This is a genomic window from Sphingomonas sorbitolis (assembly GCF_036663875.1).
Taxonomy (GTDB): domain Bacteria; phylum Pseudomonadota; class Alphaproteobacteria; order Sphingomonadales; family Sphingomonadaceae; genus Sphingomonas.
This window is the reverse complement of record NZ_JAXOJS010000006.1, coordinates 56,829-140,558: the sequence shown is the minus strand read 5'-3', so window position 1 is coordinate 140,558 and position 83,730 is coordinate 56,829. Positions and strand designations below refer to the sequence as shown.

Below are 83,730 nucleotides of genomic sequence, written 5' to 3'. Positions count from 1 at the left end.
GCCATTGCGGCAGCGCGAGGTTTCGCACGTTCGTCATAGGCCACGGGGCTTTGCCGCCAGTAACGTCCCACGTCATCACGTCCCAGGCGCGTTCGCCGCCCTGTTCGCGGATAATGTAGTTGCGGCTTTTGGGTCGCAGCTCGCGCGGATTAAACCGATTGTCGCGGGGGCGTTCGATAAAGAGCTTCGACGCCGATCCCCATAGGGTTTCCGGTTCGCCGTCCATGCGGGCGCGGTTGCACATTATACGATCCCTAGTCGTCTATTGCGTGGTCACGGATCGCTTGAGCGATCTTACGCAGCAGCTCCAAAACGCGATCGTCGGTTTCGCCTTCCGCGAACGCTTCGACGATTTGAGCGGACTGTTCAAAGCTATCGGGGGTGTTTGCCATACCGCGAAGATGGTTCATCTGCTTGCGTTAGGCAACGAGCCGTGCGGCGATCGTCAGGCTAGTTGGAGCGCCCAATAGGATCGAGCTTCCAGCTTATCGGCGCACCGTCTGCGATCGAGCGCATGACCTTCGCAATTTCACCCCGACAATAATCCGCAGTCTCACGCCGATCCTTTGCGGTGGTCGCTTCACCCGATTGCATGACGAGAGTAGCAATCGCAGCACATAGCGCGTTCACCGCGCTATCTAGCTCGATATAACCGCCCTCCGCACCTGGCACAGCGCCAGCGTCCACAACAGCAGTAAGCACCCCTTGAACGACCTTCTCGCGGTACGTCGGTGATGTGTCGCCAGTTAGAGCCATCATGGTAGCTTCGACGCTTAACCGAGGGCTTACAAGGGGTTCGCAATGATACTCGAAAGCACGAACCCCGCCGCCTAAATCAGGTCAGCCGAAAATCTAGGCGTTCCCTTTCTGTTCTTTCATGCGTTATGAGGAGCCGAAGGGAGACGCCGTAATGCTGCCGCTGATGCAGCCAATTCCGATCGCAGATATTCCGCTAGGTATATTTCCGCGCATTCTCGCAGCCGCTGGAGCTGGCTTCCCGTCGCCCGCGCAGGACTGGTCCTGCGAGTCCGTCAATCTGGTGGACCTGTTACGATTGGACCGAGCCGCGAGCTTTGTTTTCCGGATCGAGGGAAGCAGCATGAGGGACGCAGGAATCCACGATAATGACGTGGTTGTGGTCGATCGAGACACGCGCCCGTCAGACGGTCACATCGTAATCGCGGTTGTAGATGGCGGATTCGTCTGTCGCCAACTGGTGTTCCGCGAAGGTGTGCCGCACTTGGAGGCGCGCAACGTATCGGCTAGCTACCCCGTGACGATCGCAGATGAGGCGGTCGACGTGTGGGGCGTCGTGCGATCGGGCGTCCGCGACTACCGGCGTTAGATCGAGCTATGTCCTATGCAATCTGTGACGTGGCAAACTTCTATGTATCGAGCGAGCGGCTTTTTGATCCTCGCTTGCGTGGCGTGCCGGTAATCGTACTATCCAACAACGACGGATGCGCCATCGCTAGAAGCGAGGAAGCAAAAGCCCTGCATATAAAAATGGGCGATCCAATGTTTAAGATTCGCGATGTTGTAAAACGTCACGGAATAGAAGTTCGTTCGTCAAATTACGAACTATACGCCGACCTAAATCGACGTTTTAATTCGGTAATTGCAGACTTCTCCGATACGGTAGAGGTCTATTCAATAGACGAGAGCTTTTTTCGCCTCCCGGTCCTTCCTGATGGAACCGGAGACGTAGTAACCGCGCACCGCGTCATTGATGCTATCTCGCGCAGTGTAGGCTTGCCTACCCGTATAGGGTTAGGACCAACGCGAACGCTATCAAAGGTTGCCAACGCGCTTGCAAAAGCGACCGAAAAGATTTGGGGCGGCGTCGTCGATCTTCACGATGAGGAATTGCGTCGCCGGCTGTTCGCGCAATGGCCGGTCGGAGAGGTTTGGGGGATCGGGAAGGCTCTGGAGGCCCGCCTGAAGCCGCTAGGGGTGCGAACTACGGCTGACCTTGCTGCATTGCCCCCAGCAGTCGCGAGAGACGCCGGAACCGTTGTTCTGGAGCGCCTTGTGTGTGAGTTGAACGGTATCGAGTGCGCCGAGTTCACAGTTGAACCGGAGGCGATGAAGGGAGCAGCCGTCACGCGGCAGTTTGGCGCACCTGTCAGCACATTGGACGACCTATGCGAGGCGATGGCACGTCGCGCAGCTCGCGCGGCCGAGAAGATACGCGCGCAAGGGCTGGTGGCGTCTCGCATGATAGTGTTCGCGCACGGCAGCAAATACCGGCCGAACCCACCGAGCGCATCGCGGTCGGCGCGCTTGTCCCCGGCGAGCCATGACCCGCGCGTAATAGTCGGGATGGCAACGAGGCTTACCGAGGCGATGTTTCAGCAGGGCGGGGTATATACGAAATGCGGCGTCCTGCTGGAGGATCTAAACCCGGCTGGAGCGGCACAGGCCGACTTGTTTGCTACCGTTGACCCGCGCGCTCCTAGCCTGTTGGCCGCGATGGACGGACTAAATGCACGGTTCGGGCGAGATACGATCACCGTAGCGGCGCAGGGGCGAGGGCCGAAGGCTTTCGACACGAAGCGCAGCCAGAAATCTAATTCGTGGACGACGAACATCGCGGAAATCCCGGTTGCGCGATGAGTACCGCTCGTTTTGATACGACGTTGGATTACGCCCATCACCGTGCAGATATGCGGATTGTCTGTCAGTGTGGACGGACAATCAACGTTCCGTTCGCGGATGTGTTGAAGCTTTTCGGCGGATTGCCACTACCGATGCCGCGAGCCAGCGCGCGGCTAAAATGCAAGCGATGCTTCACGCGGGGGAACGTGACTGTTTCGCCCGTCCCGACTGTGAGGCGATAACGAGATTGGTACACCAAGTCCGCTTCCGATCATGAGTGTACCGGCCGGGATAGTAAAATGGACAAGCTTACCCGTGCGCCAGAGGTGGCGATCCTAGAACCACGAATGGCCTCGATTCAGCCCTTGCATTGTCATGCCAAAGCTCCAACTAATGACTTGCGAGTCATTAATGACGAGGGAGATTTGTGATGGCAGATAAGCTTCTGATCGTGGGGGCCGGTCCTACCGGCCTCGTTCTGGCGCTCTGGCTGACCAAGCAGGGCATCGGTGTTCGGATTATCGACAAGAGTGCGGGGCCAGGTGAAACCTCGCGCGCCATGGCTGTGCAGGCCCGCACGCTCGAACTGTATCGCCAGCTCGATATGGGCGATGCGGTGGTCGCGGCGGGACACAAGGATCTCGCCATGAATTTTTGGGCAGGCGGCAAGCGTCGAGCCGAGTTGTCGCTAGGCGACGCTGGCAAGGGTCTGACGCCCTATCCCTTCCTGCTTGTGTTCCCGCAGGATCAGCATGAGCGCTTCCTGATCGAGCGGCTTGAGGCGATGGGCGTCAGCGTCGAGCGCAAAACCGAACTGCTCTCCTTCGAGGAAGCGGGCGATCACGTCACGGCGCGGCTCCGTACCGCAGACGGATCGGAAGAGGTGTTTGAGGCAAGCTATATTGCTGGTGCCGATGGCGCGCGTTCGACGGTCCGCAAGCAGGTTGGTGGCAGCTTTGAAGGCGGCACCTACGCGCAGATTTTCTACGTCGCCGATGTGATGCTGCATGGTATCGAACCCGCTGACGAAGCGCATATTGCGCTCGACGGCAGCGACTTCGTTATGATCCTGCCTTACGGCGATAGCGGCACGTTCCGCCTCATTGGCACCGTGCGCGGTGAGCGCGCCGAGCATCCCGAAAATCTGACGTTCGATGATGTCAGCCACGAGGCGATCGGCAAGCTCGGGATCACGATCGACAAGGTGAACTGGTTCTCGCACTACCGGGTCCATCACCGCGTCACCGACAGCTTCCGCCACGGTCGTGCGTTCCTCTTGGGCGATGCCGCGCACGTTCACAGCCCGGCCGGTGGTCAGGGCATGAACACCGGCATTGGCGATGCGATCAACCTCGCATGGAAGCTCGCGGAAGTGTTCAAGGGCCATGCCCCCGACAGCTTGCTCGACAGCTATGATGCAGAACGCCGTGCCTTTGCGCGCAAGGTCGTCGACACGACGGACCGGTTGTTCACGTTCGCGACCAAGCAGGGCAATGTCGCTGACTTCGTGCGGACCCATATTTTTCCGACTGTTGCCAGTGTGGCGTACGGCTTTGCTACTATGCGCGAGTTCATGTTCCGCACGGTGTCGCAAACGACGCTGACCTATCAGGACAGCCCGGTTAGCGAGGGCCAAGCCGGAAAGGTTAAGGGTGGCGACCGCCTTCCCTGGGTCGCGGCCGCAGGATCGGACAATTACGAGCCGCTCTGTAAGATCGGATGGCAGGTACACGTCTATGGCACAGCCCATAACGAGCTCCGCGCATGGTGCGATGAGCGGGGCGTCGAGCTGAACGTCTTCGCGTGGGCGCCAGAGTACAAGGACGCTGGGTTCGGGCAGGATGCGGCCTATCTCCTGCGTCCCGATACCTACATTGCATTCGCAGCCCCCGATCAATCCGTTTCCGCGATCGAGGGCTATTTGACCAGCAAGGGATTCAAGCTCCGCCAATGACCGAAACTGAACCCAAATGGACCCGGCGCAAAGATGCGCGGCCCGGTGAGATCATCGAAGCGGCGTTGGAGTTGTTCGTGCTGAACGGCTTCGCCGCAACGAAGCTCACCGAAGTCGCGCAGCGTGCCGGCGTGGTGAAAGGGACGCTCTACCGGTACTTCGACACGAAGGAGGATTTGTTCAGAGCGTCCGTGCGCCACCTCGTCGGAGAAAATCTGGCGCTTGTCGGCAACGTTTTACCGATCGAAGCAAAGGTTGCGGCCCTAGTGCCAGCCTTGCTGCGCCAACTTGCTAGAGCAGCGCATGGCAGTCGGATTCCTTCGGTAATCCGGATGGTTTTGGCAGAAAGTCGGAGCTTTCCCGACCTTGCAGAGATTTGGCGCGATGAAGTCGTTGCGCCAATGCTGGATGCCATCGAAAAGATCATCGCTACTGGACAGTCAAATGGAGAGGTACGGGCTGGCAATCCTCGGTATCATGCCCTGTCCATACTAGGACCTATGGTGACAGGTGCATTGTATAAGCAGCTTTTCGCCGGAGAAAAAGATCAGTGGCCAGAAATGGAAGCCCTTGCTATTCAACACGCGGAAACGATCATCGCAGGTCTGTGCGTCGATTTATGATATGATCTGTTGGCCAGTAATGAGACGGCATCGCTATTGCTGGTAGCTGCTACGTTTTTCCTTTGTAGTCTTATGCATTTTTATCCTTGCTGCCTCCTGTGAAGGCGTAGCACGAAAAGCATCATCCGAACGATTGTCAGACTTATTTGAACAGGCCCCGATAATAGCGCACAACGTCAAGGCGAGAAGGGCAGATTTTATTTTGTTCATTTGCGCGGTTCCCTAAGTGATAGGTGAGTGCGTTTATCACCAAGCGTTGCGTACTTGGCAGCTAGATTGAGGTGAGCAATCTTAATGACGGGATCAAATGACAGTTCAGCGCAGTCTAGCTCACGTTGGGCGAGCCTTGCATAGTGTTGAGTGTCCGTTTCCATTAATGATGAGAGCCACTATCTAAGGCAGACGCAATTGCCGCAAAAACCTCGTTCTCGCGCTCCGTGGTCTGTTTGCGGAAGTTAAGGTCCGAGCGTAAACTCTCAATTCTGTTTTTGGATATTCCGAAGTATTCGCTCCAATATACCATTGGTGCGATTGTTCCGCCTTCATACTGCGATGCTGCATAGGTCGATTGACTAATACGAAAGGTTCCCAATCTCTTATAGCACCGTCGAAATGATTGCGTTCGTTTTCAAGTAGGATGCCACGAAGATCAGAGGACGTATTAGAAAGCTCAGTGTCTATCAATTCGGCAGCTTTCGACGCGCGTTCGTTTAATTCGAGTTGGGTATATATTCCCTTGCATCTTTGGCTTGCTCCCTCTCCCAATCGGTCAGGTCATAGCCAAAAAACATCCATTCCGGCGCTTCATTTGCACTGACTTCAATAGCTTTAGGACCATCGTTCGTGTCGCTAGCTACGCCCTTCTTCTGCATAAAAGTGGCCTTTATTCTTAGAATTTCATCTACAGTTGGCGCGCGATCATGGACTTCACGATATAGCTTCGCCCACTTGTGAGCGTTATCTACAAGTTCCGTCTCTCGCTTACTCTCAATGTATCTTTTGATAAGATAGCCCAATCCGCCGAGAAGCAGCACTGCAATCGTTATGAGGTGTGATGCTTCCAGCTTCATCGTTCGCGACCAGGTGTAGCGCGTGTGGGCGCTGGGGTGGGTGGGCTCCCACGATTTGCGACAGGTTCGATCGAGCGATTGAGCATGACGCCCCGGCCGTTGTCATAACCGATGCGCGCACCTTCTCCGACAGTAGGCGTTTCCTTGAAGCGGTCGCGATCGTGGCGCACCACCTGGCTATCGTTGCCGAGCTGATAAATGTTGGCTTTGTCGACGTGCAGCACCGCACCACGATACTCGCCCTTGGTCTTAGGATCGGCGTCCCGAGCTGTGTCGAGGCGATGAATACCACGAGGGTTCATGCCCTGCGGTTCTGAATCCATGACGGTCCACTGTCCGCCAAGGTGCCTTTCGTGAAGGCGGCTACCGTTCATTATTACGAGCCGTTCGGCACGTTCGGGCGGGCGATCGACGGTCAATCTTTATGCCTTTTCCGAGGTTCGATCGTGACGGGCGGTAACAGCCTCCCGAACAGCGAAGGCGATCAACACTAGCGCGGCCCAAACTATCCAATCCTTAATGCCGTAGGGCATGAAGACGGAATGGCGAGCGGCCTCGATCGCTTGCGGGAGGGTGGCGTTGTAGCGATCAAGGCTGGTGGAGATTTCCAAACCCAGCTCGATCGCAATCCCGATCGGAATTGCCGCGATTGACGCGGCTGCGATGCGCCCGGCTTTCGTCATGCAGAAGCCCGCACGCCCTACCGCTCGCGGTCGGGAGGCGTGCGGGTTGGCGTTTGGCTTGGCGCTGCCGGCGTCTGCACGGTTGAGGAAGGCGCAACGCGATCCGGAGTAGGTTCGGCCGTGCGCGTCAGCACAGCGGCTTGGCCTTTGTCGTATCCAATTCGAGCATTGTCCCCGACGCTAGGGGTTTCCTTGAAGCGGTCGCGATCGTGGCGCGTTACCTGGCCGTCGTTGCCGAGCTGGTACACGTTCGCTTTGTCGACGTGCAGGACAGCGCCGCGATACTCTTCCTTCGACTTAGGATCGGCTTCCCGCGCGGTATCGAGACGATAGACCCCCTTGGGGCTAGAACCCTGTGGTTCCGAGTCCTGCTCGCGCCAGCCACCATCAATGCGCTTTTCGTGAATGCGCGTTCCGTCCGCGATGATGAGGCGTTCGCCAGTGTTCGCGCGATCGGCATCCGGACTCGCCCGGTTTGGGGCCGCTGCGTCGATCGACGGTTCAGCCGGTAGGCGTTCGTGAGAGGCAACGCGAAAGCCTTCAATTTTCCGCTGTTCGTCAAGATCAGCGCCACGGAAGCGCATAAGATCCGATGCACGATCCCAAGTTTTAGCAGCGTCTTCTAGGCTGCGGCGATCGGGGTTGTTGTGAATGTCGCGAAGGGTATCCGCTAGGCGTTCATCGGGCACCCACTTGCCGTTTTCTAGGTTACTACTGCCGACAACCTTTCCGTCACGACCGTAAAGAACGATCGCGTGAGCATTGTTGTTCTGCTGCAATTTCTCGATCGTATCGACTAGACCTTTTACGGCCTGATCGTGAAACTCATCACTTACTCCACGACCGAACCCGGTTTTGGAGTCGACGATTTCGACCTCGCGGCGATCGTAAGTGCTTGCATGGCTTAAATCCGGAGACACAGCCATTCCGTGAACCTCGACACGGTATCCCTTGTCTTTCAGTTCATCCATACTTTTGGAGGAATTGCCGTAGTTCGATAGCGTCCCATCATAAATGATATTCCGCCGCTCTTCTGCGGATATCTGCATGACACGGTGCGCGAGATTGCCAGCGTCAGAGAATGCGACTTGCGGAATATCTAAGTCGCCGCGCTCGATCCGGTCGCGCATGTATGGGATTTGCGGCCTGATTTTATCCGGATCAATTTCGACGGCACCGCCAACACCCTCGAATTGAATCCGCATCGAGTTGACGATCATGCTCTTTCCAGAACCCGACTGCCCCGCTGTAAAAATAGCCAACGGCTCTTTTACAGCGGTCGATTTCTCGATTCCGGTTTCTGCTAGATCGCGAGCAAGTTTCTCGCGTTCATCGTCGCGCAATGGCTTTTGATCGTCACTCACTTTGTTTTGCGAGCTTCTATCTGTTGCATTGCGCGCTGCACTAAAGGGGCGCGGCTACTCTCTACATCGCCGCGCGTATCATAGTGCTTTGAAAGCGCCTCTTTTGCAGCAGCTTTTTCCGCGTCTGGAGCCTTATCGATCACACCACGAAGCCGACCCTGTTCTACGGCCCAGCGTTGCGAGTGGAGATAAGGGAGGTTAGCGTCGATACTTTCCCGAATAAGCTCCGCTTCCGTCTTCCCGGTAGCTAGTCCAACATCGGCCATCACGCGCTCCTTGTCCTATCAAATATAGGGTGCAAACCGCTAAAAATACAGAGCGTAACACCACCCATCTCAGCCAATTCGCTACCTACAAACGCGATCATCGCGCGCAGCGGGCTAACCGTTGGCTAGGGTCGAACTTAGCCCAGCGAACGGCGATACCGGCACGAATCGCGACGCAGCTCGCGTCCTGGCCGTTCGGTAGTTGGCACCACGCAACAGTCCTATTCCAGCTTGTCCCAACCGCTTCGCACGACAAGCGAACCGGCCGGGCGAAAGTAAGATATCCGTCCGGCCGTCGATTGTCCGCGCCGACGCCGCCCCCCAGCGCGACAGCCATTGCCCGGCGTTGTGCGAAGGGATCACCCGCGACGCCGGGTTGTCCCGGTCGCCGCGAGCCATCGAGTTCAGTTGCACCGACACCGGCAAGGCGGATGCGTTCGCCAGACTGACACCGAATAGGACCGTCAACGTCGTGCAAGGCGATGGCGAGGCAGAGCAGTAGCATCGCCTAACGCCCCCGCGACCGTTGCGGGGGTTCGCGCCGAGGGGTTGGCGGAACAGGTGGCGCACCCTCGACCGCACGAGCTGGAGCGGGTTGGCGGGCTGGCGTTGCTTGTGAGCTTCCGGCTTGCGTGCGATCGGGACCACCGCGGACTTGCGGGGTTCGGAGGCCGGTTCCCTGTTCGACGCGATCGGCAAGTTGCGACCGGGCCGACGCCAACACCTTTTTTGCGGCTTCTGGATCGTCAGCCAGCGCCTTCCCCACGACGCTTTCAATCATCTTCATGTTAGCGCGGGCGGTGCGATCGGCGCCGATGAGCTTTGAGGCGCGATCGTCGCCTTGATCGCGAACCGTGAACCGTTCGAGCTTGGCCGGGTCAGCGCGTTCGCCAACGTACCAACGCTTTTCGGCTCCGTCCCACCGTGCGCCAGCCGCCTTCGCCGCTTCACGCTCCTTGTAGGGAACCGCGAGATATTGGCGTTCAGCCGGGGCAGCGTCAGAGCCACGGGAAGGCCCGTCACGAGGCGTTGGCGGTGTTTGGGTCCGGTCAGGCGCACTTGCGGCCGAACGGCCCTGTGTAGGCTGGCGATCGGGTGTTTGAGGCGAGCTAGATCCTCGATCGTTCGCAGCGCGGTCAACCGACTGCTGGCGATTAGGTTCGGTCAGCTCGACAGACCATCGGGCGCGTTGCGCCTCGATCGTCTTCGTCGACCATTCGCCGCTTTCCTTATCCTGCGTGCGTTGCGGGACTTGGACCGTTTCACGCTCGCCGCGTTGAACCACAACGCTGTCACCGATTGCCGCGCTCGAGCGCGCGAGAGCATCGGGAAGGCCGACCCCCCAAGCGCGCCGACGATCACCGTTCGATAGTTCAACATCAACGTAAGGCGACGAGCTGGACGGATCGCCTTCCTTGAAGTTTGCCCGGCCAGTCTCGACCAGCTTTCCGCGAACCCCGTCCTTAAAGTCGGCCGCGCGATCGGCGGGGGGCGCACCTGGCACACGATCGGGGCTATCAGCACGACGGGGCGAGACACGTTCCGCGCCGCTGCGTTCGATCGGCGCAACGCTATTGTTCTGGCGATCGGCGTTGGCCTCCCGAAGGCGGTTCAATTCCTGTAAATCGCGTTCGGTAGGCTTGTAGCCCTTTACGCCGATATCCTGCTGCATCGCCTGCAACCAGATTTCGCGCTTAAAGGCGTCGGTCCCGGTGACTTGGATTTCGCCCCAGCCGCGATGTTGAGCAACCGCGACCAGATCGCGCGCAGTCGCCGGGCTATCAGTATGCGCGACGAGCTTGCCGCCTTGATCGCGAAACGCGGGGTCTTTTGCTGTGCTGGATTCATAGAAACCGGGTTCGCCCGACCATTTGGATTTCTGGACGAAATAGCGGCGCGCAATCTCGTCCGGTACGTCACCCGGTTCTAGCGACTGTTCACGCTTCTTCGCGGCAGGATCAGACGGGCGATCCGGTTCGCCGGGAGTATCGCGCGAGGGACCGGCCGAACGGTCAGGGTCCACGCGGCTATCGCGGTCGATTGGCGGGACGCCGGCAGCGGCAGCACCGGGCCCCCGATCGCGGGCGCTTTCAGGTCCAACCGGGCCAATGGTGTTTTCGTTGGCTGGCGAAGGAGGCTGATTTTCCGCCGCGCCCCGTTCGTCATCGGCCGCTTTGCGCGCGGGTTGAGCTACCGGAGCCGGATCATCGGCGCGCTCGGGTGACGTGCTGGCGGGCGCGGTATCCTCCCGAAAAGTTCGTCCGGACGAACTTTCGCGGTCAGCATCGAGCTTTGCAGGGTCAACGGGAGGGGCTTCCGGCGCGGGGACGGCAGCGGCGGGACGCTCGATCGCGGGCGCATTGCGCTCCGTATCGCGACCCGGTTCCGGGTTTGCGTCGTCAGGCATAGGGCGCTCCTTGTTCGCGTCTGTTTGATGGACTGTTCGCTCTTGCTCGGCGCGGGCGGCAGCAAACACCACCTCACGCACAGCTTCGGCAAATTGGAGAGAAATGGCGACATGCCCGTTCGGGCTACGCATCTTCAAATCGTTGAAATCGCTATATGCGCCGGGGTTGGCGTCGCGCTCCTGGCCGAACTCGGGAAAGATCGCCCGACCATTCACGGCCAAGGCAGCGGCGACGGCCTTATCCTTGCCGGGGTTTGGTCGACCTTTCAGCTCTTCCGCGCGATCGTCATCCCCAGCGATGATTATCGGCTTGTCGGGAAAGCGATCGTGCAGGGCGAGAGCTACGGCTTTGAGGTTGCCGGAATCGAACGCTGCAACAGTCGGGAAACCGACTTCCTCGCCAACGGTGCGGGCAGTCGCATACCCCTCGCCAATGATGATGACAGGCACCTTTTCCAACGAAGCGAGGTTGCCCCCCGCAACGTGGAACGTGCCTTCCTTGTGGCTATCTTTTGCAAACCGCTTCGTCCCATCGTCACGGATATATTGCATCGTCCATTGTTTGCCGGTGACGTCGATCGCGGGGAGATACGTCGTCTTTCCGTCGCGATCCGTAAGCGCACCTTCGGCCGGGCTGATGCCCTTTGCGACCATGTATGGCGTAGCCGCGACCACAGGCGACAGCCGATCAGCTTGACGGGTAACGCGCCGCGCAGTCGCATCGAAGGTGGCGGTACGTTCGGCCGCACGCGCTTCCGATTTGGCTTCAAATTCGGCCTTCAACCGGGCGGATTCTTCGGGGGCGATGGTGACGCCCTCCAGCTTCCATGGCGTATCGATGCCGCTTTTATAATTCTTGATATGCCCGGCCGGATGCCCGTCGAGATACCCGACATACCGACCGGACTCCCGACCGCCCTTTTCACCCTCGACCGGGATGCGATGCGGCTTGCCGTCCATAATCGGGTGTTGCCCGGTTGGATTAAGGCCGAGGTCACGCATTGCACTCGCGAAGGACGCGCGGATATCGGATTCCGATAGTTCTTCCCGAGGGCGCTCGCGCCAGCGCGCTACAACGGCCTCCGCGTCGGCTTTGGGGCCGACGTACCAACGCTTCTTATCCTTGTCCCAGCGCGCTCCAGCGGCCTTTGCTTCGTCCCGTTCAGCGTAGGGGACCGAGAGATATTGGCGATCGGCCATCGGTTATCCTCCTTCGTGGTTATGCGGCGTCCCGCTCGCGGTCTTCGGGGTGCATTACGCCAGCCAACCAGTTTTCGACCGCTACAACCTTGTCGGCACCGGCCTTGATTGCCTCGAATGGATCGTGATCGCCCAAGATGAGCGCATTGGTATCGAGCAACGCAGGACTATCAATTTCCTCGTCTGTCAGCTCGCGCGGAGCCGGGGGAGCCTGATGCGGGGCGTCGGCTGGTACAGTAGCAGCGGCACCACCTGGAGCGGCGGGAGCCGGTTCCGTTGGTGGCGTTGGAGGTACTGCCCCGGCATCACGGGGAGCTTTATCCACCCAGCTTGGCGGGGGGAGGGCCGAGGCATCGCTAGCTTGTACCTTTGGAGCGGGCAGAAGGCGCGACGTGAACTCTTCCATCTTGTAGTAAATGAGCTTCGCCGCCTTGATCGGCAAAACGCCACGCTTAAAGATTAGAATCTCGTCGAGCGGCATCGATAGAACTTCCTGCGGCAACATGAGTGCGCGGGCATGTTCGCTTTCCGATACGCTGTTGTTCGACTGCCCGAACAGTGAGCCACCCCGGCTTTTCGACTTAGCGCCAAGCCCATGTGTCCCGAGGCGATCGGATATGTCCTTGGCGTCCTTGAACTCCTTCGGGGTATAAACCACCGTAACATCGCTGTTCGCGCTGATTTCGTCGGCACCGTCCTTCAACTGTGCTTTGTTTTGGACCACGATTAAGAGGTTCAAGCCGTAGCTACGAACGAAGGAAATTGCCGAGACGATCACCGGCACACGGCCGAGCTTCGCGAACTCGTCGAGAAGGATTAAACAGCGATGTTGCGTTTTCGGATCGTACTCACCGATATTTGAATCTGTGTTGAGGTCGACAATCTGCTGAAAGATCAGGTTGTAGAGCGGCGCTAGCCGGTCGATGTTGTTGACGGTCGCACCGAGATAGATCGACATTGGCTTTAGGCGCAGCTCGCGCAAATCAAAGTCACTCGTCGCGGTGGCCTTGTCGATATACGGATTGAGCCACAGCCCGAGCTTTGTCGTGACGCTCTGTTTAATGCCGGAAAAGGTGTTGTCCGACGCCGAGGTGAAATCGGAAAGCGCCGTAATGCACGCGATCGAGAGCGGCTTTCCAGCCGCCTCCCGGTCGATGATTTCTTGCGCGAACCGGGTCTTTGGATCGCCCGTCGTGATGCTGCGATAGATTTCCCCGATCGTGAACGGGAGCGTTGGCGTTGCGGCCAGCCACGCGCCGACACCGACAAAAGCCGTCCGAGCAGCTTCCGCCCAGAAAGGATCTCCCTTTTCCGGCGCGGCGAACAGCATCGCGCCGATCTTTTGCAACTCGTCGACGACCTGAACGGGATCGGCGCGGTCGATATAGCCGATCGGGTTATAGCAGGACGTAAGCCCCTCCCGGTTGACCGGATCGAACAGATGCACCGCCTGGCCGTGCTTGGCGCGGAAGCCAGCCGTCTTGTTGAAGTTCTCTTGCTTCATATCGAGGCAGACGACCGACCCCGCCCAATTCAATAGATTGGGAATGACGATCCCGACGCCCTTACCGGCACCCGTGGGAGCCTCCAGCAGCACATGCGCTTCCGAATTTGTAGTAAGCCAGCGCCCGGCAAACTTACCCAATAGGATGCCGTCATTCGACCGAAGCCCAGCGGTTTCGATTTCCTTGGTGTTGGCAAAGCGCGCCTCTCCGTGGAGCGATTTGGTATTCCGGAACAGGAGTAGCGCGCCGATCGCGACGAGCGCCGCGCCGAGGAACGACCCGCGCATGAGCCACGTTTGCAGGATCGGATCATACCGATAGTACCAGACCCACTTAGGGATCGCGGCAAAACTCATATGCGAATTGAGCTGTTTCAGCGCGGCCAGCGCAATGAACACGCCAATGACGAACGATAGAACAGCGAAGACGATCACGGCGCAGACGACAACAGCCGTCTTAGTCGCCGGACTTTTCCCCCATATACGGATCAAAGAATATCTCCTTCACTTTCCAGCGGCCTTTGACCTTTTGCGCTTGAATAACCACGTCGATAAGGCTGCGGAGCAGACCCCGGATATCGTCACGGGCAAGATCACGCCCGCCTTCCGATTCCTTTACGAGCAAGGTTAGCTGTTCAAACGCGCCTTCGGCCGAACTGGCGTGGACGGTTGTAATCGAACCGGGATGGCCCGAGTTGACGTTACGTAAGTAAAAGAACGCGGTCCCGTCGCGAAGCTCTTGGAGCAGGATGCGATCAGGGCGCATTCGCAAAGCGCTTTCGAGCAAGTCTTTCGGCCCGATCTTGGCGAGGCTTTGCCCGTCCTTTGCGTACATCATATGCACGACGTTCTTATGCGGCATAGTCAGCTCGCGGGCGTCCTCGATCGTCAGGAGCCGTTCGTCCTCCGGTATCATCCGGATTAGCGCCTTCGATATCGTGGTTTTACCCGAGGCGGTCGCGCCGCTGATAAGGATGTTTTTCCGGCTGACGACTGCGAGCTGGAGGAAGGCTTGCCAATCCTTCGCGGCCAACAGTCTTTTTAGCTCTTGGTCGGTCGGAGAAATGGCGCGCGATGCCGCTTCCGTTTCGTCAAACACGCCCCCCGCAATCAGCGATTCAACGTCCATCGTGACGGTAGAAGGCTTGCGGAGCGTTGCCGATACGATGCCGTCTAGCGTGGCTGGCGGGATCAGGAATTGGCACCGCTCGCCGCTTGGGAGGACCGTCGAACAGATTGGCGACGTAGCCGATATATCCTGTTTGGTGACGGCAGCGGCAGCGCGGGCGAGTGTCATAAGCCATGCAAAATCAAGCTCTGGCACGTCATGCCATACCCAACCGCCGCGCCGCTCTATCCCGACTTCCCCCGGCCGATTGATGACAAGTTCGGTCACGTCGTCAGGCGCTAGAAGAGCGCGCAGCGGTTCCATGTAGTGTTCTAGAATACCGCTCGAAGGTGTCACTTGAGAGCGAGTCCGTACACGTCGGCGAAATTGAAATCCTTCGCGACGAAAATGCCGACTTCCTCGCCCTGGTTCTTTTTGAGGACGGGGCGGATATTCTGCGATTGCTGGAGCGATTGCCCGGCAGCGTTGGACGGCTGCGACACGTTATAGCTTCCGCTGCTGGCAACTGCGTTCGACCCCGCCTGTCCGGCCGCATCGATGAGCGACAGCATGACAGCACCGCCGAACCGCGCCCAAAAGAACGTATCGACACCGCCAGCCATGCCAGCCCGGCCGAGAGCGTCAGACGCGGGCGAGCCGAGTTCGATCGCAACGCCGCGAGGCGTCGTCGCGCGAGTCCAGACCACGAAAAGGCGGTTTTGTCCTTGCTGGAGTCCGCCCTGATACTGGCCGAGAACCTTCGTCCCCTTTTCAAGCAAGACGACACGGCCATTCTCGCTGAACACGTCGCGCGGCACGATGCACGAGGTATAGCCCGGCTGCGTCGAGTTCATCGCGGTTTGCAGAATGCAGGGGATCAGCGTCCCGGCCGTGATGAGGTAATTTCGGTTTGGCATCATAGTCGCGCGAGATTCACCGATCGACGATGCCCGGCGCAGCCGGTCGAGTTCGCCGGGCGCTTCCTGTTCCGCCGAAGCGTTCTGGATGCCCCCGAGCTGACCGCCGCCATTGTTGCCCGCTGGCGCCCCAGCTTGCCCGCCCGGGCCGCTATCGTCGCCAGCACCGAACACGAGCAGCGGCGATCGGCGGCTTTGTTGTGCAAGGGTTTGCGCGGGCGACATTTGGTTTGCGCCCCCCTGCCCGGTCGCTGGATATGCGCCCGGCTGAATCGCCGGCACGACTTGGCCGTTCGCGAGCGTCGTCGTCCCCGGTGTACCTGGCGCGACGTTCAACGCCCCAAGCGTCGGCGCGTTGGGGTCGGTCGCAGCGGTGGCGATCGTCGGCGTACCGTTCTGATACTCGGCAACCTGTCTGGCCGTATCGGTCGGCCGCTCCTTGGCGCTTTTTGCCATCGCCATAGTGTTTGTCGTTGCGGAGTCATCGCGGCCCCCGAGGTTAATCCACAAGAGCGCTGCAACGACAAGAGCGCCGCCCGCGATCGGAGCAATCTTGCCGGTCTGTTTCGCCCGGCTGACTGGCGTAATACCGCGCTGGATATCGGCCTGTTCGGGCGTGCGGTCGCGGATTGGCGGGGTACGGTCGACAGGCTCGGTATCGGTAATGGGCGGAATCGTGCTCAACGCTCTTCCTCCTTCATAGTCCGCTCCACGAGGGGCGAGGCGGTATCGGTGCCGTGGTCGACGCCGTAGGTTTTGGGGTTTTCGTTGTAGATGCAGACGACTTCCGCACCCCGACGGAGACGGAATTGTTTGGCTACCGTGTGGATCACCATGAAATCGTCGCGCACGTCGAACGGGACTAGGGTTTCCTCACCCGTAGGCCGCACGAGGTAGACCGCTGGCATTTCGCGGTTTGCAGGAAAGCGCAGCACCGTAAATTGCCCGTTGTCGGAGACTTCCGAGGGAGCGAGATCCGATGAGCCTTGGAGAGAATAGGCGAGGTTGCGCGGCCCTTCCAAAACGCCATGATCGAGCGCGCTTTTCATAGCGGTTTCCTGCACCTTAGCGAGCTGGAGCGCCGCTTGCAGGGTCCGCATCCGCTCTTCCTTCAATCGTTCGTCTTCCGGATACCGAAAGCGAACCTGAAAGAACGTGTCGCGCGCATTGGCTTTGATCGAGCCTGTCCGTGCGGTCAGCTCGAAAGTGTAGTTTCGCAACTGCCCGGCGTGCATTGTCGAGACGATCAGGTTCGTCGGACCGGCGCGCTCGCGGGGCTTGATGAAGACGAGGTTGCCACGCGGAACGACCTCCCATGCGATGCTATCGCCAACAGCGACGTTGACGATTTCCTCGTCACTACCGAACAGCACCTGTGTTGCCGTGCGGAAGACGCCGACGATCCGGTAAACCTGTTCCGGATCATAATCGACGGTGCGAACGCGCGGATCGGCAAAGCCAGCGCGAGGCGTTTCGGATGCCAGTGCAGGAACCGAGATTAGGCCCAGCGCCAAGGCTGCGAGTGCAACCCGCGTCATCGTCCGACCACCACTGGATCAGCGCGGTAATTCTCGACTTGGAACCCAAGAGGATTCCGGAAGCGGTCGCCTTCCGCCATTGGCGCATTGGTGTAACCGAACGTCACAGTCGCAATCCAATCCGTTGATGTGGGTTCCGTGGTCGCTGTCTGAACGGTGCGCGTGAAGCGCACGTTAGCAACGCGGTTGTTGATGAAGGTGATGTTTGTCACCCGAGCATTTGCAAACCCGTTTTCACCAAGCACAGCCCGAGGGCTTTTAGGGTTTGCCACGTTCATAAGATCGGACAAGCGTTGTTGCTCTGGCGTAGTCGATAGGATTGCTACAGCGTTGAAGTCTTCCTTGCCAGAAGCCGAGTTCCAGCTTTCGCGCAGACGAACGTAATTCGCGAGGAAATACTTAGAAACGGCTTCATCGTAAGCAATCTGTTTTTTGCCACTAAGCTCCGTTTGAACGTCGACAGCGCCCGTCGTCTGATTAACGCGGACGGTGACAAGTTCGATACGTTTCAAAGGGACGAGCATTGCCACAGCCGCAAGGCCAGTAATGCCGGTCGCAGCACCAACACCCGCGATGATGTAGGCAAACCGCTTCGATTTAATTGCAGCGCGTGCGCGGTCCTCGTCCCAGCTTCGCGCATCGGCGAAATACTTTTGGAGGTCGGATTTTGAGACACCTTCGGCCAATTTCCGGCTCCTATCAGCAGCTAGCGAAGACCCGACGCGAGGCGTCGGGCGTGAGGGCGGACGTTGCCGCAGGATCGGGCGAGAAGACCTGTGCGGGCGCGTCTGGCCCACCTGGCGCTGATGGCGCTGGTACGGGGACCGGCACGCCCTTTTTACCGGGAACGTACACAACAGGCGGCGCACCCGGCAGGATGCTTCCGTAGGGATTGGCTGGCCGCTTGTGCCGACCATCACAGACAGCGAGCTTTGGCGTCTTGGACGTGGCGCACCCGGCCAGCGGACCCACGAGAGCGACGACGATTGCCGCGAGTCTAAACCCGCGCGAGCGTCGGTTATTCAAATTGCAGTTCATGACGTTCCCCGAGCTAGATTATCGTTTTGAGATTGAGCCGCCCGAGGCACCACGGCCCCCGGCACCACGGCCACCGCCGCCACCCCCGCCCCCGCCGCCCCGCGACGGCAACCACGGCCTAGAGGCAGCGCGGGCGACGTTTCCGACCAGATCGCTAGCGCCAGCGGCAGCGCCGCCAGTAATGCCCGATGCAATGGAGGGGGCTTGGAAAAAGAAGAATGTGCCGAGCGCGTAGAAGCCGATATAAAGAACGGCAGCAGATACATCGTCTTCGATGTTCATTTGACCTAAGACCTTGTCCCCAAGATCGGTGATAAGGCTTGCCATTGTCGTAATGATCGCAAGTAGGACGATGTAGTTAAACGCCTGATTTAGCCAGCCGTTGAAATACCGCTTTCCCCAATCGAATAGCGACAATGCAATAAATATCGGACCCATTGCGATGATGATCGCTAGCGATATCAGCGCCAGCATACTGACGCCAAAACCAACGCACGATGCGATTTCAGCGAACAGGCGAACAATGAAGGAAAGAATGTAATACAGGATCGCGCGTGGTGCCATGAGAAGCGGCATTGCGTCAGCGGCAGTTTGCAGCCTGTTTGAAACCTCTATCGATTGAGACTCCAGCGCATCAAACACCATGCCCATCGAGCCGTATTGCTTGCCGGAAATTGCCTCCGTGACGGCGCTAGGCGCGTCGTTGAATAACGGTCCCGTGATCCAATCCTGATAGGCAACGGTGGTCGCGGCGGTGAAGATGATTGCCAGCTTAACGCCGCGATAGACGAAATCGGTAAGCGGTTCCTGCACAACGCCGCGCATGATCGCGAAAGCGTAGATCGCAATATAAATGACAAGCCCTGCCAAAAGAGGCCCGCGAACGGCGTCAACTACATCGCCGTACCGCTGGGTTAGAAACATGTTCAACTGACTGTTGAAGTAAGTATATGCCTCAGTGAAAAGCGTAGGGCTTGCCGGATTCATTGCTATTTCCCTCCGGTGCGCTCGCGAGCGTAATTCTCGCGAGCTACTTGCTGATCGGCAATTTGTGCCGTTCCGCATTCTTGTTCCGGCTGATAAGCGTGCGTGCCTTGCGCCGCCTTACATGCCGCCATGACCTTTTTGCGGACGGCGGTATTCGCCTTGAAGAAGTCCAACGATCGCGGTTGCGCCGCGATCGGGGAGTTTTCCGAACAACCGGCTAGCGCCATCGCGCCAACAATGAAGGTCAGAACGACCCTCACTTTTGGCGGCTCTTAGCATAGGCGGCGCGGGCGGCGGCTTGCGTCTCTAGCATCTGTTGGCCGCGCAATTCGCCTTCGGCCGTTCGACGCGCTTGCACCGCCTGGAACTGCATTAGATCGTTTTGGATATGCGCCTGTTCGACGGCGATCCGGGCATGGATATCCTGCACCTGTTTTTGCGTCGTCGCGGTATCGAGCGAGCGCCGCAGCTCTTCTAGGCCCTTCGTGCGGGTGCCGGTTGCGCTATAGGCAGCTTCTGCAACCGCAGCGTCAGTCGCATAGCTGTTGCCGTTCGTATCGAGAGCCTTGCGCGCGGCCTTTTCGCTTTCCGTCGCATTCGCGCCCAGCGCCGGGATATCGACACGCCTTCCGTTGCGAATGTTATTGGCGGCGGTGCCGAGCGATCCGAGCTGATCGTTCGCGCCACTCATCAGCTTTTGGATATCCTTCGCTTCGGAAGGGATCCAATTTCGCGATTGCGAGCTGTTCAGGATCGAGCCGATATCATTGACGTTCGTGATACCGTTCGCGGCGTCATACGCCTTCACCGCCTGATTATACGTCTCTTGCAGCTTGTTGAGCTGTGACGCGGCGGTCTTCGCCTGTTCCAGCAGTTTGAGGTATGAAGTCCCATCATAGACGGGGATACCCTGCGCTGCCGCTGGTGCGGTTGTGCAGAGCATGAGTGCGGCGAGTCCGATTACATATCGTTTCATCGTCTTCTCTCCTTACTTGAGCCACTTGCGGCGGCGGTGGAACTCGGGAAGCCAAACCTTGGGATCGTCCCCCAACTCGGCGCGCAATTCGTCGAGAAGCCCGACAGTCGACGACCGGCCCGACAGGATCGCCAGCGCGTCGTCGAGGCCGTCGAGGTCGAGTTTCACCACGATTGAATCGTGACCCTGCTTGATGAGGAATTGCCGGGATTCCGGAACCAGCTCGCGACGGATCAGATTGAACTCTTTCGCGGTCAGACCCAGCCCGACGCGATAGCTTTCCTCGCTCGCCTTCGGGTTCGGCATGATGATGAGCGTTGCGACCTGGCCGACGATGCTACTCGCGATCGGAGAGCGCAGCGCATGATCCGGGTTCTGTGTGCCGAAGATCAAGAAGGCGTTGCGCTTACGGTAGGTAAGCAATGCGTCTTCGATGTACCGGGTGAATTGCGAGTCACCCAGCGCCTTCCAGAACTCGTCGATATCGATGACGAGACGCTCTTTGCGGTCCAACAGCTCTTCAAACCGCTGGAACATATACATCATAACAGGGGTGCGAACTTCCTCGTTATCGAGGAAATCCGTCATATCGAACCCGAGGAAACGCGCCTCAAGCGAGAGCGCATCGGCCTCGTTGTCGAATACCCAGCCGAGCGGCCCGCCTTCCGCCCAACGCTCCAGACGCGCGCCGATGCCTTCTGCATCCTTGAACCCCAGCACTTCGCGAAGGGCGCGGATCGAGCGTTGGTGAGCAGGGAGACGGCCGAGAGCAACCAAGCCCTCGTGAATTAGCCGCTCTTCCGCGACAGTCAGATGCGTGTCCTCGCGGCGCACCAGTTGGCGGATGAAACCGCTAAGGAACGACACATTTTCCGGGGTATAATCAAACGCCTTGAGCGGCGCGAAGCCGGTCGGAAGGCCGTTTTGCAGGGACAGATATGTCCCGCCAGATGCGCGAACATAGATTTCCGCGCCGCGATCTTTGTCGATAAAGATTTGCCGCGCGCCGCTCTTTTCCAGCATCGCCATGAAGAAGTTTTGGACGACGGTTTTACCGCTGCCGGTCGGTCCGAAAATGGCCGTATGACCAATATCAGCAACGTGGAAATTGAAATAGTACGGGGACAGCGCGGTTGTCTGGAGCAGCGCCACGGCCGACCCCCAATGGTTGCTATCGGGCCTTCCAGCCGGGAAAGTATGGAACGGCGACATTGCCGCAAAATTGCGTGACGTGATGACCGAAGGACGCGCGCGCCAAGTGAAATTGCCGGGGAGCTGACTCCAGAACGCGGCTTCGTTCGCGCTTGTCTCGCGTGCTGACACCATCGCCGCGTCCGACAGAGCAGCGCGCGCCGACGACAGGTTATCGTTGAGCTGACGCACGGTATCGCCAAACACGGCGATCGAGAAATGATGTTCGCCCATCACGAAATGGTTATCCGCCAGATCGTTCGCGGCGTCGTACAGCGCTTCGGCCTGCGACACGGCTTCATCGTCAGTGCTGCCGAGCTGGCGGCGCTTACGGATCAGTCGCGTCATTCCGTCATTCTTGCCGAGGAACGCAAAGGAGTGCGTCATCACGAACTCGAAATCCGCGTTGAGCAGGGAATCAAGCATCCCCGGCCGGGTGCGTGACGGATATTCGCGAATGCCAAAAAGGCCGAGAAAGCGGCTACGATCATGCGCGCGAATTTCGACAGCTTCACGCCCGAAGATCAGACGTTCGCCATAGAGCGCCGATCCTAGATGACCACGCACCAGCGGAATCCGCCGATATGCGCCCATCATAATCAGCTCCAAAACCTCCAGCGGTTCGGAAAACAGCAGATCGTCAAACTCATACAGGCCGAGACGTTTCGGGGAGAGCCGCCCCAGCAGCTTTGCCGTTTCGTTGGTGCGTTCGTTGAACCGCTGTAGGTCTTCCTCGTCGACCTTTGCCAGCGCATCGACGCGCGCCTGTTTCGACACCAAATTTTTGAACGCTACCGCGAGCTTGTCAGCAGCGCCGACAGCCGGGCGCATGACGATCGACAGGTAGAGTTCGTTGACGAACATGCGTTCCGCCGTGACCCGGCCGCGATACGTCTCGTTGAGGTCGCGGGCGAACTCCGATCGGAATGCGCCATCCGGATAAGTGTCGGTGCGACGGCGAACGGTATGCGTCCACCATGCAACGCGTTCGTCCGCGCTATTGCGGAGAATGCTATTTAGATTTTCGTGCCACGAATTGAGGTCCGAGCGATCGGCCGTCTCAAATGCCATGCCGTCGAGACGAAACATCGTCAGGAGCGAGCCGTCATCGAGCGCAATTACATGATCGTCGATATGGCGTGAGTAAGGGAGAAAGCGCTTAGGTTCCTGTTCGCGCTTGGCGATGTTCCAAGGCGTCTGGAGCTTTTCAGCGACGGTCGGTTTATTCACCTGCAAAACCCTTGCGCTTGAGAGCCTTCACAGGGAGCGGCGAGTAAGAGCTACCGCCCCACCACGCGCGGTCCCGGTTTTTCCACTTCGTTTGAACGCCGAGGTTCAGGAGCCGGAAGGCGTTGGGATCGTGACGCACAACAAGCCGGGCGATCCCGAATCCGACGACTGCGACAATCACGCCGTAAATCGGATTGTCCGAGACGATCAGGACGAGGACGCCCGCGATCGCCATCGGAATACCGGCCTCGATGGGGACGCCGAACCACATAGCCGGGCGCGTGACCGCCAAGAAAAGCGGCTCGCTGATTAGTGGTTCGTCGTCACCCAAGATCGTTCTCCAGTTGGTTTAGGCGTCGTCAGCAGCGACCGATCAGCCGCCCACGATTTGATCGAGGAACCACGACGCGCCGAAGATCAGGAAGCAGCCGCCAACGACGGCGATCAGCGGCCCGGCGCTCGCGCGGCCGGTGAAGAAGCGATAGCCGGTGACAGCAATCGCGATGACCGCGACGCTCTTTGCGAACGTCCCGGTTACGAACTCTTTGATCGAGTCCGCAAAGCTCTGAATGTTGCCCGTGCCTTGAGCGTAGGCAGGATGAGCGATCAGGCAGCACGCAACCGCCGCAATGGCGAACCGCGTCAGATCCTTTGTACGACGGGCGGAATCATGATGCCCGTTGAGGTGTTCGTGGTGTCGTTTCAGCACTTGTCCGTCCTTTCGGTAGGTGTTGCCCGTCATTGAAACACCATCACGCCTTGCACGCTCGCAGCAGGAGCCTCCCGAGCGGGAGGGCCTTCCTCTGGTAGGCGTACAGGCGGAGCGGGTTGGGGATCGGCACGGCGGGCGACCGCGCCGAAATCTGATGGCCGGTTCATGGCGAGAACCGTGGAAGGGGGAGCGAGCTTAGGAAGCCCGGCAATGCTTGGAACGACCGTCCCGGCTGAACCGTACACGCGGCCGACATAGCCGTTCGTGAAGCCGCGCCATTCCCTGCCTGTGTTATACATCGACAGCGCAGTAGCGAGCGCGTGCTGCGTCGATTGCGAGCGTGGCAGGACGCGGAGATAATTTGCGGTCAGCACCGTAGCGGCTGCGGTCAGACTGCGGCATGGATCAAAGGCGTCTTCGATCGACAGGTTCAACCGGCGAAGGTTCGCGCTGTTAATCTGACCTAGCCCAATGTCGATATTATATCCGGCGCGGATAAGGGCATACGCCGTATTCACGGCTTCGGCGTAGCTACGTGGTTTCGGCTTAGAGCGGCCACCACGATTGACGCCGATCGCCAACGAATTGAACCGGCTTTCCGTGTGGATCACCGATATCATCGTTTCAACGGCCACACCTGGCGCGCACTGACGCGCCAGATCGGCAGCAGCGGCGATCGTAAAAAACATGGGTGCTGCCCCCGTTGGTGGAGCGAGCTAAATCGTTTCGCGGGGGCCATCCGTAGAGTGACTTGACCGAACGACCTTGCAGTCCACGTTGCAGGCGTATGAGCGTAGAATGACGTAGCTATGTCAGTAATGCTGCCCTTATATTACAGCGTCTGTTAAAAGTTGTGCCCTTCAATTTCAGAAATTTGTCATACGTTTAGGCACGGAAGGCACGGTATAATACAATCTTTATAATATTAAAAACAGTGTGTTAGGTGTTTATCTACAACACGTCTAACCGCTTAGATGGATGGTTGTTGTCAGCTGGTGGAACCCCGTTTGCGCGCCCTTCTTGGCCTCCGACTCCAGCCAATCATTCATGTTCAATATAGTACGAGGCCGACGGCTGCGATCGCTCCGGCATAGCTAGCCTCGTCTAAGAACGCGCGTTACGAGCAAGCATGCCGCTTCCTTACCATCCGCGACCGGGCACGATCGTTATCTGCGATTACACTACAGGCTTTAGAGCTCCGGAGATGATCAAGCGACGGCTAGCGGTTACGATCTCGCCCAAACTAAAACGTCGAGACGCGCTGGTGACCGTCGTACCATTATCAATGTCTGGCCCTACCCCGGTCGAGCCATGGCACGTTGAGGTGCCCGATGAGATTCCAGAGCCGTGGGGACCAGGGCCGCGGTGGGCTAAGTGCGACATGGTAGCAACCGTGGGCTACACCCGTCTCAACCTTCCTCATAGCAAGCATCGCGTGACCGGCGTTCGGCAGTACCATCAGATCGAACTCGAGAAGGCTAAGGTTGATCAACTTCGCCGAGCTGTCTCAGCGGCAATCGGGATCGTCATTGAACTTTAAGCAACAGCGGCGTATATGACTCTCGTTCCTGCGCTACCCGGCTTGCTGGGTATCAGGCTTAAGTCCGGAGTAATTCGGCAGGACCCTCGGCGATTCAAGCTAGGGGTTCGATAGACCCCAGCCGGGAAACCGGTTGGGGTTTTTCGTTTAACGCCTCGCGCGCGTATAACTTTTGACAGCGAACATTTTGGTCGATGGCTCAACAGCGAGCTCGCAAGGCACAAAAGCAGACGCTCGCCTGAGCTTGGACGCTTCCCGAAAGAAGCCGTTCGTTCATACCGCAGACGCACGGTTCAGCAGTCACCTTAGTCACCTTTGTCACCGCGAGGTGGTAGGAGCGGTCAGGCCATCACGGCTGCCTTTCGTTCGGCCGGGCAGACTGCCGAATGGCATCAGGCGTGGCGCCCGTCCATAGCCGGAATGCGCGGTAGAAGGAGTTCGGCTCGTCGAAGCCGAGCAGGAACGAAATCTCGGGCACCGTTATCTCTGTGCGCTCGAGATAGTGCCGCGCGAGTTCCACTCGCGTTTCGTTCAGTATCTGCTGATAGCTTTTACCCTCGGCCCCTATGCGTCGCTGCATCGTGCGCTTGCTGAGCGCCAGCTTGCTGCTGACGACTTCCATGGAGACCTGTCCGCTCGGCAAAGCCTCCAGCAGGGCAGCGCGGACGCGCTCCGCAGTGCTCGCGCCACGCGCAAGGTCGGCGAGACGTCGCCGCAGTTGAGGCTCGAACACATCCCACATCGTGTCATTAGATGTGAGAAACGGACGAACCGCATCCGCGCGTTCGAAGGTGACACGGTTACGATCCCCACGCCGCATCCGGACGCCCAGGAACGCCTCATAGGCGGCGGACTGCTCGGGCGGTGCGGTGGTCAGAACCTCGGCAGGGACGATGCGTTCGCGCGTGCCCATGCGGGCGAGGGAGACGCAGAACAGAAGCTCCATGGTCACTAGCGACGGAGGCGGCGTGAGCGGATCGTCCGGCCAGATCAGCTCGACGCCGAGGCCTCCGTCCCGCTCCGCCACCTCGAAGTGCAGCGGCGCGACGAGGCTCTTGAAGCGGGACAGGCGTTCCGCCGCGACCGCAAGGTTTGGGCTGCAGAGCGCCGCGAAGAGCAGCGGGGCGAAGGATTCGCTCCTGACCGATTGGCATAGCGTGATGGGGAGGAGCGGGTCCGCGGCTTCGGCCTCGATCCCGCCCCATAGCCGGTAATAATCATCCGAGCTCAGTCGCACGGACGGCTGGTGCAGCAGATCGTCTGCGAGGCCCGCTCGCCGCAGCACGTTGGCGGAGTTGACGCCGAGGTCACTGAGCAGTGAGCGCCAGGTCGCGTCGAGGGCCCAGCCGAGGGTTTGCGCAGTAGTCATGGGATTGATCTACCTCGCGAGGCTAAACTTCTCAAAAAGGAGCGCGGGCAGGTCACGGGCACGACAGGCTCGCGCCGCGTGTCACGCGATGCCAAACTGCGCTTGTATGCCGGCGAAGAACTCCTTGTCGCTTGCGGCACGACGCGCGGCAAAAATCCGATGGGCGTCGTCGCCAGCGGCGTAGCGCAGCTGGTCCGATCCATCCGTCGTAGCAGCATAGATGACGTCCGCGATTTGCTCCGCAGACGATCCCCCCTCCATGAACGGCCCGAAGCCGGCCATCACGGACTGGACGAGCGGCTGATACTCCGCGATCGACTCGTCATTGCTGAAGTCGAACGACCTTCCTGCGAAGTCGGTCCGGATAGCGCCGGGCTCGACCACCTTCACCTTGATGCCCAGACCCGCAAGCTCGTAGCGCAAGGCTTCTGAGATGCCCTCCACCGCGAACTTGGCTCCATGGTAAAGCGCCCCCAGCGGAAAGGCGAGCCGCCCGCCGATCGACGAGATGTTAACGATCGTGCCTGCGCGGTTGCTGCGGAAATGAGGGATGAGAGCCTTGGCGGTGGCGAGCACGCCCAGCACATTGACGTCGAACTGTCGGCGGATGCTCTCATCCGGCGTCGCCTCAAGCGGTCCGTAGGCACCATAGCCTGCGTTGTTGATCAGGGCGTCGATACGCCCAAATACATCGATGCCAGCCTCAACTGCCGCCGCTATTGATGGCGAGTCCTGTACGTCAAGGTAGGTGACGAGCGTGCGTTCAAGATCGCCGAGTTCGGTCTCCGCCCCCGGTCGGCGCATCGTTGCAATGACGTTCCACCCTTTCGCCTGAAAGAGCTTCGCCGTGGCACGCCCAAGGCCGCTCGAGGTGCCGGTGATGAGGATCGTCTTGGACATTTCGGTGCTCCTTGTTGTGAGCACAGCAATAGAAGGGTTGAGTAACCCTTGACTGGCGAGCCGCGCCAATCGGCTATCCGATTGCGTCACAAGGATACGTCCGCCTCCGTTCAAACAGGAGGTATGACACTTCGACGTCGCCACCTCGTCGGAGCCGCCCTTGATCGCTCCTGGGCTAGACGTAAGCGCGCAAACAACCAGGAATGCGATTTAGCCGTCCGGCAGCTCCACGGCGGTTGATAACCAGAGCACGAAGCCGATGCCCGATATCCTTCACACAAGTGGACATTCCGCAGTCCCCTTGGGCTTCCCAACTTCAGGCGCTGGTTAAGGTGCAGTTAAGATGCCAACTACTCCGGCGGTCGGGTCCCGAATGTCACGCGGGGAACGAAAGCTGAAAGTAAAACAGCAAGCAGGGCTATAATCAACACGCCCCAGAAGGTCAGGTGAAGCCCATGAGCTAGGCCGGCGCGGCTTGCCGCTGCACCGGCGATGGCCCCTTGGCCGTGCAGCAGCTCCTGTATCTGTTGCAACGACCCCGAATGGTCTCGTGCGAGGCTGGCGTTAAGCACCGTGCCCAGCACTGCGGCTCCAAGAGTGCTGCCGAGATTACGAGCAAAGAGGTTTGATGCTGTAGCGGCACCACGTTCCGTCCACCCGACACTGTCCTGGATGAGTACGATTGCCGCAGTGCTCAGGAAGCCCATTCCGAAACCCATGATCAGCGAACCGAGACCAGCCACCAGAGGGGGGGTGGTGGGGGACAACAGTACGAACGGTACAGCGCCTACTGGTAGTAGCGCGGCGCCGAAAACCAGAATTCGCCGTAGGCCAAACCGGCCAAAGTTACGGGCACCAAGCGTCGCCGCAATCGGCCAGCCTAGTACCATCGCGGTTAACATGAAGCCTGCTTCGAGCGGCGAGCGGCCCATGACGGCCTGCACATACATCGGCAAGAAGGTAGTTAGCCCTATCACCGCCATGCCGCTGAACAGCGTTGCGGCATTAGTGGTGGCGATCGCGCGACGCGTCCACAACGCGAAAGCAACCATTGGATCGCGAGCACGCCGTTCCTGGACTACGAACAACGCGGCTGTGACAAAGCAGGCTGCCGCAGCTAGCACCGCAAAGCGCCCGTCCGAAGCCCCGGCCTCTGTCAGCGCCACCATCAGCGACGCGATCGCGACCGTGAACAGGCCCGCCCCGGCTACGTCGACGCTACGCTCGTGCGTCGTGACCGTCTCGCGCAGAAACAGGAAGAATCCGGCGGCTGCGGCCAACCCGATCGGCACGTTGATCCAAAAGATCCACGCCCAACTGACATGCTGGATGATCAACCCGCCCGCAAGCGGACCGATCACTGATGACACGCCCCAGACGCTCGCCAGCCAGCCTTGTACCTTGCCACGTTCATGCGCTGCGTAAAGATCACCGATGACAGTGATGGAGACAGGCTGGATAGCACCAGCACCCAGCCCCTGGATTAAACGGAACGCGATGAGTGCCGGCATCGACCAGGCGAACCCACACAAAATTGATCCAAGGAGGAAAATGCCGATGCCAACCAGCAGCACCGACCGCCGCCCATATAGATCCGCCAGCTTGCCGAACACCACCGTAGTAGCGGTCTGCGCAAGCAGGAACGAAGAAAAGACCCAGGCATAGTATTGAAGCTGACCGAGCTGACCTGCGATCTGGGGCATTGCTGTCGATACAATCGTTGCCTCGATCGCGATCATGAACGAAGCCAGCATTACCGCCGCTAGAATGAGCGGCCGACGGACTGGCTGTGGCGCTAACGATGCGTTCATGACCAAGCTCCGCGACCAACGAGCCTGTCAGGATTTTGCGAACCTCGAGTAACGGCACGCCTAGCTTCGGACCGACGTGGCCCGCTTGCTGAGCAGGTGATGTTGGCAGCAGGCATATCACGGTGTCCAAATTGTGCGGCGCAGCAACGCGTCGATAGGCCCGATCTATCCACGCCGTATTCGTTAAAGCAGGCGCGACGCTTCCAACCGGTCCGACTGGCCAACCTGCCCTCTGGTAGTTTGTGCCTTTGCAGCCGCTCAGGCATGAAGCATCATGATCAGGAACGAAGCCCAGTGGATCCACTTAGCAACGAGCGCCGTCGAGATCGTCGGTACCGCCATTATCGTTGTAGGGGCATTCGGAACGCTGGCCGCTTTCTTGCTCGGTCTGGCCCGGGGCAAAACCAGCCGAGCAATGCTAGTCGCCGACTTTCGGTCGGGTCTTGGCCGATCAATCCTTCTTGGCCTCGAGTTCCTGGTCGCGGCCGACATCATCAACACCGTAGCGATCGAGCCGACAATCGAAAGTCTGCTCGTTCTTGCTGGCATTGTTCTTATCAGGACGTTCCTGAGCTTCTCGCTCGAGGTCGAGATTGACGGGCGCTGGCCGTGGCAAAAAGAACAATCCAACGAAAGGGTTCAACGAGGGACGGATCAGCAATAGTAACGCGGACCGCGCCCCTCAATCAGGACAACCTAGTTCTCTACGTTCAAGCCGCTCCACCTGCGTTCCCTTCCCTGACGCTTGTTCATCGGGCTAGGCAGGATCGTTATCGAGCGTAGCGACGCCCATCATCGGATGCATTACGAAGGTCCAGCCGTCGCCGCCGACAATCATTAGGCGTAACGATTGGCGATCTGCGGTGCCAAGCAGTGACGCCGCTCCTGACGAAGCAGGCAATGTGACTGTCCTGCCGTCCTGAAGAATACCGGTTGCCCAGCCGCGCCGTCCGCTGCGGATCTCGCTGGCCAAGCGTTCCAACGCCGTCTCGAGCGCAGTGCGCGCACGTTTTCCTGTAACCCATGCATAACCGCCTGACCCCAATGCTGGCGTAGTTACTAACGGTTGGCTTGGAACTGGAGATGGCTGTTTGACAACCCGCCGGGATGTTTCCTTTGGGGTATCAAGAGGACGCACACCCTCCATACTCATCATGCGCGCAAACTCATCCATCGCTGTTTCCCTAGTGGTAGCCCTCGAAGCGCATGGGTTTAGCCCCTGGTTCCTGCCTATTGAGGGATCACTTAGGCAAGCATTGCTGGTCGCTGGGCAGCCATACCCCACCAAGTGGATCGGCGTTGAATTCCAACCACCGTCGTGTATCCGTACCGCACCACAAAAAGGGTTGATCATGAAGAAAGTTTTCGCTGTCGCCGTCGTTACTGGCCTGCTCTCGCTTGCAGCCTGCAACACCAGCCCGCGCGAGCAGGCCGCCGATAAGATCGAGTCGAACACTGAAGCCGTCGCCGACAACCTCGAAGACGCGGCCGACGCCACGGGCAACGACGCAGCTGAAGCGAGCCTGGAGAACAAGGCCGACGCCGTGCGCGCGACAGGCCAGAATCAAGCTGAAGACATGCGCACCAACGATCCGGATACCAATCTTTCGAATGGCATCTAACAGACTAAGCGCTTAGAGCTGTACGCAGGTTGCTCCCAAGCGGCTTGCAAAATTAGGGCATTCGAGGCGACTCGGATGCCCTTCTTGCGTCTTGGAGTAAGCGGCAGGGCTGTTGGCAGCTGTAGCCATCAGATGCACCATGGACGATCGACAGGCTGCCCCCGTACTTGGCGGCTTCACCGGCGATCGGCGCTTCTTCCTGGGTTGGGGACAGGTTTAGCGGACGCTGTTCCGGAACAAGGCGCTCCGACAGCAGCTGGTCAGCGACCCGCGCTCGCCGGGCCAGATCCGTGCGGTGAAGCGAGCGGCCTTAAGTAACAAGTCGCGAATGGCTGCGCGACCGACGACCCTGTCGCCGCCAAGCCAGCCACTGCCAAGCGCAATCTCAGGTGCTAAGTTAAGGCGGCCATAAGTGTCGGATGTGAGATGATCGATTATGACGATGGCGTCCCTTTTGCCGTGATCACGGGTTGCCTTTACCGAGGATCGTTGCTTGGCGACCGGCGGGCCCTTGGACCCAAACTCGGTCATTCGTGCTGTTCTGGCGGCTCCCCAGAGACGGACGCTTGCTCGTGGGTCAAACCGCCGGTTTAGCCCGAGGCGTGGCGTCTGAGCTAACGACACTTCCCACAGGCATGGGCTTTGTCAGGCCAATGCTGTGCAGCACTGCCGCCTGTGTAAGCATGATCGCCAGCCACCAAGTCGCGTCGGCCAGGCTGATCGACCAGGGATGGCCGCGTAGATTAAGTGCAATCGAAAGAGCAGGCAGCACAAATCCGATCCAAATAATGAACGCGCTTCCTAAGGCAACTGTCCAAGGCCCCGCGTCTACCGGGGCCAGGATAAGCGCGCCCGCTAGGATCGCCGCTAACCAGAACAGCGCCGGCGTTGCAGCTGCAATCGTTGCGCCTTTGAGCCGATTCTGAAACCGAACGAACAGGATGAGCAGTCCGGCAATCGTTGCTGCCCCAATTGGGAAAATGTTGCTAAGGATGTACTGCATCGGCCTTGATCCTTGTTATCAAAACTTACTTACTGCAGTCTGATCAATGCCGCCCCCAACTTCAATCAGTAGATCGAATTTTCCTGCGCCTTCAGATCGCCTGTGCGAACATCGCACTTTAACCGCTTCATGGCACCGGCTTTGCCGGGGAATCTGCCGAGGCAAGCAAACCGGTTTAAATATTTCATCTTTGGCCATATGTGACTCTGGGCTCACAAATCTCCGGTCGACGAGGCTCCGCTCGACACGAAGTTCGTCAAACCTCGATGACCCACAATGCGACATTCAGCGGTGCTTTCGCGACTCCCAACTTCAGACATCTGTTCATCTCGACAAAACGCCGTTTAGCTGCCGCCGGGGCCGGCAGCGAAGGGCTGAAATTGGGACAAACCTGCCGATCGTAGATTACGTTGGGAATGACCGGTTTCGAAGAAACCAGCCATTCATGAGCCGACACGAACGCCCTTTTGCGACGCGAAGCCTGACCGGCTGAAGACTGAGGGCTCTTGGGCTTTACCAAAACCGAATTCGGTCATTGGCAGTGTGACAGCCGCTCGGTTTTGACGCCTGAGTTTCTGGCGGAGCGCAGCCTTCGACTCAGTCTTCGGAGATCTAAGGAATAATCGGATTCGGCTTGGTTTCGATGAACATGCTTGTGTTAGCAACGCTCCCAATTCAATTATACAGCATTGGGGCGTCACTTCGCCGTCGTTAATCGGGTGGGGATGATGCGGCTAGCACGGATCGTAATTCAGAATTTTCGCACCTTTGCATCGCTTGACGTGAATGTCGCTGATGATCTGTGCTGCATCATCGGCGAGAACAACACCGGTAAAACCGCGATCCTGCGCGCGATCCAGATCTGTCTCGACAATATGTTACCGTCGAATTTTCGGTCACTGCTGCGCGAGGATATACATTCCGCAATTGATATTGCCGAGCCGAGTCAGGTTTTGATCGGCATTGAGCTGACCGGGTTCGAGGGCAGGGTGAACGAAGAGGCGCTGGTCAGCACCTGGAAGACCGGCGCGGATCGTGCCCGCATATTCTACCGCTTCCGTCCGCGCCCGGCTGTCCGGGAACAGCTTGCGAGTGGCAACATCGCGCCCGGAACGCTGACTCTTGAGGATTATCAGTGGGAAATCCGCGGTGGCGGTGATCCTGCGATCGACCTCACCGAAATTGCTTGGGATGACGAGGGGATCGGTGAGTCTGTGCGCTTCGCGGACCTACAATCCTACCTTTTAGTTCATCTGCCCGCGCTCCGCGATGTCGAGATCGACCTGCGCAATCCCCGGCAGTCACCGCTTATCCGGCTCATCGAGGCGTTCGAGATCGGTGCGACCGAGCAGGATGCCCTGATTGACGTCCTCAACGAGGCCAATCAAGCAATCGCGAATTCGTCGACTATCGCCGAAATAGCAGGGGCAATCGACGCGCGTTTCAAGGATATCTCCGGCCCCGCGTTCGAGATGGACGCCTCACTCGGCTTGTCCGCCGCGACCTTCCGCGCGATCATCCGCAACCTGAAAATCATTCTGTCGGACCTATCGCTCAGCTCGTTCGAACCTGGCCGCAACGGTCTTGGGATGAACAATATCCTCTACATCGCGATCCTGATGGAATATCTCCAGCGGCGGATCGCGCTTAATAGCTCCGCCGGTCAGTTGATCCTGATCGAGGAGCCCGAAGCACATCTCCATCCCCAGCTGCAATTTTCGCTAATCGCGGCAATACGCGCGATCGGCGTGCAGACCATACTGACCAGTCACAGCACCCAGGTGACCTCACAGGTCCCGCTGAGCAGTATTGTATCGCTCACCAAGCGCGAGGACGCCACCATTGCTGCGGGTAATCTCGCGCTCAATGCGGCGCTGACCGCACCAGAGATTGCCGATCTTGAACGCTATCTCGACGCAACCAAGAGCGCCTTGCTCTACGCCCGCAAGGTCATGCTGGTCGAAGGGCCAGCAGAGATGTTCCTTATCCCGGCGCTGATCGAGGAGGTATACGGCGTGAAGCTCGAGCGGCTCGGCATCTCGGTTATCGCGATTCATGGCGTCCATTTCGACGTTTATGCCAAGCTGTTCCGCGCCGGTTCGCTCGAAAAGAAATGTGCCATTGTGGCCGATGCCGACATGACGCCGTCCGACGCGGAGGACTTCAATCCGGAAACCGACGCCCCCGATCTGATGGCACTGGAAAGCGACCTTGTTTGCGCATTCGCGGGCGTCACTACTTTTGAACGCGAACTGGTATCGGTCGGGCGCCTGCCGATGCTGATCGAGACCGTTCGCGCGCTCGGCGCGCCGCAGATCCTTGCTCAGATGGAGGACGGACTTGCAAAGCTCGTGCTTGGGGGACTGAGCATCGCCGAAGAAACTGCGCTACGCGTCGAGCTTGGCCGTATCACGCTCAATACCGCCAAGCGCTTTGGAAAAGCGCGTTTCGCGCAGATAGCAGCGCGCTACGCTAACCTCGCGACAGATCTTCCGCTCTATATCGAGCAGGCCTATGAGTGGCTCACTGAATGATCCCGCTGACACCTGAACAGCGGGAGGCCGTCGAACATGATGGCAATCTGCTACTGACCGCTTGCCCAGGCAGCGGCAAGACGCGTGTCATTCTCGCCAAGCTGCTGACGCTGGCCGATCAGGTCGTCGACACGCCCCAGTTCATCGGCTGCATCACCTATACCAATGCCGCGGTCGACGAGATCGAGGCCCGATTGCGTACCTACGGCAACAACGCGCTCGCGGACCGCTGTGAAATTTCCACGATCCACGCTTTCTGCCTGCAATTCATCCTGCGCCCCTATGGCTGGCTCATTCCCGAGGTGCCGGCATCGTTTCAGGTGCTTTCCCGCGAGAACAGCCTATTCGAGCAGATCGTGACAGCGGTCGAGGATACCTTCGGTCGCATGCCCGCCGGGCAGGCGTTCGAGGACTATGAATCGCTTCGCGTCGACGTGAACGGCGACCCCTGCGGCCAAGGTGTCGAGACCGGCATCGTCACCGAAGAATCCGCCGCGCTCTATTGGGAGCGGGTCCGAGCCCACGGATACCTCGATTTTGCGATGATCCTCTACTATTCATGGAAGATTATTGAACAGCACCCGTTCGTCGGGCGCGGTATCGCGAGCCGCTTTGCTTGGCTGCTGATTGACGAATTCCAAGACACCACAGACATCCAGATCGCCATCTTCGGCGCGCTCCAGCATTTCCTCCACACCCGCTTCTTTCTCGTCGGCGACCAGAACCAGTCTATCATGCGCTTCGCCGGCGCTCGCCCCGAACTTGCTGAACAGTTCGGCGATCAGATCGACGCGCACCGCGACACTGTCCTGACCGGCAACTTCCGATGCGGGCCGGCAATAGTCAGCGCTGCGTCAACACTCATCCGGACGATGCCGGGGATGCAGTCGGCAGGCAATGCAGGCCAGCTCGCGGCACAAGTGAACTACGTCCATGTCCAAAGGCCGATCGACGCCATCACCGACTATTTTCTTCCCGCTCTGCAGGATGCCGGCATCCCGCTCGGCAAGGCCGCGATCCTTGCGCCATGGTGGACGCATCTCATCCCCGTCGCCCGCGCCCTCCGCGATTTCGATGTCCCGGTCTTCGGTCCGGGTGCGCGCCCATATAAGCGTAGACGTTTGCTTGCTGGACTTGCGGAGCAACTCGGAGCCTGCGCTGAGGCTGGCAATTATCTCGGGCTCCCGGGTGTTGAGCGCTCACTGTTTCGGCTCATCGGTGATCTCTCCGGGAACTCGCGCTACGACATGTTCAGCTATCAAGGGCGTCGCGTAGCGCTCGGGCTGATCTATCTCGCTCGCGAACTCGCCGACCAGCAAGCCGGCGGCGTCGCTTGGTTGCGCGCCATCGCCCGCGAGGCGGGAGACTATCTCGAACGTGAGGAATGGTTGCCTGGCAGCGCCAAACAGCCTCTGATCGATTCCGCCGAGGAAATGCTGTCCGACATGCAGGCTAGCAAGGTCGACCTCGCGAATCTACTGACCGCCGATATGGGCCTGTTCGCCAATCCTGAGCATGCACTGAAGCTAATCACGCTACATAACTCCAAGGGGCGAGAATTTGAAGGCGTCGCGCTGATTTGCATGAATAATGGCAGTATCCCGCATTTTTCAACATCAACGCAGGAAGCGTATGACGAGTCTCGCCGGCTATTCTACGTCGGCTTGACCCGCGCCAAGCGCGTTCTCGTCGTCGCGTCCGATCAATCTCACTGGAAGAACACGCCGACGCCGTTTATTGCAGAGGCAGGCCTTTGATAAAAAGGCCTGCTCTATTTGAAACTGGGTTATGAACCACCGGGCGGTTCTCATAATATTGATGATACACCGAGTGTCTTCTATTATCACCGCGCATTGATGCTCGCCTAACCGCCGATCTTCCCGGACCCCTTGCGAATAACGGTGAAGCCAGGGTTCTCAGCTTGCACCAAGCGGATCGCTTCCTCGAGATTGCGAGCTTCCTTGTGGATGTGGCGAGCGGGATCCTCGCCCTTCCTAGGCGAAGTTGCCCAGAAGTCGTCCCACTTTTCTTCATCGCCCCGCCTCACGATGGAGACGCGATAGATCGATTTCACCACATAAATCTCCTTCGAGTGCCCGCGGGCGAAACCGACTCCGCCCTTGATATACCCCGCGACGGGAATCACCGGGATCTGTACTGACCTAAAGGCAGGATTAGCGCGAGCCGCAGCTCCACATTTACACCGCAAATCGCGTGGGGGTTTGATCGTGTTCGCGGCCCTCAATCGAAGGGCAGCTTTCGAGCTCGGCTCGAGGCGACGTGAACGGCTAATACGAGGACGCAAAGCCGACCCGCTGGTTTGCACGACTCGAATGGCGGGTTCCAGAAAGAGCCGTCGCTCACAACAACGACGCTGAACGTCTTGAGTTGGTCGCGAGCGGCCGCGATGCCCTCCTCTGGCAGGACCCAGAGCCGGACGCTCGAGGCAGCATCTGCACTCCCCGAAGGCGGCCGGTCGTTCAGCAGCAACGTGCTCCATGATCGCTGACCATTGAACGGTGAACGTTTTCAGCAAGGTTGCTCCAACCCGAGAACCGCGTCACGATCCAAGCATGAAGGGTGTGTTCGAAATCAGCGGTGCATCGCGCTACGACGACTTGATCGCGGAGCGGTACCATTTCCCACGCATCTACCTACGCGCAGCCGAGGCATGCGTCGGCGATTGGATCATCTACCGCGAAACTGGCTCGGCGGGTGGGCGCAAGGCCTATGTGGCGGCCGGCCTGGTGCACAGCATCGACCCTGATCCCTCCGACCGCATGCTCTTCTACGCCCGCATCAGCGACTTCATCGAGTTCGATCGTCCCGTGCCATATCGCGATCCGGACGGCCGCTTTCTTGAGCGTATGCTGCGCGAGCTGGACAACCCCGCCATCGCTGGTCGGACGCTACGCGGTCGATCGGTTCGCGCCATTGATGATGCTGACTTCGCCGCCATCGTGAACGCCGGCTTGGTCGACACGCTATCGCCCGAACACGCGATCCGGCTCGAACTCGACCCCCGCCACATCGACGCATCCACGGCCGCATTGCTGGCCTCACCGCCGAACGAGCGGCGCGTGGCGCAGCTACTGGTCAACCGCAAGGTGCGCAGCGCCGCCTTCCGCGGCCATGTGCTGGACGCATATGACAACCGTTGCGCGGTGACGGGGCTGCGTATGGTCAATGGCGGCGGAAAGGCGGAAGCTCAGGCCGCGCATATCTGGAGCGTCGCCGATGGCGGGCCTGACGTCGTGCAGAACGGCATTGCTCTGTCCGCGACCGCGCACTGGTTGTTCGACCGTCACCTCATCAGCCTCGACGATGAGTGCCGGCTGCTGGTGTCGCACAACAAGGTGCCGTCCGAGCTCATTCGGCTTTTCCCACAACCGGGCGAGCGCGTTCGCCTGCCGGTCGATCCACGGCTCCACCCGCGCCCCGACTATGTCGCCCGGCACCGTGCCCGTTTCGCGGGCCTCGACGCTTGAACAACTACCTAGACGTCGTTGCTGCCTATGACGGTCAAGCCGACATGCTAGCCGAGCGGTACGAGGCGGTATCATCCGAGCGTATGCTGGCGGCGGTTTTGCCGGTCATCCCGGACGGCAGCGACAGCAAGCTGGCGCTCGACGTCGGCGCCGGCACAGGACGTGACGCGGCCTGGCTGACCTCACGCGGCTACGAGGTTGTGGCGGCCGAACCTGCTGCAGGTATGCGCAGGATCGCAGCCGAGAAGCATAGAAACCACGGCGTAAGGTGGGTGAACGATACCCTGCCCTCGCTCGACCATGTCCATGCGCTTGGGCTTGCCTACGATCTTGTGCTGATGTCAGCAGTCTGGCAGCACGTCGCGCCTGCCGATCGGCCCCGTGCCTTCCGCAAACTCGCCACGCTGTTGAAGCCGGGCGGCGTGCTGGTGATGACGCTGCGCCACGGTCCCGCCCCCTCCGTTATGCAGATGCATCCGACCTCAACCGCCGAGATCGAGGGACTTGCCCGGGCGCACGGGCTGGAGGTGTTACGGGTTGCGACCTCCAGCGATCAGGGCGGACGCGCCGGTGTGACATGGGACGTCATAGCGCTCCGCATGCCCGATGACGGCACCGGCGCGCTTCCTCTGGTGCGCGGCATCGTCCTGTCCGACGAGAAGTCGTCCACCTATAAGCTGGCACTGCTCCGAGCCGTGGCACGCATCGCCGAGTATGCGCCTGCGGCAGCTACGCCGGCGCCCGATGGCCGCGATGCAGTCGAAGTGCCGCTGGGCTTGGTCGCACTAAACTGGCTGAGAATGTACCTGCCGCTGGTGCGAATTGGACTTCCGCAGATGCCGGGCAACATCGGCACCGATCGACTGGGTTTTGCCAAGGGTGGCTTCGAAACGCTGCTGGCGCTTGGTACGGCACCGATCGAGCTGCGGGTCGGGGCTTCATTCAGCGGCGAACAGGCCCATGCCGTCGCTTCTGCCCTGTCCCGGGCCGCCCACACGATCGCCAAGATGCCAGCGACCTTCACCCGCTATCCCAACAGTGATACGCAGGTGTTCGGCGTTAGCCGTGGACGCCGGGGCGGTGCATCTGCGACCGTGCTCGACCTTGAAACGCTGCGCGGCTGGGGTCTGGTCGAGGTGCCGGGTCACTTGTGGCGGGCCATGTCGCGCTTCGGGTCCTGGATCGAACCCATGCTCGTGGCTGAATGGTCCCGCCTCACCCGCGCCTATGCCGACCGCATGGGTCTGGCGGTCGCGCCGGGTGCTGCAGAAGCCGCCCTGGCCTGGGTAGAGCCGGTTCGCACCACCGCTGTTAGCCGCGACGTCGTCCAGCGGCTCCTCGCTTGCGGGCAGCCGATCGAGTGCGTCTGGACGGGACGCCCCCTCAAGCCGAACAGCTTCGACATCGACCACTGCCTGCCATGGTCGGTCTGGCCATGCGGTGATCTTTGGAACCTGATGCCGGCGCACACCCGGGTCAATCAGCACGAGAAGCGCGACCGGCTACCGTCGGCCGCGGCGATGGCGAATGCGCGAGATCGCATCATCGGCTGGTGGGAGGCAGCCTATCTGGAGGATGACGCACTTCGACCTCGCTTTCTGCGTGAGGCCGCTGCGGCACTGCCGCTCAGCGATGCTGTAGGCACTACCGCCGTCTACGATGCGCTGGACTGGCGACGCCTGCGACTGTGGCAGGACCAGCAGGTGCCGCAGTGGACACCGGCGAACGCACTGACCTGACCGTCCACTACGAACATTCAACGAGCCTTGAGCACCCCTCGCGAGCGGTCGCCCGTTCATTTCTCACTGGTAGTCCTTCCTTCTGGTGGGTTCAGCGGCACATCAGCGTCGCAACGCGCACCGCATCGTCGGCCGCGTCGAGCACGGCGGCGACGCCGCTTACCAGTCGCTCGAACCGCTCCAGGTTTTCGATCTCTCGCTCGATCGCGGGTATGGCGGCGGACACGGCTTGGGCGTGCTGAGCGATCTCTTCCGTCTGCATCGCCAGCAGCACGCGGCCTGTGGATGTGGCTCGCGCGTTTACTTCGACGACTTGGTCCGAGATCGCAGCGATGGCTGCGGCGTTCGGGGCGTCGTCGATCGCCAACTCCAGCCGGCGGACCAGCGAGAGAAGGTCGCGGTGCATAGCTTTAAGGTCCGGGTTCTCTCCGCTTGGCGACATTGCGCTCCGTCCATTCGTCATTTTGCATCCCCCGCCTTTTCGACCGCCCGGTAAGTCGCCTCGGTTCGGGTAACCCTGTCGTTCACGTCCTTCAGCACCTCGTCGAACGGCCGGCGCGAGCCGGCCGCTGCAGCAGTGTGCGCGTCAGCAAGGCCAAGCAGGGACGATCGCAGGCCTGCAAGCGATGCGAGCTGGGCGTCGCGCTTATCGACGCCCGCGAGGTATTCGGCGACGATCTGCCGCTGCCGAGCATCCGCTTTCTCGGTCGCGGCGACTGCGTACGTGCGCTGGTATGCAGTAAGCGCCGCGGTCCAGTTCGATGCCACCGTGCCGCGCAGGCCCTCAGCGTCGCTGGAGCCGACCGCGTCGGCCATCGCCATTAAGAGGCGGCGTACGTCAGGGTCAGTGCGGTGCAGGATGTCGCGGGCCGTTGACTGCGCGCGCAAGTCCACTAGCGTGCCCGCAAGCCCCGCGAAGCCTGCAGAGACACCCGGATCCAGGTCAGCCGCAGTCGTGCCCGACGTCAGCTGCACTCCGAGCTGCCGAAAAGCGTCCGTCTGCTCACCGCCACGGCCGGTGCTCGTGAGCGTGGCCAGCAGGTTACCGTAACGCGCTAACTCGCCGAGTGCGGCGCGCCAGCGCGCGGTCACCTCGGGCGGGACGGCCGGTGGGAAGCGGCGCTCGGACAGGGCAATGGTGCCCGATCGGACGAACCGGTCCACCTCGACGCTGCGCGCGACACGGTTGGCCTCAGCGAAGGTCGTGCCGACATCCGCCTGCAGCCCCCCCGCCGCCCGCCCGAAGCCGGTCAGGTCGGTCGACGGCGTGGTGGCGCAGGACGCTGCGGCGAGGAGCGGCAGCGCAGCAGCAAGCTGACCCCGCCTGATCGCGTTCCCCATGATCATGTTGGGCATCCCAGTGCTGGCGAAAGGTCGGTGAAGGCACGCCGCTCAAGCCGCGGGAACAGCGCGAGGCGCGAGCGGAGCTCCACCTCATCGAGCGTGACGCGAGCGGCGCAGTAGTCGAGCGATCGGGGGGCGTCCGTTTTCATGATGAAGGCCGCCATCTGGCCGTCCTGCGTCGCCACCACCTTCCAGTAGCCGGACGGCACGCGGTGCCGCTCATCGGCCCCCGGCAGCGGCGGCAGTACGCGTTCGAACAGCGGGCCGGTTACGACGTAGGCGGCGATGTTTGCCGAACGGGCGAGATCGTTCTCGCGTGCCTCTAGGCGCTGCCACGCGCCTTGGTTAAGCGCCGCGCCCTGCGGAGTGATGTTGGATAAGATGTTCGTGTCGGCGGCGAACGGAGTGCCGGACTGGCCGGCAAGTGGCGCCTGGTGGCCGCGGTCGACGCCGAGCGCCTGCGATGCGCCGTCGTAGTCGCCCGGCTCGAGCGTCTCGTCGGGATCAAGCCACGGGTCCGCGGACCACTTGCGCTCGCCCGACGGTCCGATCGACGACGGCGTCACGCGGTAGGCGACCCAGTCGGCCATCTTGGTGAGGTCGTTCGACGCGAGGGTGTAGATCTCGCGCACCACAATGTCGTCAATGTCGGCCGCGCCGAGCGGACAACCATGAAGGCAGTGGAAGGTGTGGAGCTCGCCATTGCCCGCAGCAGCGGGCGCCGCAACAAACGCAGCGAGCAGTGCCGCGAGCGCAGCCCCTCTCACGGTGCCACCTCGGCGGGAGAGGCCGCCGAGGTTTCGGCCAGCGGCTCAGGCAGCAATGCCGGTATGCGCAGCTTTTGCCCGACGAAGATCTCGTCCGGGTCATCCATTTGGTCGAGGTTAGCTTCGTAGATCGCGTCTTCGAGATCAGCCGCACCCAAGTAGTGTATTGCAAGTGCGCGCAGCGTGTCCCTTTCTTTCACCTCATGGACGAGTAAGCCAGCCGCGAGCGGCTTCCGCGACGGCAAGGCGTCGAGCGCTGTGGCGACTTTAGCAAGGGTTTTTGGGCGATAAGCCAGGTCCTCAGGCAGCGCGGTAGCTGCAGCCTGCCAGCGCCGACGTGCCGCGGCCGAGATCTGGTAGATCGCCGATGGGCCGTCACGGTTCGTCTTCAACAGCGCCGTGGCACTGAACTCCTGCTCGCGCACGTTGACGAGCGGCGCAAGCGGGTCGGGCCGCACTGCCTGGATGCGCGACCCTTGCTCGACATCGAGCTTCAACCCGGCGCGTTTGGCGCCCTGCAGTACCCAGGCCAGTGCGCCATCGGAGAGGCCACGGATGTCGCCGCCACCACCTACCGACCCGTGGGTCCCAGGGAACCACTGCTCTTGATAAGGAGCCTTGGGGTCCTCCGGCCGGTAGTGTCGCGCCCTGTTCATCGCGGAGAGATCGCCCCATGGCTCCGCCGGGAAGAGGACGCGGCGCTCGTCAATGGCGATCGCATGGCGAGCGCTGTCGATGAAGCCGGTCAGCGCGATGTCGTGAAAGTGATGCTTGCGATTAAACATGCCGCTGAGCGGCAGCACCTTAGGCACGCCGAGTGCGCCGACGGTGTCCCACACCCCGAGGTACTTGATCGTCATTGGCGGTGCCTGGCCAGTCAGGTAGCCGGGCGAGTTTGAGCAGCGCCAGGCGTCGTCTTCGGCGCCGATGCAGACGTTGTTGGAATAGTCAGCTCGAAAGCGACGCAGTTTCTCGGTAGCGTCATCCTCGTCCTTGAGCCTTGCCTCATAGAGTTTTAGCGCATCGTCAATTCGGGCGGCGTGTAGCCGCCGCAAAGGGCCGACATGGCGCACGAAGCCGCAGAACGTGCGGGCGCTGAACGCCCCGCGAGAGAAGCCGAAGACGAAAATCTCGTCGCCGGGATCGTAGTTGAAGATAAGGAAGCGATAGGCCTCTCGAATGTTGGTCACCAGCCCGACGCCCATGGTGCCGCCCGACACCCGATCGAGCGTCCCGGTGCCTACGCCCTCGTCGTAATGGATAATCTGGGTTGGGCCGCCATTGGGTACCTGTCGGACTATGCTGGCGGCAGTGAGGACTACATTGGTGGGCGTGTTAGCATCCAGTCTGTTCCACGTGCCGTCGAAACAAAAGACCAGCCTCTTCATTGAATATCCCCCAACGGTGCCAGCCGTGCCGAACGTCCGTCGAGTCGGCGTCACACCCGCCGTAACCAGCGTGCGCGCCGATGGTACAGTCGTTCCGGATATGTTCAAGAAGAACAACGTGTAACAAGTGCGCGGACGAATACAGCAGCTGCAAATAGGTCTCCGCCGAAGTTCGATGTATTTTTGTTACGTGCGCTACGTAAGCGCCCACCGTAAGTGCTAACATTCTTTCAGAAAGATCGTCCTCTCGTCAGCGAAAGTAAGCGGCATTCTACTGGGGAAGACCCAGTCCCGGTCATCCACACGACGGTCGTCGCTTCCCAAAATCAGACGTTCGTTCACCGGGGAAAGTCGCAGCGATCCGTCGCATCGCGCGTTCTGAGCAACCGAGGAAACGTTGCAGATGCACCGGAGTCATATTCAAGCCTCGATCAGCCTGCCGACCGCCCAAATGACTGTGGTTCAAGCGGCAGGTTGACCATCGCCCTCTACCTCATCTCCCGTGCTCTCGATCGACTTGCCTCCTCTCTCGCTCTCGTACGCAGCATCTTGCGCGACACTTGGGCTCGACGTGGATGTAGCCGCCGTCACAGGCATCGCGGCCTTTGCTTCGGCCTGACGTTCGACCTTGAGCGAGTCCTTCAGCGCAGCGAGCGACACTCTCAGCGCCGGCATGTCGGCGATGAGTTCCAACGGGTCGTCCTCCAACCGGTTCTCCCGTCGAATCCGTTGGGTCGACCGTCGGATCGCCTCCGCTTCGGTCGAACTGTCCAGCAGGTTCTCGATCTTCTCTATCAGATTGGCGACGTCCTCCCTGGTGGCCGTTCTCTTATGATCGCGAACAAATAGCTGCTGCTCGCGATCAACGAGATGGCTGAGTCGATCGCGTCCCGCTTCCGCCTCGGCCTTTCGGCGCAGCCTGTTCAGTTCGGCGAACAGCCTGCCCATTCGTTCCAGGTAGAGTTGGACGTCCGCAGCCAGCTCCTCACATGGTTCCTCGCACAGCCTGACCACCGCGCGGGCGAATGGCAGCTTCTCGATCCTGACGTTCTTGCCGCCGAGCACGGTTTCGATGAGGTCGAACATGCCAGTGCCGCCCGGCCGCCCGTTTAGCTCAACGTCGATCACCGATGCGGAACTTGCCGCACGATACATAGAGAGTTCCCTAAGGCATAGGTTCGCCGCCGCGGCGGCGAGGCCTGGCGGTAACAGGTCCTCGATTTCAGCTATCTCCCCAACGTCCTGACCTACCTTGCCAAGCTGCAGGACGAGATCCCCCGCCAAGAGGCCGCTCAGCGGCTTTTTCTTGAGCAGCTTCACCGCGTCGTCGCCAGCGGTGTCGGAGTCGAGCAGGACGACAACCGGCGGCTTCTCAGCGTCGCGGCCGCGCACGAGGTGGACCATGTATGGGACATGGCTCGCCGACCCGCACGGCACGATGACCATGCCGTTGAGGTCTAGGGACTCGTTCTCCGGACGGCCGGCTTTGCGGATCGAGCGGGCGGCACCGGCGAGCAGCACCTGCTCGGTGATCCCCTCAACGAGGAGATTAGCGGAGCCGACGAAAGCGGTCTCACCGACGAACGCGCCGAAGGCAGAACGGAGGGGCTCGTAGTGGTTCTGCGCAGCGTTATCGACGACTAGGGTTCCGTCCCGCCCCCGCCCCTTCTCGAGGACCCGGATCCGCTCCGCATGGTTTTTGTCAATTAGGAAAGGCGAATGGGTCACGTAGACTACCTGCACCGCGGGACGCTCGGGTTGATCCTCGGCGAGGTCGCGCAGGATACGCATGAGGTCCTGCTGTGCCTCCGCCGACAGGTAGGTGTCAGGCTCATCCATGAGCAGAATACGCTCGCGTGTCCCCGGCCGGTGCGCCTGGGACTGGATGAGGTAGGAGAGGAAGTATTTGAGCCCGCTGCTGCGCTCGGCGAATGTGTACTCGCTTCCCGTGCGATCTCGGATGGTGAAGAACAGATCGTGCTCTCGCGTATCGACGCGCAGCGAGAAATCGCGGTCCTGCACCCACCAGCGCCGGAAATTCAGAGCCTGCTCGATCTGATGGTTGATGCGCTCAACCAGGGCGTTCGCGTACCCGTCCTCCCCGTCCGCGATGGCGTCGGCGAGCTCGGCGATCGCCGGCGGATCGATCCTCGCTAGATCGACGAGCAGACTGCGCGCAAGATCCAGCGCGCGATTGTCTTCCTTCGTTCGGGCGGGCTGGGCGAGCTCATCGATCAAAGGCCGCAACACCCCGAAGATGCTCGGCGCGTTGCTTACGACTGTGGACGCATCGTGACCGACCATTCCTGCCAGCGACGACACTTTGTCGAGCAGCGAGTCGCGCATGCGGCGCTTGTCGGCTGGATTGCCCGAAACGATCCAGCTGAACGGCACGCTGTCTGGGAGCGCAACGTCGGAATAGATCCGGTAGGTGCTGGGCAGGAGAGCCGTGAACCGGTCCGCCGTCGGACCGTCGAGGATGTGCGGCTCCCACCCACCGTCCCTGAGAGGCGTCCAGACGGTCAGCGCGTCTGGCCCCTCCCTGAACATCATGAACTCGGTAGCGACCGGTCCGGTGGCGCCGAGAGCGCTCCGGATCGCATCCCACTCGTCCGACGTCACATCAGACCACGTCACGCCGAGGTGCGGCCAGCACGCCTGCTCCGCCGTGACGCCGAAGAACTCACAATAGCGGCAGAGGTCCCGCCGGGTGAAGCCTTCGCCGGATACCGCCTTCTCGATAGCGCTAAGGAGATGGCTCTTCCCCGATTCGTTCGCACCGACGACGGTCGTCAGACGCTCGTCGATCCTCACTTCAATATAAGGAAACCACTGGCCGCGGAAATTTTCCCACTCGCCTCGCGGCACTGCGCCGGGCTTAGCCGCGCGGATGCGGTCGAAGTTGAACGACTTGTAGAAGCGCGCGTAAACGGTTGAAAGCCTCATCCCATCCCCCTCGAGCATCGTAGCCCATGCACGAGCGCGCCGGCCCTCCGCAACGTTTCGGCAGCCTCCTGCGGACCGACCGGTGGCTCGAACCATGATTGATCAGGTTACATGGTAGCACGCCGAAGTCGCCCCGCAACGCCTCGTCCCCATTCCGTTTGCCATGAACGCCTTGCGGGGCACGCATGACCGCAATCATCGTGTCAACTGCTTCGCCTCTGGCAGCTTCCGGCTGTAAGACCCATAGTCGATCATCCAAAGTACAGGTCCGCATTCTCAACATCCGCCATTCGTTCAATTTTGCGACTGCTGTTCCTGTTTCGCGGCAGCCGTCTCATGGAACGCGACGTTCGTAGTAAGACGCGCTGCTACGGATGTTGCTGGCGGATCGTTCGGAGACAGAGATCCAATGAGGTCCATGCCTATATCAAGGGCGTGGGGCGACCACGTCTAGCCATCGCGTGATGACCTTAGGCGGCGCCGGTCCCTGGCCACGTCGGATGTCGAATGTTTCGCCGCCGCCAATTTCTACGCGGCACACAGTGAAAGCCTGCTTTTGATCGCGGCTGTTGTCGGCGAGCAACGATGCATTTGCCACCTTAAGTGCTGCGGCAATGGCCTTCTGCGTCCTCGGGAAACGCTCGCGAAGCTTGGGTTCGGCAACTCCATGACCATGTTCAATCACGCGCGTCGCGACGCGGCTGACGGAAAGTTCGACGCTGGCTAGCCCAACAAAGACAAGCAGCACAAAATAGCCTGCGTCCTGCATGTCGCGGATCAGATCTACCTTGGATTCAAAGGTACCGTCCTGACGCTCGACCCAATGCGAAAAGACGGTTTCCATTGCGAACGGCACCTTGGCGTTCATGGCGTGGCCAACGAACGCCTGAACGCCCTTTTGCGCCACCCGCATCCAGCTTTCATCAGTGTCGCGCAGATGGGCAGCCCACGGCGGCAATGCGCCCTCTGAGTTCACTTCGGGCAGGATCGAAACCATCATACGATCGGCGTTGACGAGCGGAACCTGCATCTCGTCTGCGAGGCTGCGGTGCCAAAGCGTCGATTTGCCCGAACCGTTATGACCGGCCAGCACGATCGCGAGAGGCTTTTTGGTCGCGTCTTGGGCAAGTCGGATTTCCCGAATTGCCTCGACCGGCGAGGTTAGTCGATCGCGTGGAATGCGCCGTCCACCATGCGTCCGCGTTCGGTTCTGCCGTTCATCGTGCGGATCATGACGTCAGGATTGTCACTGTCGAGCGAAAACAAGGGCACATTCTTGCGGGCGCGGATCGACACACCCGGTTTGCCGAGCCGTTTAGCCAGCCGCTCGAGCGCCTCTGTGCTGCGCTTGACATTATGCTTCACCATCGTTGCCGACGGCGCCGGTGCGGTAACGGTGACATCCCCAAACTTGATCTTACGACCGCGCTGTCCCGAACGGCTCTGCGTCATCGCTTTCGTTGCCACATTGCCCTCCTTCCAAAGTCCGACCTCTATCCTCAATATGGCGAAATGATAGCCACTTCGCTAGTGAGCATGGCAAACTCAAGTGATCTGGCGAATGCGGCTACCGCACCGGATTGGCTGACGGCGACAATCCCATGCTGAAGTTTTCGCGATAGCACGATCCATTCCCGGACAATCAGCGCTCCGTAAGCGCCACCCGAAACCGGCCGCTCGTTGATGTGAGAAGATCGACCGCCAGCCGGGTCGGGATGACGCTTGGAACGACTTAGGTTGGTAGATCAAGGTCTGTCTGCTTTGAAACGGTAAGCCGGCATTTGGTCCAGACGGAGATCCGCCTTATGGAAGTAGGGACCCGACCTAACGGACGCGGTAACTAAGGTCATGACTCTGAAGCAACTTGCCGATTTTCTCCTCCAGGTACAAAGGCGCGCGGGCTCTTCGTTCGTAGGCGTGGGCGTTATCGTAACCTTGGACCCATCGCTCCTGCCGATCGCCTCGCTTCGGCCTGACCTGGCTGTCCGCAACGCCGGACCGCCAGTGGAGGTCTTGGCGGCGCTGTCTGTCGGGACCAGCGAGCTGCACGACGGCTTCCACGTCCTGTTGCCAGACTATTCGATCGTACGAGTCGCACAATATTTCGGCCCGCCAGTTGGGGATCCGCCTCCCCTACCGCATGGCCGCCTGCTAGGCGCGCGCTACATGACGGCGCTCCTCGGTTCGCGACTGCCTAGCGTAATCGCAACCGGCATCGCCACGGTCGATCAGGGGGTGACCGTATTCGTGGATGGAAGAGAAGTAAAAAGATGAACGGCATTTCGGCCGATCTGCCCGGCACCCCGTCATCCGCGTTTCCGGCAGCTCTGGTCGGTGCATGGGACATGATAATTGATTGGGAGTCGCCACGGCGTTTTTTATGGAACAAGACTGGGCGGGTACGTGCAGAAGCAATAATCTCGCGCGACGACCGGGGTCTGGCCATGGACGTCCATTCACCGGGATCGGATTCAATGACGAGGGTCGCCGAATGGAGTGATCGCGAGCCTGGGAGACCGGCCTTGTGCTATATATACGACGTAAACCCAAGGGCCGGTGCGTTGCTATCCGGCGGCGCTTACAGTGGGGCTGCCATCTTACGCTATGACTCCCGCCACAATGAGCTTCGAGGTAACTACTGGACTAGCGCGCGCACTACGGGTGAGTTCACCTTGGTGAGGCCGGGGACGGACCCGTCGCGGGCGCCGGTTACCAAGTTGACCGTCAGAAGAAGGGGAAGATTCATGTTCAAGGCGTTCGGAGCAACCGTGATTCTACTGCTGCTCGGAGCAATGCTATGGTTTCTTTTAGGGCCGTTCGGACGGCCAGGCCAAACACAGGCGCAGCAGGATCTTGAGTTCGCCGTAAAGCAGGCTTCCGCCACATGTCTGATGAATACGTCCGAACAGGAGCGCCGCCGCATTGAGACCGGCGTGTCGTCACGGCTCGACCGCTACGCTGCAAAAGGAGAGGTCACGACCGAACGGGCGCACCGAGCGGTGAACGAGACGTTCTCCGAGCCAGGTCAGATTTTGCAGGGCCGCGAACTGCAGGAATGCATGCTGAAAAACACGGATCATTTCTTGGAGAAGATTGCGCCGCCGAAGGTCTTGTCAGGAAAGCGTTAGTAACGTTCTATGCTGAGAGGGCGCGAGCCCTGCCCACATCCTACCGCCGCAGACCGAGAGGTCCTACAGTGATCAGTGTCCGTATCTGCGCCTCGGCGGGTTACGCGGCGGGATGGCTGGGCCACGCACCTTCACAGCAATACGGCGACGCCCCACCGGCCGACTGCCAAGGAAGACCGTAAGATCCATTGCGTGGTCGCCATTATAGGCGGTGTGGCGTTCGACCGAGGCTCCGGTCCCCGCGACATGACCCATATCATTCTCCATCGCGGCTTCCCTCCCATGGTTGCGCACTGTCCATTTTAGCGTGCATCCAGCGGGTAGCAGGTCCGGTCTTGCGATCGCGAAGTCTATGTCGCAGTTCTTGGGCACTGGCCGGATCTCGTTGAGGCCCTGGATCGGCTTGACGTCGCGATTGTCTCGCGGCGTCGCGGTGACGATGATGTCGGGAGTATATGCGTAAACGGCGATTGCTTGGCTCTTCGCCAGCGCCTGCGTGCCTTCCTCAGTATCTTCCGGCATCGGAAAGAACTGATCAAAGGCCTCGCTCCAGATCTCGGCCGCCGCGGATATGTCGGCAGCGAGGCGCGCCCTCTCGCCGATCGACGCTAATTCACGCAACTTCGCGACCAGCTTGACGACGGCTCCGATCTTCAACCGGTTCACGTCTTCATTGGAATTTATAGGGTTCGGTACGGTCGGATCGTCATCGAGGCGATTGGCAATCAGCGTGGCCGTCTCTTCCAGTATGTCGTCGTCATCCAAAACTACGTCTAGATCGATGCTGTCGAACGCTTCTGCGGCCAGCACAGTCAGCAAAATGGATGATGGACGCTCGGCCTCCTCGATCCGCAGTGCCGCCCACATCTTCAGGTAACGAATTAGTCGGCGCAGTCTCTTGCGAGGCACGTCCTCCTGACAGTCCTTGAACCATTCGTAGATCTGCTTCGGGTCACTCACCTCCCAGCCCTTGGATTCCGTCGCGAGCGTGCGGGCATCGCGTTCGCTGTCGAGATGGTAGCACGGCACGTCGATGTGGAAGTCTGGCGCAAAGGCGATCCGGCAGCAGCGCTCCTTCGGGTCGGCGACACCGGTCGCTTCGTTGTCCTCGTCGTCCTGATAATCGACGAGCGCATTCTGAACGATCGCCTTCAGCTCCTCCGGGGTGTGATCGCCATCCTCTGGCTCGCCCTTCCATTCGAAATAGATGCCGAGGTCGATGTCGAACTCAGCGCCAACCATCCAAGGCCGGATCTGCGTACGACACTTATAGGATCCCTGAAGCCATGTTCGGATGGAGTAGCCGCTGCCTTCAGTGAGGCGCTTGACGAGAAATTCGGCGAGGTCGTTCCAACGATCTTTCTGCGCCGTGAACTGGTCGGCCGTGGGAGTAACCCGCCGATGAAGGGTCTCGGATTCGCTACCGGCTTGGTAGAACAGCTTTGCTGACTGGGACATCGGGATCCTAGAGGGTCGCGTTGGTGAAGGTGAATTCCGGTGCCACGTGGTCGAGCATGTCACGCAGCATCTGATTCGACGAAACGTCGGCAATGGAGCTGGCCGCCGCAGACTGTAAATCGCGTTTGGCGATGGGACTTGCGCAGTCGAGCGCCAGTTCGGACTGCTGATCCGGCGGCTGGGCGCGGTCGATCCGGACGTATCTGTCAGCAATGACGTGCCGCATCATGTCATCGGTCAGCGCCTGCTGTGATCCGATCATAACGCTCGGCAGGCGCTCGTTCTTTATCCACCCGTACGATCCAAGCGCGCGGCCGACGGAGGCGGAAAAGGCGAATGCCGTCGTTGTGGTGCCAACGCTAAGCACCCTGACATCCTCCCTCTTCACGTCGAGAAACGTCTCGGCCTCATGCAGCGCGATCAGATCAGGCGAGTTGGCGAACATTCCGCCGTCGGCGAACAGCTCGACGCCAATCTGGTGGATCGGGAAATATGTAGGTGCCGCCGAAGTAGCTAAGGCAACGTCGACGACCTTCAACTGCCAGTCGATGATGAAGCGCGGGTGGTGCCCAGTCTTGAACACCTTGGGTCCACCCTTGGTGAGATTCACTGCGGGAATAATGGTCGGCCGTCTCAGATCCGACATTCGCGTTTCGGTCCCCACGATGCGCTCGACGATGCTGCGGAGGGGGGCGGGATCATACCGGGATTTAGGAAGGCCCGTCAGTATGCGCGCGCCGATGCTCAGGACGTTGGATGCCGGCCGCTTCGGCGAGAATATTTTGCCGCCTTCGTCCAAAAAAGCCTGTTTGATTTCGGCTGCACTGCGGCCTGCCGAAAGTCCGAGAGCAATGATGCCGCCGACAGAAGTGCCCGCGATCAGATCAAAGGAATCTACGAGCGGCCGCCCCGAGCGCTTCTCAAGTTCCGCCAAAACTGAAGCAGTGTATAGCCCGAGAAATCCGCCACCCGATAAACTGAGAATCTGAAAGCTCAATATCGTTTCCTCTATGGAGGTAGTCGATCGCCAGAGTGGTGTGATACTTTGTTCTAGAAAGCAGCTGCCAACCTAATCGATCGCAAAGATCGTCCAATCACTTATTTATAGAACGAACCTTACAGCTCCGCTTTCGGTCAAACTAGGCCGCAGCCGGCACTCGTGCGTTCCCCAGCGTCGCGTAGATATCGTCCCAATTTGGCGACGAACTGTAGAGCCCTTGCTCACGAGCGACTTGCTGCGCCAAATCGTCTAGCTCGGTAGAAATCGTCAGCAACCCTGTCCGCTTTCTCTCGTTGTTCAAAATGGCACGCGAACCGTCCGGCGTCATTAGCTTGCTAGCTTCGTCCTTATTACGATAGCACCAATCAAGAAACCGCTGAGCTTCTCTTAAGATATAAAGCTCATTAATGTAGCCGGCTTTCAAGGGCGTTTCATCAGCGTGGTACATCAGCGCAGCAATGTCGAAACTTGGCAGCATTGCGGCGCTATCTTCATTGGTGGCGTCATTCTTAACGTTCTTTACCAATCGTATCGCTTTTTTTAGACTGCCGTAATAAGCCGTATCACGATCATGAACACGATTGATGTGTGTGAACGGAAGGTTGTCGATAGTTTCCGGGACTGTCTTGTTCAGAATTGTAACGCCGCGGTCATGTTCAGCCAACGACGATTGGTAGGCAACCGTATCGTTCCAATGCGATGGGACGACATCGACAGGCCGTTCGAATGAGCCACCCGAGAGCGCGATGCATTTGCCCCCGCTACAATCGACAGTCGCGCCCCAATATCGCCGCTTCAAAAGATCTTCGCTTTCGCACCGCAATGAAGCCAGCGCAGATAGCGACGTCTCGCTTGTCGGGCTGGTGTAGTACCCAGCCAAGGCACGGGCACCGTAAGTGACATAAGTATGGAAGCCGGTTCTTAGCACCAGCAGGTCAACATCGCTAACGCCCCGGATATGAACGTCGAGCGGCACCGAGCCCTGCAGCCGGGTTTCAATCGAGACTGACAGTCCGTCGCGAAGTTGCTTGGCGACCCGCTCTGCTTCGTCTCGACTTTTCTGGGTGTAAGCGGAATCCACCGCCTGCATCGCACCGAGCGCATAGCGCGTGTAAGGGTGTGAGGTGGCCCGACGTTGCCAAGGCTCTTGGATAATGCTTTTGCGGAGTACATCTTCAGCAAAGCTTGCCGTTACCCGGCCGTTGTTGACTGCATCAATACCTTTTCGGCGGACTCTTAGGTTTTCCAAGCGAGCGTTAATGTCACGAGGCATTAGCGAGGTTCCTTGATAAGTCTCATGGTTCCGAAGGTAAAACGGCCTTGACCATTAAAATACTCGCCTTCTGCGAACTGGCGATCATGTGAGAACACTAGCTCGGCGAAGCCTCGGTGACTTTGTAATGCGGGTTGACCTGCCTTCGGATCGTTGCGATAGTTGTAGAGCAGCCGGAACCCGTCAGCTTCATCGCACATCAGCGCAGCCGCTAGGCTATTTGAGCCAGAGGTCGAGGTTTTGAGCCGAACTCTTATTTTGTCCCAGCTCTGAATAATTGTGATCGTGCCGGACCAATTGAACTGCGGCGATCCATCGGGGTTCAGTGTCACGCCTTCACACGCCCAGGCACCGCTCAAATCAGGGGCTTTCAGCCAACCACCCAAAGGCGCCCAACGCCAAGCATGGTTATCAAGGAACCAGTAAAGGACAGTAAAAATTGTTCCCGCGCCAATCAACGACAATACGGCGGGGGGAATGTTGGACGGCAGGCCCAATGCCTTAGCCGCGTCCCACAAGGTTAGTAAGCCCAACATTACGATCGCTGAAATACTGGCAGCGGCGACGCTTAGGTATCGACCGACCTTTGCACGGTTCATCCCCCCTAAGAGCGCATATTCATGGTCTAGTTTCATATCCCCGCCTCCGCCCGTGCCCCCACGGGTCAACCTTGGTGCAGGATGTGGGGGCGCTTGGTACAAGAGGCAAGTGTTCCCGTAAAGTTCTCTCGCGCATCGTTGCTGGGCCGACCCTCATACCTGCATACTGCCCTGATCGGCCCCATAGCGCGAGGCGCAGGAAGGTAAGCAGCATATTTATGCGACGTCCAGCCTTGCGGGTAAACTCAGATCTTTCGCGAGCTTGTGCGCAAACTGAGCCTATGGCGAGCCCCGACCTGAACAAGCGGAGGTTAAGCCTCTACCTCTCTCCAAACCGCTCATTCCGGTTTCCACCAGGAAACGGTCGATTACCTCCCCCCTGCCCCATCAAATGAACGAACGTCTGTTTACCGCAATCGCCGCCCGAAAACGGCCTGGCCGCTTTTCCACCAGGAACCGGCCCTTCGCCACCCTGCCCCACCTTCTGAATGAACGTCCGTTTACGTGGATCGCTGCCCGAAAGCGGCCGGGCCGCTTTCCACCAGTTTTACCGTAAATGCGGACGGTCCGCATGCACCGTGATGGCGCCGTTCACTCTTTGAAGCTGTGCGTTCCTGCCGCTTTGGGATCTGCTGCCAGGACGCAGTGCGGTTCTCCATTAGAGAAGCTTCTTCCGCCTGCAGATAGCGAGCATTTTTGGCCGAAGACCTCAGCCAACCGGCCGTAAATGCCACTGCCGCCCCCGCGACGTTCATGATAAAAGGCGGCATGCTCAAGACAAGAATGAAGCGGGTCGCCCATCGCGGCGATCACGCGGTGCAGCGGCTTGCCGAGATCGAAGCCTCGATCGCGGACCTTTCCAACGAGGATCTGCTCGATTTGGCCGACATCTTTAAAGCCGAGCCTCGCTCACCAATCGGGGATATGGCATTCGTTGAAATGGCGCAGCGGAATATCAGTCTTTAGAGACCGGTCGGGAACAAATTAGCAGGATCCTTAGACTACCAAGGAGCATCGGCTGCCCCAAGGATCTCCCGCAATTTTGCATGATCATCAACGGAGCGACGACATAGCGATGGTAGCGATTGGTACCCGGATCAATGAGATAGGCACGTTGGTCCGCGATGGCGGAGCCTTCTATCTTCGCCGCGATGTCGGTGGCCGCTACGAGCTGGAATTGCATCGAACCCCCGTAGATCTGGTAGAGAAGCGCGTCCGACTCATCGGCACATTGGTTGGCCCGGATCTGGTGAACGCTGACGGCGTTGCGCCAGCTTAGTTGGCTGGACGTTTGTCCCGTTCAGTCGTCAGCCACTGGCCGCGATTATGATTCAACCTGACTCATTGCCGTTGCGCACAAACCATGAGCGGGCATCCTCCATGCCATGGAACAGCGGATCATTCATGCCTGCGGTCATGAGCAGGCTCATTATCTCACCGGCTTTGAAAGCCAGCAGGAACGTAAGGCCAAGTGGCTGAAGACGACTACCTGTCGTGATTGCTTCGTTGCGGAGAAGCGGGCTGAGGAGGTCGCTACGGCAGCGTTAAGCAGCGCCGCTGTCTCACACCTTGTTCTTCCGCCGCTGACTGGGACTGATCGGCAAATCAGCTGGGCGTCGACGGTCAGGAACAAGCGGCTTGCAGCGCTAACCAACTCAAACAGCGATGCCGACTGTAACGCATGCCTTTGGGTCACTGACGCCAAATGGTGGATCGATTGCCGCGATCTAGGTGACGTTGATCTGATGGCAGCCGCGAACCGAGCATCAAACATGCAATGCGTGCCGACGCTTATGCCATCGATTACAAATCCCACTATCGCCCTCTGAAGGCATAGGCCGGCCTCGCGATCCACGCCGGTAAGCCAGACGCCTATGTGTGCGAGCAGGATCTAGACCTCCTGAATACGGTGTTCAATTTCGCTGTTACCGACCCTGTTTGAACGGGATTTGTGTTCAAACCACATGCTTACTCAGGGTATACCCCTTTTAGAAAGTTTTAGGATCGTCCGAGCTTTTTCTGGTTGTCGCGTGCCGGTTGTGATCGCACCGTCGCACCGTCAATATCGGTGGCCGTGTCGGATAACGAAGTCAGACGACCGGGGGCAGTTGCTCGAAATGCTTTTCCAATGTCAGCGGATAGTCGCGCACCCGCACCCCCGTCGCATTGTAGACCGCGTTGGCGATGGCCGCGGCGACGCCGGTCAGGCCGAGTTCCCCCACGCCTTTGGCCTTGAGCGGGGACATGGTGGCGTCGACCTCGTTGATGAACGACACGTCCAGATGCGGCACGTCGGCATGCACCGGTACCTCATAACCCGCCAGATCATGATTGACGAAGAAGCCGAAGCGCTTGTCGACGACCATCTCCTCCATCAGCGCCGCGCCGATGCCCATCGTCATGCCGCCGATCACTTGGCTGCGCGCGGTTAGCGGATTGAGGATGCGCCCCGCGGCGCATACCGCCAGCATGCGCCGCACCCGGACCACGCCGGTATATTGGTCCACCGCGACCTCGGCGAAGTGCGCCCCGAACGTCTGACGGTCATACCGCTCCGCAAGGTCGCCATATTCCATCGCGTCCTCCGCGACGATCTCGCCGTCCTTCGCCGCCTCGGCAAGCGGCACGGTCCGGCCCGCCGAGCGCACCGTCCCGTCGACGAAATCGACCTCGGACGTGTTGAAGCCGAGCCGCTGCGCCACCGCCTGCCGCAATTTGACGCAGGCGGCATAGACGCCGGCGGTAGCGGACGCCGCGCCCTGCTGTCCGCCCGAACCATAGGTTTCGGGATAGCGGGAATCGCCCAGCTTCGCGACGACCCGATCCAGGGCCACCCCCAGCATCTCGGCCGCGACCTGAGCGATGATCGTGTAGCTGCCAGTGCCGATGTCGGTCATGTCGCATTCGACCGTAACGATGCCGTCGCGCCCCAACCGGATGCGCGCGGCCGACTTGCTGATAAGCGCGCCGCGGATGGCCCCCGCCACGCCCATCCCGATCAGCCATTTGCCGTCACGGCGACTGGCCGGAATCTTCGGGCGTTCGCTCCACCCGAATTGCTTCGCGCCGGTTTGCAGGCATTCGACGAACGCCCGCGTCGAGAAAGGACGCGAGGGCTGCTCGGGATCGACCTTGGTATCGTTGAGCACCCTGAGCGCGACCGGATCCATGTCCAGCTTCTCGGCCAGCTCGTCCATGGCGACTTCGAGCGCCATCAAGCCGGGCGCTTCGCCCGGCGCCCGCATGGCATTGGCCTCCATCAGATCGAGCACCGTCAGGTAGCGGCGCAGCAGGCGGTTCTCGCCGGCATACAGGTCGCGCGTACCGATCGGCGCAGCTTCGGCCGAGCCACCCGGCAGGTTGCCCGACCAGGAATCATGGCCGATCGCCGTGATCCGCCCGTCGCGACCCGCACCGATCCGCAGGCGCTGGATGGTCCTGGCACGGTGGGTCGTGTTGTTGAACATGATCGGCCGCTGGAGCGCGATCTTCACCGGACGGCCCGCCATGCGCGCGGCGAAGGCGGCGAGCACGAGGTCGCTCTGCGCCGTCCATTTGCCGCCGAAACCACCACCAATGTACGGGGATAGCAGACGGACCTTTTCCCGGGGTACGCCGATGATCTGTGCAAGATCCGTGGTACCCGACGAGAGCTGTTGGATCGAGGTCCAGCAGGTCAGAGCATCGCCGTCCCAGCGGGCGATCGAGGCATGCGGCTCCATCATCGCATGGGTCTGGTCGGGCACCGTGAACGTCGCGTCGACCTGCACGGGCGCGGCGGCAAAGGCACCATCGAAATCGCCGACCGCGTTGTTCGCCGGACCGCCGAACTTGGCCTCCGGTCCGAGCGGTGCAGACGCCTTCAGCGCGGCGAGATCGAAGGCACCCTTGGCGCGCGCATAGCGGACATCGATCATGCTAGCCGCAGCGCGCGCCTGTTCGAAGGTTTCCGCGACGACCACGGCGACCGGCTGGTGATAATGATCGACCAGCGGACCTGCCAGCGCCCGCTGGATGAAGAAATTGCCGCCCCGTACCGGTCCGGTTGTCTCATAGGTCAGGACATCCACCACGCCGGGCGCGGCGCGTGCCGCGGATGTGTCGATGCGGGTGATACGGCCCTTCGCGATCGCCGCGCCCAGGATATACCCATAGGCGAGGTTCTCACCGACGTCGTGATGCTCCGCGGCGTAACGCGCGGTGCCGGTGGTCTTCAGCCGGCCTTCGACGCGAGCATGCGGCTGACCGACGACCGCCTGACGGTCGATCGGGGTCACGCCGGCGGGGGTATCGAACTTCATGCGATCGGTCCTTCACTCTGGAACATGTGGGCGTCGGCACGCATCAAACGAGCCGCGCGCCACCGTCGACGTTGAGCGTCGCGCCGTTGATGAAGCCGTTCACCATGACAAAGACGACGACGGCGCCCGCCTCTTCCGGCGTACCGACCCGGCCTACGGGCAGCGTCGCCCGGTAATGATCGAGCACGGCGTGACGGCCATCGCCCATCGCCTTTTCGAACAGCGGCGAATCGATCGGACCCGGCGCGATCGCGTTGAAGCGCCGGGGTGCCATTTCGAGGGCCAGGCCGCGCGTCAGCGCTTCCATCCCCGCCATCGCCGCGGAGAACAGGGCCGACCCCTGCGCATTCGGGCGATACGCCAGGCCACCGGACGTCAGGACCACCGATCCGTCCCGCGCAAGCCTGTCGCCCAGAGCGCGCAGGACGTGGACCGTACCCCATATCCGTTCGTCGAAGATCCGACGCATCTGGGCGACGTCGCCGCCGATGACCTTTGCAGAAATGTACGTGCCGGCCATCATCGCCACGTGATCGACGACCGGAATGTCGGCGAGTGCCGCTTCGATCGCATCCGGTTGCGTCACATCGGCCGCGCGCCAGCCGGCGAAGCCGTGCTCCTCGGCCACCCGCCTGGCACGTTCGGCGTCGGGACCCATGATGATGACCTGCGCACCGAACGCCTTCGCCTGGACCGCGGCGGCAAGGCCGATACCGGATGTGCCGCCGACGATCAGGACCGTACGGCCGTCGAGTGTTTCGGCAAGGGGAACGGTGGTCATGCGTTTGGCTCCATGCAACGCAGCCCGTAGGGCCGCACACCATAAGTAAGTCCACGACGACACTTGATAATCCGGCCGCTTATCGCTTTACTTGTGACATGACGTCACATATCGGCATCGACCGCCTGACCGGGCTCATCACGTTCGCGCGTGCCGCCTCGCTGGGCAGCTATACGGCCGCGGCCCGTGCCCTTGGCATGTCACCCTCGGGTGTCAGCAAGAGCATGCAACGGCTCGAAGACCAGCTGGGCGTCCGACTGTTCACGCGAACGACACGCTCGCTCACGCTGACGCCGGAAGGTCGCGATCTCCACGAACTCGCGTTGAAGCTTCTGCGGGATGCGGAGGAGATCGAGCAACTGGCGCTCGCGGCGCGCGCCGAACCGTTCGGAACGTTGAAGGTCACCGCGCCGCTGCCGATCGGCTTGCATGTGCTGGGCCCGGCAATCCCCCTTTTTCGCGAGCGCTACCCCCGAATTGCGATCGATCTGCGACTGGGCGACACCATCGTCGACATGATCGCCGATGGCGTCGACGTGGCGATCCGGGTCGGCGAGATCGCGGACTCGAGACTGATGTCGCGCAAGCTCGCATCGAACATGGTCTGCGCCTATTCCTCGCCGGCCTATCTCGAAAAGCGTGGGACACCATTGCATCCCGATGATCTGGGCGAGCATGACTGCGTCAACGTACGGCTTCAGAGTTCCGGCCAGCCGCTGCGTTGGCCATTCCGGATCGGCAATCGGACGGTGGAGGTCCTCCCGGACGCCAAGGTCACCGTGGATGCCAGCGATGGGGTGGCGACCGTACTCGCAGCAGGCGGCGGGATCGGGATCTCGGCGACTTACATCGCGGCACCCTATGTCGCCCGCGGTGACCTTGTGCCGGTCCTCACCCGTTACGCGGTGCAGCGCTCCGCCATCACCGCGCTGTGGCCCGAAAGCCGCCGTTCCAGCCCGAACGTAAAGGCCTTTCTCGCCTTCCTGACGGAGGTCTTCCCCGCGCGACCGACCTGGGATGCCTTCCTCATTCAATGAAGCGGCCCGGCCCGGCCCGATTCGTCCGTGACCGATCAGCTGCCCGGATGGCAGACCGCTATATTGAGGTCGGACGTGTCGAAGAGGCCCATCAGGGAAAATAGCAAAGGTGCGTACATCTCGGTCGCACGCGATTGCCGGATGCCGCCGAGATCGACCATCGCCGCCGTCGGCCACCCGAACTCGGCCAGCAAGGCCTTGACGATCGTCTTCGCCCTGTCGTCGTCACCCGCCAGAAAGACGTTGTGGTCTCCCGGAACACGGGATGGATCGGTCATGACATTCATGTGCATCGTATTCAGCGTTTTCACGACGTGGGTTCCGGGTAGCGCGCGCTGGATCTGCTCGCCCAGACTGTCGTCGTTCGCGAAGAGAAGACGCGGCGGCCGCCCCTGCGAATAGTCGAGCGGGACCGCCAGATCGAGCAGCACTTTGCCGACGAGGCTCTCCGCGCCGACCAAATGCAATACGGTCAACGACTGAGCACCTGCCGTCGCGTTAATGATCAGGTCTCCGTGAGTACCGGCATTTTCGAAGGGCACGAGCCGAACCGTCGGATTAAGCTTTTGCCATTCAGTATAGGGTGCCGATCCTTTTGCATCTGGCTCGGATCGCGCCAGTGTCTGTTCAACGTCGCGCGTTCCAATAGAAACGTCGTGATTCAATTCTGTGAGCCTGGCGGCAAGAGTACGGCCCACCATTCCTGTACCCAACACGACAATGCGCATCCACCAACCTTCTCCACGACCCTAACCCGGCACCGTTCGGAACAATTGCACGAGTGCGACGCAACCCGAACGATCACCTGCGCCGCCTTCCGGTGCAACTGTTTCAAAACGGGGTCCGTCTACAGGCATATGGAATCGGGGGTAATCGCCGCGACTGTCGTATCAGTCATGACGATCGGTCACAGATAAACTTGCGCTGCGCAACGTTGTACTAAAAGTGTTGGGTCGAGAAGATGACGATATTTCGAACGACACAATTTAGAACGGAGCCCGACCTTGGTTATGGTGCTCTGTGCGACGACAGGAGATAACCGATGACAATGAAGGCCGTAGCATTGAGTGACTTTGGTGGGCCGGAGGTGTTGCACATCGTCGCCCTACCCATGCCCAATGCAGGCCCGGGCGAGGTAAGGATCAAGGTGGCGGCTGCAACCGTGAATCCAATCGATACAATGGTCAGGCGCGGCGTCGCTTTCGTGTCCGACGCCCCGCCGCCCTATGTGCCTGGCATGGAAGCGGCGGGCGCGATCGACCAGATTAGCTCGGATGCGCAGACCGACCTGCGCGTAGGCGACCGAGTTGTGGCGATCGCCGTTATCTCCGGTATGCACGGCGCGTATGCGGAGTGGCTGGTTGTTCCGATAGAGTCGGTCGTACGGTCGCCCATAGGTGCGAGCGACGTAGAAGCCGCTACCCTTCCGATGAACGCCTTGACCGCACGCCAAGCGCTCGACCGGCTTACCTTGCCCGTAGCTGGCACGGTGGCAGTTACCGGAGCCGCTGGCGCGGTCGGTGGCTACGCGGTGCAGATCGCAAAGGCGGAGGGCTACCACGTGATCGCGGACGCGGCGCCCGGGGACGAGGAGTTGGTTCGAGGCTTTGGCGCAAATGTCGTTCTGCCACGCGGCCCGGGCTTCGCCACAGCGGTACGGCAGGTCGTGCCTGGGGGTGTTGATGGCCTAATCGATACGGCTGGAATCGCACCGTCTGTCGCCGGCGCGGTACGCGACGGTGGTCGCATCGTTACGTCTGCTCCCGGTACGCCACTCGTGGACGAGCGCGGCATAGTCACGCAGCGAACCTTTGTGCCGGATTACGCCCGTAACCAAGCGGCACTCCTCCAGCTAAGCAATCTAGCAAGCGAAGGCCATCTGACACTTCGTGTCGCGCGAACCCTGCCGGCCACCGATGCCGTCGAGGCGCACCGGTTGCTCGAAGCCGGCGGTCTCCGCGGCCGCATAGTGCTCACGTTCTGATCCCACCCTGCCAGCCCCCCCCGACCCCATCCAAGGAGATACCATCAGGGGCGTGATCCGAGCGAACACATAGCTCGGTCGGGCAGAGCTGCCTGGCCGAAGACCCTGTTTTGTGAACTAGGCTCACAAGCGCATGTATCAGGATGAGCTTACGACTGTTGGTTGTCCATTTTACTAAGCGATTGCGGTGGCGGCGGTCCGACCAACGGAATGGCAAGTAATTTCGACATCCGCATAGACCCCCGTTTTCCGATCCGGTGCTTCTAGTGTCCATGCAACGGGCAGCATCAGACTGAGGATCTAAGTCAGGAACTGAGCCCATGGTAACTTTGGTCGTCAACGGCGCCAGTCACGAACTGGACGTCACGCCTGACACGCCCTTGTTATGGGTGCTACGCGACAACATCGGGCTGACAGGGACCAAATATGGCTGCGGTATCGCGCAATGCGGGGCCTGTACCGTCCACCTCGACGGCAAGCCCGTACGAAGCTGCGTCCTGCCGGTTTCTGCTGTCGGCACGCGACAGGTCACGACCATCGAGCATGTCGGATCGACACCGGAAGGACGGAAGGTCCAGGAGGCGTGGCTGAGTGTCGAAGTCGTCCAGTGCGGTTACTGCCAATCAGGCCAGATCATGTCCGCGAGCGCTCTGCTCGCACGCAATCCCAAGCCTGACGATGCGGCGATCGATACGGCGATGGCCGGCAATATCTGCCGTTGCGCGACCTATGCCCGCATCCGTACAGCGATAAAGCGAGCCGCCGGCGTGCCTGAGGACGATATCCGATGAGCGGCGACGCAAATGGAGCGCCGCACTCTCCTGAGGGCGCTCCGTCCCGCCGGCGGTTCCTGACCGGCGCGGCACTGACGATCGGCTTCGCGATCCTCGATCAGCCACGGCGTGCCTGGGCGCAGAGTCAGGCAGAAGATTCCTCGCTGCACGCGCTGGCTACGGAAACGGAACCGGGCGATGCGTTCGACGGGTTTGCGCCCGGGGGCTTCATCCGCATTCCGCAGACCGGAAAGATCACCCTGGTCATGCCGTTCGTGGAGATGGGCCAGGGTATCTATACCGGCGTCGCGATGCTGCTTGCCGAGGAACTCGAGGTCCGGCTCGACCAGGTTCAGCTCGTCGCAGCACCCCCCAATGCCGATCTTTACGCCAATCCCATCTACAAGACGCAGATGACCGGAGGCTCCGCCTCCACCCGCGCGGGCTGGGTCCCGCTCCGGCAGGCGGGCGCTGCTGCGCGCATGATGCTGATCTCCGCCGCAGCACGGCGGTGGAATGTCGCGGCCGAGCAATGCGAGGCACGTGACGGCATCGTGCATTGCAGGACCGATCGCCGAACGCTTTCCTACGGTGCCCTCGTGAAGCAGGCGGCGGTCGAAGCCACTCCGCAGGACCCCAGGCTCAAGCCGGCTTCCGAATTTCGCCTGATCGGACATTCGCAGCATCGCCTCGATACGCCTGCCAAGGTCGACGGCAGCGCGGTGTTCGGGATCGACGTCAAGGTGCCCGGCATGAAGATCGCAGCGCTCGCGCTCTGCCCGTATATCGGCGGACGCCTGGGCAAGGTGACGGACAATGGCGCGCGTCGGGTACGCGGCGTGGCGGACGTTCTGCGCATTCACGACGCTGTCGCGGTGACCGCGGACAGCTTCTGGGCGGCGCGCAAAGCACTCGATGCACTGGACATCGACTGGCTGCGACCGGCGGGACCAGCGCCATCGACAACGGACATGGAAGCGCGGATGCGCGATGCCGGTGGATCAGGCAAACCGGTCCTCGGCGCTGCGACCGGCGACGTCGACAAGGCCTTCGCTGCCGCTTCGGACCGGCTGGAGGCCGAGTACCAGCTTCCGCTTCTGGCCCATGCGGCGATGGAGCCGCTCGTCACCACGGTCCATGTCCGGCCGGACGGATGCGAGATCTGGCTGGGCACGCAGAGCCCGGTCGACTGCCAGACTGCCGCCGCCGCGGAGCTCGGCATCCCGCCGGAACGGGTGACCTTGCACAATCACCTGATCGGCGGCTCGTTCGGCCGACGCCTTTCGCCCGAGATGGTGGTGCAGGCCGTCTCGCTGGCCCGGCAGGTCCGGTATCCGGTGAAAGTGATGTGGACCCGCGAGCAGGACATCCGGCAGGACCGCTTCAAGCCCCACTATCATGACCGGATCGCGGCAGGCCTCGGTCCGGACGGCCTGCCGACTGTCCTTACCGATCGCATCTGCGGGCCATCGACGTTCAATGGGTACCTTCCCAAGGGCCTGCCCGACGGAGAGATCGATTCCGATGCCATCGAGGGGGTCGTCGATCTGCCGTATTCCATACCGGCCCGCCGGATCGACTGGGTTCGCACCCGTGTACCCGTCGAGCTGGGCTGGTGGCGGGGGGTTGGCGCCGCTCACAACATATTCGTGCTGGAAAGCTTCCTCGATGAATGTGCGGAGCGCGCTGGCAGGGATCCGCTCTCCTATCGTCGTGCCCTGCTCGCTCACCATCCCCGCTCCCTCAACGTGCTGCGGATCGCGGCCGAACGCTCCCGCTGGGGAACCGAGCTGCCGCCGCGCTGCGGGCGCGGCGTATCGTTCCATCAATCGTTCGGAACGCATCTGGCGCTGGTCTGCGAGGTGGAAGTGTCGAGGACCGGTGAGATCATGCTGCGTCGCCTGACCGCAGCCGTCGATCCCGGTCAGGCGACCAATCCCGACGGTATCGTCGCTCAGATCGAGGGAGGCGTATTGTTCGGCTTGTCAGCTGCGTTGTTCAACGCGGTCACGGTCACTGATGGCCGGATCGACCAGCGCAACTTCAACGACTATCGCCAGCTACGCATGAACGAGACACCCCCGATTTCGGTGCATCTCGTGAAAAGCACCGAAAAGCCCGGTGGCATTGGCGAGGCCGGCGTGGTGTCGGCTGCGCCTGCGCTGGCCAACGCGGTGTTCGCAGCAACCGGCGTGCGCGTCCGCCAGCTCCCGTTCGCATCGGCGAAGCTGGGCGAAAAAGCGGCGGACAAGATCATTGCCGGCGGTTCGCTTGCCGCTGTTGCGGGGATCGCCGCGATCACCGCGCTCGCCACCCGCCAGAAGGAGATGGAGGCATGACGCGGCGAGTCCGGATGCTGTTGGCTGCGGCCACGCTGATACTGGCGGCGGTAGCGCTCTTTTTCTTCTATCCGGCCTCCCTCTCGCCTGCGGTGCCGAGTGCCGGATTGCCGACCGGTCGTGCGCTGGTCGAACGCGGTCGATACATGGCGACTGCCGCAGATTGCGCCGCATGTCACACGGTCCCCGGCGGCAAGCCCTACGCTGGCGGTTTACCGTTCAAGCTTCCGTTCGGGACACTGTATTCATCCAACATCACGCCCGATCCCGAACACGGTATTGGCAAATGGAGCGACGCCGAATTCGTTCGAGCGGTGCGGCACGGCGTGGCCGCAAACGGGCAGGAACTCTACCCTGCCTTCCCCTACACGGCTTATACCAACATGAGCACGGATGACGTGCTTGCGATCCGAGCCTATCTGCGGACCCTGGGTCCTGTTGCCAGGAATGCTCCAGAGAACGCGCTCGCCTTCCCCTTCAACATGCGGTTCGTGATGCGCGGCTGGAAACTGTTGTTCATGCCGCGAACGTCACTGGCCGACGATCCGAAACGATCGGCGGAATGGAATCGGGGTGCGTATCTGGTCGAGGGGGCCGGACATTGCGCTGAATGTCACTCACCTCGAAACCTTCTCTTTGCCGTCAAGCGCGACCAGCATCTCGCTGGCGCCCTCACCCAAGGGTGGAAGGCCTACAACATCACGTCCGATCCTCGGACCGGGATCGGAAACTGGTCATCCGATGAGATCGTCCGCTACCTCCAGACCGGTCATAGCCCCGGTCGGGGCGCAGCATCCGGCAGCATGGCCGAAGCGGTCAGTCTAAGTACCAGTCGTCTTACGACGAGCGACCTTCGCGCCATGGCGGCCTACCTGAAGTCCGTCCCGCCGCGAGCGGGCAAAAACCAGCCTTCCGTCCACCAGCGCGTCGCTGCGCTCGATCGTGCGACGCTGTACGATCCGGGCGCCTCGACGGCGCAATCGACCAATGCGCAGGGCTTGCGCGTCTTTCAGGGGACGTGCGCAAGCTGTCACGGCTGGAACGGCGAAGGGCTCCAGAGTGGATATGCTGCGCTGCGGGGAGCACGCACGGTCAATGACCCCGACGCCGATAACCTCATCCAGGTTATCCTGCACGGATCGAGGATCGACACCCCTGCGGAAACCGCGGCGATGCCGAACTTCGGCAAAATCCTCTCCGACACCGAAATCGCGGCCGTTAGCAACTATGTGCTCGGTCACTTCGGCGGACGGCCCCCAAGCATCACGCCGGAACGGGTTGCCAGCGCGCGCAAAGAGGGCGCGGGACATGAGTGACATCCTCAAAAACTCACCTCGTCGTACTGCGGTTCGCAGCTGCTGGAGCGGCTTCCGAAACGATCCTACGTCGCCTCCAGTCGCTACCGCCTCGATGGCTTACTGCTGAGCATCCCTCAACATCGCTTGGACATGGATGCGGGTACGCGGGCCCAGTTGCCGGCCGTATATCCAATGCATCAAGTTCAGGAGACGATCATGCAGAAGATCATTCGTAATGGTTCGCAACCATCCGCACAGGGCCCGGCCGAGTATTTCACCGGAACGGTCCGGCTCGACACCATGTTCGCCGCCGACGAGCCCGGCCGAGCAACAGGCGCAATCGTGACCTTCGAACCCGGAGCGCGGTCGCACTGGCACACGCATCCGCTCGGGCAGCAGTTGCTGATCCTGACGGGTGTGGGCTGGACGCAGTGCGAGGGCGGACCACGAACGGAAGTCCGCGCCGGAGACGTCGTCGTCTGCGGTTGCAACAAGCGCCACTGGCACGGGGCAAGCGCAAAAGTCGCCGTGTCTCACCTCACGGTCGCTGAAATGCTCGATGGTCGGAACGTGGACTGGATGGAGCCGGTCACGGACGAACAATATGAAGCAGGCGAGCTGGTTACCGATTGATCGGCCACCCTCGAGATCCGCGCGGGCTGATCCTGCGGGACCCCACGACAAGGAAATCCCACATGAACAGTCCCACGCGGATGTCCGGTGCCATGACGCTGCTGTTCGCCGTCGCCGGCGGTGCCGCGGTCAGCAACCTTTACTGGGCTCAACCCCTCCTCGCGCAGATTGCGGAGTCGCTGGGCGTTCCTGTGGGTCGTGCCGGCCTGCTGGTGACGATGACGCAGCTCGGCTATGCGCTCGGCGTCCTGCTGATCGTCCCGCTTGGCGACATGCTCGACCGGCGTCGCCTGATCCCCGCCATCATTCTGGCGTCGGCCGTCGCGCTGGCGGGATGCGCGCTGGCGCCATCTTTCGGTACCCTTCTGCTGGCGCTTGCCGCGGTCGGCATGACCACTGTCGCCGGCCAGCTCCTTACCCCGCTCGCCGGTGATCTTGCTGCGAGCGATCAGCGCGGGAAGGTCGTGGGAACCGTCGCGTCGGGCCTGCTGATCGGCATTCTGCTGTCGCGCACGATCAGCGGACTGGTCGCCGATCTGTTCGGATGGCGGGCCGTCTTCGTGCTCGCGTTGGCGCTGACCCTGGTCGTCGGACTGCTCGTCGCGCGCTATGTGCCATCGGACGCGCGACGCCCACGTGTGCCCTATTTCCGGCTCGTCGGTTCGGTCTTCGGCATCGTCCGTTCCCACCCGCCGGTCCAGGTCATCATGGCCCTGGGCGTGATAACGTTTGCCGTGTTCACGATGTTCTGGACCGCCATCACGTTCCTGCTCAGCGCTCCGCCGTTCAACTATGGCGTTACCGCAATCGGCGCGACCAGCCTCGTCGGTCTCGCCGGTGCGGTCGCGGCGCAGCGTGCCGGGAAACTCTATGACCAGGGTCATTCCGTCGTGCTGAAAGGCGCCGGTCTGGCAACTGTCCTGCTCGGTCTCGCGATCGCCGCGGCCGGCACGACGTCGATCGTCCTGCTGCTTGTCGCAGCACTCCTCGTCAGCGCCGCCATCCAGGTCGTGAACGTCCTGAACCAGACGCGCATCTTCGAGGTCGATCCGGCCAGCAGGAGCCGTCTGAACACCGCGTTCGTGGTCGGCAACTTCCTCGGCGGCGCGGTTGGATCCGCGCTGGCAGGTCTGTTGTGGACGAACGGCGGCTGGCTTGCCGTTACCGCGGTGGAGGCCGGGCTGACACTCGCAGGGCTTCTGATCTGGTACCTCGGGCGCCGCCTGCTTGCGCCCACCCGCCTCGCCGGGACGGAAGGCTGACCATTACCTGTCGGAATGCAGGCACCGCCACGACGTGCCCGTATCCCGGCAACGAAGACTAGCAACAACCCAGGAGAAAATGATGAAACGCCATCTGATTGCCGCCATGCTGCTCTGCGTTGCGCCCGCCGTGCAAGCACAGGAAATCGTTCGTGCCGGCACCGTTGAGCCGCAACCCGGACCAGCCGAATCCTTCACCGGGCCGGTCACGGTGCGGATGCTCACAAAGCCCACACCACCGGGTCAGGCTGGAACGTCCATCGTCACCTTCCAGGCCGGTGCACGAAGCAATTGGCACACCCACCCGGCTGGCCAGACCCTTTATGTGACGGAAGGATGCGGCTGGACGCAGGAAGAGGGCGGCGCCGTCACCCGGATCTGCAAGGGCGATACCCTCCACGCCAAACCGGGGACCAAGCACTGGCACGGTGCCACGGACAAGACCCGCATGGCCCATCTCGCCATCTCCGAGACCCATGACGGGCGCAACGTCGACTGGCTGGAGCCTGTCAGTGCCGCACAATATCACGGCCCTGCCCGGTAGGCTGCGCAGCGTTCAAATAACGGTGGCGAACATCCCGCCACGAGCAACCCCATTTGCAAAGGAACAGGCATGACTGACGAACCAACCAACGCCCGCAAAACGTTCGGCGACATCGCACCCAAGCTCGCCGAGATCAGCGACAAGGTGCTCTTCGGAGATGTATGGCGCGACGAAACTTTGTCCCCGCGTGACCGCAGCCTCGTAACGATCACCAGTCTCGTGTCGCAATATCGGCACAACGAACTGGGCCATCATGTGAAGCTTGGTCTGGAAAACGGGCTGACTCGGGACGAGATCATCGCCGCAGTCACCCAAATTGCCTTCTACTCCGGTTGGCCGACCGCGATGACGGCGCTGGGGGAAATCCGAACTGCGTTCGAAGACGCCTGACGACTTGCGCTTCGTCGCTGGGCTGTTGTGATCGTGCGCGATGCCCCGCGGGCGCAGAATGGCCATGTCGGAGCGCCAAGCATCGTCCTGTGCCCCGTCGACAGAGTCCCTCCCCTCCCGTCTCGACCTCGCGACTATCGAGGCGTGGTCGATCGGCGCATATGTAAAGGACCCGACATGCGGTTTAATCTCCTTGTCCTTCTCGGTACCGTAACGGCGACGGTGGCTTCTGCGCAAAGCGTCGAACCAGAAGCGCCCGAGCCGATGCGCCGCGCAGCACCGGCGCTTGCCGCATTCACAGACGATCTGCTGCTGGCTGATGTCTGGAAACGGCCTGGTCTGTCACCGCGGGACCGAAGCCTCGTAACAATTACCGCCCTCATCGCGACGGGCAAACGCGAGCAGTTGGGGGGCCATTTATCGCTCGCGCTGGACAATGGCGTAACGGCCGCAGAAATCGGCGGTGTGATCACACACCTGGCGTTCTATACCGGGTGGCCAAACGCCGTCTCCGCCTGCGAGGTCGCGGACGCTGTCTTTAAGACACGGCGTATCCCCGCATCATCGCTGCAATCCACCCGTACGGCCTTGATACCGACGCCCGCGAGCGATGCTGCGAGGGCAAAGAACGTGGACCAGACGGTCACACCGATCTCGCCGTCCTTGGCGCAACTGACCAACGGTCCATTGTTCGGCGACCTCTGGCGACGCAGCGATCTGGCCCCTCGGGACCGCAGCCTCGTGACGATCGTTGCACTTACGGCAAACGGCGATGCCGATCAGCTCGGCTTTCACCTTAGCCGCGGAATCGAGAACGGCCTGACCCGGGCGCAACTCGGAGAGGCGATGGCACACCTCGCCTTCTACGCCGGGTGGCCAAAGGCCTTTTCCGGAACGACGGCCATCGGCAAGCTGGACTCGCCTGCCAAGCCTTGAGGCCGGATGGGCGCTCAGTTCCCTCTGAACCGCAAGGCGTCGAGAATGATCTTGAACGCCGGTGTCGCCTGCCGCCGACTGGGATAATACAGGTGATATCCTGCGAAAGGCTCCGCCCAGTCGGCAAGCACCTCTACCAAGCGCCCGCTATCGATTAACGGGCGAACTTGCGTGTCCGGTAGATGCGCGATGCCAAATCCCTCAAGTGTTGCCTCGAGTATGGACGTGATGCTGTTGAACGTCAGTTGACCATCGACCCGAACTTTAAGTTCCTTGCCGTTCTGCTCGAACTCCCAAACATAAAGACCACCATGTGTCGGCAGGCGAAGATTGATGCACCTGTGCTGGAGAAGGTCTTGGGGGTGTAGGGGTACCGGACTGTTCGTGAAATACGCCGGTGCCGCGACTGCTATCAAGCTCATTTCCGGACCAATCGGAACGGCGATCATGTCCTTTGCGATCGCATCACCTGCGCGAACGCCCGCATCAAAGCGTTCTACGACGATATCCGTCAGCCCGTTATCGATCACGATTTCGAGATGGATGTCGGGATACTCCCGCAGCGCCGAACGCAGCTTGGGCCAGAGGATAGACCGCGCCGCATGCTCGTCGGACGTTATACGCACGGTCCCGGCAGGCTTCCCCCGCACTTCGCTCAATAGTGACAACTGCGTATCAATCTCCTCGAACATCGGGGCGAGACTGAACAGAAAGCGCTCGCCCGCCTCGGTCGTAGTCACGCCGCGCGTGCTTCGTGTCAGGAGCCGCACGCCGAGCCTTTCCTCAAGGTTGCGCATGGCATGGCTGAGGGCAGAAGGCGTTACGCCCAGTTTTGCAGCAGCGCGCGTGAAGCTTTTCTCGGTACCAACCGCCACGAACGCGGCAAGGTCATTGAGATTGGTCCGCGACATTATTGAGCGATCCTCACGTCTAGGGGGGTCTAGCTTGAATGTAGCAGTGGAACGGAAGCATGCCTAGGCGGGGTCGGTCGCTACCCGCACGACCGAAAGCGCGGCGCAGCGCGATAGCCGGTTTGGGGACGTTGTGAGCAATGCTCACCACCGGATTGCACTCAACTCATAAAACTAAAGAGAGCGATGATTGTTTTTAGAACAGCAGCATCGAAGTGCTGCGTATTTCACGATTTCATGGGCGACCGTATCGCCGGGATGGTGACTTTCTAGAGAAAGACGTGCGATGCTTATAAATATGGAGGAGTGTCAGCTCTTATTTGTCCATCTTCAGGATGATATTCTGACATCCTGTACGCCGGACGAGAAGGCTCGGATTTGCCAGGCGGCCGGAAGTCTGGCCGAACTTGGTAGCTCGCTGGGTATTCCCATGACCTTCGGTTTGGTTCCGCCCGAGGAAGGACTGGCAAAACCGATCAAGGCTTTGCTGGGATATGCCAACGACGAGAACACTTTTCATCGGCAAGCTGCCAGCGTCTTCCTCGATCCCCCGTTGGCGGGCAGGCTTGATGCCAACCACCGCCCTACCCTGCTGATTGCAGGATACGCCACCGAGGTCGCTGTTCTACATGCCGCCCTGGACGCGTTGGCGACGACGTACAACGTCTACGTCGCAGTCGACTCAATCGGCGGAATGTCGCCGCGCACCGAGCGCGCTGCGCTCGATCAAATCACCCGCGCTGGCGGTGAGATAACGTCGGTTGCTTCCCTGCTGTCGATGCTCGCGCCGGATTTCGCGATCGAGCCGGGCAGTACCGCGCTCCGGATTATCAAATCGCTCGGCTCCCGCTGAACGCCTGAATCCCTTCATCCCCAAAGCAAGGATACTTTCTGATGACTGACTTCCACGACAAGATCATTCTCGTTTCCGGTGCCGCCAAAGGCATAGGCCTTGCAACCGCGCAGGCATTTGCCCGAGCGGGCGGAACCGTTGTGCTGGCCGACAAGGATGGCGACCTCGCTGCTGCCCGTGCAGCCGACATCGTAGCGGAGGGGGGCAAGGCTGACTCGCTTGCCGTCGATGTGGCGGTGCCGGACCAGGTCGAGCAAATGATCGCACGAGTGATCGACAATTACGGTCGTCTCGACATCGCGTTCAACAATGCCGGCTTCATCCTCGACATGACGCCGACGATCGACGTGACACTTGAAGACTGGGACCGCCTGATCGCAACCAACCTGCGCGGAACCTTTCTTGCCATGCAGGCAGAAATTAGAGTGATGCTGACGCAGGGAGAGGGCATCATCGTCAACTGCGCATCGATCGCGGGGTTGAAGGGGAGCCCAGGCGAGGGCCCCTATGCGGCGACCAAGCACGGCATGCTCGGATTCACCAAGTCCGCCGCCCTCGAATATGCGAAGCAGGGTCTTCGCATCAACGCGGTGTGCCCCGGGCAGATCGATACCCCGATGAACGATGGCCTCACCCACGGGGACAAGAAAAAGTCGGACGAAATGGTCGAGAAGACCCAGCCGATCGGGCGTATCGGCACGGCCGAGGAGATTGCCGACGCCGTTCTCTGGCTGGCAAGTCCGGGTGCAAAGTTCACGATCGGTATCGGCCTCTCCGTCGATGGCGGCCAATCGGCGATGTAGTCGTAAGGGTCACCGAACCAGCCTCCGCTGGTTCGGTGACCCCACGTCCTGTTGCCGCGGTCTAGTCGGCCTCGGACGGCCGTGAACTCAATTCGAGCCGGTCCAGTTCTTCCTCAACCGTCCTGTAGGCCTCGTCACCGATCGTGCCCTTGGCGCGCAACGTGTCAATGGCGCTACGTGCCGCCGGGATCACGCGCTGACGCAGGACATTGTCAGTGGATGCGCGTGGATCGTCGCCGGCACGGGCGAAGCCCAACGCTTCACCATATTCGCGGCGGAGCCGATCCGCAGCAGGGCCCGTATCCTCGCCCAGTGCCCGCAAGGTGGCATCCAACGCGCTTTCCCTCGCGGCCGTGACCTCGTCGGCGATGATGGTGTCTTCAGGAAATTGCAGCGCGCGCAGCAACGGCTTGAGCGTCAGCCCCTGGATCACCAGCGTTCCCAGCACGACGACGAACGCCGACAGGAGGATGAAGTCGCGATATGGGAAACCTTCCGGGATCGCGAGTGCTGCTGCCAGTGTGACGATTCCGCGCATGCCGGACCAGCCTACCAGGATGCCGCTTTTCACCGTCTCCGCCCAGGTTCGCGGGCCGTTACCGGTGACACGTGAAAGCCGGTGTGCAGCGCCATAGACCAACACCCAGGCGAGGCGCACGAGGACCACTACGGCCAGAATCGCCAGCGCGAACAGCGGATATGTCGTCAGTTCTGCGCTATCGAGCCGTTCCAGGATCGGCCGCAGCTGCAATCCGACCATCGTGAAGGCCAGCACGTTCAAAACCAGCGTCACGGTTTCCCACGTCGCGAACGACTGAACGCGCACGAACGTCGGCAGCGATGCCGAACTGCGCCTACCTGCCGTCAGGCCGAACACCACGATCGTCACCACACCCGACAGGTGCAGCCGCTCGGCCAAGATCCACACGCCGAACGTCGTCACGAACTGCAGGATCGTCGCGATCGCCGGATGCGCGATCGGTGCGGTCAGCCGCACGACGATCCTGGCGAGGACCCAGCCCACCACCACGCTGCCGATTGTCACAAGGCCGAACGCGGGCAGAACATCGGCGGGTCGAAACGCACCGACCGAGACGGCCGCGACCGCCAGATTGTAGATGAGCAGCGACGATGCGTCGTTTAGGAGGCTTTCACCCTCGAGGATGGCCCGGATGCGATGCGGCGGCGAGACGGCGCGCATGACCGCCAATGCTGCCACTGCATCGGGTGGTGCCAGTAATGCACCAAGCGCGATGGCAGCAGCCCATGGCATGTCCGGCAGAAACTGACGCACGACGCAGGCCACCACGATCGTCGTCAGCCCGACCGCTACGACCACCAGCGACAAGACGGGCCGCCAGTTCGCCCGCAGGTCGCGGAGCGATGTGTCGTGTGCCGCGTCGAGAAGAACCGGCGCAACGAAAAGGGCAAGGATCAGGTCCGGTGGCGGATCGAGCCGGGGGGTGCCCGGGATCAGCGCGACGGCGACCCCGCCCAGCGCCAGCAGGGTTGGGTATGGTACGCCCAGTCGCCCCGCCAGCAACGATAACAAGGCGGCGCCTAGAAGCAGCAGCAAGACGGTCTCGAACAGGATCAAGTGCCTTCTCCTTGGCGGCGAACGGGTGCCGATCCTAATTCTCGCTGACCCCCGCCGGCGACTGCGAGGGAAAGCAACGCCAGCAACACCGTGCCCGGTCCCGCCCCTGCATAGTGGATGAGGTGGGTAATGTTGGGATGAATGTTTCTCACTACTTCGTTGCGTAAGTCTTCTGAAACAGCGTCACCGAGACAGGGGTTATAACTGCGTGGGCAATTCGCCTTTTATTCCAATATCGAGGTACAAACATGTCAAGCCATGAGAAGCAATTCGCCGGTAAAGTCGCTTTTGTAACTGGCGCGGCGAGCGGCATTGGCCGCTCGACCGCTATCGCATTCGCTGAACACGGCGCCAATGTCGTGATCGTCGATCGTTCCGCCGATGCACTCGCCGAGACCGCCGCACAGGTCGATGCAGCTGGTGGAAGGGTCGAAATGATCGAGTGTGACACGTCGCAGCCCGAGGCTGTCGAAGCTGCAATCGGCAGGACCGTGGCGATCTTCGGCCGGCTCGATTTCGCTTTCAACAACGCAGGGGTCGAGAACACGCCGACGCCGCTGGCCGACATCGACCTTACCGAATGGGACCGGATTATCGGCATCAACCTGCGCGGCACTTTCGTGTGCATGAAGCACGAGATCGCGCAGATGTTGAAGCAGGGCGGCGGCGTCGTCATTAACAACTCGTCGGGTGCCGGCATCAAGGGCATCCCTGGCGGCAGCGCCTATGCAGCGTCGAAGCACGCAATCATCGGTGTCACCAAATCCGCCGCACTCGATTACGCAACCTCCAACATCCGCGTTAATGCGATCCTGCCTGGCAACATCGCCACGCCGATGATGGACCGCTTCACGGATGGCGATCTTCAAAAGGCGATAGATCAGGAACCGGTCGGTCGACTGGGAAAACCCGAAGAGATCGCAGGTGCCGTCATCTGGATGTGTTCAGACCTTGGCAGTTTCGTCACCGGTGCCTCGATCAGCGTGGATGGTGGCTGGTCGCTCTGAGCACCCGCTCACGCCATCGGCGGTGTCCTGCGTCCTTGCAGGCTTGAAACGGTGCAGACCAAGCGCCTTTTGCGTCACGTGGGACCAATCGGCGCTGACACGGTGTCATGAGCAAGTTTCATCATGGCATCAAATCAAGACCGAATTGTCGATCAGGCGCTCCCCGACTAAATCGACGTCTTCGCAGCCCGCTGTTCGTCCCCGAACTCGGTGAGGCGCGCGCGTCCGGACCGGCTACCCCCCTCCCCGGCCGGTCCGGGCGCATTCAACAGGACAGGAGAGCCGGTATGGCGAGCTTCACCGCGACCAATGCGAAAGATGGCGCCCTGGGCGTCGACGCTACATCGGCGCGCTGGAGCGCAGTCTACGCCATGGCCCTGTGCAGCTTCGTGCTCGTGGCGTCCGAGTTCATGCCGGTCAGCCTGCTGAGCCCGATCGCACACACCCTGCGTCTTACTGAAGGCCAGGCCGGTCAGGCGATCGCGATCTCCGGCATCTTCGCGGTAGCGACGAGCCTGTCGCTCGCCTCCGTTCTGGGCAAGCTCGACCGACGCATCGTACTGCTCGTCTTGACCGGAATGCTCGTGGTGTCTGGGGCTATCGTCGCGTTCGCCCCGAGCTATCTCATCTTCATGACGGGACGCGCGCTGCTGGGCATCGCCATCGGTGGGTTCTGGTCAATGTCTGCCGCGATCGCGATGCGGCTGGTACCAAGCACAGCGGTCCCCAAAGCGCTTGCCATCGTGAATGGGGGCAACGCGCTTGCCACCGTCGTCGCTGCGCCGCTCGGCAGCTTTCTGGGCAGCCTGATCGGCTGGCGCGGGGCATTTTTCTGCGTAGTGCCGGTAGCGGTCGCGGCGATCGTCTGGCAGGCGGTAACGCTGCCGCCGCTGCCCGTCGCCGAGCGTCAGACGGCCAAGGGCATGTTTGCGCTGCTACGTCGCCCCCCCGTCTTGTTCGGACTGGGAGCGGTCGCATTGCTGTTTGCCGGCCAGTTCGCGCTGTTCACCTATTTACGGCCATTCCTCGAGCAGGTGACGCATGTCGGTCCGGCGATGTTGTCGGTGATGCTGCTCATCCTCGGCGTATCCGGTTTCGTTGGCACCATCCTGATCGGTCGCGTGCTGAACAACGGGCTGCATCTGGCCCTGGCGGTCCTCCCGGCGCTGATGGCGTTGGCTGCCGTCGCACTGACCATGCTGGGCTCGTCCATCATCGCAACCGCGCTGCTGCTCGCCGTCTGGGGGTTTGCCGGGACGTCTGCGCCAGTGGCGTGGTGGACGTGGCTCGCGCGCATCGTGCCCGATGAAGCGGAAGCCGGTGGCGGCCTGATGGTCGCGATCGTCCAGCTCGCGATCACGCTGGGCGCCACGGTCGGCGGCGTTGTGTTCGATCGGGCCGGCGCCAACGTCGAGTTCCTAACCAGCGCCGGCATTCTAGGTCTCGCCGCGATCACCGCGTTCGCGGTGGGACGAATGCATGCCCGCCCTGCCGCGCACGGGATAGCGGCGCTCGCGTGAAACAGGCTCTCGCCATCCTCTACTTCCTGCGTGAGTGCGCCGGACGCGGAGAGCGTGCGGCGCTGGTGACGCTTACCGATGTCACGGGCAGCGCAGCGCGTGCGCCGGGCGAGCATATGGCCGTCGCCGAAAGCGGACAATCTGTCGGGTCGTTCTCCGGGGGCTGCGTGGAGGCGGCGGTGATCGCCGAGGCACAGGATGTTCTTTCCGAAGGTCGCGCGCGACACGTTCGTTTCGGTGATGGGTCACGCTACATCGACATCCGCTTGCCCTGTGGCGGCGGTATCGATCTGCTCTTCACGCCGGCTCCTGACCGCCAGCAAATCGATCGCGCTATCGCGCTGCTCGAACAGCGCGCCCCTGTTACGCTGCATCTGACTTTAGACGGAGGCCTGTGGGTTGCCGCTGCAGGTGAGGATGATCGCACGATGTGGCACGCTGCAATGTTCGCCGTGCGGCATGATCCAGGTCTCCGCCTGATCGTCATGGGGCACGGCTCTGAGCCGGCTGCGATGCTTGATATCGCTCGCGCCTACGGCGCTGACGTGATGCTGTTCAGTCCGCAAGCGTCCCTCATCCAAGAAGCGCGGGAGAAAGGGATCGCCGCTGACCTTCTCCGTTTCGTCGGCCGCGCACCGGGTTTGTCGGTCGACCCCTGGACCGCAGTGGTTGTGCTTTTTCACGACCATGACTGGGAAACCGAACTCCTGCTCCAGGTACTGCGACAAAATCCTTTCTTTGTCGGCGCGATGGGCAGCACGCGCACTCATGCGGAGCGTTCGCGTCGCCTTCTCGATGCAGGGTCCGCCCGGCACGACCTCGAGCGGATCATCGGGCCCGTCGGCCTTATAAAGGCTTCTCGCGACCCACAGACGCTCGCGCTGTCGATCATGGCGCAGGTGGTCGATGCGTATGAGACAATGATGATACGGAGCGCCCACGGCACGGCTGCGACCGCCATGAGAATTCCTCATCCCCCCGTTGAGTTACTCGCACCGTTCAATCCCGTTGTCGCTGCGTTATCACCATCGATAACAGGCGATGCACAGGAGACCGCCACCACGGTCGCGGGCTCTGCCAGAAAGGAAGACCAAGTTCATGCCGGGCAATTCTGAAGTAGAGCTTTCGCGGCGTGGGCTTCTGGCCGGCAGCGCGGCGACCGCGGCCATCGTCGCGTCACCAGTAGGAGCAGTAGCCATGGCCCCGTCGCAATCGGATGCCGCGCCGACCCTCCCGGTCCGCTTCAAGGTGAACGGAGAGCGACGCGAACTCAGCCTCGATCCGCGCACCACGCTGCTCGATGCGCTGCGTGAGCATCTGCACCTGACCGGTACCAAGAAGGGTTGCGATCACGGCCAGTGCGGAGCCTGCACGGTGATGGTGGACGGAGTCCGCATCAATTCGTGCCTCAGCCTCGCGGTGATGCACGAGGGCGACGAGATCACGACGATCGAGGGCCTCGGTACGCCGGACAAGTTGCACCCCATGCAGGCGGCGTTCGTGAAGCACGACGGCTATCAGTGCGGCTATTGCACGCCTGGACAGATCTGCTCTGCCGTCGCCGTCCTCGACGAGATCAAGCGCGGCGTTCCCAGCCATGTTCAGGACGACCTGACCGCGAAGCCGGTCGCGACGAACGTCGAGATGCGAGAGCGGATGAGCGGCAACATCTGCCGCTGCGGTGCCTATTCCAATATCGTGGAAGCGATGGCCGAAGTCGCGGGAGCAAAAGCATGAAGGCCTTCACTTACGAGCGCGCGAAGGATGCTAATGCAGCGGCGCGTGCCGTCGCCGCCAATCCGGCCGCAAAATTCATCGCTGGCGGGACCAACCTGCTCGATCTGATGAAGATCGAGGTCGAGGTGCCGACCCATCTGGTCGACGTCCAGGACCTGGGCTTCGACAAGATCGAGGCGACGCGCGACGGGGGGCTGCGTATCGGTGCGCTGGTTACCAATACGAACCTTGCCGCGGACGAGCGCGTTCGTCGCGACTATGGCGTGCTGACCCGCGCGATCGTCGCGGGCGCTTCGGGCCAGTTGCGCAACAAGGCGTCGACCGCGGGCAATCTGCTCCAGCGGACGCGGTGTCCCTATTTTTATGACACCAACATGGCGTGCAACAAGCGCAAGCCTGGCTCGGGCTGTGCCGCGATCGGCGGCTATTCACGCCAGCTGGGCGTCATAGGCGTCAGTGACAGCTGCATCGCGACCTTCCCAGGCGACATGGCGGTGGCGATGCGCGTACTCGATGCCGTGATCGAGACCGTCGATGCGACCGGTCAGCGTCGCTCGATCCCGATCGCGGACTTCCACCGGCTGTGGGGGGATAAGCCCGAGCAAGATACCGTGCTGAGGCAGGGCGAACTCATCACCGCGGTCACGCTGCCGAGGCCGCTGGGTGGCAAGCACTTCTACGAGAAGGTCCGTGATCGCGCGTCCTACGCCTATGCCCTGGTGTCGGTCGCAGCGGTGATCCAGCCCGACGGCACCGGGCGCGTCGCGTTCGGCGGGGTCGCGCCGAAGCCCTGGCGTGTCGAGGCGGCGGAGGCGCTGTTACCGCGCGGTGCCGCTGCGGTAACCGCACGTGCGTTCCAGGGCGCGACGCCAACGAAGGACAATGCCTTCAAGCTGCCGCTCGCAACCCGCGCGCTGGCCTCCGTCATTGCCGAAGCCAGGGCCTAGATCCCATGAAGTTCGAAACCCCCGCCGGCACTAACCCGGTCGACCGCCTGAAGGTCGTTGGTCATGCCCGTAGCCGCATTGACGGCCCGCTGAAGACGACGGGGCTCGCCCCCTATGCCTATGAGCATCACGAACTCGAGAACGTCGCCTACGGCTATGTCGTGGGGGCAGCGGTCGCGAAGGGCCGGATCAATACGATCGATACCTCGGCCGCGAAGGCGGCACCCGGTGTGCTCGCGGTCGTGACCGCGTCGGATGCCGGCACGCTCGGCAAGGGCAATTTCAATACGGTAAAGCTGCTCGCCGGACCAAAGGTCGATCATTACCATCAGGCGGTCGCGGTCGTCGTTGCCGAGACATTCGAACAGGCGCGCTTCGCTTCCGGGCTTGTTCGTGTCGACTACGCACGGGCCAGCGGCCGGTTCGATCTCGACGCCGCGCTGAAGACCGCACCGCTCACCGATGCGGACAAGCCCGGCAAGGGCGAAGACCGCGTCGGCACGTTCGAAGCGGCCTTCGCCTCCGCTCCGGTTAAGCTCGACGCCGAATACACCACGCCCGATCACAGCCATGCGATGATGGAACCGTTCGCCTCGATCGCCGCATGGAACGGCGACGCGCTGACGGTGTGGACGTCGAACCAGATGATCGACTGGGGCCGCTCCGATCTGGCGAAGACATTGGGTATCCCCAAGGACAAGATCACCTTCCAGTCGCCCTATGTCGGCGGCGGTTTCGGCGGCAAGCTGTTCCTGCGGAGCGACGCGGTGCTGGCCGCGCTCGGTGCGAAAGCGGCCGGTCGGCCGGTCAAGCTCGCGATGAGCCGGCCGTTCATGGCCAACAACACCACCCACCGGCCCGCTACCCGCCAGCGGATCCGCATTGGCGCGGCGAAGGACGGCACGATCACCGCGATCGCGCATCAGAGTGGATCGGGCGATCAGCCGAACGGCAGTCCGGAAGCCGCCGTCCTGCAGACAAACCTGCTGTACGCCGGCGCGAACCGACTGACGTCGATGCGGCTCGCGGTGCTTGACCTGCCTGAGGGCAATGCGATGCGTGCGCCGGGTGAAGCGCCTGGCTTGATGGCGCTCGAAGTCGCGATGGACGAAATGGCGGAGAAGCTCGGGATGGATCCGATCGCCTTCCGCGTAAAGAACGACACGCAGGTCGATCCGAAGGACCCCAAGCGCCGCTTCTCGCAGCGGCAGCTTGTCCGCTGCCTGACCGAAGGCGCGCAGCAGTTTGGCTGGTCGCAGCGCAATGCCGTGCCGGGACAGGTTCGCGACGGTCGCTGGCTGGTCGGGATGGGCGTCGCCGCTGCCTTCCGCAACCATATGAACATGGCGTCGGGCGCGCGCGTCCGGCTGGGTACGAACGGCGTTGTCACGGTCGAGACCGACATGACCGACATCGGCACTGGCAGCTATACGATCATCGCGCAGACAGCCGCTGAGATGATGGGCGTGCCGGTCGACGCGGTCGTCGTGAAGCTCGGCAGTTCCGCCTTCCCGGTGTCCGCCGGGTCGGGCGGCCAATTCGGTGCGGCGAACGCGACCGCCGGTGTCTATGCCGCGTGCGTCAAGCTGCGCGAGGCGGTGGCCCAGCGGCTTGGTTACAATTCGGCCGAGGCGGTGTTCGACGGCGGCAAGGTCACCAGCGGCAACCGCTCCGCGGCGCTACGTCAGGCGGCGTCTGCCGGCGAATTGGTCGCCGAGGACAAGATCGAGTACGGCGATCTCGACAAGAGTTGGCAGCTGTCTACCTTCGGCGCGCATTTCGTCGAGGTCGGCGTCGATGCCTATACCGGCGCCACCCGCCTGCGACGCATGCTCGCAGTCTGTGCAGCCGGGCGGATCATCAATCCCACGACAGCGCGCAGCCAGGTGATCGGCGCGATGACGATGGGCGTTGGCAGCGCGCTGATGGAGGAACTGGCGGTCGACAAACGCTTCGGCTTTTTCGTCAACCACGATCTGGCCAGCTACGAGGTGCCGGTCCATGCCGACATTCCGCATCAGGACGTGATCTTCCTCGAGGAGACCGACGACAAGGCCAATCCGATGAAGGCCAAGGGCGTCGGCGAACTCGGACTGTGCGGCGTCGGTGCGGCCGTCGCCAACGCGGTCTACAACGCCACCGGCGTGCGCATCCGCGATTACCCGCTGACCCTCGACAAACATCTCGACCGGCTGCCGGCAGTGGCGTGAGCCATGACGGAACGGGGCGAATGGGAGAATGAACGATGACACCCGAAAAGACCGCCCTGTTGCTGATCGAGTATCAGAACGACTTCGTGAATGAAGGCGGCGTCCAGCATGACGCGGTGAAGGCCGTGATGGCCGACACCGACATGCTGGCGCACAGCCGCGCCGTCGCAGAGCAGGCGCGTGCACGCGGCGTGACCGTGATGCACGCGCCGATCAGCTTCGCCGAAGGCTATCCCGAGCTACGGGCAAAGGCGTACGGCATCCTCGCCGGCATCCGGCAGGCGCAGGCGTTCCGCAAAAATAGCTGGGGCGCGGAGATCGCCGATGCGATGGCACCGGTCGATGGCGACATCGTCGTCGAGGGCAAGCGCGGGCTCGATTGCTTCGCCAGCACCAACATCGACTTCATCCTGCGCCAGCGGAGTATCACCGATCTCGCCATCGCCGGCTTCCTCACCAATTGCTGCGTCGAATCGACCATGCGCTCGGCCTATGAGCGCGGGTTTCGCGTCGTCACGCTAACCGACTGCACAGCGACGCTCAGTCCAGAGGAACAGGATGCTGCGGTGACGAAGAACTTCCCGATGTTCTCTCGGCCCATGACCCACGACCTGTTCCTGGCCGAACTGGAGACCCCGGAATGAAATTCGACACGCCGGCAGGCATCTCACCGATCGATCGCTTGGCCGTCGTCGGGCGCGCCCATCTCCGCGTCGAGGGCAAGCTGAAGACGACTGGTACCGCTCGCTATGCCGCTGAGTATCACGACGTCGCACCCGGTGCCGCCTATGGCTACATTCTCGGGGCGGCGATCGGCAAAGGGCGGATCGACCGGATCGACACTGCCGCGGCGCAAGCCGCGCCCGGAGTCCATACGATTGTCACCCACGAAAATGCGGGCCCGATCGGCAGGGGTGAGTTCTACGTTCAGCGTATCCTCGCCGGTCCGATGGTCGATCATTACCATCAGGCCGTGGCCGTTGTCGTCGCCGACACGTTCGAACAGGCGCGTGCCGCGGCCTCGCTTATCCGCGTGACCTACGCCCGGGAGAAAGGTCGCTTTGACCTTCTGGGCCAAAAGCCATCTACCCCGATCGCGCCGAAGGAGGCCTTCGGTGGCCCGACGGCGGTCTCGGTCGGCAGCTTTGCCGCCGCCTTTGCCAGCGCTCCTGTAAAGATCGACGAGACCTATACCGTACCGGACCAGGCGCATGCCATGATGGAGCCTCACGCAACTATCGCCCGCTGGGACGGCGACCAACTCACCTGCTGGACGGCTATTCAGCAGATGAACTGGGGTCGCCGTGATCTGGGTCTCATCATCGGCACGCCAAAGGAGAACATTCGGCTGCATTCCGCCTTCATCGGCGGCGGGTTCGGCGGCAAGGGCACGGTACACAGCGATCTTGCACTTGCCGCTATCGCAGCGCGCATATCCGGGCGCCCGGTCAAGCTCGTCCTCCAGCGTGCGCTAATGTTTAATAATACGATTCATCGGCCCAAGACCATTCAACGAGTGCGACTGGGTGCGGCAACCGATGGCCGGATCATTGCAATCGGGCATGACAGCTGGTCGGGCAACCTGCCGGGCGGTCGGACCGAGCCTGCGACGTTGCCAAGCCGCCTCATGTACGCGGGCGAGCACCGCTTGATGCGCCGCTATCTCGCGACGCTCGATCTGGCAGAGGGCAACGCCATGCGTGCGCCGGGCGAGGCGCCGGGCATGATGGCGCTGGAAGTCGCCATGGATGAGCTTGCTGAAAAGCTTGGCCTGGACCCGGTGGCGTTGCGTATTGCCAACGACACCCAGGTCGACCCGGAAAAGCCCGACCGCCGCTTCTCCACCCGGCCGTTCGTGCAGTGCCTGCGTGAAGGTGCGCAACGGTTCGGTTGGGACGCGCGGACTGCAAAACCCGCCAGCCGGCGCGAGGGACGATGGCTCATCGGCATGGGAATGGCGAGCGCGATACGCGGCGCGCCGATCTCCAAAGCCGCCGCGCGCGTGCGCCTGCACAGGGACGGGCGCGTGACGGTCGAAACCGACATGACCGACATTGGCACCGGCAGTTACACGATCGTGGCGCAGACTGCCGCTGAAATGCTGGGCGTCCCGCTCGATCGCGTGACCGCCAAGCTAGGTGATTCAGCTTTCCCGGAAACACCGGGATCGGGCGGTCAGCAAGGAGCCGCTTCTGCGACGGCGGGCGTTTACGCAGCCTGTGTGAAGCTACGCGATCTGGTCGCGCAACGCATGGGCTACAACACTACCGACGTGACGTTTGCGGACGGGCGGGTCAGTTCTGCCGGCCGCTCAGTGCCGCTTGCCGAGGCAGCAAAGGATGGTGAAATCGTAGCCGAAGATTCGATGGAATATGGCGACCTGAACGAACGCTACGCGCAGCAGACCGTGGGCGCCCATTTCGCCGAGGTGGGCGTCGACGCGTATACGGGCACCGTCCGAGTGCGCCGCATGCTTGCGGTCTGCGGCGCCGGCCGGATCCTCAATCCCACCACCGCGCGCAGCCAGGTAATCGGAGGCATGACGATGGGCATAGGCGCAGCGCTGATGGAAGAGATGGCGGTGGACACGCG

At 61.1% G+C, this 83,730-nt stretch carries 76 protein-coding genes and 1 pseudogene (1 of these 77 cut by a window edge); 35 read left to right on the top strand and 42 right to left on the bottom strand.

Annotated elements, in window-relative coordinates; all coding sequences use genetic code 11:
• Window positions 1–244, bottom strand: a pseudogene (locus U1763_RS18345) (DUF159 family protein); the annotation flags it as partial.
• A gap of 10 nt (window positions 245–254) precedes the next feature.
• Complete coding sequence (locus U1763_RS18340) at window positions 255–410, bottom strand: hypothetical protein (RefSeq protein ID WP_332756378.1); 156 nt, start codon at window positions 408–410, stop codon at window positions 255–257.
• 500 nt (window positions 411–910) lie between these two features.
• Between U1763_RS18340 and U1763_RS18335 the strand changes: the two genes are divergently transcribed.
• From U1763_RS18335 to U1763_RS18320, 4 genes are all read left to right on the top strand, one after another.
• Entirely contained in the window at window positions 911–1,345 is a 435-nt protein-coding gene (locus U1763_RS18335; RefSeq protein ID WP_332756377.1) for a S24 family peptidase, read from the top strand.
• Window positions 1,346–1,353: 8 nt separating this feature from the next.
• On the top strand, window positions 1,354–2,616 hold the full coding sequence (locus U1763_RS18330) for a Y-family DNA polymerase (RefSeq protein ID WP_332756376.1): 1,263 nt from the start codon (window positions 1,354–1,356) through the stop codon (window positions 2,614–2,616).
• A gap of 412 nt (window positions 2,617–3,028) precedes the next feature.
• Window positions 3,029–4,552, top strand: coding sequence for an FAD-dependent monooxygenase (locus tag U1763_RS18325; RefSeq protein WP_332756375.1), 1,524 nt, complete (start codon window positions 3,029–3,031; stop codon window positions 4,550–4,552).
• Complete coding sequence (locus tag U1763_RS18320) at window positions 4,549–5,175, top strand: TetR/AcrR family transcriptional regulator (RefSeq protein ID WP_332756374.1); 627 nt, start codon at window positions 4,549–4,551, stop codon at window positions 5,173–5,175. Before U1763_RS18325 ends, U1763_RS18320 begins: the two co-directional genes overlap by 4 nt.
• A gap of 710 nt (window positions 5,176–5,885) precedes the next feature.
• Here the strand turns inward: U1763_RS18320 and U1763_RS18315 are convergent.
• From U1763_RS18315 to U1763_RS18230, 18 genes are all read right to left on the bottom strand, one after another.
• Window positions 5,886–6,245, bottom strand: coding sequence for a hypothetical protein (locus U1763_RS18315; RefSeq protein WP_332756373.1), 360 nt, complete (start codon window positions 6,243–6,245; stop codon window positions 5,886–5,888).
• Window positions 6,242–6,664 (bottom strand): KfrB domain-containing protein, encoded by a 423-nt coding sequence (locus U1763_RS18310; protein WP_332756372.1) that lies wholly within the window; start codon window positions 6,662–6,664, stop codon window positions 6,242–6,244. The genes U1763_RS18315 and U1763_RS18310 overlap by 4 nt, the downstream gene beginning before the upstream one ends.
• Before the next feature lie 3 nt (window positions 6,665–6,667).
• A complete protein-coding gene (locus U1763_RS18305) occupies window positions 6,668–6,928 on the bottom strand; it encodes a hypothetical protein (protein ID WP_332756371.1) in 261 nt (86 codons plus the stop codon).
• A gap of 17 nt (window positions 6,929–6,945) precedes the next feature.
• A complete protein-coding gene (locus U1763_RS18300) occupies window positions 6,946–8,292 on the bottom strand; it encodes a zeta toxin family protein (protein ID WP_332756370.1) in 1,347 nt (448 codons plus the stop codon).
• Entirely contained in the window at window positions 8,289–8,558 is a 270-nt protein-coding gene (locus U1763_RS18295) for a hypothetical protein (RefSeq protein WP_332756369.1), read from the bottom strand. The genes U1763_RS18300 and U1763_RS18295 overlap by 4 nt, the downstream gene beginning before the upstream one ends.
• 508 nt (window positions 8,559–9,066) lie before the next feature.
• Window positions 9,067–12,165 carry a DUF5710 domain-containing protein gene (locus tag U1763_RS18290; RefSeq protein ID WP_443026940.1) on the bottom strand — a complete coding sequence of 1,033 codons (3,099 nt, stop codon included), beginning with the start codon at window positions 12,163–12,165 and terminating at the stop codon, window positions 9,067–9,069.
• A gap of 19 nt (window positions 12,166–12,184) precedes the next feature.
• Window positions 12,185–14,161, bottom strand: a complete 1,977-nt coding sequence (locus U1763_RS18285) for a type IV secretory system conjugative DNA transfer family protein (protein ID WP_332756368.1) — start codon at window positions 14,159–14,161, stop codon at window positions 12,185–12,187.
• Window positions 14,127–15,101, bottom strand: coding sequence for a P-type DNA transfer ATPase VirB11 (virB11, locus tag U1763_RS18280; RefSeq protein ID WP_010218645.1), 975 nt, complete (start codon window positions 15,099–15,101; stop codon window positions 14,127–14,129). The genes U1763_RS18285 and virB11 overlap by 35 nt, the downstream gene beginning before the upstream one ends.
• A gap of 29 nt (window positions 15,102–15,130) precedes the next feature.
• Window positions 15,131–16,378, bottom strand: coding sequence for a type IV secretion system protein VirB10 (gene virB10 / locus U1763_RS18275; RefSeq protein ID WP_332756367.1), 1,248 nt, complete (start codon window positions 16,376–16,378; stop codon window positions 15,131–15,133).
• The gene (gene virB9, locus U1763_RS18270) at window positions 16,375–17,232 is read right to left on the bottom strand and encodes a P-type conjugative transfer protein VirB9 (protein WP_332756366.1); all 858 of its coding nucleotides are present in this window, start codon (window positions 17,230–17,232) and stop codon (window positions 16,375–16,377) included. Before virB9 ends, virB10 begins: the two co-directional genes overlap by 4 nt.
• Window positions 17,229–17,918, bottom strand: a complete 690-nt coding sequence (locus U1763_RS18265) for a VirB8 family type IV secretion system protein (protein ID WP_332756365.1) — start codon at window positions 17,916–17,918, stop codon at window positions 17,229–17,231. Before U1763_RS18265 ends, virB9 begins: the two co-directional genes overlap by 4 nt.
• Window positions 17,919–18,288: 370 nt before the next feature.
• Complete coding sequence (locus tag U1763_RS18260) at window positions 18,289–19,257, bottom strand: TrbL/VirB6 family protein (RefSeq protein ID WP_332756364.1); 969 nt, start codon at window positions 19,255–19,257, stop codon at window positions 18,289–18,291.
• A gap of 2 nt (window positions 19,258–19,259) precedes the next feature.
• A complete protein-coding gene (locus U1763_RS18255; RefSeq protein ID WP_332756363.1) occupies window positions 19,260–19,517 on the bottom strand; it encodes an EexN family lipoprotein in 258 nt (85 codons plus the stop codon).
• On the bottom strand, window positions 19,514–20,200 hold the full coding sequence (locus U1763_RS18250; RefSeq protein ID WP_332756362.1) for a type IV secretion system protein: 687 nt from the start codon (window positions 20,198–20,200) through the stop codon (window positions 19,514–19,516). Before U1763_RS18250 ends, U1763_RS18255 begins: the two co-directional genes overlap by 4 nt.
• 45 nt (window positions 20,201–20,245) lie before the next feature.
• A complete protein-coding gene (locus U1763_RS18245) occupies window positions 20,246–22,654 on the bottom strand; it encodes a VirB4 family type IV secretion/conjugal transfer ATPase (RefSeq protein WP_332756361.1) in 2,409 nt (802 codons plus the stop codon).
• Entirely contained in the window at window positions 22,647–22,985 is a 339-nt protein-coding gene (locus U1763_RS18240) for a VirB3 family type IV secretion system protein (RefSeq protein WP_026046796.1), read from the bottom strand. The genes U1763_RS18245 and U1763_RS18240 overlap by 8 nt, the downstream gene beginning before the upstream one ends.
• A 42-nt stretch (window positions 22,986–23,027) precedes the next feature.
• A complete protein-coding gene (locus U1763_RS18235; protein ID WP_332756360.1) occupies window positions 23,028–23,363 on the bottom strand; it encodes a TrbC/VirB2 family protein in 336 nt (111 codons plus the stop codon).
• A gap of 29 nt (window positions 23,364–23,392) precedes the next feature.
• Window positions 23,393–24,055, bottom strand: a complete 663-nt coding sequence (locus U1763_RS18230) for a lytic transglycosylase domain-containing protein (protein WP_332756359.1) — start codon at window positions 24,053–24,055, stop codon at window positions 23,393–23,395.
• A gap of 440 nt (window positions 24,056–24,495) precedes the next feature.
• Here U1763_RS18230 and U1763_RS21135 point away from each other — a divergent pair, with 440 nt between their 5' ends.
• A complete protein-coding gene (locus tag U1763_RS21135; RefSeq protein WP_443026939.1) occupies window positions 24,496–24,906 on the top strand; it encodes a type II toxin-antitoxin system PemK/MazF family toxin in 411 nt (136 codons plus the stop codon).
• Window positions 24,907–25,255: 349 nt separating this feature from the next.
• On the opposite strand, the gene U1763_RS18225 is transcribed toward U1763_RS21135, so the two are convergent.
• The 3 genes from U1763_RS18225 to U1763_RS18215 all read right to left on the bottom strand — a co-directional run bounded on the left by U1763_RS18225 (window position 25,256) and on the right by U1763_RS18215 (window position 28,929).
• Window positions 25,256–26,275: an AraC family transcriptional regulator gene (locus U1763_RS18225; protein ID WP_332756358.1), complete on the bottom strand. Its 1,020-nt coding sequence runs from the start codon at window positions 26,273–26,275 to the stop codon at window positions 25,256–25,258.
• Window positions 26,276–26,356: 81 nt separating this feature from the next.
• Window positions 26,357–27,175, bottom strand: a complete 819-nt coding sequence (locus tag U1763_RS18220) for an SDR family oxidoreductase (protein WP_332756357.1) — start codon at window positions 27,173–27,175, stop codon at window positions 26,357–26,359.
• A 350-nt stretch (window positions 27,176–27,525) separates the two neighbouring features.
• Window positions 27,526–28,929: an MDR family MFS transporter gene (locus U1763_RS18215; RefSeq protein WP_332756356.1), complete on the bottom strand. Its 1,404-nt coding sequence runs from the start codon at window positions 28,927–28,929 to the stop codon at window positions 27,526–27,528.
• Between the two features lie 331 nt (window positions 28,930–29,260).
• On the opposite strand from U1763_RS18215, the gene U1763_RS18210 reads away from it, so the two are divergent.
• On the top strand, window positions 29,261–29,650 hold the full coding sequence (locus tag U1763_RS18210; RefSeq protein ID WP_332756355.1) for a DUF1622 domain-containing protein: 390 nt from the start codon (window positions 29,261–29,263) through the stop codon (window positions 29,648–29,650).
• Between the two features lie 93 nt (window positions 29,651–29,743).
• Here the strand turns inward: U1763_RS18210 and U1763_RS18205 are convergent, their stop codons facing one another.
• Window positions 29,744–30,160 (bottom strand): hypothetical protein, encoded by a 417-nt coding sequence (locus tag U1763_RS18205; protein WP_332756354.1) that lies wholly within the window; start codon window positions 30,158–30,160, stop codon window positions 29,744–29,746.
• Between the two features lie 178 nt (window positions 30,161–30,338).
• On the opposite strand from U1763_RS18205, the gene U1763_RS18200 reads away from it, so the two are divergent.
• Window positions 30,339–30,608 carry a hypothetical protein gene (locus U1763_RS18200; RefSeq protein WP_332756353.1) on the top strand — a complete coding sequence of 90 codons (270 nt, stop codon included), beginning with the start codon at window positions 30,339–30,341 and terminating at the stop codon, window positions 30,606–30,608.
• 577 nt (window positions 30,609–31,185) lie between these two features.
• Here the strand turns inward: U1763_RS18200 and U1763_RS18195 are convergent.
• On the bottom strand, window positions 31,186–31,611 hold the full coding sequence (locus U1763_RS18195; protein WP_332756352.1) for a hypothetical protein: 426 nt from the start codon (window positions 31,609–31,611) through the stop codon (window positions 31,186–31,188).
• A 725-nt stretch (window positions 31,612–32,336) separates the two neighbouring features.
• Between U1763_RS18195 and U1763_RS18190 the strand changes: the two genes are divergently transcribed.
• The gene (locus U1763_RS18190; RefSeq protein WP_332756351.1) at window positions 32,337–34,145 is read left to right on the top strand and encodes an ATP-dependent nuclease; all 1,809 of its coding nucleotides are present in this window, start codon (window positions 32,337–32,339) and stop codon (window positions 34,143–34,145) included.
• Entirely contained in the window at window positions 34,142–35,902 is a 1,761-nt protein-coding gene (locus U1763_RS18185) for a UvrD-helicase domain-containing protein (protein ID WP_332756350.1), read from the top strand. Before U1763_RS18190 ends, U1763_RS18185 begins: the two co-directional genes overlap by 4 nt.
• A 107-nt stretch (window positions 35,903–36,009) precedes the next feature.
• Here the strand turns inward: U1763_RS18185 and U1763_RS18180 are convergent, their stop codons facing one another.
• On the bottom strand, window positions 36,010–36,291 hold the full coding sequence (locus U1763_RS18180) for a hypothetical protein (RefSeq protein ID WP_332756349.1): 282 nt from the start codon (window positions 36,289–36,291) through the stop codon (window positions 36,010–36,012).
• A 427-nt stretch (window positions 36,292–36,718) separates the two neighbouring features.
• On the opposite strand from U1763_RS18180, the gene U1763_RS18175 reads away from it, so the two are divergent.
• Complete coding sequence (locus U1763_RS18175) at window positions 36,719–37,633, top strand: HNH endonuclease (RefSeq protein ID WP_332756348.1); 915 nt, start codon at window positions 36,719–36,721, stop codon at window positions 37,631–37,633.
• On the top strand, window positions 37,630–39,372 hold the full coding sequence (locus U1763_RS18170; protein WP_332756347.1) for a class I SAM-dependent methyltransferase: 1,743 nt from the start codon (window positions 37,630–37,632) through the stop codon (window positions 39,370–39,372). The genes U1763_RS18175 and U1763_RS18170 overlap by 4 nt, the downstream gene beginning before the upstream one ends.
• 91 nt (window positions 39,373–39,463) lie before the next feature.
• On the opposite strand, the gene U1763_RS18165 is transcribed toward U1763_RS18170, so the two are convergent.
• From U1763_RS18165 to U1763_RS18135, 7 genes are all read right to left on the bottom strand, one after another.
• A complete protein-coding gene (locus U1763_RS18165) occupies window positions 39,464–39,778 on the bottom strand; it encodes a hypothetical protein (RefSeq protein ID WP_332756346.1) in 315 nt (104 codons plus the stop codon).
• Window positions 39,779–39,831: 53 nt separating this feature from the next.
• Window positions 39,832–40,728, bottom strand: a complete 897-nt coding sequence (locus U1763_RS18160) for a hypothetical protein (RefSeq protein ID WP_332756345.1) — start codon at window positions 40,726–40,728, stop codon at window positions 39,832–39,834.
• The gene (locus tag U1763_RS18155; RefSeq protein ID WP_332756344.1) at window positions 40,716–41,483 is read right to left on the bottom strand and encodes a DNA/RNA non-specific endonuclease; all 768 of its coding nucleotides are present in this window, start codon (window positions 41,481–41,483) and stop codon (window positions 40,716–40,718) included. Before U1763_RS18155 ends, U1763_RS18160 begins: the two co-directional genes overlap by 13 nt.
• Complete coding sequence (locus U1763_RS18150; protein ID WP_332756343.1) at window positions 41,480–42,871, bottom strand: phospholipase effector Tle1 domain-containing protein; 1,392 nt, start codon at window positions 42,869–42,871, stop codon at window positions 41,480–41,482. Before U1763_RS18150 ends, U1763_RS18155 begins: the two co-directional genes overlap by 4 nt.
• A 462-nt stretch (window positions 42,872–43,333) precedes the next feature.
• A complete protein-coding gene (locus U1763_RS18145; protein WP_332756342.1) occupies window positions 43,334–45,817 on the bottom strand; it encodes an AAA family ATPase in 2,484 nt (827 codons plus the stop codon).
• Window positions 45,818–46,244: 427 nt separating this feature from the next.
• Window positions 46,245–46,952 carry an ATPase gene (locus tag U1763_RS18140; RefSeq protein WP_332756380.1) on the bottom strand — a complete coding sequence of 236 codons (708 nt, stop codon included), beginning with the start codon at window positions 46,950–46,952 and terminating at the stop codon, window positions 46,245–46,247.
• Between the two features lie 26 nt (window positions 46,953–46,978).
• Window positions 46,979–47,284 (bottom strand): hypothetical protein, encoded by a 306-nt coding sequence (locus U1763_RS18135; protein WP_332756341.1) that lies wholly within the window; start codon window positions 47,282–47,284, stop codon window positions 46,979–46,981.
• Window positions 47,285–48,561: 1,277 nt separating this feature from the next.
• Here U1763_RS18135 and U1763_RS18130 point away from each other — a divergent pair.
• A complete protein-coding gene (locus tag U1763_RS18130) occupies window positions 48,562–48,945 on the top strand; it encodes a hypothetical protein (RefSeq protein WP_332756340.1) in 384 nt (127 codons plus the stop codon).
• Window positions 48,946–49,017: 72 nt separating this feature from the next.
• Here U1763_RS18130 and U1763_RS18125 read toward each other — a convergent pair whose 3' ends face one another.
• The 4 genes from U1763_RS18125 to U1763_RS18110 form a co-directional block, all read right to left on the bottom strand.
• The gene (locus U1763_RS18125; RefSeq protein WP_332756339.1) at window positions 49,018–50,403 is read right to left on the bottom strand and encodes a cyclic GMP-AMP synthase DncV-like nucleotidyltransferase; all 1,386 of its coding nucleotides are present in this window, start codon (window positions 50,401–50,403) and stop codon (window positions 49,018–49,020) included.
• A gap of 7 nt (window positions 50,404–50,410) precedes the next feature.
• The gene (locus U1763_RS18120) at window positions 50,411–51,400 is read right to left on the bottom strand and encodes a CBASS cGAMP-activated phospholipase (RefSeq protein ID WP_332756338.1); all 990 of its coding nucleotides are present in this window, start codon (window positions 51,398–51,400) and stop codon (window positions 50,411–50,413) included.
• A gap of 142 nt (window positions 51,401–51,542) precedes the next feature.
• Window positions 51,543–52,676 carry a nucleotidyltransferase-like protein gene (locus U1763_RS18115; protein ID WP_332756337.1) on the bottom strand — a complete coding sequence of 378 codons (1,134 nt, stop codon included), beginning with the start codon at window positions 52,674–52,676 and terminating at the stop codon, window positions 51,543–51,545.
• Window positions 52,676–53,311 carry a Cap15 family cyclic dinucleotide receptor domain-containing protein gene (locus U1763_RS18110; RefSeq protein WP_332756336.1) on the bottom strand — a complete coding sequence of 212 codons (636 nt, stop codon included), beginning with the start codon at window positions 53,309–53,311 and terminating at the stop codon, window positions 52,676–52,678. Before U1763_RS18110 ends, U1763_RS18115 begins: the two co-directional genes overlap by 1 nt.
• Before the next feature lie 660 nt (window positions 53,312–53,971).
• On the opposite strand from U1763_RS18110, the gene U1763_RS18105 reads away from it, so the two are divergent.
• The 3 genes from U1763_RS18105 (at window position 53,972) to U1763_RS18095 (ending at window position 55,104) form a co-directional block, all read left to right on the top strand.
• Window positions 53,972–54,241 carry a hypothetical protein gene (locus U1763_RS18105; RefSeq protein WP_332756335.1) on the top strand — a complete coding sequence of 90 codons (270 nt, stop codon included), beginning with the start codon at window positions 53,972–53,974 and terminating at the stop codon, window positions 54,239–54,241.
• A gap of 109 nt (window positions 54,242–54,350) precedes the next feature.
• Window positions 54,351–54,554, top strand: coding sequence for a DUF5818 domain-containing protein (locus U1763_RS18100; protein WP_132833749.1), 204 nt, complete (start codon window positions 54,351–54,353; stop codon window positions 54,552–54,554).
• 106 nt (window positions 54,555–54,660) lie between these two features.
• Window positions 54,661–55,104 carry a hypothetical protein gene (locus U1763_RS18095; protein WP_332756334.1) on the top strand — a complete coding sequence of 148 codons (444 nt, stop codon included), beginning with the start codon at window positions 54,661–54,663 and terminating at the stop codon, window positions 55,102–55,104.
• A 261-nt stretch (window positions 55,105–55,365) separates the two neighbouring features.
• Here U1763_RS18095 and paoC (U1763_RS18090) read toward each other — a convergent pair whose 3' ends face one another.
• Together paoC (U1763_RS18090) and U1763_RS18085 are read right to left on the bottom strand one after the other, a co-directional pair.
• On the bottom strand, window positions 55,366–57,576 hold the full coding sequence (gene paoC / locus U1763_RS18090; protein WP_332756333.1) for an aldehyde oxidoreductase molybdenum-binding subunit PaoC: 2,211 nt from the start codon (window positions 57,574–57,576) through the stop codon (window positions 55,366–55,368).
• Window positions 57,577–57,619: 43 nt separating this feature from the next.
• Window positions 57,620–58,357 carry an SDR family oxidoreductase gene (locus U1763_RS18085; protein WP_332756332.1) on the bottom strand — a complete coding sequence of 246 codons (738 nt, stop codon included), beginning with the start codon at window positions 58,355–58,357 and terminating at the stop codon, window positions 57,620–57,622.
• Window positions 58,358–58,455: 98 nt separating this feature from the next.
• Between U1763_RS18085 and U1763_RS18080 the strand changes: the two genes are divergently transcribed.
• Entirely contained in the window at window positions 58,456–59,394 is a 939-nt protein-coding gene (locus U1763_RS18080; RefSeq protein ID WP_332756331.1) for a LysR family transcriptional regulator, read from the top strand.
• A gap of 35 nt (window positions 59,395–59,429) precedes the next feature.
• Here the strand turns inward: U1763_RS18080 and U1763_RS18075 are convergent, their stop codons facing one another.
• Window positions 59,430–60,122 carry an NADPH-dependent F420 reductase gene (locus U1763_RS18075; protein WP_332756330.1) on the bottom strand — a complete coding sequence of 231 codons (693 nt, stop codon included), beginning with the start codon at window positions 60,120–60,122 and terminating at the stop codon, window positions 59,430–59,432.
• Between the two features lie 314 nt (window positions 60,123–60,436).
• On the opposite strand from U1763_RS18075, the gene U1763_RS18070 reads away from it, so the two are divergent.
• The 9 genes from U1763_RS18070 to U1763_RS18030 all read left to right on the top strand — a co-directional run bounded on the left by U1763_RS18070 (window position 60,437) and on the right by U1763_RS18030 (window position 69,553).
• Window positions 60,437–61,378 (top strand): NADP-dependent oxidoreductase, encoded by a 942-nt coding sequence (locus U1763_RS18070; protein ID WP_332756329.1) that lies wholly within the window; start codon window positions 60,437–60,439, stop codon window positions 61,376–61,378.
• Between the two features lie 320 nt (window positions 61,379–61,698).
• On the top strand, window positions 61,699–62,169 hold the full coding sequence (locus U1763_RS18065; RefSeq protein ID WP_332756328.1) for a (2Fe-2S)-binding protein: 471 nt from the start codon (window positions 61,699–61,701) through the stop codon (window positions 62,167–62,169).
• Window positions 62,166–64,490, top strand: coding sequence for a xanthine dehydrogenase family protein molybdopterin-binding subunit (locus U1763_RS18060; protein ID WP_332756327.1), 2,325 nt, complete (start codon window positions 62,166–62,168; stop codon window positions 64,488–64,490). The genes U1763_RS18065 and U1763_RS18060 overlap by 4 nt, the downstream gene beginning before the upstream one ends.
• Window positions 64,487–65,806 (top strand): c-type cytochrome, encoded by a 1,320-nt coding sequence (locus U1763_RS18055; protein ID WP_332756326.1) that lies wholly within the window; start codon window positions 64,487–64,489, stop codon window positions 65,804–65,806. The genes U1763_RS18060 and U1763_RS18055 overlap by 4 nt, the downstream gene beginning before the upstream one ends.
• A 198-nt stretch (window positions 65,807–66,004) precedes the next feature.
• Entirely contained in the window at window positions 66,005–66,421 is a 417-nt protein-coding gene (locus tag U1763_RS18050) for a (R)-mandelonitrile lyase (protein WP_332756325.1), read from the top strand.
• Between the two features lie 62 nt (window positions 66,422–66,483).
• Entirely contained in the window at window positions 66,484–67,683 is a 1,200-nt protein-coding gene (locus tag U1763_RS18045) for an MFS transporter (protein ID WP_332756324.1), read from the top strand.
• 82 nt (window positions 67,684–67,765) lie between these two features.
• On the top strand, window positions 67,766–68,227 hold the full coding sequence (locus tag U1763_RS18040) for a (R)-mandelonitrile lyase (RefSeq protein WP_332756323.1): 462 nt from the start codon (window positions 67,766–67,768) through the stop codon (window positions 68,225–68,227).
• 69 nt (window positions 68,228–68,296) lie between these two features.
• A complete protein-coding gene (locus U1763_RS18035; RefSeq protein WP_332756322.1) occupies window positions 68,297–68,617 on the top strand; it encodes a carboxymuconolactone decarboxylase family protein in 321 nt (106 codons plus the stop codon).
• Between the two features lie 177 nt (window positions 68,618–68,794).
• Window positions 68,795–69,553, top strand: coding sequence for a carboxymuconolactone decarboxylase family protein (locus tag U1763_RS18030; RefSeq protein ID WP_332756321.1), 759 nt, complete (start codon window positions 68,795–68,797; stop codon window positions 69,551–69,553).
• A gap of 14 nt (window positions 69,554–69,567) precedes the next feature.
• Here U1763_RS18030 and U1763_RS18025 read toward each other — a convergent pair whose 3' ends face one another.
• Window positions 69,568–70,464, bottom strand: a complete 897-nt coding sequence (locus U1763_RS18025; RefSeq protein WP_332756320.1) for a LysR family transcriptional regulator — start codon at window positions 70,462–70,464, stop codon at window positions 69,568–69,570.
• A 286-nt stretch (window positions 70,465–70,750) separates the two neighbouring features.
• Here U1763_RS18025 and U1763_RS18020 point away from each other — a divergent pair, with 286 nt between their 5' ends.
• Window positions 70,751–71,317, top strand: a complete 567-nt coding sequence (locus U1763_RS18020) for an isochorismatase family protein (RefSeq protein ID WP_332756319.1) — start codon at window positions 70,751–70,753, stop codon at window positions 71,315–71,317.
• Window positions 71,318–71,358: 41 nt separating this feature from the next.
• The gene (locus U1763_RS18015) at window positions 71,359–72,120 is read left to right on the top strand and encodes an SDR family NAD(P)-dependent oxidoreductase (RefSeq protein ID WP_332756318.1); all 762 of its coding nucleotides are present in this window, start codon (window positions 71,359–71,361) and stop codon (window positions 72,118–72,120) included.
• Window positions 72,121–72,181: 61 nt separating this feature from the next.
• Here the strand turns inward: U1763_RS18015 and U1763_RS18010 are convergent, their stop codons facing one another.
• A complete protein-coding gene (locus tag U1763_RS18010) occupies window positions 72,182–73,717 on the bottom strand; it encodes a cation:proton antiporter (protein WP_332756317.1) in 1,536 nt (511 codons plus the stop codon).
• A 248-nt stretch (window positions 73,718–73,965) separates the two neighbouring features.
• Here U1763_RS18010 and U1763_RS18005 point away from each other — a divergent pair, with 248 nt between their 5' ends.
• From U1763_RS18005 to paoC (U1763_RS17970), 8 genes are all read left to right on the top strand, one after another.
• Window positions 73,966–74,724: a glucose 1-dehydrogenase gene (locus tag U1763_RS18005; RefSeq protein ID WP_332756316.1), complete on the top strand. Its 759-nt coding sequence runs from the start codon at window positions 73,966–73,968 to the stop codon at window positions 74,722–74,724.
• A 287-nt stretch (window positions 74,725–75,011) separates the two neighbouring features.
• On the top strand, window positions 75,012–76,244 hold the full coding sequence (locus tag U1763_RS18000) for an MFS transporter (RefSeq protein WP_332756315.1): 1,233 nt from the start codon (window positions 75,012–75,014) through the stop codon (window positions 76,242–76,244).
• On the top strand, window positions 76,241–77,359 hold the full coding sequence (locus tag U1763_RS17995) for an XdhC family protein (RefSeq protein ID WP_332756314.1): 1,119 nt from the start codon (window positions 76,241–76,243) through the stop codon (window positions 77,357–77,359). The genes U1763_RS18000 and U1763_RS17995 overlap by 4 nt, the downstream gene beginning before the upstream one ends.
• Window positions 77,343–77,981, top strand: coding sequence for an aldehyde dehydrogenase iron-sulfur subunit PaoA (gene paoA / locus U1763_RS17990; RefSeq protein ID WP_332756313.1), 639 nt, complete (start codon window positions 77,343–77,345; stop codon window positions 77,979–77,981). Before U1763_RS17995 ends, paoA begins: the two co-directional genes overlap by 17 nt.
• Window positions 77,978–78,928 (top strand): FAD binding domain-containing protein, encoded by a 951-nt coding sequence (locus U1763_RS17985; RefSeq protein ID WP_332756312.1) that lies wholly within the window; start codon window positions 77,978–77,980, stop codon window positions 78,926–78,928. Before paoA ends, U1763_RS17985 begins: the two co-directional genes overlap by 4 nt.
• A 5-nt stretch (window positions 78,929–78,933) precedes the next feature.
• Window positions 78,934–81,138 carry an aldehyde oxidoreductase molybdenum-binding subunit PaoC gene (paoC, locus tag U1763_RS17980; protein ID WP_332756311.1) on the top strand — a complete coding sequence of 735 codons (2,205 nt, stop codon included), beginning with the start codon at window positions 78,934–78,936 and terminating at the stop codon, window positions 81,136–81,138.
• Between the two features lie 35 nt (window positions 81,139–81,173).
• Window positions 81,174–81,782, top strand: coding sequence for a cysteine hydrolase family protein (locus U1763_RS17975; RefSeq protein ID WP_332756310.1), 609 nt, complete (start codon window positions 81,174–81,176; stop codon window positions 81,780–81,782).
• Window positions 81,779–83,730: the 5' portion of an aldehyde oxidoreductase molybdenum-binding subunit PaoC gene (gene paoC, locus U1763_RS17970; protein WP_332756309.1), read on the top strand. The gene runs 259 nt beyond the window's last position; 1,952 of the gene's 2,211 nt are visible here — the first part of the coding sequence; its start codon is at window positions 81,779–81,781; the stop codon falls past the right edge of the window. Before U1763_RS17975 ends, paoC (U1763_RS17970) begins: the two co-directional genes overlap by 4 nt.

What these genes read in the sequence shown, in the direction of transcription:
- U1763_RS18340 (WP_332756378.1), bottom strand. Translation starts at nt 410, where the DNA reads ATGAACCATCTTCGCGGTATGGCAAACACCCCCGATAGCTTTGAACAG.
- U1763_RS18335 (WP_332756377.1), top strand. Translation starts at nt 911, where the DNA reads ATGCTGCCGCTGATGCAGCCAATTCCGATCGCAGATATTCCGCTAGGT.
- U1763_RS18330 (WP_332756376.1), top strand. Translation starts at nt 1,354, where the DNA reads ATGTCCTATGCAATCTGTGACGTGGCAAACTTCTATGTATCGAGCGAG.
- U1763_RS18325 (WP_332756375.1), top strand. Translation starts at nt 3,029, where the DNA reads ATGGCAGATAAGCTTCTGATCGTGGGGGCCGGTCCTACCGGCCTCGTT.
- U1763_RS18320 (WP_332756374.1), top strand. Translation starts at nt 4,549, where the DNA reads ATGACCGAAACTGAACCCAAATGGACCCGGCGCAAAGATGCGCGGCCC.
- U1763_RS18315 (WP_332756373.1), bottom strand. Translation starts at nt 6,245, where the DNA reads ATGAAGCTGGAAGCATCACACCTCATAACGATTGCAGTGCTGCTTCTC.
- U1763_RS18305 (WP_332756371.1), bottom strand. Translation starts at nt 6,928, where the DNA reads ATGACGAAAGCCGGGCGCATCGCAGCCGCGTCAATCGCGGCAATTCCG.
- U1763_RS18295 (WP_332756369.1), bottom strand. Translation starts at nt 8,558, where the DNA reads ATGGCCGATGTTGGACTAGCTACCGGGAAGACGGAAGCGGAGCTTATT.
- U1763_RS18290 (WP_443026940.1), bottom strand. Translation starts at nt 12,165, where the DNA reads ATGGCCGATCGCCAATATCTCTCGGTCCCCTACGCTGAACGGGACGAA.
- virB11 (WP_010218645.1), bottom strand. Translation starts at nt 15,101, where the DNA reads ATGGAACCGCTGCGCGCTCTTCTAGCGCCTGACGACGTGACCGAACTT.
- virB9 (WP_332756366.1), bottom strand. Translation starts at nt 17,232, where the DNA reads ATGACGCGGGTTGCACTCGCAGCCTTGGCGCTGGGCCTAATCTCGGTT.
- U1763_RS18260 (WP_332756364.1), bottom strand. Translation starts at nt 19,257, where the DNA reads ATGAATCCGGCAAGCCCTACGCTTTTCACTGAGGCATATACTTACTTC.
- U1763_RS18250 (WP_332756362.1), bottom strand. Translation starts at nt 20,200, where the DNA reads ATGCTCTGCACAACCGCACCAGCGGCAGCGCAGGGTATCCCCGTCTAT.
- U1763_RS18230 (WP_332756359.1), bottom strand. Translation starts at nt 24,055, where the DNA reads ATGTTTTTTACGATCGCCGCTGCTGCCGATCTGGCGCGTCAGTGCGCG.
- U1763_RS21135 (WP_443026939.1), top strand. Translation starts at nt 24,496, where the DNA reads ATGCCGCTTCCTTACCATCCGCGACCGGGCACGATCGTTATCTGCGAT.
- U1763_RS18225 (WP_332756358.1), bottom strand. Translation starts at nt 26,275, where the DNA reads ATGACTACTGCGCAAACCCTCGGCTGGGCCCTCGACGCGACCTGGCGC.
- U1763_RS18220 (WP_332756357.1), bottom strand. Translation starts at nt 27,175, where the DNA reads ATGTCCAAGACGATCCTCATCACCGGCACCTCGAGCGGCCTTGGGCGT.
- U1763_RS18215 (WP_332756356.1), bottom strand. Translation starts at nt 28,929, where the DNA reads ATGCTGGCTTCGTTCATGATCGCGATCGAGGCAACGATTGTATCGACA.
- U1763_RS18210 (WP_332756355.1), top strand. Translation starts at nt 29,261, where the DNA reads ATGATCAGGAACGAAGCCCAGTGGATCCACTTAGCAACGAGCGCCGTC.
- U1763_RS18205 (WP_332756354.1), bottom strand. Translation starts at nt 30,160, where the DNA reads ATGGATGAGTTTGCGCGCATGATGAGTATGGAGGGTGTGCGTCCTCTT.
- U1763_RS18200 (WP_332756353.1), top strand. Translation starts at nt 30,339, where the DNA reads ATGAAGAAAGTTTTCGCTGTCGCCGTCGTTACTGGCCTGCTCTCGCTT.
- U1763_RS18195 (WP_332756352.1), bottom strand. Translation starts at nt 31,611, where the DNA reads ATGCAGTACATCCTTAGCAACATTTTCCCAATTGGGGCAGCAACGATT.
- U1763_RS18190 (WP_332756351.1), top strand. Translation starts at nt 32,337, where the DNA reads ATGATGCGGCTAGCACGGATCGTAATTCAGAATTTTCGCACCTTTGCA.
- U1763_RS18185 (WP_332756350.1), top strand. Translation starts at nt 34,142, where the DNA reads ATGATCCCGCTGACACCTGAACAGCGGGAGGCCGTCGAACATGATGGC.
- U1763_RS18175 (WP_332756348.1), top strand. Translation starts at nt 36,719, where the DNA reads ATGAAGGGTGTGTTCGAAATCAGCGGTGCATCGCGCTACGACGACTTG.
- U1763_RS18165 (WP_332756346.1), bottom strand. Translation starts at nt 39,778, where the DNA reads ATGCACCGCGACCTTCTCTCGCTGGTCCGCCGGCTGGAGTTGGCGATC.
- U1763_RS18160 (WP_332756345.1), bottom strand. Translation starts at nt 40,728, where the DNA reads ATGCCCAACATGATCATGGGGAACGCGATCAGGCGGGGTCAGCTTGCT.
- U1763_RS18150 (WP_332756343.1), bottom strand. Translation starts at nt 42,871, where the DNA reads ATGAAGAGGCTGGTCTTTTGTTTCGACGGCACGTGGAACAGACTGGAT.
- U1763_RS18145 (WP_332756342.1), bottom strand. Translation starts at nt 45,817, where the DNA reads ATGAGGCTTTCAACCGTTTACGCGCGCTTCTACAAGTCGTTCAACTTC.
- U1763_RS18130 (WP_332756340.1), top strand. Translation starts at nt 48,562, where the DNA reads ATGTTCAAGGCGTTCGGAGCAACCGTGATTCTACTGCTGCTCGGAGCA.
- U1763_RS18125 (WP_332756339.1), bottom strand. Translation starts at nt 50,403, where the DNA reads ATGTCCCAGTCAGCAAAGCTGTTCTACCAAGCCGGTAGCGAATCCGAG.
- U1763_RS18115 (WP_332756337.1), bottom strand. Translation starts at nt 52,676, where the DNA reads ATGCCTCGTGACATTAACGCTCGCTTGGAAAACCTAAGAGTCCGCCGA.
- U1763_RS18110 (WP_332756336.1), bottom strand. Translation starts at nt 53,311, where the DNA reads ATGAAACTAGACCATGAATATGCGCTCTTAGGGGGGATGAACCGTGCA.
- U1763_RS18100 (WP_132833749.1), top strand. Translation starts at nt 54,351, where the DNA reads ATGGTAGCGATTGGTACCCGGATCAATGAGATAGGCACGTTGGTCCGC.
- U1763_RS18095 (WP_332756334.1), top strand. Translation starts at nt 54,661, where the DNA reads ATGGAACAGCGGATCATTCATGCCTGCGGTCATGAGCAGGCTCATTAT.
- paoC (WP_332756333.1), bottom strand. Translation starts at nt 57,576, where the DNA reads ATGAAGTTCGATACCCCCGCCGGCGTGACCCCGATCGACCGTCAGGCG.
- U1763_RS18085 (WP_332756332.1), bottom strand. Translation starts at nt 58,357, where the DNA reads ATGACCACCGTTCCCCTTGCCGAAACACTCGACGGCCGTACGGTCCTG.
- U1763_RS18080 (WP_332756331.1), top strand. Translation starts at nt 58,456, where the DNA reads ATGACGTCACATATCGGCATCGACCGCCTGACCGGGCTCATCACGTTC.
- U1763_RS18075 (WP_332756330.1), bottom strand. Translation starts at nt 60,122, where the DNA reads ATGCGCATTGTCGTGTTGGGTACAGGAATGGTGGGCCGTACTCTTGCC.
- U1763_RS18070 (WP_332756329.1), top strand. Translation starts at nt 60,437, where the DNA reads ATGACAATGAAGGCCGTAGCATTGAGTGACTTTGGTGGGCCGGAGGTG.
- U1763_RS18065 (WP_332756328.1), top strand. Translation starts at nt 61,699, where the DNA reads ATGGTAACTTTGGTCGTCAACGGCGCCAGTCACGAACTGGACGTCACG.
- U1763_RS18060 (WP_332756327.1), top strand. Translation starts at nt 62,166, where the DNA reads ATGAGCGGCGACGCAAATGGAGCGCCGCACTCTCCTGAGGGCGCTCCG.
- U1763_RS18055 (WP_332756326.1), top strand. Translation starts at nt 64,487, where the DNA reads ATGACGCGGCGAGTCCGGATGCTGTTGGCTGCGGCCACGCTGATACTG.
- U1763_RS18050 (WP_332756325.1), top strand. Translation starts at nt 66,005, where the DNA reads ATGCAGAAGATCATTCGTAATGGTTCGCAACCATCCGCACAGGGCCCG.
- U1763_RS18045 (WP_332756324.1), top strand. Translation starts at nt 66,484, where the DNA reads ATGAACAGTCCCACGCGGATGTCCGGTGCCATGACGCTGCTGTTCGCC.
- U1763_RS18040 (WP_332756323.1), top strand. Translation starts at nt 67,766, where the DNA reads ATGAAACGCCATCTGATTGCCGCCATGCTGCTCTGCGTTGCGCCCGCC.
- U1763_RS18035 (WP_332756322.1), top strand. Translation starts at nt 68,297, where the DNA reads ATGACTGACGAACCAACCAACGCCCGCAAAACGTTCGGCGACATCGCA.
- U1763_RS18030 (WP_332756321.1), top strand. Translation starts at nt 68,795, where the DNA reads ATGCGGTTTAATCTCCTTGTCCTTCTCGGTACCGTAACGGCGACGGTG.
- U1763_RS18025 (WP_332756320.1), bottom strand. Translation starts at nt 70,464, where the DNA reads ATGTCGCGGACCAATCTCAATGACCTTGCCGCGTTCGTGGCGGTTGGT.
- U1763_RS18020 (WP_332756319.1), top strand. Translation starts at nt 70,751, where the DNA reads ATGCTTATAAATATGGAGGAGTGTCAGCTCTTATTTGTCCATCTTCAG.
- U1763_RS18015 (WP_332756318.1), top strand. Translation starts at nt 71,359, where the DNA reads ATGACTGACTTCCACGACAAGATCATTCTCGTTTCCGGTGCCGCCAAA.
- U1763_RS18005 (WP_332756316.1), top strand. Translation starts at nt 73,966, where the DNA reads ATGTCAAGCCATGAGAAGCAATTCGCCGGTAAAGTCGCTTTTGTAACT.
- U1763_RS18000 (WP_332756315.1), top strand. Translation starts at nt 75,012, where the DNA reads ATGGCGAGCTTCACCGCGACCAATGCGAAAGATGGCGCCCTGGGCGTC.
- paoA (WP_332756313.1), top strand. Translation starts at nt 77,343, where the DNA reads ATGCCGGGCAATTCTGAAGTAGAGCTTTCGCGGCGTGGGCTTCTGGCC.
- U1763_RS17985 (WP_332756312.1), top strand. Translation starts at nt 77,978, where the DNA reads ATGAAGGCCTTCACTTACGAGCGCGCGAAGGATGCTAATGCAGCGGCG.
- paoC (WP_332756311.1), top strand. Translation starts at nt 78,934, where the DNA reads ATGAAGTTCGAAACCCCCGCCGGCACTAACCCGGTCGACCGCCTGAAG.
- U1763_RS17975 (WP_332756310.1), top strand. Translation starts at nt 81,174, where the DNA reads ATGACACCCGAAAAGACCGCCCTGTTGCTGATCGAGTATCAGAACGAC.